General features: G+C 72.1%; 105 protein-coding genes and 2 pseudogenes (2 of these 107 running past the window's edge). 40 read left to right on the top strand and 67 right to left on the bottom strand.

Annotated elements, in window-relative coordinates; all coding sequences use genetic code 11:
• Positions 1–586: the 3' portion of an SRPBCC family protein gene (locus FXF51_RS32175; protein WP_187414680.1), read on the top strand. The gene continues 128 nt to the left of window position 1, outside the view; only the last 586 of its 714 coding nucleotides appear in the window; its start codon lies off the left edge, out of view; the stop codon is at positions 584–586.
• Between the two features lie 19 nt (positions 587–605).
• Positions 606–1,103, top strand: a complete 498-nt coding sequence (locus FXF51_RS32170; RefSeq protein ID WP_262379985.1) for a metallophosphoesterase family protein — start codon at positions 606–608, stop codon at positions 1,101–1,103.
• Here FXF51_RS32170 and FXF51_RS32165 read toward each other — a convergent pair.
• Positions 1,093–2,127 (bottom strand): ABC transporter substrate-binding protein, encoded by a 1,035-nt coding sequence (locus FXF51_RS32165; protein ID WP_148438442.1) that lies wholly within the window; start codon positions 2,125–2,127, stop codon positions 1,093–1,095. The two genes, FXF51_RS32170 and FXF51_RS32165, sit on opposite strands and share 11 nt — an antisense overlap.
• Positions 2,128–2,385: 258 nt before the next feature.
• Between FXF51_RS32165 and FXF51_RS32160 the strand changes: the two genes are divergently transcribed.
• Positions 2,386–3,684 carry an FAD-binding oxidoreductase gene (locus FXF51_RS32160; protein ID WP_148438441.1) on the top strand — a complete coding sequence of 433 codons (1,299 nt, stop codon included), beginning with the start codon at positions 2,386–2,388 and terminating at the stop codon, positions 3,682–3,684.
• On the opposite strand, the gene FXF51_RS32155 is transcribed toward FXF51_RS32160, so the two are convergent.
• The 5 genes from FXF51_RS32155 to FXF51_RS32135 all read right to left on the bottom strand — a co-directional run bounded on the left by FXF51_RS32155 (position 3,636) and on the right by FXF51_RS32135 (position 10,162).
• Complete coding sequence (locus FXF51_RS32155) at positions 3,636–4,193, bottom strand: hypothetical protein (protein WP_148438440.1); 558 nt, start codon at positions 4,191–4,193, stop codon at positions 3,636–3,638. The two genes, FXF51_RS32160 and FXF51_RS32155, sit on opposite strands and share 49 nt — an antisense overlap.
• Positions 4,194–4,206: 13 nt before the next feature.
• Positions 4,207–5,295, bottom strand: a complete 1,089-nt coding sequence (locus FXF51_RS32150) for a nitric oxide synthase oxygenase (RefSeq protein WP_148438439.1) — start codon at positions 5,293–5,295, stop codon at positions 4,207–4,209.
• Entirely contained in the window at positions 5,292–6,566 is a 1,275-nt protein-coding gene (locus FXF51_RS32145) for an MFS transporter (protein WP_148438438.1), read from the bottom strand. Before FXF51_RS32145 ends, FXF51_RS32150 begins: the two co-directional genes overlap by 4 nt.
• 178 nt (positions 6,567–6,744) lie before the next feature.
• Positions 6,745–7,902 carry a HesA/MoeB/ThiF family protein gene (locus FXF51_RS32140; RefSeq protein WP_148438437.1) on the bottom strand — a complete coding sequence of 386 codons (1,158 nt, stop codon included), beginning with the start codon at positions 7,900–7,902 and terminating at the stop codon, positions 6,745–6,747.
• Between the two features lie 121 nt (positions 7,903–8,023).
• Positions 8,024–10,162 carry a prolyl oligopeptidase family serine peptidase gene (locus FXF51_RS32135; RefSeq protein WP_148438436.1) on the bottom strand — a complete coding sequence of 713 codons (2,139 nt, stop codon included), beginning with the start codon at positions 10,160–10,162 and terminating at the stop codon, positions 8,024–8,026.
• Between the two features lie 333 nt (positions 10,163–10,495).
• On the opposite strand from FXF51_RS32135, the gene FXF51_RS32130 reads away from it, so the two are divergent.
• On the top strand, positions 10,496–12,697 hold the full coding sequence (locus FXF51_RS32130; protein WP_187414679.1) for an AfsR/SARP family transcriptional regulator: 2,202 nt from the start codon (positions 10,496–10,498) through the stop codon (positions 12,695–12,697).
• 8 nt (positions 12,698–12,705) lie between these two features.
• On the opposite strand, the gene aztD is transcribed toward FXF51_RS32130, so the two are convergent.
• The 11 genes from aztD to FXF51_RS32080 form a co-directional block, all read right to left on the bottom strand.
• Positions 12,706–13,884: a zinc metallochaperone AztD gene (aztD, locus tag FXF51_RS32125; protein ID WP_148438434.1), complete on the bottom strand. Its 1,179-nt coding sequence runs from the start codon at positions 13,882–13,884 to the stop codon at positions 12,706–12,708.
• A gap of 31 nt (positions 13,885–13,915) precedes the next feature.
• Entirely contained in the window at positions 13,916–14,830 is a 915-nt protein-coding gene (aztC, locus tag FXF51_RS32120) for a zinc ABC transporter substrate-binding protein AztC (RefSeq protein WP_148438497.1), read from the bottom strand.
• A 76-nt stretch (positions 14,831–14,906) separates the two neighbouring features.
• Positions 14,907–16,064 (bottom strand): hypothetical protein, encoded by a 1,158-nt coding sequence (locus FXF51_RS32115; RefSeq protein WP_148438433.1) that lies wholly within the window; start codon positions 16,062–16,064, stop codon positions 14,907–14,909.
• Positions 16,061–16,903 (bottom strand): zinc ABC transporter permease AztB, encoded by an 843-nt coding sequence (gene aztB, locus FXF51_RS32110; RefSeq protein WP_148438432.1) that lies wholly within the window; start codon positions 16,901–16,903, stop codon positions 16,061–16,063. The genes FXF51_RS32115 and aztB overlap by 4 nt, the downstream gene beginning before the upstream one ends.
• A gap of 104 nt (positions 16,904–17,007) precedes the next feature.
• Positions 17,008–17,577 carry a hypothetical protein gene (locus tag FXF51_RS32105; protein WP_148438431.1) on the bottom strand — a complete coding sequence of 190 codons (570 nt, stop codon included), beginning with the start codon at positions 17,575–17,577 and terminating at the stop codon, positions 17,008–17,010.
• Positions 17,578–17,699: 122 nt separating this feature from the next.
• Positions 17,700–18,245 (bottom strand): hypothetical protein, encoded by a 546-nt coding sequence (locus tag FXF51_RS32100; RefSeq protein WP_148438430.1) that lies wholly within the window; start codon positions 18,243–18,245, stop codon positions 17,700–17,702.
• Between the two features lie 64 nt (positions 18,246–18,309).
• A complete protein-coding gene (locus FXF51_RS32095) occupies positions 18,310–18,861 on the bottom strand; it encodes a hypothetical protein (RefSeq protein WP_148438429.1) in 552 nt (183 codons plus the stop codon).
• Positions 18,862–19,196: 335 nt separating this feature from the next.
• Positions 19,197–19,778: a cation-translocating P-type ATPase C-terminal domain-containing protein gene (locus FXF51_RS62890; protein ID WP_262379991.1), complete on the bottom strand. Its 582-nt coding sequence runs from the start codon at positions 19,776–19,778 to the stop codon at positions 19,197–19,199.
• Positions 19,779–19,813: 35 nt separating this feature from the next.
• Positions 19,814–21,847: a cation-translocating P-type ATPase gene (locus tag FXF51_RS32090; protein WP_222871557.1), complete on the bottom strand. Its 2,034-nt coding sequence runs from the start codon at positions 21,845–21,847 to the stop codon at positions 19,814–19,816.
• A gap of 244 nt (positions 21,848–22,091) precedes the next feature.
• Entirely contained in the window at positions 22,092–22,610 is a 519-nt protein-coding gene (locus FXF51_RS32085) for a DoxX family membrane protein (protein ID WP_148438428.1), read from the bottom strand.
• Between the two features lie 153 nt (positions 22,611–22,763).
• The gene (locus FXF51_RS32080) at positions 22,764–23,120 is read right to left on the bottom strand and encodes a universal stress protein (RefSeq protein WP_411268392.1); all 357 of its coding nucleotides are present in this window, start codon (positions 23,118–23,120) and stop codon (positions 22,764–22,766) included.
• A gap of 119 nt (positions 23,121–23,239) precedes the next feature.
• Here FXF51_RS32080 and FXF51_RS32075 point away from each other — a divergent pair, with 119 nt between their 5' ends.
• Positions 23,240–23,905, top strand: a complete 666-nt coding sequence (locus FXF51_RS32075) for a CBS domain-containing protein (protein WP_148438426.1) — start codon at positions 23,240–23,242, stop codon at positions 23,903–23,905.
• Between the two features lie 4 nt (positions 23,906–23,909).
• Here FXF51_RS32075 and FXF51_RS32070 read toward each other — a convergent pair whose 3' ends face one another.
• Genes FXF51_RS32070 through FXF51_RS32050 form a run of 5 tightly spaced genes read right to left on the bottom strand, consistent with a single transcriptional unit; the run spans position 23,910 to position 40,139 of the window.
• Positions 23,910–24,707: a CPBP family intramembrane glutamic endopeptidase gene (locus FXF51_RS32070; RefSeq protein ID WP_187414678.1), complete on the bottom strand. Its 798-nt coding sequence runs from the start codon at positions 24,705–24,707 to the stop codon at positions 23,910–23,912.
• Between the two features lie 11 nt (positions 24,708–24,718).
• The gene (locus FXF51_RS32065; RefSeq protein WP_148438424.1) at positions 24,719–25,435 is read right to left on the bottom strand and encodes a 4'-phosphopantetheinyl transferase family protein; all 717 of its coding nucleotides are present in this window, start codon (positions 25,433–25,435) and stop codon (positions 24,719–24,721) included.
• A 10-nt stretch (positions 25,436–25,445) separates the two neighbouring features.
• Positions 25,446–30,866, bottom strand: coding sequence for a carboxyl transferase domain-containing protein (locus FXF51_RS32060; RefSeq protein ID WP_148438423.1), 5,421 nt, complete (start codon positions 30,864–30,866; stop codon positions 25,446–25,448).
• 1 nt (position 30,867) lies between these two features.
• Positions 30,868–38,499 carry a type I polyketide synthase gene (locus tag FXF51_RS32055; RefSeq protein WP_148438422.1) on the bottom strand — a complete coding sequence of 2,544 codons (7,632 nt, stop codon included), beginning with the start codon at positions 38,497–38,499 and terminating at the stop codon, positions 30,868–30,870.
• Entirely contained in the window at positions 38,496–40,139 is a 1,644-nt protein-coding gene (locus tag FXF51_RS32050; RefSeq protein WP_148438421.1) for an acyl-CoA dehydrogenase family protein, read from the bottom strand. Before FXF51_RS32050 ends, FXF51_RS32055 begins: the two co-directional genes overlap by 4 nt.
• A gap of 186 nt (positions 40,140–40,325) precedes the next feature.
• On the opposite strand from FXF51_RS32050, the gene FXF51_RS63885 reads away from it, so the two are divergent.
• Positions 40,326–40,763 (top strand): CBS domain-containing protein, encoded by a 438-nt coding sequence (locus tag FXF51_RS63885; RefSeq protein WP_262379990.1) that lies wholly within the window; start codon positions 40,326–40,328, stop codon positions 40,761–40,763.
• 22 nt (positions 40,764–40,785) lie between these two features.
• Here the strand turns inward: FXF51_RS63885 and FXF51_RS32035 are convergent, their stop codons facing one another.
• A complete protein-coding gene (locus FXF51_RS32035) occupies positions 40,786–41,637 on the bottom strand; it encodes a universal stress protein (RefSeq protein WP_148438420.1) in 852 nt (283 codons plus the stop codon).
• Positions 41,638–41,831: 194 nt separating this feature from the next.
• Here FXF51_RS32035 and FXF51_RS32030 point away from each other — a divergent pair, with 194 nt between their 5' ends.
• A complete protein-coding gene (locus FXF51_RS32030) occupies positions 41,832–42,827 on the top strand; it encodes an NAD(P)H-dependent glycerol-3-phosphate dehydrogenase (RefSeq protein WP_148438419.1) in 996 nt (331 codons plus the stop codon).
• A gap of 53 nt (positions 42,828–42,880) precedes the next feature.
• Here FXF51_RS32030 and FXF51_RS32025 read toward each other — a convergent pair whose 3' ends face one another.
• On the bottom strand, positions 42,881–43,786 hold the full coding sequence (locus tag FXF51_RS32025; protein WP_187414677.1) for an RNA polymerase sigma factor RpoD/SigA: 906 nt from the start codon (positions 43,784–43,786) through the stop codon (positions 42,881–42,883).
• A gap of 147 nt (positions 43,787–43,933) precedes the next feature.
• On the opposite strand from FXF51_RS32025, the gene FXF51_RS32020 reads away from it, so the two are divergent.
• Together FXF51_RS32020 and FXF51_RS32015 are read left to right on the top strand one after the other, a co-directional pair.
• The gene (locus tag FXF51_RS32020) at positions 43,934–44,575 is read left to right on the top strand and encodes a response regulator transcription factor (protein ID WP_148438417.1); all 642 of its coding nucleotides are present in this window, start codon (positions 43,934–43,936) and stop codon (positions 44,573–44,575) included.
• 101 nt (positions 44,576–44,676) lie between these two features.
• Entirely contained in the window at positions 44,677–45,630 is a 954-nt protein-coding gene (locus tag FXF51_RS32015) for an Acg family FMN-binding oxidoreductase (RefSeq protein ID WP_148438416.1), read from the top strand.
• A gap of 39 nt (positions 45,631–45,669) precedes the next feature.
• Here the strand turns inward: FXF51_RS32015 and FXF51_RS32010 are convergent, their stop codons facing one another.
• The 9 genes and pseudogenes from FXF51_RS32010 to FXF51_RS31980 form a co-directional block, all read right to left on the bottom strand.
• Positions 45,670–46,650, bottom strand: coding sequence for an Acg family FMN-binding oxidoreductase (locus FXF51_RS32010; protein WP_148438415.1), 981 nt, complete (start codon positions 46,648–46,650; stop codon positions 45,670–45,672).
• Positions 46,651–46,746: 96 nt separating this feature from the next.
• Positions 46,747–47,742 carry a type I glyceraldehyde-3-phosphate dehydrogenase gene (gap, locus tag FXF51_RS32005; RefSeq protein ID WP_148438414.1) on the bottom strand — a complete coding sequence of 332 codons (996 nt, stop codon included), beginning with the start codon at positions 47,740–47,742 and terminating at the stop codon, positions 46,747–46,749.
• Complete coding sequence (locus tag FXF51_RS61085; RefSeq protein ID WP_187414676.1) at positions 47,739–48,056, bottom strand: hypothetical protein; 318 nt, start codon at positions 48,054–48,056, stop codon at positions 47,739–47,741. Before FXF51_RS61085 ends, gap begins: the two co-directional genes overlap by 4 nt.
• 133 nt (positions 48,057–48,189) lie before the next feature.
• A complete protein-coding gene (locus FXF51_RS62880) occupies positions 48,190–48,564 on the bottom strand; it encodes a hypothetical protein (protein WP_262379992.1) in 375 nt (124 codons plus the stop codon).
• A 144-nt stretch (positions 48,565–48,708) separates the two neighbouring features.
• Positions 48,709–48,879: pseudogene (locus FXF51_RS62875) on the bottom strand (universal stress protein); the annotation flags it as partial.
• Between the two features lie 107 nt (positions 48,880–48,986).
• Positions 48,987–50,471 (bottom strand): WS/DGAT/MGAT family O-acyltransferase, encoded by a 1,485-nt coding sequence (locus FXF51_RS31995; protein WP_148438413.1) that lies wholly within the window; start codon positions 50,469–50,471, stop codon positions 48,987–48,989.
• A 224-nt stretch (positions 50,472–50,695) separates the two neighbouring features.
• Complete coding sequence (locus FXF51_RS31990) at positions 50,696–52,081, bottom strand: NAD(P)(+) transhydrogenase (Re/Si-specific) subunit beta (RefSeq protein WP_148438412.1); 1,386 nt, start codon at positions 52,079–52,081, stop codon at positions 50,696–50,698.
• On the bottom strand, positions 52,078–52,371 hold the full coding sequence (locus FXF51_RS31985; RefSeq protein ID WP_148438411.1) for an NAD(P) transhydrogenase subunit alpha: 294 nt from the start codon (positions 52,369–52,371) through the stop codon (positions 52,078–52,080). The genes FXF51_RS31990 and FXF51_RS31985 overlap by 4 nt, the downstream gene beginning before the upstream one ends.
• The gene (locus FXF51_RS31980) at positions 52,368–53,450 is read right to left on the bottom strand and encodes an NAD(P) transhydrogenase subunit alpha (protein ID WP_148438410.1); all 1,083 of its coding nucleotides are present in this window, start codon (positions 53,448–53,450) and stop codon (positions 52,368–52,370) included. Before FXF51_RS31980 ends, FXF51_RS31985 begins: the two co-directional genes overlap by 4 nt.
• 134 nt (positions 53,451–53,584) lie before the next feature.
• On the opposite strand from FXF51_RS31980, the gene FXF51_RS31975 reads away from it, so the two are divergent.
• The 5 genes from FXF51_RS31975 (at position 53,585) to FXF51_RS31955 (ending at position 60,642) form a co-directional block, all read left to right on the top strand.
• Positions 53,585–54,127: a 2-oxoacid:acceptor oxidoreductase family protein gene (locus tag FXF51_RS31975; RefSeq protein ID WP_148438409.1), complete on the top strand. Its 543-nt coding sequence runs from the start codon at positions 53,585–53,587 to the stop codon at positions 54,125–54,127.
• Positions 54,120–55,346, top strand: coding sequence for a pyruvate ferredoxin oxidoreductase (gene porA, locus FXF51_RS31970; RefSeq protein ID WP_148438408.1), 1,227 nt, complete (start codon positions 54,120–54,122; stop codon positions 55,344–55,346). Before FXF51_RS31975 ends, porA begins: the two co-directional genes overlap by 8 nt.
• 2 nt (positions 55,347–55,348) lie before the next feature.
• Positions 55,349–56,326: a thiamine pyrophosphate-dependent enzyme gene (locus tag FXF51_RS31965; RefSeq protein WP_148438407.1), complete on the top strand. Its 978-nt coding sequence runs from the start codon at positions 55,349–55,351 to the stop codon at positions 56,324–56,326.
• Position 56,327: 1 nt separating this feature from the next.
• Positions 56,328–57,950 carry an NAD(P)-binding protein gene (locus FXF51_RS31960; protein WP_148438406.1) on the top strand — a complete coding sequence of 541 codons (1,623 nt, stop codon included), beginning with the start codon at positions 56,328–56,330 and terminating at the stop codon, positions 57,948–57,950.
• A gap of 103 nt (positions 57,951–58,053) precedes the next feature.
• Positions 58,054–60,642, top strand: coding sequence for a GNAT family N-acetyltransferase (locus tag FXF51_RS31955; protein WP_148438405.1), 2,589 nt, complete (start codon positions 58,054–58,056; stop codon positions 60,640–60,642).
• A gap of 30 nt (positions 60,643–60,672) precedes the next feature.
• Here the strand turns inward: FXF51_RS31955 and FXF51_RS31950 are convergent, their stop codons facing one another.
• On the bottom strand, positions 60,673–62,952 hold the full coding sequence (locus FXF51_RS31950) for a heavy metal translocating P-type ATPase (protein WP_148438404.1): 2,280 nt from the start codon (positions 62,950–62,952) through the stop codon (positions 60,673–60,675).
• Positions 62,953–63,258: 306 nt separating this feature from the next.
• On the opposite strand from FXF51_RS31950, the gene FXF51_RS31945 reads away from it, so the two are divergent.
• Complete coding sequence (locus FXF51_RS31945; protein ID WP_148438403.1) at positions 63,259–64,089, top strand: CBS domain-containing protein; 831 nt, start codon at positions 63,259–63,261, stop codon at positions 64,087–64,089.
• Complete coding sequence (locus FXF51_RS31940) at positions 64,086–64,778, top strand: CBS domain-containing protein (protein ID WP_262379983.1); 693 nt, start codon at positions 64,086–64,088, stop codon at positions 64,776–64,778. Before FXF51_RS31945 ends, FXF51_RS31940 begins: the two co-directional genes overlap by 4 nt.
• 309 nt (positions 64,779–65,087) lie before the next feature.
• On the opposite strand, the gene FXF51_RS31935 is transcribed toward FXF51_RS31940, so the two are convergent.
• Both FXF51_RS31935 and FXF51_RS31930 read right to left on the bottom strand, forming a co-directional pair.
• Entirely contained in the window at positions 65,088–65,411 is a 324-nt protein-coding gene (locus FXF51_RS31935) for an Hsp20/alpha crystallin family protein (protein WP_262379982.1), read from the bottom strand.
• A 69-nt stretch (positions 65,412–65,480) separates the two neighbouring features.
• Positions 65,481–65,738: a PLDc N-terminal domain-containing protein gene (locus FXF51_RS31930; protein ID WP_148438401.1), complete on the bottom strand. Its 258-nt coding sequence runs from the start codon at positions 65,736–65,738 to the stop codon at positions 65,481–65,483.
• A gap of 50 nt (positions 65,739–65,788) precedes the next feature.
• Here FXF51_RS31930 and FXF51_RS63520 point away from each other — a divergent pair, with 50 nt between their 5' ends.
• Together FXF51_RS63520 and FXF51_RS31920 are read left to right on the top strand one after the other, a co-directional pair.
• Positions 65,789–67,174, top strand: a complete 1,386-nt coding sequence (locus FXF51_RS63520; RefSeq protein WP_148438400.1) for a DUF4389 domain-containing protein — start codon at positions 65,789–65,791, stop codon at positions 67,172–67,174.
• An 8-nt stretch (positions 67,175–67,182) separates the two neighbouring features.
• Positions 67,183–67,545: a hypothetical protein gene (locus FXF51_RS31920; RefSeq protein WP_148438399.1), complete on the top strand. Its 363-nt coding sequence runs from the start codon at positions 67,183–67,185 to the stop codon at positions 67,543–67,545.
• A 155-nt stretch (positions 67,546–67,700) separates the two neighbouring features.
• On the opposite strand, the gene FXF51_RS31915 is transcribed toward FXF51_RS31920, so the two are convergent.
• Both FXF51_RS31915 and FXF51_RS31910 read right to left on the bottom strand, forming a co-directional pair.
• Positions 67,701–68,147 carry a hypothetical protein gene (locus FXF51_RS31915; RefSeq protein WP_148438398.1) on the bottom strand — a complete coding sequence of 149 codons (447 nt, stop codon included), beginning with the start codon at positions 68,145–68,147 and terminating at the stop codon, positions 67,701–67,703.
• Positions 68,148–68,451: 304 nt separating this feature from the next.
• Complete coding sequence (locus tag FXF51_RS31910) at positions 68,452–68,931, bottom strand: hypothetical protein (RefSeq protein WP_148438397.1); 480 nt, start codon at positions 68,929–68,931, stop codon at positions 68,452–68,454.
• Positions 68,932–69,163: 232 nt separating this feature from the next.
• Between FXF51_RS31910 and FXF51_RS31905 the strand changes: the two genes are divergently transcribed.
• From FXF51_RS31905 to FXF51_RS31880, 6 genes are read left to right on the top strand one after another with little or no spacing between them, the layout of a single operon-like run.
• The gene (locus FXF51_RS31905; RefSeq protein WP_187414675.1) at positions 69,164–69,850 is read left to right on the top strand and encodes a CBS domain-containing protein; all 687 of its coding nucleotides are present in this window, start codon (positions 69,164–69,166) and stop codon (positions 69,848–69,850) included.
• Position 69,851: 1 nt separating this feature from the next.
• The gene (locus tag FXF51_RS31900; protein WP_148438396.1) at positions 69,852–70,922 is read left to right on the top strand and encodes a 4Fe-4S dicluster domain-containing protein; all 1,071 of its coding nucleotides are present in this window, start codon (positions 69,852–69,854) and stop codon (positions 70,920–70,922) included.
• On the top strand, positions 70,919–71,722 hold the full coding sequence (locus FXF51_RS31895) for an FAD/NAD(P)-binding protein (RefSeq protein ID WP_148438395.1): 804 nt from the start codon (positions 70,919–70,921) through the stop codon (positions 71,720–71,722). Before FXF51_RS31900 ends, FXF51_RS31895 begins: the two co-directional genes overlap by 4 nt.
• A complete protein-coding gene (locus tag FXF51_RS31890) occupies positions 71,719–72,468 on the top strand; it encodes an oxidoreductase (RefSeq protein ID WP_148438394.1) in 750 nt (249 codons plus the stop codon). The genes FXF51_RS31895 and FXF51_RS31890 overlap by 4 nt, the downstream gene beginning before the upstream one ends.
• Positions 72,458–73,741: a Ni/Fe hydrogenase subunit alpha gene (locus FXF51_RS31885; RefSeq protein WP_148438393.1), complete on the top strand. Its 1,284-nt coding sequence runs from the start codon at positions 72,458–72,460 to the stop codon at positions 73,739–73,741. The genes FXF51_RS31890 and FXF51_RS31885 overlap by 11 nt, the downstream gene beginning before the upstream one ends.
• On the top strand, positions 73,734–74,198 hold the full coding sequence (locus FXF51_RS31880) for a hydrogenase maturation protease (RefSeq protein ID WP_148438392.1): 465 nt from the start codon (positions 73,734–73,736) through the stop codon (positions 74,196–74,198). The genes FXF51_RS31885 and FXF51_RS31880 overlap by 8 nt, the downstream gene beginning before the upstream one ends.
• Here FXF51_RS31880 and hypE read toward each other — a convergent pair.
• The 4 genes from hypE to FXF51_RS31860 are packed head-to-tail and all read right to left on the bottom strand — an operon-like array spanning position 74,158 to position 76,954.
• The gene (gene hypE, locus FXF51_RS31875) at positions 74,158–75,207 is read right to left on the bottom strand and encodes a hydrogenase expression/formation protein HypE (protein ID WP_148438391.1); all 1,050 of its coding nucleotides are present in this window, start codon (positions 75,205–75,207) and stop codon (positions 74,158–74,160) included. The two genes, FXF51_RS31880 and hypE, sit on opposite strands and share 41 nt — an antisense overlap.
• Positions 75,204–76,292, bottom strand: a complete 1,089-nt coding sequence (hypD, locus tag FXF51_RS31870) for a hydrogenase formation protein HypD (RefSeq protein WP_148438390.1) — start codon at positions 76,290–76,292, stop codon at positions 75,204–75,206. Before hypD ends, hypE begins: the two co-directional genes overlap by 4 nt.
• Positions 76,276–76,509, bottom strand: coding sequence for a HypC/HybG/HupF family hydrogenase formation chaperone (locus tag FXF51_RS31865; RefSeq protein WP_148438389.1), 234 nt, complete (start codon positions 76,507–76,509; stop codon positions 76,276–76,278). Before FXF51_RS31865 ends, hypD begins: the two co-directional genes overlap by 17 nt.
• Positions 76,510–76,537: 28 nt before the next feature.
• Positions 76,538–76,954, bottom strand: coding sequence for a hypothetical protein (locus tag FXF51_RS31860; RefSeq protein ID WP_148438388.1), 417 nt, complete (start codon positions 76,952–76,954; stop codon positions 76,538–76,540).
• Between the two features lie 154 nt (positions 76,955–77,108).
• Here FXF51_RS31860 and FXF51_RS63880 point away from each other — a divergent pair, with 154 nt between their 5' ends.
• Positions 77,109–77,441, top strand: a complete 333-nt coding sequence (locus FXF51_RS63880; protein WP_411268391.1) for a universal stress protein — start codon at positions 77,109–77,111, stop codon at positions 77,439–77,441.
• Positions 77,442–77,446: 5 nt separating this feature from the next.
• On the opposite strand, the gene FXF51_RS31850 is transcribed toward FXF51_RS63880, so the two are convergent.
• The 3 genes from FXF51_RS31850 to FXF51_RS31840 form a co-directional block, all read right to left on the bottom strand.
• Positions 77,447–78,304, bottom strand: a complete 858-nt coding sequence (locus tag FXF51_RS31850) for a universal stress protein (RefSeq protein WP_262379980.1) — start codon at positions 78,302–78,304, stop codon at positions 77,447–77,449.
• A complete protein-coding gene (locus FXF51_RS31845; RefSeq protein ID WP_148438387.1) occupies positions 78,301–78,513 on the bottom strand; it encodes a hypothetical protein in 213 nt (70 codons plus the stop codon). The genes FXF51_RS31850 and FXF51_RS31845 overlap by 4 nt, the downstream gene beginning before the upstream one ends.
• Before the next feature lie 321 nt (positions 78,514–78,834).
• A complete protein-coding gene (locus tag FXF51_RS31840; protein WP_148438386.1) occupies positions 78,835–79,269 on the bottom strand; it encodes a cyclic nucleotide-binding/CBS domain-containing protein in 435 nt (144 codons plus the stop codon).
• Between the two features lie 383 nt (positions 79,270–79,652).
• Here FXF51_RS31840 and FXF51_RS31835 point away from each other — a divergent pair, with 383 nt between their 5' ends.
• On the top strand, positions 79,653–80,348 hold the full coding sequence (locus FXF51_RS31835; protein WP_148438385.1) for a CBS domain-containing protein: 696 nt from the start codon (positions 79,653–79,655) through the stop codon (positions 80,346–80,348).
• 811 nt (positions 80,349–81,159) lie between these two features.
• Positions 81,160–81,492 (top strand): DUF4342 domain-containing protein, encoded by a 333-nt coding sequence (locus tag FXF51_RS31830; protein WP_187414674.1) that lies wholly within the window; start codon positions 81,160–81,162, stop codon positions 81,490–81,492.
• 215 nt (positions 81,493–81,707) lie between these two features.
• Here the strand turns inward: FXF51_RS31830 and FXF51_RS31825 are convergent, their stop codons facing one another.
• The 4 genes from FXF51_RS31825 to FXF51_RS31810 form a co-directional block, all read right to left on the bottom strand.
• A complete protein-coding gene (locus FXF51_RS31825; RefSeq protein WP_222871556.1) occupies positions 81,708–82,820 on the bottom strand; it encodes a Glu/Leu/Phe/Val family dehydrogenase in 1,113 nt (370 codons plus the stop codon).
• Positions 82,821–82,854: 34 nt separating this feature from the next.
• Positions 82,855–84,060 carry an NAD(P)/FAD-dependent oxidoreductase gene (locus tag FXF51_RS31820; RefSeq protein ID WP_148438382.1) on the bottom strand — a complete coding sequence of 402 codons (1,206 nt, stop codon included), beginning with the start codon at positions 84,058–84,060 and terminating at the stop codon, positions 82,855–82,857.
• Positions 84,061–84,518: 458 nt separating this feature from the next.
• On the bottom strand, positions 84,519–85,271 hold the full coding sequence (locus FXF51_RS31815; RefSeq protein WP_148438381.1) for an SDR family oxidoreductase: 753 nt from the start codon (positions 85,269–85,271) through the stop codon (positions 84,519–84,521).
• 103 nt (positions 85,272–85,374) lie between these two features.
• Positions 85,375–86,133, bottom strand: coding sequence for an SDR family NAD(P)-dependent oxidoreductase (locus tag FXF51_RS31810; protein WP_222871555.1), 759 nt, complete (start codon positions 86,131–86,133; stop codon positions 85,375–85,377).
• Positions 86,134–86,238: 105 nt separating this feature from the next.
• Here FXF51_RS31810 and FXF51_RS31805 point away from each other — a divergent pair, with 105 nt between their 5' ends.
• The 3 genes from FXF51_RS31805 (at position 86,239) to FXF51_RS31790 (ending at position 89,856) form a co-directional block, all read left to right on the top strand.
• Positions 86,239–86,838 (top strand): TetR/AcrR family transcriptional regulator, encoded by a 600-nt coding sequence (locus FXF51_RS31805; RefSeq protein WP_148438380.1) that lies wholly within the window; start codon positions 86,239–86,241, stop codon positions 86,836–86,838.
• An 806-nt stretch (positions 86,839–87,644) separates the two neighbouring features.
• Positions 87,645–87,911 (top strand): helix-turn-helix domain-containing protein, encoded by a 267-nt coding sequence (locus tag FXF51_RS31800; RefSeq protein WP_262379989.1) that lies wholly within the window; start codon positions 87,645–87,647, stop codon positions 87,909–87,911.
• Positions 87,912–88,983: 1,072 nt separating this feature from the next.
• The gene (locus FXF51_RS31790; RefSeq protein WP_148438378.1) at positions 88,984–89,856 is read left to right on the top strand and encodes a GerMN domain-containing protein; all 873 of its coding nucleotides are present in this window, start codon (positions 88,984–88,986) and stop codon (positions 89,854–89,856) included.
• 84 nt (positions 89,857–89,940) lie between these two features.
• On the opposite strand, the gene FXF51_RS61080 is transcribed toward FXF51_RS31790, so the two are convergent.
• The 8 genes from FXF51_RS61080 to FXF51_RS31755 form a co-directional block, all read right to left on the bottom strand.
• Positions 89,941–90,081 (bottom strand): hypothetical protein, encoded by a 141-nt coding sequence (locus FXF51_RS61080; protein WP_187414673.1) that lies wholly within the window; start codon positions 90,079–90,081, stop codon positions 89,941–89,943.
• Positions 90,078–91,289, bottom strand: coding sequence for a YbdK family carboxylate-amine ligase (locus FXF51_RS31785; protein WP_148438377.1), 1,212 nt, complete (start codon positions 91,287–91,289; stop codon positions 90,078–90,080). The genes FXF51_RS61080 and FXF51_RS31785 overlap by 4 nt, the downstream gene beginning before the upstream one ends.
• Positions 91,290–91,355: 66 nt before the next feature.
• Positions 91,356–92,318, bottom strand: coding sequence for a hypothetical protein (locus FXF51_RS62075; RefSeq protein WP_148438376.1), 963 nt, complete (start codon positions 92,316–92,318; stop codon positions 91,356–91,358).
• 127 nt (positions 92,319–92,445) lie between these two features.
• Complete coding sequence (locus FXF51_RS31775; protein ID WP_148438375.1) at positions 92,446–92,676, bottom strand: PLDc N-terminal domain-containing protein; 231 nt, start codon at positions 92,674–92,676, stop codon at positions 92,446–92,448.
• Positions 92,677–93,340: 664 nt separating this feature from the next.
• Entirely contained in the window at positions 93,341–94,123 is a 783-nt protein-coding gene (locus FXF51_RS31770; RefSeq protein ID WP_262379979.1) for an ABC transporter permease, read from the bottom strand.
• 13 nt (positions 94,124–94,136) lie between these two features.
• Positions 94,137–95,126, bottom strand: coding sequence for an ABC transporter ATP-binding protein (locus FXF51_RS31765; RefSeq protein ID WP_148438374.1), 990 nt, complete (start codon positions 95,124–95,126; stop codon positions 94,137–94,139).
• A gap of 199 nt (positions 95,127–95,325) precedes the next feature.
• A complete protein-coding gene (locus FXF51_RS31760) occupies positions 95,326–96,024 on the bottom strand; it encodes a universal stress protein (RefSeq protein WP_148438373.1) in 699 nt (232 codons plus the stop codon).
• A 120-nt stretch (positions 96,025–96,144) separates the two neighbouring features.
• The gene (locus tag FXF51_RS31755; protein ID WP_148438372.1) at positions 96,145–97,194 is read right to left on the bottom strand and encodes a class I fructose-bisphosphate aldolase; all 1,050 of its coding nucleotides are present in this window, start codon (positions 97,192–97,194) and stop codon (positions 96,145–96,147) included.
• Positions 97,195–97,466: 272 nt separating this feature from the next.
• Between FXF51_RS31755 and FXF51_RS31750 the strand changes: the two genes are divergently transcribed.
• Genes FXF51_RS31750 through FXF51_RS31745 form a run of 3 tightly spaced genes read left to right on the top strand, consistent with a single transcriptional unit; the run spans position 97,467 to position 98,563 of the window.
• Positions 97,467–97,847 (top strand): integrator complex subunit 9, encoded by a 381-nt coding sequence (locus tag FXF51_RS31750; RefSeq protein ID WP_222871554.1) that lies wholly within the window; start codon positions 97,467–97,469, stop codon positions 97,845–97,847.
• Positions 97,798–97,929: an MBL fold metallo-hydrolase RNA specificity domain-containing protein gene (locus tag FXF51_RS63875; RefSeq protein ID WP_411268395.1), complete on the top strand. Its 132-nt coding sequence runs from the start codon at positions 97,798–97,800 to the stop codon at positions 97,927–97,929. The genes FXF51_RS31750 and FXF51_RS63875 overlap by 50 nt, the downstream gene beginning before the upstream one ends.
• A gap of 10 nt (positions 97,930–97,939) precedes the next feature.
• Positions 97,940–98,563 carry a chemotaxis protein CheB gene (locus FXF51_RS31745; RefSeq protein WP_222871553.1) on the top strand — a complete coding sequence of 208 codons (624 nt, stop codon included), beginning with the start codon at positions 97,940–97,942 and terminating at the stop codon, positions 98,561–98,563.
• 13 nt (positions 98,564–98,576) lie between these two features.
• Here FXF51_RS31745 and FXF51_RS31740 read toward each other — a convergent pair whose 3' ends face one another.
• Both FXF51_RS31740 and FXF51_RS31735 read right to left on the bottom strand, forming a co-directional pair.
• Positions 98,577–99,323, bottom strand: coding sequence for a universal stress protein (locus FXF51_RS31740; protein WP_187414672.1), 747 nt, complete (start codon positions 99,321–99,323; stop codon positions 98,577–98,579).
• An 86-nt stretch (positions 99,324–99,409) separates the two neighbouring features.
• Complete coding sequence (locus FXF51_RS31735) at positions 99,410–99,562, bottom strand: universal stress protein (RefSeq protein ID WP_148438370.1); 153 nt, start codon at positions 99,560–99,562, stop codon at positions 99,410–99,412.
• A 207-nt stretch (positions 99,563–99,769) separates the two neighbouring features.
• On the opposite strand from FXF51_RS31735, the gene FXF51_RS31730 reads away from it, so the two are divergent.
• Positions 99,770–100,522: an HAD family hydrolase gene (locus FXF51_RS31730; RefSeq protein WP_148438369.1), complete on the top strand. Its 753-nt coding sequence runs from the start codon at positions 99,770–99,772 to the stop codon at positions 100,520–100,522.
• A gap of 69 nt (positions 100,523–100,591) precedes the next feature.
• Here FXF51_RS31730 and FXF51_RS31725 read toward each other — a convergent pair whose 3' ends face one another.
• From FXF51_RS31725 to FXF51_RS31710, 4 genes are all read right to left on the bottom strand, one after another.
• On the bottom strand, positions 100,592–101,092 hold the full coding sequence (locus FXF51_RS31725) for an HPP family protein (protein WP_262379976.1): 501 nt from the start codon (positions 101,090–101,092) through the stop codon (positions 100,592–100,594).
• Complete coding sequence (locus FXF51_RS31720) at positions 101,089–101,994, bottom strand: universal stress protein (RefSeq protein ID WP_148438368.1); 906 nt, start codon at positions 101,992–101,994, stop codon at positions 101,089–101,091. Before FXF51_RS31720 ends, FXF51_RS31725 begins: the two co-directional genes overlap by 4 nt.
• A 363-nt stretch (positions 101,995–102,357) precedes the next feature.
• The gene (locus tag FXF51_RS31715) at positions 102,358–103,290 is read right to left on the bottom strand and encodes an alpha/beta fold hydrolase (protein ID WP_148438367.1); all 933 of its coding nucleotides are present in this window, start codon (positions 103,288–103,290) and stop codon (positions 102,358–102,360) included.
• Positions 103,291–103,517: 227 nt separating this feature from the next.
• Positions 103,518–104,375: a hypothetical protein gene (locus tag FXF51_RS31710; RefSeq protein WP_148438366.1), complete on the bottom strand. Its 858-nt coding sequence runs from the start codon at positions 104,373–104,375 to the stop codon at positions 103,518–103,520.
• Between the two features lie 337 nt (positions 104,376–104,712).
• On the opposite strand from FXF51_RS31710, the gene FXF51_RS31705 reads away from it, so the two are divergent.
• Positions 104,713–105,303 (top strand): cyanamide hydratase, encoded by a 591-nt coding sequence (locus FXF51_RS31705; RefSeq protein ID WP_148438365.1) that lies wholly within the window; start codon positions 104,713–104,715, stop codon positions 105,301–105,303.
• Between the two features lie 999 nt (positions 105,304–106,302).
• Positions 106,303–106,843 (top strand): annotated as a pseudogene (locus FXF51_RS31690) (Tn3 family transposase).
• Positions 106,844–106,859: 16 nt separating this feature from the next.
• Here the strand turns inward: FXF51_RS31690 and FXF51_RS31685 are convergent.
• Positions 106,860–107,219: an ArsR/SmtB family transcription factor gene (locus tag FXF51_RS31685; RefSeq protein ID WP_148438363.1), complete on the bottom strand. Its 360-nt coding sequence runs from the start codon at positions 107,217–107,219 to the stop codon at positions 106,860–106,862.
• 83 nt (positions 107,220–107,302) lie between these two features.
• On the opposite strand from FXF51_RS31685, the gene FXF51_RS31680 reads away from it, so the two are divergent.
• The 4 genes from FXF51_RS31680 to FXF51_RS31665 all read left to right on the top strand — a co-directional run bounded on the left by FXF51_RS31680 (position 107,303) and on the right by FXF51_RS31665 (position 111,080).
• Positions 107,303–108,388, top strand: coding sequence for a flavin-containing monooxygenase (locus FXF51_RS31680; protein ID WP_148438362.1), 1,086 nt, complete (start codon positions 107,303–107,305; stop codon positions 108,386–108,388).
• Positions 108,389–108,538: 150 nt separating this feature from the next.
• The gene (locus FXF51_RS31675) at positions 108,539–109,972 is read left to right on the top strand and encodes an FAD-dependent oxidoreductase (RefSeq protein WP_148438361.1); all 1,434 of its coding nucleotides are present in this window, start codon (positions 108,539–108,541) and stop codon (positions 109,970–109,972) included.
• 53 nt (positions 109,973–110,025) lie between these two features.
• Complete coding sequence (locus tag FXF51_RS31670; RefSeq protein ID WP_148438360.1) at positions 110,026–110,676, top strand: MFS transporter; 651 nt, start codon at positions 110,026–110,028, stop codon at positions 110,674–110,676.
• A gap of 20 nt (positions 110,677–110,696) precedes the next feature.
• A complete protein-coding gene (locus FXF51_RS31665; protein ID WP_148438359.1) occupies positions 110,697–111,080 on the top strand; it encodes an ArsR/SmtB family transcription factor in 384 nt (127 codons plus the stop codon).
• A gap of 229 nt (positions 111,081–111,309) precedes the next feature.
• Here the strand turns inward: FXF51_RS31665 and FXF51_RS31660 are convergent, their stop codons facing one another.
• From FXF51_RS31660 to FXF51_RS31650, 3 genes are all read right to left on the bottom strand, one after another.
• On the bottom strand, positions 111,310–111,663 hold the full coding sequence (locus tag FXF51_RS31660; protein ID WP_148438358.1) for a hypothetical protein: 354 nt from the start codon (positions 111,661–111,663) through the stop codon (positions 111,310–111,312).
• 95 nt (positions 111,664–111,758) lie between these two features.
• Complete coding sequence (locus FXF51_RS31655) at positions 111,759–112,025, bottom strand: hypothetical protein (RefSeq protein ID WP_148438357.1); 267 nt, start codon at positions 112,023–112,025, stop codon at positions 111,759–111,761.
• A gap of 78 nt (positions 112,026–112,103) precedes the next feature.
• Positions 112,104–112,197, bottom strand: partial view of an arsenate reductase ArsC gene (locus FXF51_RS31650; RefSeq protein WP_262379973.1) — the 3' end only. Its footprint extends 335 nt past the window's final position; the window shows 94 of its 429 coding nt (coding positions 336–429); its start codon lies beyond the right edge, outside the window; it ends in the stop codon at positions 112,104–112,106.

Here is a 112,197-nt window from a genome sequence, read left to right as displayed (position 1 = left end):
GGTCGTGCGCACCGCGTTCGGCGCGTTCGACCTGCCGCCGTCCACCGTCACCGCCGCCGAGCCGCTCCGCCACCTCGCCCACTCCAGCGACAAGGCGGACGACGGGCGGTTCGTCGCCTACGAGTTCCTGATCGAGGGCCGGGAGCGGGGCAGCACCCTGATCCGCATGGTGACCAGCGGGTTCCTGCCGGGGGACGACTGGCAGGACGAGTTCGAGGCGATGTCCAGGGGCCTGGGGCTGTACTTCGCGACGCTGGTGGAGTACCTCGGCCACTTCGCGGGACGGGCGGCGACGCCGGTCACCGAGTTCGGGCCGCCGGTCTCCGACTGGGCGGACGCCTGGGAGCGGCTGTACGCCGCCGCCGGCGGGGTGCCCGCCGTGGGCGAACGGGTGGAGATCGGCGGTGTCGAGGGCGTCGTGTACCACCGCGACTCCCAGACGCTCGGGGTCCGCTCCGGGGCGGCCATGTACCGGTTCATGCAGGGGTTCGGCGGGACCATGATCGCCTCGCATCTGCTGTTCGAGGGCGGGGAGGGGCAGGGGCCGCGGTGGCGGGCGTGGCTCGAGGAGCTCTACGCCGGGTGAGAGTGCCCGTGGAGCGGGCATGGGTGACGGGGTGAAGGTCGTCGCCATCTCCGACACGCACGCGCCGAGGCGCTGGCACGGGTGCCCGCCCCGGGTGGCCGAGCATCTGCGCGGCGCGGACGTGATCCTGCACGCGGGCGACGTCTGCGTGCCGTCGGTGCTGGCCGAGCTGGCCGCGTACGCGCCCGTCCACGTCGTGAAGGGCAACAACGACGGCCAGGACGTGGAGGCGCCGGAGACACTGGAGCTGACCCTGGACGGGCTGCGCGTCGGCATGATCCACGACAGCGGCCCGGCCAAGGGCCGCCTGGCCCGCATGCGGCGCCGCTTCCCGCACGCGGACCTGGTCGTCTTCGGTCACTCGCACATCCCGCTGGACGAGTCGGGCGACGGCCTGCGCATCTTCAACCCGGGCTCCCCCACCGACCGCCGCCGCCAGCCGCACGGCACGCTGGGCCTGCTCACGATCGAGCGCGGCGCCCTGACCGGCGCCGAGATCGTGCCCGTCACTCCTTGACGACGTCGTCGCGCGCCTTGCCCAGCTCGGCCGCCAGCTCCTCCATGACCTTGGCGTAGCCGAGGTAGCTGTAGCGCTCGGCGGCGTGCCACGGGTAGAGCTGGCCGGCCTTGACGGCGGGCAGCTTGGCCCAGGTGGGCTTCTTGGCCATCTCCTCGATCTTCATCGACTGGGAGCGGGCGTCCACGAGGATCACGTCGGCCTGGTACTTGTCAGCGTTCTCCCAGCTCAGCACCTCCCAGAAGCCGCCCTCGCTCTCCGTCGGCCGCTCCGGATGGACGATCTTCAGCCCCAGGTCGTCACCCCAGTACTTGATGTCGGGATGGTCAGGCAGGTAGGCCACGTAGAGGGACTCGGGCGTGCCGGTGATGACCATGACGCTGAGGTCGGGCTTGTCGGTGGCGAGCTTCTTCAGCGCGGCACTGGCGTCCTCGAAGCGCTTCTTGGCCTCGGCCACGGGCGCCGCGTTCAGGTCCGCGCCGAGTGCGGCGGCGAGCTGGCCGTACCTCTCGATGATCTGCACCAGGGGCTTGCCGCTGAGCTGCACGCCGACGCTCGGGGCGATCTGGTCGACCGCCGCGACGGACTGCTCGGGGACGTACCAGAGCGCGTCCTTGACGTACATGCCCGCCACCAGCAGGTCAGGCTGGAGCGCGGCGTACTTCTCGACGTTGAACTCGCCCCACACGTTCCCGATCGACTCCACCTTGGTGATGTCGACCTCGCCCACCTCGGGGTCGCGCCCGCCGTCCTTGAGCTTGTGCGGCCCGAACACCCCGACGGGCCGCACGCCGAAGTCCCACAGCGCGGCGGCGGCGGCCGACTGGGCCACGACGCGCTGGGGGCGCTGCGGCAGGGAGACGTTCTTGCCGCGGTCGTCGGTCCAGGTCCAGGGACCCTGTGACGTGGCAGCCTGCGCGGTGGGAGAGGAGGCGGGCGGCGGGGCCGGCGCACCGCAGGCGCTGACCCCGATCAAGGCGGCGGCGCCGAGGGCGACGAGGGAGCGTCGCGGGAGTTTGGCCATGGGTTCTCCTCATGAGACAGCCTTGTGGTCGGCATATTAGATTAGCCTTACCTAACCCGAAAGTCCCCCCGGTGCGGTACGCGCCCCTGCCACGTACGACGGGCGGCGTAGCCGGGGCGGATACGTCCGGACGATGTGCGACCAGCCCTTCCGCAAGATCCTGGAGACCTTAAGGGCGGCGGTAAGCCGACGGGAACGCGACCGTAAGCGCCCTCCAGCACTCTGATCTCAGACGCAGAGAACAGAAGGGTCAGACAGATGAGCCAGCCGTACATCCTCCAGGACGACATCCGCCTCCCCGGCTTCACCTGCACCGTGCACCTGCCCGGCGACGCCGGCTACGACGAGGCCCGCCGCTCGCTGAACCCCGCCGTGGACTCCCGCCCGGCCCTGATCGCCGAGGCGCAGAGCGCCGCCGACATCCGGATCGCGCTGCTGGCCGCCCGCGCCCACGGCGTCCCGTTCGCGGTCCAGTCCACCGGGCACGGCACGCACGCCCCCTGCGACGGCGGCATCCTCGTCAAGACCTCCCCCATGGCGTCGGTCCTGGTGGACCCGGCCCGCCGGATCGCCCGCGTCGGGCCTGGCGCGCGCTGGAGCGAGGTCATCGCCGCCGCCGCCCCGTTCGGCCTGGCCCCGCTGTCCGGCTCCGCGCCGTCGGTCGGCGTCACCGGCTACACGCTCGGCGGCGGGCTCGGCTGGCTGGCCCGCAAGCACGGGTTCGCCGCCGACAGCGTGCTGCGCGCCGAGGTGCTGCTGGCGGACGGCCGGCAGGTGACCGCGAGCCCCGACAGCCACCCCGAGCTGTTCTGGGCGCTGCGCGGCGGCGGTGGCGGGTTCGGCGTCGTCACCTCGCTGGAGTTCCGGCTCTACCCGGTCTCCGAGGTGTTCGCCGGGTTCGTGTACTTCCCGATCGAGGTGGCGGAGCGGACGCTGAAGGCGTACCGGACCTGGATCGACCAGGCCCCCGACGAGATCAGCACCGCGATCGTGCTCAAGCGCATGCCCGCCGACGAGCAGACCCCGGCCGCGGTGCGCGGCAGGCACGTGGTCATGCTCAAGGTCCTGTACGCCGGAGCGGCCGAGGAGGCCCGGCGGCTGCTCGCGCCACTGTTCCAGGCGGCCGGACCGGCGGTGCTCGACGAGACCCGCACCACCGCCTACGGGGGCGCCGCCATGGGCGGGACGCCGAACCGGCACATGGACATGTTCGACGCCGTGCCCGACGAGGTCGTCTCCGCGCTGGTGCGGGCCGCCGAGCACGCGCAGACGGTCGAGATCAGGCACTGGGGCGGCGCCATGGCACGCCCTGCTTCGGACGCCGGTCCGGTGAGCCACCGCTCCACCAAGCTGTCGGTCATCGTGGACACCGTGGTGCCGGGGCTGGCCGAGGAGCTGCGGCCGCACGCCAACGGCGGGACGTTCCTGAACTTCCTGGCCGACCCGTCGCGGACGGCCGCCGCGTACACCGGGGTGGACTACGGGCGGCTGCGCGAGGTCAAGCGGGCTTACGACCCGGACGGGTTCTTCCGCGTCGGCCACGTCGTCTCCGTCTGAGGTGCCCGGCCGCGTACCCCCGCGCCGTAGGCGTCGGTCGCCTTGTGGATGAGATCGGGCGCGGGGTCGGCCGGCCAGGAGATAATTGAATAGCGTTCTTCGAGATTGAGCCCCGTGCCGTCCACATACGAATCGCGGCCTTTGGCGTGCACGCGCAGACGATAGAAACCCGGGCCTTTCCACGCCAGGTTCGGCAACTTCCGGGGGAGGTCTCCCAGCAGGCCGACCACGTACAGCGAGCCCAGCGTCGATTCGATCGAAAGGTCGACGATCTCCTCCCAGGAGTCGAGATCCAGGGGCGGCTCCTCGTCCGCGAGCTGCACCGTCACCTCCACCTGGCCCATTCCGAGGCCGGTGACGATCATCGCGCCGTCCGGCTCCTCGTCGCCCACCGCGATCAGGCCGTTGGGAAACGCCTCCGGACAGGACGGTCCCGCTTCGTCGTGCGGGCGGATCTCGATCTGGTGGTAGGACAGGTGAATGAATTCCGAAAATAACTCGCCGGTCACCCGAGAGATGCTACTAACGGAAGAAGTTCGGTGAGACCACCGCGGGGTCGTAGGAGTCATGAAAGACCGGTGTGGCCGACGCCGCCGTGGGCGGGATGATCCAGCCCCACTCGGCGTGCACCTCCTCCCCCGCCCGCCGCCGCGCCTGCACGTACCGGTGGAACTGGTCGGCCATCGTGTGGTGATCGAGCATCCGCACCCCCGCCCGCTCGTACGAGGTGAGCACCGCGACGTTCAATTCCGTCAGCGCGCGGTCCTTCCAGAGGCCGCGGTCGTCGCCCGTGGAGAGCCCCAGCCGCCGCGCGATCACCGGCAGCAGGTCGTAGCGGTCGCGGTCGCCGAAGTTCCTGGTGCCGATCTCGGTGCCGACGTACCAGCCGGTGAAGGGCGCGGCGGGATAGGTGACGCCGCCGATCTCCAGCCGCATGTCCGAGACCGTGGGGCAGGAGTACCAGCGCAGCCCCAGCTCGGCGAACCAGGGATGGTCCGGGTGGGTGATCGGCACGTCGGGGCAGGCGTCGGGGGGCAGGTCGTGGCGGGTCAGGTCGCCGCGGGAGTCGCGGATCAGCACCGGCAGGCGGTCGAAGTCGCCGCCGTCGCCGCGCCAGCCCAGCTCGCGGGCCAGCCGGGTGAGCGCCGTGTTGGCGGGGTCGCCGCGGCGGGTGCCGTCCGGCTGTTCGTAGCCCGCGTACCGGATGAGCTGGGGGCTGACGATGTGGGGCCCCGGGGTGGTGGGGGTGTCGGGCGGGAAGACGGTGATGATCGGGCGGATGGCGCCGCCGTTGTGGGCGCGTGCCAGGTGGGTGGTGAGGGCGGCGGCGATGGCGCCGGGGTGGTGGAGCCTGCGGCAGTCGCGCACCATGAGCGTCTTCCAGTACAGCTTGCCGACGCAGCGGGTGTGGTTGCGCCAGGCGAGCTTGGCGCCCAGGACCAGCTCGGCGGGGGTGTGGCGGTAGGTGCCCGTGCGGGCCAGTTCGTCCAGGACGGCCGCGCGGCGGCGGGCGTGGCGCTCGTGGTCCCAGCCGAGCCACTCCGCGCACTGGCGCAGGAACGACTCGGCCTCCTGGGCGACGACGACGGCCGGCGGGCTGATGACGCTCATGGATCCCCCGAGGTGGTGGGTGCCGGTGCGGCCTGGTCGATGGCGCGCAGCGGCGACAGGGCCGTGGCGACGGCGACCGCCGTCTGCACGAGGGCCGCGCACAGGAACAACATCCGCCCCGGCCCGCCCCACCCCGCCAGCGCGCCGCCGACCACCGCACCGCCGGCCAGGGCGCCGATCGGGATGGTCGCGTAGGCCGCGGCCCTGCTCACCGAGGTGACGCGGCCGATGGCGTCGGCGGGCACGACGGTCTGGCGGGCGGTGAACCAGGACACCACGATCACCGACGTGGCCACGCCCTCCACGGCCCAGGCCGCCGCGATCACCCACACGGCGGGCAGCGCCACGGGCAGGGCCATGGCCAGCGCCGACAGCGCCATCCCGGCCACGAGCAGCCGCCCGGTGGGGTGGCGGTCGATGAGCCGGGGCGCGGCCAGCGCGCCGAGCACCGCGCCCAGCCCCTGCGCGCCGAACACGACGCCCAGCGCCACGCCGGGCAGGTCCTCCACCTCAAGGACGAGGTAGACGAGGTTGCCTTCGACGACGAAGCCGGCGAAGTTCGCGGCGGCCATGAGCAGGGTGCCCCACCAGATCGGCCTGATGGAGCGGAGGATGCGCAGCCCGTCCACGAAGTCCCTGGCCACGCCGGACAGCTCGGCGCGCACGCCGCCCGCGGGCGTCACCCGCGTGTGCACGTGCGCGATCTGGTAGATGAGCAGCGCCGAGATCGCGAACGTCAGCGCGTTGACCAGCGTCGCCACCGGCACCCCCAGGGCGGCGATGAACGCGGTGCCGACGACCGGCCCGACGAAGCCGAGCGAGCTGTCGACGGTCTGCGTCCAGGCGTTGATCCTGGACAGCCGCTCCTGCGGCACCGTGTCGACGATGAAGCCCTGGAAGGCGGGGAAGTAGAAGGGCCGCACGCTGGCCAGCAGGAAGGCGCACAGGTAGAGCAGCGCCACCGACGGCCGGTCCGCGGCGGCCAGGATCGCGATGACGAGCGCGATGGCGAAGGAGAGGCAGTCGCAGGCGATGAGGATCCTGCGGCGGTCCCACCGGTCCGCGATGACGCCCGCGACCAGCCCGACGACGACGTACGGGATGAACTCCAGCACGTACGCCAGCGCCGCCGACAGCGCGGACCCGGTGATCTGCAGGATCAGCGTGGGAGCGGCGAACCGGTAGATCCAGTCGCCGACCGACGAGACGAGGAACGCGCTGCGCAGCCGGACGCCTTTCTGCCCGGCGGCCACGCGCGATGGCATCCGCATCGGCCGGGCTCAGGAGGGCGGCCGGGCCGCGGCGGAGGAGCTCGAACGTGCCATGGCAGTTGTCCTCCCAGGGGACTGACAGGCGCGGCGGGGAAGGCTCACCCGGGAGGGTAACCGCATGCGGGCCTCCCGGCGAGGGGGTGGGGCGCCCCCGGAGGCGCCCCACCGGGCGGGCGGTTCAGAACGGCAGGGGGCCGAGGTCGCCGGCCAGCCATTCCAGGCTGGGCTTCGGCCGCGCGTCGCCGCACGCCGCGCAGCGCGGGTCGCGTTTCCACGACTCGGCCTCGCGCAGGCGGGGGTCGTGGAAGGTCATCTCCAGCATCCGGCCCACCGACAGCGGCGGGGAGACTCGGCTGGCGATGCGCACCATCTCGGCGACCAGGAAGCCCGCGCCGAACAGCACGAGGCCGTTGAAGGCGGCGGTGTCCTCGCCGAACGTGCCGCCCTCCCTGTCGATCTCGTCGAGCACGTTCATCACGGTCAGGGAGGTGGGGTCGCTGCCGCGGACCTGGTCGTACCAGCATTCGACGCAGCCGGACACGCCGGGCACGACCGTGTAGTGCAGGGCCCGCTGGGTGTCCACGCCGCCCACGATGAGCGCCGTGCCCGCCCGTACGCAGCCCTCGTTCAGCCAGTGCGCGATGTGCACCTTGGGGCGGTCCACCACGGCGATGACGATGTCGCGGTCGCGGACGACCTCGTACACGTCGTCGCCGGACATCAGCCTGCGCTGCACCGGGTCGATCCGCACGGCGCTGTTGAGCGCGCGCGCCCGCTCGGCGGCCACCTCCACCTTGACCCGGCCCACGTACGGCTCGCCGTAGAGGATCTGACGGTTGAAGTTCGACAGCTCGATCCGGTCGAAGTCGACGATCCTGATGTCCTCGAACCCGATGGCGACCAGGTCGATCAGCGCGTGGCTGCCGATCCCGCCGACGCCGAGCACGGCGACGCGGGCGTCGCGGATGCGGCGCTGGAAGTCGTACTTGGAGGCGTGCAGCGAGGCGTAGGTCTCGAAGAAGCCCAGGTTGTTGGACCAGCGCTCGCGGGAGAGCTGGTCGAAGTCGTCGCCGGGGTCGTCCGCGCTCTGGATCAGGCGGAGCCCGTCGAGCTCGCCGATGGCCTCGCGCACGTCGTCCACCGTCACGTCGGGGTGCACGGCCCGCAGGTCGCGGTGGACCTCCTCGGGGGTGCGCGTGCCGTCCAGCAGGGACAGCAGCCTGCTGACCCGGCCGTCGGCGTCCTCCAGCGAGGTCAGCTCGCCGCCCAGCCTGAAGTGCACCGACCCCTCGGCGATGAAGTAGGGGATGCTCGTCTTGAGCACGGGATGAGTCATGACAGTCCTTCACAGATTCGGCCCGAGGGGGGTGGGGCGCCCCTGAGGACGCCCCACCTGCAACGGAATCAGCCCTTCTGGGCACCACCGGCGACGCTGTACCGCTTGGTCGACTTCTTGATCATGGAAGTTCACCTCCTCTCGGTTCGGTCGGGGTGATGCTCGCGAGCCCCAGCTCGTGGGCGAAGAACGCGAGCACGTCTGCGAAGTAGGACAACCGGCCGGTGCGGCCCCGCTCGCCGTGCCCCGCGCCCGCCTCGTGACGCAGCAGCACGGGCCGCCGCGAGGTGGTGGCGAACTGCAGCGCGGCGGTCATCTTCCGCGCGTGCAGCGGGTCGACGCGGGTGTCCTCGGCGAAGGCCGACAGCAGGACGGCCGGGTACGGGGTGCCGGGCACGACCCGGTGGTAGGGCGAGTAGCCGAGCAGCCAGCCGAGCTCCTCCGGGCTCTCGCGGCTGCCGAACTCCTCGCGCCAGTGCTCGCCGAGGCCGGTCAGCTCGTACCTGGCCATGTCGAGCAGCGGCGCCGAGCAGGCGACGGCGGCGAACTGGTCAGGGCGCTGTGTCGCCGCGGCGCCCGCGAGCAGGCCTCCCGCGCTGGTCCCGAAGGCGCCCAGGCGGTCGGGGGTGGTGTGCCCGGCCGCCACCAGGTGGCCGGCCGCGGCGAGGAAGTCGTCGATGCCGCGCTGCTTGTGCTCGCGGCGGCCGGCGTGGTGCCAGGCCTCGCCGTTCTCGCCGCCGCCGCGCACGCACGCGACGGCGAACAGGCCGCCCCGCCCGGCCCAGGCCAGGGCCGCGGCGTAGTAGTCGGCGATGCGCGGCTCCCCGAAGGCGCCGTACCCCTCGATGATCGCAGGCAGCGGCCCGGCCCGGTGCCAGGACGGGGCGAGCAGGAGGATCCGCACGGGCGTGCCGTCGGGGGCGGCGCACACCGTCTGGGACGCCCTGACCGGCGGGGTGACCGGGGCCGGGCTGCGGCGCCACGGCGTGCTGGCCCCGGTGCGGGCCTGGTAGCGGTAGACGGTCTCGGGGGTGACGCGGTCGGAGTACTCGTAGCAGGCCTCGTCGCCCTGCCCACCGGGGGCCAGCTCCGTGACGATGCCGGGGCCGGGCAGCTCGATCTGGCCCAGGAGCCCGCCGGTGGCCGGGTCGTGCCGGGTCACCGCGCCGCGGCCGGCGATCGTCCAGTGGACCAGCAGCAGGCCGTCGAGCACCGCGAACCCGTCCAGCACCGCCTCGGGATCCTCCGGGATCAGCGGGCGCGGCCTCATCTCGCCGCGCTCGGGCGGGCCGGCCACGAGGAGCCGGCCGCGGGGCGCGCCGGCATCGGTCAGCAGGTACAGGCGGCCGCCGGGCGCGGGCCAGGCGGAGGTCCACCCGTCCTCCGGCAGCGGCAGCCTGCGCAGAACGGGCCTGTCGGCGGGGCTCTCGCGCAGGTCGGCCACCCACACCTCGTTGGCCGCCGACAGCCCGGAGGCCACCTGGACGACCAGCAGCCGCCCGTCCTGCCCGACCAGCGCGTCCAGTTCGGCCGTACGGTCGGAGCCCGCGCCGAGGATCACCGTGTCCGCCCTGGCGCTCTCCCCCACCCGGTGCAGGCGGAGCTGCGGGCCCGAGCGTTCGTCGTACCTGGTGTAGTAGAAGGCGTCCTGGCCGGGCAGCCACGCGACCGCCGAGTAGCGGCAGCCGTCGATCGGCGCGCCCACGTGCGTCCCGCTCCCCACGTCGAGCACCCGCAGCGTGAACCGCTCCGATCCGCCCACCGCCGTCTGGTAGGCCATCAGCCGGCCGTCGGCGGAGGCGGACCAGTAGCCCAGCACCGTGCGCCGCTCCGGGTCCGCGGTGTCCGGCTCGAACAGAACGCGGTCGCCCTTGCCATCGCCCTTGCCGTCGCTTCTGCTGTCGCTTCCGCCATCGCTTCTGCCGTCGCGCACCATGAGCGCGGGGTGCTCCGCGCCGGGCCGCAGGCAGGTGTAGAACGCGCGCCCACCGCGCCACTGCGGCACCGACAGCCGTTCGAACGAGGTGAGCTGCCGCAGTTCCTTGAACCAGCCGCCGGCCCGCCAGCCGTCCCTGGCGCGGGCGAACAGGTCCGCCTGCGCGGCCAGCCAGTCGCGGGTCTCGGGCGAGTCCGGGTCCTCCAGCCAGCGGTACGGGTCGACCACCTCGTGTCCGGCGATCAGTTCCCGTACGTCGTCCCGCCGGGCGGCTGGGGCGGCGCCCGCGTCCATGATTCCCGACGACCTCGCGACCTCGGACACTGTCCGGCTCCCTCCGTTGCCGTGGTGGCTGGGTGCGTTCCGCTCTGCCACCGAAGCTTCGTCGCGGGGGCTGGACCTGCCGCTGGACCGGGAGCTGGACCCGCCGCTGGATCTGGGGCTGGATCTGTGGCTGGACGTCCCGGTGGTGGCCGCTCTGGCGAGGCGTGCGCCTGTCACACCGAAATTTCCGGATATGTCATGAACTCGGACCCGCGCCCGTCATCCCCACCCGGCCGGACGACGAATGAGGGGGCGTCCCCGGCGGATCAAGACCGGGGCGGTCCGGCCGCACCTCGCGGACAGCGAGACCCGTGTTACTTCTGTGGAGGCGGGATGCCCGAAGGTCAGGAAGTGCGATTCGAGGTGCTGGGGCCGCTGCGCGCCTGGCGTGCGCGTACCAGCCTGGCCCTGGGCTCCGGACGGCGGCGGACCCTGCTGGCGGTCCTGCTCCTGCACGCCAACCGCCCGGTCAGCCGCGACCGGCTCATCGACGAGCTGTGGGGCGGGAACGTTCCCGCGTACGCCGTGAACCTGCTGCAGAAGCACATGTCCAGCCTGCGGGCCTGGCTGGAGCCAGGACGGGCCGGGCGCGGCCCGTCCGGCACGCTGGCCTGGACGGAGGCCGGGTACGTGCTGCGCGTGCCGCCGGGAGGGCTGGACCTGGAGGTGTTCGAGCAGGAGGTGCGCCGCGCCAGGGAGGCGCACGTCGCCGGTGACCTGAGGGGCGCCTCGGACGCGTTCCACGCGGCGCTGCGGCTGTGGCGGGGGCCGGTCTGCGACGGCCTGGGCAGCCCGTTGCTCGACATGGTGCGGGATCAGCTCGCCGAGCGGCGGATCGGGGCGATCGAGGAGTGCATGGAGGTGGACATGGTTCTCGGCGACCAGGCCGACCTGGTCGCCGAGCTGCGCTGGCTGGTGGCGCACCATCCGCTGCGGGAGCGGCTGCACGCGCTGCTCATGCTGGCCCTGTACCGGTCCGGACGGCAGGCGGAGGCGCTGGCCGCCTTCCGCGACGCCCGGCGGCGGCTGCTGGAGGAGCTGGGCGTCGAGCCCACGGCCCCGCTGCAGACCCTGCACCAGCGCATCCTCGCCGCCGACCCGGACCTCATGCCTCTCCCCGACGCTCCTGCCCCGCGGTCCCGTCCCCCCACCGTCACCCCGGCGCAGCTCCCGCACGGAGTACCGCAGTTCGTCGGCCGTCAGGCGGAGCTGGACCGGCTCGACGCCCTGCTGGCCGACGACCGCGCGGGGGCCGTGGTCCTCACCGGCATGGCGGGCGTGGGCAAGACCACCCTGGCGATCCACTGGGCGCGCCGGATCCAGTCCCGCTTCCCCGACGGCCAGCTCTACGTGGACCTGCGCGGATTCGACCCGTCGGGATCCCCGATGGAGCCGGCGGAGGCGATCCAGGGCTTCCTGGACGCGTTCGCCGTCAAGGCGGACCAGCTCCCCGCGGGCGTGCACGCGCGAACCGCCCTGTTCCGCAGCCTGCTGGCGGGCCGCCGGATGCTGATCGTGCTCGACAACGCCAGGGACGCCGGTCAGGTCCGCCCGCTCCTGCCCGGCGCGCCCGGCTGTCTGGCCGTGGTGACCAGCCGGGACCGGCTCACCGGCCTGGTGGCGGTCGAGGGGGCGCACGCGTTCGCCGTGGATCTGCTCCCCAAGCAGGACGCGCGCCTGCTGCTCACCCGCCGCTCGGGCACGGCGCAGGACGGCGCCGCCGACGGAAGCGCGCACCGGCCGGCGGGCGAGGGCACTGGCGAGGGCACTGGCGAGGGCGCGGCGGTGGACGAGATCGTCGCGTTCTGCGGCCGCCTCCCCCTGGCCCTGTCCATCGCGGTCGCCCGCGCCGTCACCAGCCCTCGCCTGCCCATCACCGCCCTGGCCGCGGAGCTGCGCGGCGCCCGCGCCCGCCTGGACCCGTTCGACGGCGGCGAGCAGGCCACGAACGTGCGGGCGGTCTTCTCCTGGTCCTACCGCCTGCTCAGCCCGCCGGCCGCCCGCGTGTTCCGGCTGCTGGGGCTGCATCCAGGCCCGGACTTCACGCCGGCCGCCGCCGCCAGCCTGGCGGGCCTGCCGCCGCGGGACGCCCATCCGCTGGTGGCCGAGCTGGCCAGGACGAACATGCTGTGCGAGCGCGTCCCCGGCCGGTTCGCCCTCCACGGGCTGCTCCGCGCGTACGCGTGCGAGCTGAGCGACGCGAAGGACACCCGCGAGGAGCGGCGGACGACCCTGCACCGCCTGCTCGACCACTACCTGCACAGCGCCCACCTGGCGGGCCGGATCCTGCGGCCCGGCCGGGACGCAGGATCCGGCCTGCGCCCGGCCCTGCCGCTGGTGACGCCGGAGACGCCGATCGGCAGGGACGAGGCGCGCACCTGGTTCACCGCCGAGCACCTGGTGCTGCTCGCGGCGGCCCGGCGGGCGGCGGAGTCCGGTTTCCCGCTGCACGCCAGGCAGCTGACCTGGTCACTGGCGTCGTTCCTGAACCACCGCGGAGGGTGGCGCGTGCAGGTCGCGCCCACCTCCAGGTGAGCCAGGTCTCAGCTCGCGACGCCGCTGAGCTCGTTCGGGGCCTGCGGCAGTGAGGTGCTCTTGGTGACCTTCCCCGAGGCGAAGTCCACGGCGTGCAGCCGCTTGCCCTCCGGGTCGCTCACGTACACGACCTGGCCGCGGACGAAGATGTTCGGCCTGGGCCGCTGCCACTCCAGCGGTTCCGTCCACTCGTCGAGCACCTTGATGGTCCTGACGACCTTCCCCGCGCCCGGGTCGATGACGTGGACGGCCCCGTCGGTCCCGAGGACGAGGGGTTCGCCCTGCGGGCCGCGCGCCAGCGACCGGAACGTGTAGCTGGCGCCCAGGTCCACCAGTTTCAGCTTGCCGGTCGCGGTGTCGATGAGGGAGATCTGGGTGGGGCGTTCCAGCTCGGCGTCCGGGTCCTTCTTGTAGTCGCCGAGGACGACCGGTGACAGGTGGGAGCCGGACTGGTTGCCGATCCTGCCGTACTCGTCCGGGCTGTCGATCTTGGTGATCTTCCCGTCCTTGTAGAGCAGGACGCCGTCCTCGCAGCCGATCACGACCGCCTCGCCCTGGGCGGTGGCCTCGCCGTGGACGCCGGGGCAGTCCTCGTTGCGGGTGATCTCCTTGCGGTCCTTGTCCAGGACGAGGATGCCGGTGCGCTTCTCCTCGGTGCCGATCGTGACGACCAGCTCGCCGTTCTCCAGCTTGATCGCGACGCCGTGGTGGGCGCTGGCGGCCCTGTACACCTCGCCCTGGGGCAGGCCGGCGGCCAGCTCGTCCGGGTCGAAGAGGGTGACCTCGCCGGTGCCGTCCGCGAACAGGACGGTGGTGCCGGCGTGCCGGACCACGTGCCCCGGCTTGGCGCCCTTGAACTCGTCGCTCTTCAGCGTGGCGGAGGCGGCGTCGAGGACGCGGAAGCCGGTCGAGGTGGAGACGAGCACGTGCCGGGCGTCGCCCGCGGGGTTGACGCGGTTGTACCCGGCGAGCGGGATGTCCTGGGCCAGCTCCAGGCTCTGCCCGTCGACGACGTACAGGCCGCCGTCGTAGGTCATCACGACGGGGTCCGTAACCGTCTTCTGCGGGGCCGTCGTCGGAGGCTGCGCGGTCGGGAGCTGCGCGGACGCGGGCTCCTGCGCGGCACCGCAGGCGGTGAGCAGGAGGGCTCCGGCGAGCAGCGTCGCCGGGGCGGCGATCCGGGTCATGGGTGGTGCACCTTTCTGTTGTGAGGGGGTGTCAACGGCCGCTGAGGCCGTCGACGATGGCTTTCGTGTTGCTGCGCACCATGTCGAGGTACGTGGCCGCGCCCGGCGTCCTGCGGCTCAGCGACTCCGAGAACAGGGGGACGACCTCGACGTCCACGCCCGCCTCCAAGGCGAGCACCTGGGTGAGCCGGTCCGGCTGCGAGGAGTCGGCGAAGATCGCCTTGACGCCGGTGCGCCGGATCGCGTCGCTGAGCGACTTCAGGTCCGAGGCGCTCGGCGAGGCCAGCGTGGTGCCACTGGGGATCACCGCGCCGACGACCTCGAAGCCGTACCGCTGGGCGAAGTAGCCGAACACGTGATGGTTGGTCACCAGCCGCCGCGCTCCGGCGGGCACGGTGGCGACCTGCTGCCCGACCCAGGCGTCGAGCTGCTCGACCTGCTCGCGGTACGCCGCGGCGGCTGCCCGCACCGCGCCGGCGTCCACGCCGTCCACTTGGGCGACGACCTGCTCGGCGATGAGGTCCACGGCCTTGGCCACGCGACCGGGATCGGTCCAGAAGTGCGGGTCGGGCTGCCCGGCGCTCTCGTCGGCGGTGAACGTGATCGGGTCGGCCGCCTCCGCCACGGCCAGCGCGGGCACCCCGGCCCGTTTCGCCGCCTCGACGTTGCGCAGCACGCCCTCCTCCAGGCCGAGCCCGTTGTAGACGATCAGGTCGGCGGCCTCGATCCGCGCGGCCTCCTGCGCGGAGACGCCGAACGAGTGCGGGTCGGAGTCCGGCTTCATCAGCACGGTCACCTCCGCCTCGCCGCCGACGACGGCGCGGGTGACGTCGCCGAGGATGTTCGTGGTGACCACGACGCTCGGCGCCGGCCCGCCGCCGGCCGCGCAGCCGGCCGCCGCCGTCGCGACGGCGAGCGCCGCCAGGATTCTGAGCAGGGCGTTCATCATCCGGTCTCCGTCATGTAGGCCTGAGCAGGGCGTTCATCGTCCGGTCTCCGTCATGTAGGCCTCAGCAGGGCGTTCATCGTCCGGTCTCCGTCATGTGGGCGGGGGTGAGGCCGGGCTTGAGCGTCCTGGCGCGCCGGAGCCCGTCGTTGTAGTCGATCTCGTGGACGACCTCGCGTGCCGGGTCGTTGACGTAGGCGCGGGCGGTGTCCACCCGGATGCCTTCCGAGCCCGCCGCCGGGCCGGTGAGCAGCTTCGTCCGCGCCGTCCGCTTGCCGGTGCGGGGATCGTGCGCGTGCAGGACGCCGTCCTGGGTGAGGGACAGGACCGGCGTGTCGTCGCCGGTGGCGTTCACCGCGACGACGGGGCCGGTCTTCAGCAGCCGCCACGTCCTGCCGGTCACGTCCAGCACCCAGACGCCCGCGTCTCCGGCCTTCGCGGCCAGCGTCGCACTACCGGGGCGGTGCCGGAACTCCCGCGCCCGCCCGGCCTCGGGCGTCTCGCCCGGATAGCGGATCTTCACGCCGTCGAACGCTCCGTCCTTCTCGGTGACCAGCAGGGCCCCGTCGGCGCAGCCGAACAGCGCGCCGCGCCGGGTGACCGCCGTCCCCGCCGGGTCCTCGCACCTGCCGACGGTGCTGCCGGGCTCCCCCGTCCTGGCTCTGACCTGCACGGTGTCGTCCTGCGCGGCCAGCAGCCGCTCCCCGTACGGCACCACGGCGTCGGCCTCGAACCGGACGCCCGTCCCGGCCAGCTCGCCCTTGTCCATGCGGGCCCGGTCGAACAGCGTCACCGTGCCGTCGCCCGACCGGACGGCGGTGATCGCCACGTCGCCCGTCACCTCGTACGGCGGCCGTCCCGCGACCGTCCCCAGATCGCGCGCGGCGGCGCGGTAGTAGTGCACGTGGTCGCCGTGATCGACCGTCCACCCGCCGCTGTCGATCACGCGCAGCGCACCCTCGGCAGTGGTGACGAAGGCGTACCGCCCGTCCCCCTCGACCTCTCGCACGCCACCCGCCGCGACCTCGGTCGCCTCGCCGGTGACCAGGTCGTACACCGACGCGCGGGCGTCGCCGTCCGACATGACGAGGCGGAGCTGCGGCTCGGCCGTCTCCTCCGCGCCCTCGACGTACCCGTGCGGAACCGCCGCGTCCTCCACCGCCCTGCCTTCACCCTGCGTGGCACAACCCGTGAGCAGGACCCCCGCCAGGAGAAGGCCGACCGTCCTCCTCAACTCACCGCTCCCGCCACGCGCACAGGCCGCCGCCGCAGGGCATCAGCCAGCGCGGACAGGAAGAACAGCCCGACGGCCACGGCCGCGATGGTGGCGCCGGCCGCCGTGGCCGCGTACCAGGACACGACCAGCCCGGCCACGGTCGAGACGGACCCGATCAGTGCCGCCCCGAGCATGATCGTCGGAATGCGCCGCGCCCACAGCGCGGCGGCGGCCGGCGGCCCGATCAGCAGGCCGAAGACGAGCAGCGTCCCGACGATGTGGAACGACGCCACGATCGCCAGCGTCACCAGCCCGAGCAGCAGGACGTGCGCCAGCCGCGGCCACATGCCGAGGGTGTGGGCCTTGCGCGGGTCGAAGGCGAGCGCGACGAACAGCCGATGCCCGAGCACCGCCACCGCCGCCGTGACCGCCAGCGCCACGCCGAGCCCGGCCAGGTCCTGCCCGGTGACGGCGAGCACGTCGCCGAACAGGAACGCGGTCAGGTCCACCGCGAAGGACTGGGAGTGCGAGACGACGATCACGCCCAGCGACAACATCCCGGCGAACAGCAGGCCGATGCTGGTGTCCTGCGACAGCCGGGTGGAGCGGCTGAGGACGCTCACCCCGTACGCCATGCCGCCCGCACTGAGCAGCGCGCCGACCAGGACGTTCACCCCTGCCAGGGAGGCGAGCGCCACGCCGAGGAGCATCCCGTGCGACATCGCGTCGCCCAGGAAGGCCATGCCGCGCAGCACCACCCAGGTTCCGGCCAGGGCGCAGAGGAGGGAGACGAGGAGGCCCGCCCAGAGCGCTTGCCGGACAAACGACACCTGAAAGGGATCAAACAACCAATCCATGAGAGAGGACTCTATAATGAAAACCGTTGTCGTTTCCAACTGGAGTCCCCAGCGCGCCACCCAGAATCGCGCTCGCACAGGTCACGGCCGTGAGGCCACCCTGATCAGGCCATGTGACCGGCACCCGCCCGCACCTCACACGCCGTCCTCGGCGCGAGCGCGTCTGAGCCGGGGGTGTCCGCGGCGTACGGTCTCCCCACGGTCTCCCCGATGCCGCCGACGAACGGGTGAGAGGCGGCCTCAAGGCCTCTAGACGGCGCGGCGCCGACCTGCTGCTGGACCACGGTGTCGCCGGCGAACAGGCCGGAGGTGACGGTGCCGGTGAGCACGCCGGCCGCGAGGTTGGCGACCAGATTGCCGGAGATCGTTGAGGTCTGGCCGGTGTTCCAGGTGATGGTGAAGGCGAAGGGCCTGGCGGCCAGCAGTTCCAGGCAGGACAGGCCGGAGGAGGTGACGACGGTGTAACGGCTGCCGGAGGTGAGGCCGGGGACGCCGGCCGACACGCACGGCCCGTACTGCTGGTTCGTGGTCGAGGTGACGGTCTGCGGGGATGCCGTCAGGGGCGGGCTGTAGGTGACCGCGACGCTGCTGGGCGGGGTACAGGTGACGTCCAGGGCATCCGCCGAGGCGGGGGTGGGCGGCAGCAGGCCGGCCGTGAGGGGGATCGAGGCCAAGATGGCGAGGATACGGCGGACGCGCATTGGCGATTCCTTGGAGGTGGCGGGCTCCATGGAGGTCGCTCGAATTCCTGTGTCGCGGACGGGGCTTCGTGGTTGCGGACCAGCAGGTGCGCTGCTCACAGGGAGGTGGTGAACTCCAGCATCATGCTGCCGGTATGGCTGGCGACCGGCGCCAGGCCCAGAGTGCACAACGTGATGTTGAGATCCGGGACCGTCACCACCCTCAGCACGGTGTCGCCCGCGAACAGGCCCGAAGTGACTGTGCCGGTGGAGGTGACCACCAGGGCGGCACCGACAAATTCGGCGGTTGTGTTGCCGGAGAAGGTAGAGGTCTGGCCAGTGTTCCACGTGATGGTGCTGGTGAAGCTGCTGGGCTGCAGCAATTCCAGGCAGGAGAGCCCGGCGACCGGGAACTGGCTGCCGGCGCTGCCGGAGGATAGGGCGGGCACGCTGACTGAGACGCAGGGTCCGTACTGATCGGACAGGGTGACGGTGGTGGGCTGTGGGGTCAAGGTCAGCGGGGGGTTGTAGACGGCCGAGGTAGTGCTGGGCGGGGTGCAGGTGACATCCAGCACCCCTGCGGAGGCAGGGGCGGAAGCCAGCAGGACGGCGCCCAGGACGACGGCCAGCGGAAGGGCGAGCGCGCGCAAGAGTCGGGACATGAACGGTCTCCGTTCGGTAGTGTCCGTCGCGTCTTCGCCGGCCATGAGATTTCGCTGCCGGGGGTCAGAGTGGCAGGACGGTGAGGTTGGCCGGGCCTGCGACGGTCTGGAGTCCGTTCGTGGTGGCGCAGGCGGCGAGGTCGGTGTTGAGCAGGGCGATCTCGTAGACGAGTTTGCGGCCGGCGAAGGGGCCCGAGGTGATGTCGGCCACGACGATGACCACGTTCTGACCGGTGGGACGCTCGGTCAGGGAGATGCCGCCGCTGAAGTGCGAGGTGCCGGTGTTGTTGCCGCTGGTGCTCTTCCAGGCGACGGTGCCGGACACGCCGGACACGGGCAGGCTGACCAGGCAGCTCAGGGTGCCGCTGCCGCCGGCTTGGTAGCTGGCGAAGGCGTGGTCGGGATCGAGCGCGGCGGTCAGGCAGGGGCCGAAGTCGCCTTCGGCGTGGAAGGTGATGTTCTGGGGCAGCAGTTTCATGCCGGGGTTGAAGTCCTGCTGGGCGTAGCCGGGACAGTCGGCCAGGGGCGAGTCGGCGTGCGCTGATCCGCCGCTCAGGGCGGTGAGGCCGGCCAGGGCCAGCAGACCGGCCATCAGCAGCCGGGCGAGAACATGCATGGAACCTCCTTCTTGGCGCGATATCACTCAGTGCGCCGTTGAAGTTACTTACAGTCCCTTTAATATGCGTGCGTCCAGCTGATTCCGGCACAGCGGCCCGGTGAGGCGTTTGTAACTCTGCGAAGCCGCTTCGTCGCGGACAGTGCGAACGATGCGGACAGTGGAGGTGCCTACCGTCCAGACCGCACGGCCCGCGGCCCCTCCAAGGGCTCTTCCGGCCGACGCGGTACGGCGCCTTTGATCAGAAGTCGCCTCGCTGAAACCTGTACCGTGCCGGCAGTTCGGCCGGATCGCGCGGGATGAATCACCGGCACCGGGCTCGCGTGCAGCCCGAGCTAACAAGGCGTCCGTGACCGGCGGGCCCAGCGCCGCAGCTCGTCGGTGCCCCAGACGATGACCGGGAAGGTGGCGATGATGGCCAGGACGTCGGGCGGGAGCGCGGCGGTGCCGAACAGGTGCTGGAGCGGCGGCAGGTAGACGAGAGCCGCGGCGAAGGCCAGCTCGAAGGCGATGCCGCCGAGCAACAACGGGTTGGAGGTCAGCCCGACCTGGCGGAGCGAGGCGTGGTCGGTGCGGGCGGCCATCGCGGTGCCGATCTGGCAGGTGACCAGCCCGGCGAACGTCGCCGTTGTGGCCGTCAGGTACGCCTGGTGCAACGGGGTGCCCGCGCCGGTGGGGTCGCCCGGCTGCCAGCCGGCACGCCAGAGCACGTAGAAGAAGACGCCCATGACCAGGGCGGCGGAGACGAGCCCGAGGTAACCCCAGGCGCGGATCAGCATGTCGCGCGAGATGACGCCTTGGGAGGCGGGCCGGGGCGGGCGGGTCATGAGGCCGGGCTCGGCGGGCTCGCGGCCCAGCGCCAGCGCGGGCAGCGTCTCGGTGCCGAGGTCGATGGCCAGGATCTGCAGGACGGTCAGGGGTAGTGGAATGGCGCCGCCGCTCAGCGCGAAGATCAGGAAGGGAACGATCTCGGGGATGGCGTGGGCGAAGATGTAGAGGATGAACTTGCGGACGTTGTCGTAGACGCGGCGGCCGGATTCGATGGCGGCGACGATGGTGGCGAAGTTGTCGTCGGTGAGCACCAGGGTGGCGGCTTCGCGGGCCACGTCGGTGCCGGAGGCGCCCATCGCCACCCCGATGTGGGCGGCGTGCAGGGCGGGGCGTCGTTTGCGCCGTCGCCGGTCATGGCCACGATCTGGCAGTGCGCGCGCAGCGCGTCGGCGACCTTCAGCTTGGTCTCCGGGGAGGAGCGGGCGAAGACGATCTCGGCGTCGCCGGTCAGTAGCTCGTCCAGGTCGTGGTCGTGGAGCTGCTCGGCCTCGGCGACCACGGTCAGGCGGGGCACGCCGATGCCGACCTCGGCGGCCACCGCGGCGGCGGTCGCCCCGTTGTCGCCGGTGACGACGTGCACGCGCAGCCCGGCCTCGTGGCAGCGGGCCACCGCCTCTGCCGCTTCCGGCCGGGGTGGGTCGTACAGGCCGACCAGGCCCAGGAGGTGAAGGCCGGTCTCCGCGTCCTCCCGGCGGGCGGGGACGGCAGCGCCGGCGGGCAGGTCGCGGGCGGCGATCGCCAGGACGCGTAATCCGAGGTGGGCCAGGTCGTCGACGGCGGCGAGCACGTCGGCGGGATCTGTAAGGCCGGTGCGGGCCAGTACGGCTTCGGGCGCACCTTTGACGTTGACCGTCAGCCGGTCGTCGTGCCGGCTGACGGTGGACATCAGGCGCAGGCGGGCGTCGAAGCGGAACACCGCACGCCGGCGCTCGTCCCTGCCGGTCAGGTCCGGCGGCCCGGCGCCTTCGACCAGCGCGATCTCGGTGGGGTCGCCCCGCAGCCGGCCGTCGTCACCGCGTGAGACGGTGGTGCAGTCGCTCATGGGCCGCCCGAGCTCGGCGGGCGGCGGGGAGCCTGACACGATGCCGGAGCCGGGGGTCCAGTACGCCTGCAGGCGCATCCGGTTCGCGGTCAGCGTCCCGGTCTTGTCGGTGCAGATGACGTTGGTGGAGCCAAGGGTCTCCACGGCGCTGAGCCGTTTGACCACCGCGCCCCGGCGGGCGAGCACCCGCACCCCGACCGCCAGCGCGAGGGTGATGGTCGGCAGCAACCCTTCGGGAACATTGGCCACCAGCAGCCCGATCGCGAACATCAGCGCGTCGGTGAGCGGCAGCCCCACCAGAGCCCCCACCAGGAGGAAGAGCACGCCCACAGCCACGGCGACCGCGGCGATCAGCCAGGCCACCCGCTTGACCTGGATTTCCAGCGGGCTGTCCCGGCGCCGGCCCCGCTGGCTGAGCGACGCGATCCGCCCGAGCTCGGTGTGCCCGCCGGTGGCGAACACGATGGCCCGCGCCTGGCCGCCGACGCAGGTGGTGCCGCTGAAGACGAGGTTCGGCTCGCGCAGCAGGGCGACGCCGTCCTCGGCGGGACCGGCCACTCGTTCCACCGGAGCGGACTCGCCGGTCAGCATCGACATGTCGATCTCCAGGGCGCCCTCGGTCAGGCGGGCGTCCGCCGCCACCTTGTCGCCTTCTTCCAGCTCCACCAGGTCGCCCGGCACCAGCCCGGCGGCCTCCACGGCCTGGGTTCGGCCGTTGCGGACAACCTGGGCGCGTTCGGGCAGGTAGGCCGCCAGTGCCTGCACCGCCCGCTCGGCCTGGCGCTCCTGCAGCAGGGCGAACGCGGCGTTCACCACGATCACTGCGAGGATCGCCCAGCCGAGCACCGGCATGTCAGCCACGAACGCCAGGCCGCCCGCGGCCCACAGCAGCAGCGCCAGCGGATGGGCGAGCTGCCTGCCGAGCTGGGCGAGGAGCGAGGAACGCCGCGTCTGGCGCACGGTGTTGGGGCCGTAGACGGCCAGCCGCCGGACGGCTTCCCGGTCCGAAAGGCCGCGGGGGCCTGTGTGGAGTTCCTTGCGCAGCAGCGGCAGGGGCTCCCGGGGATCCGCGATCAGACGGGTGGAGGTCGCCGGACCAGGAGTGTGTCTCATGACCGTGCCCCGCACACGACGAGCCGTTCACGCACTACGGCCTTCATGGTGATCACCCGGTTCTTCGGTTGAGGTGATCCGTCTTCTTCACCCTCCCGGAAACAGCTGCCTGCGCTGGAGGGGCGAAGGTCTGCGTGGCAGGGGTCTTCGGGCCCGCACAGCACCCCGCACAGCATGACGCCCACCTCCGCTGCGGAGGTGGGCGCCTGTTCGTACGCACTACTGGAGCCAGGCTTCGTACGCACTACTGGAGCCAGGCGTTGCGCCGGACGATCGGCAGGTTGCCCAGGCCCCAGGTCCGGCCGGCTCCGGCAAGCGCCAGGCCGATGAGGACGATCGAGTAGATGATGTGGTCGTCGATGATCGGGTTGTTGGCCAGGGGCAGCTCCGCGGCCCACATGAGCACGAGCATGACCGTGCCCGCACCCGCGGCGATCTTCGTCCCGACGCCCAGGATCAGCGCCAGGCCGATGCCCAGCAGACCGGCCATGAACAGCCAGTCCACCCACGGCTGCCCAGCCAGGCCGGAGAAGAAGCCGCCCAGAGCGTTCTCGCCGGTCCCCTTCAGGAAGCCGGTCGTCGGGCTGCCGCCCACGATCCACGCCTTGGCGGCGGGAGTCGCGAAGCTCCAGCCGAACAGCTTGTCGAGGAACGCCCACAGGAAGATCCAGCCGAGCGAGATCCGGGCGATCGCCCAGACGTAGTCGACCGGACGGTGTGCGGTGGTGACCTGCGTGACAGGTGAAGTGGCGGTGGTGGCCATGACGGCCCCCTTTCGAGGTGAAAGCGTCTTCCTTGGCACACCTCAAGCACATCCCAGGCGATCATCTTCTTGCAGAGCCGTACGGCCCCGGCCCGGTGGGACCTTCGTCCCGGATCCGGCGCTGTCCGGTCGCGCCAAAACTGGTGCCGGTGCTCAGTAGCTGCCGTTTCGTGACCTGTGGACCACCGCGACCGGGCAGGGCGCCTGGTGCGCCATCGCCTGGCTGACCGATCCGAGCAACAGCCCGCGCAACTCGCCGAGACCACGTGCGCCGACGACCACCAGGCGCGCCTTGCGGGCGGCCTCCAGCAGCGCCGGACGGGGCGGTTCGTCGCTGAACTCGACGCTGATCCGCAGCTCGGAGTATCGGCGCTGCCAGAGGGTCAGTTCGTCCCAGGCCACGCTCTCGGCCTGGACGCGCGATTCCATCCTGTCCGATGCTGAATGGGCGATGAGTGCCTTGAGCGGGGCGGGAAGTGGAGAGCCCGTACCGCCTTTCGTCCGTCTCACTGATCAGGCGGGTCGTGGGGGCTGACCTATGCCGGGGGCGTCCGGGACTTCCGGCCCTACGGCCGCCGACCACCGCGGGGTGCGATGGGGTGAGGACCCCGGCAGCCGAGGGGAACACCATGATGAAGATCACCGTTCGGGACGTGATGACCACCGATGTGGCGACCGTCCGCCGCCAGACGCCCTTCCACGCCGTGGCCGAGCTGCTCATCAGCAGAGGCGTCAGCGGTGTGCCCGTCGTGGACGACGATGACCGGGTCCTGGGCATCGTCTCCGAGGCCGACCTTCTGGCCAAGGAGGAGTTCAAGGAGCGGTTCCATGGCGACGGCTACCGGCCTGCGCTGCGCACCCGGCTGCGCCACAGCGCGAGCAGCGGCGATCATGAGCCCACGGGCGAGTCGGCCGGCGAGCTCATGACCTCGCCCGCCCAGGTCATCACCCCCGACGCGTCCGTCGTGACGGCCGCCCGGCAGATGGACCGCCACGGCGTCAAGCGCCTGCCCGTCATCGGCACCGATGGCCGCCTCGTCGGCATCGTCAGCCGCCGCGACCTCATCACGGTCTTCCTGCGCACCGATCACGACCTGCTGACCCAGGTCAAGGACGCCATCCGCGCCGACGAGCTCGGCCTGACCGTCACCGTCACCGACGGCGTCGTCACCATCTCCGGTGCCTTTCCCGAGCACAGCCAGCCCGGCACCGCCACCCTCCTCGCCGAGGGCGTGGACGGTGTCGTGGCCGTCCACCTCCTCCTCACCCGGCAGGATTCCCAGGACGGCGCGTGACGCCCTACCGGCCGTGGCCTCGGCGGGGCTTCGCCAGGGTCCCCGGCTCCCGGATCACCACGATGACGACGGCGACCAGGGCCAGGAGGACCGCGACCGAAGGCTGATCGAAGTACGAGCCATGGACGGGAAACACCTGCCAGCCCAGGTTGGACACCATGTGGAAGAGGGTCACGGCGAAGACGCTCCTGCCGGTGTTCTCGTACAGCCAGACCATGATCACTCGCATCGCCACCGTGGCCAGCGACCACCAGGCGATCCACGACACCGTACGGTGCGCCTGCAGCAGGGCGGGCCAGTGCCAGACGGCCCACACCGATCCCACGATCAGGGCCGTTGCCGGCGCGCTCCACCGCTCCCGCAACGCGTCGACCGCGTACGCGGTCCAGCCGAGCTCCTCGCACAGGGCGGCCGCGAAGAACGCGGTGCCCATCGCCAGCACCGGCACCAGGGAGATCCGCGGACCAGGCACCTCGACCCCGGAGAGCCGGAGATAGGCGTACGACGCGACGAGGACTGCCGGATGCAGCAGCAGGATGGGCACGTACCAGCCCTTGGCCGGGATCCGGGCGAAGTCGAAGGACCGGCGCAGCAGCGCTCCCACGCTCGCCCGTCCGCCGCGCCGATGCTCCAGGATCATCGCGGCGGTGACCGGGCAGACGACCGCGAGCGCCGCCGGCGGGAGGCCGGGCAGGAGTTGCGCGTCGCTCAGCGCGTGCAGGGCCAGGAACGGGACGGTGAGCAGGAAGACCAGAGCGAAGAACGCCAGGGGTGATCTCGCTGGCGGGGCTTGCGCACGCATGGGCCACCTCCTCAGGTCAGGGGGCGGGCCAGCCAGTGGTGTGACGGGCTCGCGGAGATCAGCGCGGGCGGGTCCTCCAGGCAGCCCGGCGGCGGCACCGGCCGGTCGGCCGCCACCGTGAGGAGGAAGTCGCCGTAGCGTCGCCACCACCCGTGCAACGTCCTGCCCTCCTGGGCCCGCACCGTCAGCCCGGCCCATCCGTCCGGCGGCTGGGCCGGGGTGCCGCAGCCGAGCGTCACCTCCACCGAGCGGGTGTCCCGGCGCAGCCCGGTGCGCAGCACCTTCAGCGCGCTCTCCTTGGCCGACCACAGCAGGTTGGCCCGCAGCGGATCCGCGCCGATGACCTCCCGCTCGGCGGGGGTGAAGTAGTCGGCGACGAAGCCGGCGCTGCGCGGCTCCACCAGCTCCAGGTCGCAGCCGACGGCGCCGGGCTCCAGGCCGAGCAGGCACACCGCCCAGCCGGCCCGGTCGGTGAGGGAGATGCCGATCGGCAGCCGCCGGCCCGCCAGGTACGCCTCCGGCGCGCCGCTCGGATGATGGCGCACCTCCAGCTCGTACGGCGGCGCGGGGTAGAGCAGCCGCATGGCCTGTTTGGCCGTCCAGCGCGCGACGAGGAACTCGGTGCGCCGCTTGGCGAACCGCATCCCGGCCGCCCGCTCCGCCTCCCCCGCCGACAACCATGCGTTCCCGGCGGGCAGGTGTTCCTCACCGCGCGCGAGCCACCTCATGACGCCCACCTCATGATGCCGCCATCCCGCGTTCCAGCGCGTCGATCACGTAGGGCCGCAGCCCGGCCGCCGGGATGACGTGATCGACGGAGCCGACCGTCAGTGCCCGCTGGATGCTGTGCACCTGGTCGAACTCGGCGGCCACCTCGCGGAGCTTGTCCGCCCGCACCACCTCGGTGATCTCGACGAGCCGCGAGCGCGGCCCCGATTCCCTGGCCGCCGCCACGCGCGGATCCTGCTCGGTACGCGAGCGCACCTCACGGACGAACACCACGGCCGCAGCCGGCGCGCCGCCGATGACGGACGCGTAGGAGCCCTCGACGGCCGCGATCTCCAGGTGCGGGTTGAGCCGCTTGGAGAACACGACGAACGCGCCACCGTGATACCGGGAGACCACCACGAACACGATCGGGCCGGCGAAGTTGGTCACCGCGCGCCCGATCTCGGCGCCGTACTCGAGCTGCCAGCGCCGCATCGACTCCGGCGACCCGTCGAACCCGGACAGGTTGGCCAGCACCACGACGGGCCGGTTGCCGCCGGCCGCGTTGATCGCGCGGGCCACCTTGCGCGACGACTGCGGGAACAGGGTGCCGGCCGTCCAGGCGGGCGGCCCGTCGGCGGGGACGAAGCCGTGCCGGGGCCGCGGCGCGGATTCCAGCCCGATCACGCAGGCGGGGATGCCACCGACGTGCCCGTCCCAGACGACGGCGGTCTCGGCGTCGCGCCAGCGGGCCCAGCGTTCCAGCGGCTCGGCGCCGGTGTCGCACAGAGCGCGCATGACGGAGCGGATGTCGAACGGCTTCTTGCGCTCGGCGTTGTGCGTGCTGGAGAAGATCTCCCCGACCGTGTCGAAGCCGGGGCCCGCGTGCGGCGACGCGCGGACGTCGCGGCCGGGCGGGTCGGCGGTCGGGCGCCTGCGCGGGTAGCGTTCGCCGGGCACGACGTAGGTGTGCTCGTAGTGGCGCAGCAGGATGCGGCCCGCTTCGGCGAGGGTGGCGGCTCCGTACTGGGCCTGCCCGTTGGGGCCCATGATGCGTTCGAAGCCGCCGATGCCGGTGTTGTCGTCGGCCGACACGCCGCCGGAGAAGTCGAGCGCCTGCTTGCCCGTCAGCACCATGGCGCTGCCCGCGACCATGACGAGAATGCCGCGGGTGTGCATGAGCATGGTGGCTTCGGCGTTCCAGTACGGTTGCGCGCCCACGTTCACGCCGGTGACCACGACGTTGACCTCGCCGCCGCCTTGTGTGAACTCGATGAGGCGGCGCAGCACGGCGGCGATCCAGTCCATGTTCTCGGTGCCACTGTCCATCGCGATCCGCGCCCCCGACGACAGCGCGAACCACTCGACCGGCACCCGCAGCCGCTCGGCCAGGTCGAGCGCGGCGATGACGCGCCGGCACTCGGGCTCGGCCAGTGAGCCGAGGCTGCGGGTAGGGTCGCCGAGGATGGCGACCCTGGTCATGCCCTCGGGCACCTTGGCGGTGCGGCTGGTGATGAGGCCGACGACGAGATTGGCGCTGTTGCCTCCCTCCGGCCGGGTGACGGGGACGAGCGTGCCGTCCGCGGCGAGGTCGTGCTCGGTGAACGTGCCCGGCGGGAAGTCACCGGGGGTGGCCTCGGGCGGTGCGAGCATTCTGATGATCTCGTACGGGTAGGGGGCGCCGAAACGCCGGGCCCGCAGCACCTTGCGCCGGTACTCGGTGAGCGGCCGGATCGGCTCGTGGCCGTAGGGCTCCTCGCGGACGGTGACGCGGTCCTCGTCGAGGCCCTCCACGTGCAGGGCGGCGGGTTCGGGCAGGCGGACCTGAAGCAGCAGCTTGTCCAGGCCCACGCCGACGGCCAGCGGCACGAACGGCTGGGCCAGCCGCGGCCAGTCCGCTCTCGGCACGTCGAACGGCGGGCGCACGCACAGGATGATGCGGTTGGGCTGGGGACGCCGGCCGGGCGGCGTGGCGGCGAGGTGCTCGCGCATGGCCGCCAGCGCCTGCAACCCCATGCGTTCCAGCCTGGGCAGGGACACGACGCGGCCGTCGGCGTCGCGCACGGGTGTCAGGTCGCGGACCTCGCCGATGGCGAACAGCCGCACGTCGGCGGGGTTGTCCTTGGCGACGCCGCGGAAGAGGTAGACGTCCTCGGCCGAGCGCAGGCGTTCGAGGGTGAAGCCGGACAGCCGCCACAGCTCGGCCCGTTCGGCGATCATGGGGTGCAGGTTGCGGTAGAGGGGTTCCTCCGCAAGACCTTCGGGGGTCTGGGTGTAGGCGAAGTGCTGGGTGCGGTGGTGCTCGGGGCCGTCGCCGCGTTCGCTGGTGACGGTCACGCACAGCCGCTCGACGTGGCGGCCGAAGTCCCGGCCCGCGAGCAGCCGCGCCACCTCGGCCTGGGTGTCGTCGGCGGCGGGCCGCTCCCCCGGCCGCCAGGTCATCAGCTCGGCGATCACCCGCCGCGCGGGATCCACGCCCGCCAGGTGCGCGGCGATGGCGGCGCACGCCTCGCCCGCGCGGGCCAGCGGGGTGTAGGCCACGACCACGTGGTACGGGACGCCGTCGTGGGTGTACTCGGCGGTGCCGAGCGAGCCGTCGAAGCCGAGGCGTTCCAGCTCGCGGGTGCGGTAGAAGCGCCGGATGTAAATCTCCGGGACGATGGCAGGCTTGGAGCTCTGCCAGCGGGCCAGCAGCGGGCCGCGCATCGGCTGCGGGCACCACACGAGCCGCTCGATGAGGTCGTCGCGGTCCGGCCTGCCCGGGTCCGCCGCCAGCTCGTCCAGGTGCGCCTCCATCTCGGCGTACACGGCGGCCAGGGCGCGCTCGTGCTGGGGCTCGTCGAAGTAGTGGAAGAGCACGTCCCTGGCCAGGTCGGCGACGACGGGGTGGCGTACCTGGGCGGCGACAGCCAGCCGGGCCATCAGCTCCCGGTCCGGCGGCGGCAGGTCGCGGTGGCGCAGCCGCCGCTCCAGCACGGCCGCCACGGCGGGAACCAGCTCGTGGGCGCGGCGGAAGGAGCGGTACAGCCACACCACGGCCTCTTCGAGCTGTGGCGTCCGGTCCAGGCTGAGGACGCCGTACCTGGCCAGGACACGCTGGAGCCGGGTGCGGAAGGATGGCGGGAGCCCGGCCCGGTCGGGGTCGAGCCACTGCAGGTAGGACAGGACGTACTCCTGGGCGGCGGCGGCCTCGGGCTCCTCGGGCTCGGGCAGCGGCCGGTACAGGGCGCAGACGTCGGCGAACAGGCTCAGGAACTCCTCCTCGCAGGCCAGCAGCTCCGGGTCCGCGGGCGCCTCGGTCAGCTCGGCCTGCCGGGTCTCGCGCGGGTCGAGGTCGAAGCCGAGCAGGCAGCCGGACAGGGCAGCGTAGACCGTCCGGCAGCCGGACACGGCCCCGCCCGGCCGGCACAGGGCCGCGAAGGAGACGGGCACGCCCGGCGAGGTGGCGGGCCGGGCGGACTCGCGGATGCGCAGCAGCGGCTGCCCGGTCACGACCTGGGTGTTGGCCGCCGCCTCGATCGAGGCGACCTCGCCCGCGAAGGGCGCGGCCAGCGTGGACTCCAGCTTCATGCTCTCCAGCACGACCAGCGGATCGCCCTCGGCCACCCGGTCGCCGGGTGCCACCAGGACGCAGACCACGAACGCCGGATGCGCGGCCCGGACGACGCCGCCGTCGTCGCGGTGCACGCGGTGGGCGGCCCACTCGCCGTCCCGCTCGACTTCCACGAGATAGGCCGGGCCCAGGGCGGAGATCTGGGTGCGGTACGCCGCGCCGCCGCACGACAGGCGCCGTCCGCCCGCGCCGAGCCGCCGCACGCCCACGTCCACGGGCCCGTCGGCGGTCTCGACCCGGTACTCCTCAGGGCCGGTGCGCAGCACGCGCGGCTCGTAGCGGCGGCCGCGGTAACGCAGGCGTGCCCGCCGGCCCAGGCCCTCGGGCGCCTCGGGGCGGCCCCGGCCGGCGGCTTCGTGGAAGGCCGCGCGCTCGGCCTCGTGGTCGGCGTCGTACGCCTCGACGGCGGCCTGCAGCACCGCGATCGGGTCCGGCTCCGGCAGGTGTCCCCCGGCGGTGGTCAGCCGGTCCAGCCATCGGTTGTCGGCGGTGCCGAGCCGTACCTCCTCGCGGGCCAGCAGCGACAGCAGGAAGGCGCGGTTGCTCGTGCCGCCCTCGATGACCAGCCGGGTCGCGGCCAGCGCGCGCCGCAGCCGGACCATGGCCTCGTCGCGGTCGCCGCCCCACGCCACCACCTTGGCGATCATGGAGTCGAACTCCGGCGCGACGGCGTCGCCCTCGGCCACCCCCGCGTCCACCCGGATGCCGGGACCCGCGGGCGGCCGCCACACCGCGACCCTTCCGGGGGCGGGTGCGAATCCCTGCTCGGGGTCCTCCGCGCACAGCCGGGCCTCCACCGCCCAGCCGCGGCCGGACGGCGGCTCGCCCGTCAGGCGCCCGCCGCCGGCCACGTGGAGCTGCAGCTTGACCAGGTCCGCCCCCGTGGTCTCCTCGGTGACCGGGTGCTCGACCTGCAGCCGGGTGTTGACCTCCATGAACAGGTGGGCTCCGGTCGCCGGGTCGACGAGGAACTCGACCGTCCCGGCGTTGCGGTAGCCGGCCTCGCGGGCCAGGCGCACCGCCGCCTCACGGACGGCGTGCTCGGCCTGCGGGGTCAAGGCGGTCGAGCCGGACTCCTCGATGACCTTCTGGTTGCGCCGCTGGATGCTGCAGTCGCGCACGCCCACGGCCCAGGTCGTCCCGTACGCGTCGGCGATGATCTGCACCTCGACGTGGCGGGCGCGCTCCACGAGCCGTTCGAGGAAGACGGCCGGGTCGCCGAAGGCGGCCTGCGCCTCGGCACGGGCGGCGGACAGGGCGCCATCCAGCTCCCCCGGCTCGCGGACGACCCTGATGCCGCGCCCGCCGCCCCCGGCCGCCGCCTTGACGACCAGGGGATAACCGAGCTGCCCGGCCTGGTGGGCGGGGTCGGTGACCGGGCCGCCGCTCCACGGGACGACCGGCACGCCCGCCTTCTCCGCCAGGAGCTTGGCCGCGATCTTGTCGCCGAGCAGGCGGATCGTGGAGCTGCTCGGGCCGACGAAGGTGATGCCCGCCTCCTCGCATCTTCCGGCGAACGAGGCGTGCTCGGCCAGGAAGCCCCAGCCGACCCAGACCGCGTCGGCCCGCGCCTCGCGCAGGGCGCGCATGACGCGTTCCTCGTCGAGGTAGGCGGATCTGCGACGGCCGTCACGCGGGTCGAGGTAGGTGGCGGGGCCGAGGGAGAGGGCTTCGTCGGCCATGCTGGTGTACCAGGCGTCGGTGTCCAGGTCTGTGTGCAGGACGATCGTGGTCATGCGAGGGCCGGTGCCGTCGCGGTTGAGCTCCGCGACGGCGTCCAGCACCCGTCTGGCGGGTTCGCCGCGGTTGACGATCGCCAGTCTGCCGATCCCGGGCATGTCAGCCCTCCTCCGCCAGGGGCGTCAGCGTCTTCCTGACCGGTTCGGGGAGGTCGCCGGGGATCGGGACGCCACGGTAGCCCTCAGCGGTGACGAGCACCGTGCCGTCGCCGGCGATGACCGCGCAGTCGTAGTGACCGTCACCCTGGCCCGCGATGGCCTGGATGTCCTTTCCGTCGCGCTCCGGGTAGAGGGCGACGCGATCGACGTGCGCGGGCAGCGCCAGGATGCCGTCACGGGCGGCCTGGGCCAGGCCGGCGGTCTGGAAGCAGAGCTCCACCAGGCGTGGTGGGGTGACGGTCGCCGCGCCGGGCGGGTCCACCGCCTCGGGCAGCCCCTCGGCCATCCTGGCCGCCGCGCCGGAGCCGTGCGCCCAGGCCGCGGCGACGACCCGGTAGGCGGGGCCGTGGAAGAACAGCTCGTACACCTCGGACGGCGGCATCGTGACCGCCGCCTCCGGCGCCCGGTCGCGCCGCTCGGGCTGCCGGGCCGTCCGCGACAGCCGCACCTCGCCGGTGAAGTGCACGGTGCGCTGCGGCTGGTCCTCGCCGGGCAGGAGCCGCTCGGCGGTCAGCTTGCACCGGGCGAGCAGGTCGTCGCCGTGCGGGCTGAGGGTGGCGGTCACGGTCAGCGTACGGGGCTCGTCGCGGTAGAACTTGACCGGTGCCAGGAAGTCGACGTCCTCGACGGCCACGACCTGCCAGGCGGGCGCGGCCAGGCGGGCCGTTTCGGCGAAGGCCTCGATGCCCATGACGCCGGGCAGCACGGCGACGCCGTCGATGCGGTGGTGGTCCAGGAACGGCTGCCGTCCCGGGTCGAGCGTCGTGCGGACGACCAGGCCGGTGTGCACGCCGTAGGAGTCGAGCGAGCCCGCCATGGGCTGCTCGGCGGTCGCCGCTGTCAGTCCACCGGTCTCGTCGCTCTCCTCGCCCAGCACGCCGAGCGCGCCGGCGACGAGCACCTCGCCGCGCTCGCCGGAGGCGGTCAGCTCCCGCCGGATCCAAGGCACGCCCACCTGCGGCGGCAGCATCTCGATCCCGGCCATCTCCATGATCTTGGGGATGGAGCCGCGGGTCGCCATGCCGATGCCGCCCCACGCGGTCCAGTCCAGCGCGATCGCGCGGGTGCCCGGGCGGGTGCGGCGCATGCCGCTGGTGAGCTTGCACAGCAGGTCGTTGGCCGCGCTGTAGTCGGCCTGGCCGGCGTTGCCGAAGCGGCCGGCGACCGAGCTGAACACCACGGTCGCGCCTATCGGCAGGTCGCCCGCGGCGTGCAGCAGGTTGAACCAGCCGTCGCTCTTGACGTCGAAGACCAGGTCGAACTCCGCCGGGGGCTTGTCGGCCAGGGACCGGCTGATCTCCAGGCCGGCCGCGTGGAGCAGCACGTCCACGTGGTCGCTGACGCCGCGCACGTCGTCCATCGCGCGCCGTACCGCCTCGGGGTCGGTGAGGTCGACCTGGTGGTAGTACGGTGTGCCGCCGGCCTTCCTGACGGCCTCGATGGCGTCGAGCGCGGCGTGCAGGCGTTCGAAGCGGGCCAGCTCGCGTTCGATGAGGACCGGGGTGGGGCGCTCGCCGCGCTGCTTGAGGCGCTCGGCCAGGTCGGTCTTGAGGCCGTCGCGGTCGCTCGCGTAGCGGCTCAGGTCCGCGTCCGCCGGGTCCGGCTGCGGGGTGAGGTCGAGCAGGTGGAACACGCCGCCCGTAGCCGCCAGGTCGGCGGTGATGGCCGAGACGATGCCGCCGGCCGCGCCGGTGATGAGGTAGACGCTGCCGGGGCCGAGCGTCAGGCCGCCTGTGCCCGGGAAGGGACGCTCGGCCAGGCCGACGCTCCAGCGTTCGCCGCCGGCGTGGCCGACCTCGACGCAGCCGGGGTCGGTGATCGTCTCCTCGATGAGGGTGTCGGCGAGTGCGGACGGCTTGCCGCCCGTGCCGAAGTCGACGGCCTTGACCAGGGTGTCCGGCTGTTCGCGGTGGTAGGCCTTGGCGAAGCCGGTGACCGCGCCGCCGAGCGGGGCGATCGCGCCCTCCTCGTCGTAACCGTGGTGTCCGCCGAGCCTGGTGGCGGTGATGAGGAAGGGGGCCTGTTCGTAGAGGTGACGCGTGAGGGCGTGAAGGTTCTTCACGCGGCGGCGCAGGGCCTCGCGCCAGGCGGGCGGGCCCATGCGCTCCAGGGGCTCCTCGATGTCCAGCGCGGGCAGCCAGTAGACGCCGTCCACCTGGCCCTCGACCTGCGCGGTCAGCTCGTCGGCCGGTGCGGCGGGATCGACGGTCAGGACCTCGCAGCCCAGCTTGCCGAGCCTGCCGGCCAGCGCCTTGCCGACGCCGCCCGAGTCGAGGCCGACGACGATCCTGTTGCCCTCGCCGAGCCGGACGCCGGTGGGCTTGCACCGGGCGAGCGCGGGCCGCAGCACGGGCACAGGAACGCGGCGCGGGATCGTGCCGCCGTCCTGGTCCTCCTTCTGCCGCTGCTGCGGCTCGGGCCGAGGTCCGGTCGTCTCGGGCAGGCGGTCGCGGATCCAGCCGACCACGTGGTTGAGGGTCGGGAAGTCACGCAACCGCAGGTTCGGGTCGCGCTCCAGCCCGTACCGCTCCCGCACCGCCGCGAAGATCTCCGCCTGCTTCACCGTGTCCACCCCCAGATCCGCCTCCAGATCCAGATCCGGCTCCAGCAACTCCGGCGGATAACCGGTCATCTCCGACACGATCGCGACGACGGTGTCCGCGAGCGGATCCGTCTGCGGGGTCGCGGTCGGCTCGGGGGTTTCCGGCACGATCAGGGAAACCTCGGCAGGTGTGGTCTCAGGTGCGGCCGTGTCGGGAGTGGTGGAGGCGGGCGTGTCCTTGATCCGCAGGCGCCGCTGGACCACTTCGAGCCCGGCGCCGGGGCGGCCGGCCACGGCCGACAGCCACGCCTGCCAGGCGGCGGGGTCCACGACGCGGTAGGCGTGACCCAGCTCGCTCGGGGAGCGGTGCCGCCCATCAGGCATGGGAGTCCAGCGCATCAGGGTCATGGCGATCTGCGAGCCGAAGCCCGCGGCCAGGCGCAGCGCGTACCGCACCGGGTAGGCGCCGCCGGTGGAGAGATTGAGCGGGCCCAGCTCCGGGTCAGGCTCCTTGAAGTTGGGGACGGGCGGGACGATGCCGGTCTCCATCGCCTTGATCGCGACGACGTCCTCGATGCCCGCGCCCATGGCGTGGCCGGTGAAGCCCTTGGTATTGGCGATCACCACGGAGTCGGCGGAGCGGCCGAACGCCTGCCGGAGCGCCTGGATCTCGGCCGCGGCGCTGCCGCCGCGGGCCGGGGTGTAGGTCTCGTGGGAGACGAACACCGTCTCGGGGGCGAGCGTGTGCCGATCGGCGCCGCGGGCCTCGGCCTGGCGGACGACCTGCTCCATGACGCCGGAGATGTGCTCGATGTCGAGGCGGGTGCCGTGGTAGGCGCTGGTGGCGGTGACGGCGCCCAGCACCTCGCAGATCGGCTGCAGGCCGCGCTCGCGGGCGGACTCGGCGGACTCCACCACGATGGCGGCGGCGCCCATGCCGACGATCATGCCGTGGCGGCGGCGGTCGAACGGCGTGGCCGCGTCCTCGACGACGTCGTCGGTGGCGGCGGCGCCGGAGGCCAGGAAGCCGGAGCCGATCCAGGGCAGCATGGTGTCGCTCGTGGCGTCGTCGGCCGAGATGATGATCACGCGGCGGCAGCGGCCGGTGCGGATCCAGTCCTCGGCCAGGCACATCGCCTGGGTGGTGCTCGCGCAGGCGGCGTTCACCTGCGTGTTCGGGCCGCGGGCGCCGATGATCTCGGCGAACTGCGAGTGCCCCATGGACAGGCAGCGGAACAGGAAGCGCCGGTCGAAGACGTACGGTTCGCTGTCCAGGAGGTGACGCAGCTCGGCGACGCGGCGGTCCACCTCGGCGGCGGCCGGCTCGTCGCCGCGCATCCTGCTTCGTACCGCCTCCAGGGCGGCGAGGTGCTCCCTGCGTCCGCGGTCGGTGAAGTAGCGCTCCAGCTCGCCGGCGAAGGCGTCGTAGGCCGGGAAGGCTGAGGCGAACACCACGCCGGTGTCGTCACGCAGCGCCTCGGGCAGCCCCCACCGGTCGGGCAGGCGGGTGCCGAGCGTGGTCGTCCTGTAGTGCATGACCAGCGGAATCCCGGCGTCGCGCAGCGCGTCGAACCCGGCGCCGATGGCCAGCCTGGTGGCGATGTCGAGGGCGGCGTCCCGGTCGGCGTCCACGCCGAACTCGGCGACGACGTCGAACGGCGCGTGCCGTCCTGCGAGCTTGAGCACGTCGGCCTCACTGCCGATGGTCTCGAACGTCGGGTCACCGGTCTCGCGCTTGACCAGGCGGGTGATGCGGCGATCGACCATGGCGCGGCGGAAGCGGTGCGGGATGGTGTCGATGAACTGCTGGCCGGCGAGGATGCGGGCCAGGTTGTCGTCGTCGAAGACGCGTTCCACGCCGGGCAGCCCGAGCGCCGCCCCGGTCACCACGACCGGTTCGCTCGCCGGAGCGCTCGGCGCGGTCCCGCCGCCATAGAGCGCCAGGCCCTGTTCGAGGGTCTGGGCGAACAGGCGGCCGAGCCGGGTGTAGGTGTCGGTGGACATGGCGGGCCTCGCTGGGCTGGGGGTCGTGGCGGAGGTGATGCCGGCGGCGTGCTCCGGACGGGCGTGTGCCGGGATCGCCGGGCGCGGGGTGTCCTGCTCGGGGACGGCCGGCGCCTCGACGGTGACCGGAACTGCGGTTACCGGGCCGACGGAGACCGGGCCGACGGAGACCGGGCCGGCGGAGACCGGGCCGGCGGAGACCGGGCCGGCGGAGACCGGGCCGGCGAAGGCCGCGGGAAGGGCCGGGCCGGCCGCGTACAGGCCGCACAGCGCCTGGTTGAGTGCCGGGACGCCGCCGATCTTGGGGTGGTCGGTGAACAGGGCGAGCACGTCGTCGTGCGCGGAGCCGAGCACGTCCTCGGCGAAGCCGTGCAGCGCCTTCTTCGGGCCGACCTCGACGAACACCCGCGCCCCCGCCTCGTACAGGGTGCGCAGGCCGGTCACGAACCGCACCGGGGAGGCGACCTGGCGGCCGAGGATGTCCAGCATGGTCTCGACGTCGGCGCCGGCCGGGTAGAACTCGCCGGTCACGTTCGCGATGATCGGCTTGGCGGGCGGCCGGAGGTCCAGGCGGCGCAGGACCGCCTTCAGCGGATCGCTCGCCGGAGCGACGATCGAGGTGTGGAAGGCGTGGCTGACGGGGATCCGGGTCGCGGTCATGCCGGCCGCGCGGAAGCGTTCCACCGCTGCTTCGACCGCCTGGGTCGCGCCGCCCACCACGGCCTGGGAGGTGCTGTTGATGTTGGCGACGACCACGTACCCGTCGGATCCGGCGACGATGCGCTCGATCTCCGGCAGCGGGCCGAAGACGGCGGCCATCGCGCCGTTGTCAGGCACCTGAAGCGCGGCCATCTCATGCCCTCTGGCGCTGACCGCTTCGAGCGCGGCCGCGAAGGACAGGGAGCCGGCGGCGACGAGCGCGCCGTACTCGCCGAGGCTGTGGCCCATGACCATGTCGGGGCGCACGCCGTACGCCTCCAGCATGCGGGTGAGCGCGGCGTCCACGGTGAGGACGGCGGGCTGGGTGATCTCGGTCTGCAGCAGCGCCCGCCGCGCGGCCTCGGTGTCCTCGGTGAAGATGTACGACGTCAGCGACCGGCCGAGCAACGGCGTCATGACCCGGTCGGCCTCGTCGAATGTGGCAGCCACGATCGGCTCGCGCTCGCGCAGGTCGCGCAGCATGTTGACGTACTGGGAGCCCTGCCCGGTGTAGAGGAAGGCGACCTTGGGGGCGGGGCCGCGGCCGAGGAACACGCCCTGGGCGCGCAGCATGCGCCACATGGCCTCGTTTCCGGTCCGCAGGGCGGTGATCGCCTTCGCGGCCTTGGCGGTCAGGTCGCCGGCGTCGGCGTAGTCGATGGCGACGCGGATGGCGGCCCCGGTCAGCGCCGGGCCGGGGGGCTGCGGGGTGGGGGTGGCGCGTACCTGTTCGAGCCGGGCGATGACCTCGGCCTCGTCCGCACCGCCGACGACGGCGGCGCCGCGCAGCGGCGCTCGCGCAGCGGACGGCGTGGCGGCCGTGCCCGTCCCGCCGGTCGCGGTGACCGCGGCGGACGGCGTGGCGGAGGTGGCGAAGGTTCTGGGGGCGTCGGCGGGACGGTGACGGCCCGCGATGTGCTCCTCCAGGACCACGTGGAAGTTCGTGCCGCCGAAGCCGAAGGCGCTCACGCCGGCGCAGCGCACGCCACCGGCGGGCCGCTCCCACTCGCGCAGCTCGGTGTTGACGCGGAAGGGCACCGATCCCCAGTCCACGTTGGGGTTCGGCTGTTCGAAGTGCAGGCTCGGCGCCAGCACCCTTTCGTGCAGGCTCATCACGGTCTTGAACAGCCCGGCCGCGCCGGCGGCGGCCTTGAGATGACCGATGTTCGACTTGACCGAGCCGAGCGCGATCGCGCCCGGCGCCGCGCCCGCCTTCTCGAACACCTCGCTCAGCGCGGCCAGCTCGGTGGCGTCACCCACCCGTGTGGAGGTGCCGTGGGCCTCGATGAGGGTGGCGGAGGCGGGGTCCAGCCCGGAGCCCGCCCAGGCGCGCTCGACGGCCAGGCGCTGGCCGATCGGGTTGGGCGCGGTGATGCCCTTGCCCTTGCCGTCGCTGGACCCGGCGATGCCGCGGATGACGGCGTAGACGCGATCGCCGTCACGCTCGGCGTCCAGGAGCCGCTTGAGCACGAACAGCGCCGCTCCCTCACCCATCACGAACCCGTCGGCGCCCGCGTCGAAGGGCCGGGTGCCGGTGGCCGACAACGCGCCGATCTTGCAGAACTTGACGAACGCGGCCACCCCCATGTTCCGGTCCACCCCGCCGGTGATCACCGCGTCGAAGTCGTGAGACTGCAGCCCCCGTACGGCCGCGGACATGGCCGCCAGGCCCGAGGCGCAGGCGGCGTCGGTGGTGAAGTTGGGGCCGCGGAAGTCGAAGAGGTTGGCCACCCGGCCGGCGATGATGTTGGCCAGCTCACCCGGCATGCTGTCCTCGGTGATGGGCGCGTACTCCTCCAGGAAGGAACCGGAGGTCTCGCGCAGCACGGCCGCGCGCACCTCGGCGGGCAGCGCGGCGAACGCGGGAGCCGCCTCCAGCCGCCGGGCGAACTCCGGCAGCTCGATCCTGGTGTTGCTGCGGTAGTGCTTCTCACCGCCGAGGGCGTTGCCGATGATCACAGCGACGCGTTCGTGGTCGAGGTTCCAGCCCGGCCAGCCGGCGTCGATGAGCGCCGACCTGGCGGCGCTCACCGCCCACTTCTGGCCGTCGTCGAGCTGCGCGGCCACGGTCGGCGGGACGGGCAGCCGCCACCCCGTCGGATTCCAGGGGAAATCCCTGACCCAGCCGCCGATGCGCGAGTAGGTCCTGTCGGGCGCCTTGGGGTCGGCGTCGTAGTAGAGGGCGGGGTCCCAGCGTCCGGGCGGGACGTCGGAGATGGAGTACCTGCCGCCTTTGACGTTGGCCCAGAAGGCGGCGGCGTCGGGCGCGTCGGGCATGATCGCGGCCAGGCCCACGACGGCGATCGGTTCGAGCACGATGGCGTTCATGGTGAATCCTTGAGGTCCGCGCGGCCGTACAGGACGTCCGCGAGCAGGTCCATGTCGGCGAGCAGGCCGCGCTGGGCGAGATGCGCCTCGTGCGCGCGCAGGCCGTCGAAGGCGGGGGCGTCGTCCGTGGACGTCGCGCCGAGCACCCAGCGCGCGCCCTCTTCGGCGATCTTCATCGCGGCCTCGCGGGCGAAGATCCGGCTGACGGCGGCGAGGGCGGCGGGGCCGAAGCGGCGGTCGGCCTTGTCCGGGAGCGTGCCGTCGAGCGCGGCGGCGGCGCGCCGGGCCAGGCTGCCCGCGGCCTCGCCGTAGGCGATCAGCTCGCCGAGCCGCAACAGGACGTGCTGGTTGCGGGTGAGCCGTCCGGCGCGGCACGCCTCCATGACGGCGGCCAGGCTGTCCAGGGCGAGGGCGGCGATGGCCGCACCCGTCTCGGACGGCAGCGCGGCGACCTGGCGGGCGAGGTCGGCGTGGTAGGTGCCGCGGGTCTTGAGGTGCTGCTGCCAGCGGTCCCTGGCGATGGTCATCTCCAGGATCTCGGAGGTGCCCTCGTAGATCGTGGTGATGCGCACGTCCCGCTTGATCTTCTCGACCAGGTACGGCTTGGTGAAGCCGTACCCGCCGTGGGCCTGAATGGCGGCCTCGGCGGCGGCGTTGCCCGCCTCGCTGGCCAGGTACTTGGCGATCGCGCCCTCGGTGTTGAGCGAGCCCTCGCCCGCGTCGAGGCGGACCGCGGTCTCCTCGATGAACGCCCGCGCGGCCTCCAGCCGTACGACGTGCGGCACGATCAGCTTGTGCGTGTAGCCCTGTTTCGTGGCCAGAGGCGCGCCCGCCTGCACGCGGTCGAGTGAGTAGCGGATCGCCCGGTCGGCCGCCTCCCAGCCGCCGCCGAGCCCGAAGGCCGCCACCATCAGCCGGGTGTAGCCGAAGACGTTCTGGGCCTGGGTCAGGCCCTTGCCCTCGGTCAGTCCGACCAGATTCTCCGCCGGGACGAACACGTCGTCGAGGTAGAGCGCCGCCGTGTTGGACAGGCGGATGCCGTGCTTGTCCTCCGGAACGGCCGCGGTGAAACCCTCCGTGCCGCGTTCCAGGACGAACCAGGACGGCCCGCCGGGCGCGAGCGCCAGCACGCAGCAGGCGTCGGCGATGGAGCCGTTGCTGATCCACTGCTTTCGGCCGTTGAGCCGGTAACCGCCTTCGACCGGCGTCGCCGTGGTGCGCAACGCGCCCAGGTCGCTGCCCGCCTCCGGCTCGGTGGCGCCGTACGCGAACAGGATGCCCTCCTTGGCGATCCGCCCGAGCCAGCGCTCCTTCTGCTCCTCGGTACCGCCGAACAGGATCGGGTCGCTGCCGAGGAACGTCGCGAACACCGACGTGGCCAGGCCCAGATCGAGCCTGGCCAGCCGCTCGCAGATGCGGTAGGAGTCGAACGCGCCACCGCCCATGCCGCCGTACTGCTCGGGTACGAAGGCGAGCTGAACGCCCAGCTCGTCGCCGCACATCTGCCTGACCGTGTCCTCCGGGCAGAGGTCGTCGCGATCCAGCTCCAGCATGCGTTCGACGGGCAGCGCCGCGGCCACGAAGTCGCCGAGCGCCTCCAGCATCAGGTCAAGTGTTCCGAGGTCGAGTCCGCTCGTCATGGCCCGCCTCCTCTGGGAGTCCGCCTGGGTTTCTCGACAACGTAGGTCTGGGGGCGTGGCCGGGGCAGGCGCGGAGGACCCTTCCTCGAAGGACTTTCGTCCCGCGTTCGGAGCCAAGGGGTGAGCAGATCGCTGCTGAGGGTGACCGCGAAGGAGGCAAGCACGCGTAGGACCGTCGAGGACGTGATGACGAGCAAGGTCGTCTCCGTCCTCGCCGCCACCCCGTTCAAGGACATCGCCGGCGGCATCAGCGCCGTCCCGGGGCTGGACGACGACCACGTGATCGGCATGGTGTCGGAGGCCGAGGGCGACACCGCCGCCGAGCTGATGACCAGCCCCGCCATCACCATCACTCCCGCGGCCGCCGCGGTTCAGGCCGTACGCCTGATGGACGAGCGAGACGTCAAGCGGCTCGCGGTCGTCGACCACGACGGCCGCCTGCAGTGCTGTGAGGCTGCGGGTGTGAGGGGTCGTCCGCCCCGGCGGAAGCCCTTGTCGATGCGGACTCGTGCACGCTCCCGGCGCTGGGCGGCCAGCATACCGGGGTGGCGGGCCGTACTCCCCCGGCACGCCGCCGTGCCCACGGCGACGTTCCTGTGCCGGCCGCCCCAACCGTCCTCATGAAGGCGCCCGGCTGAGCAGTCGCTCATCGGGAAGCCGGTCGGACCACGGCCACGGTGCAGCCGGCGTGATGGAGCACCCCCCGGCTGACGGAGCCGAGCAGGGCCGAGCCGAGCGCACCGCGCCCACGGGATCCGACGACCAGCAGATCGGCCTTGTCCGCGGCCCTGCTGAGCGCCTTGACCGGCGCCGCGTACGGAACCTCTTCAACGACCTTGACCTGCGGATACTCCTTCTTGAACGTCTCCAGCAGCGAGCTCAGCAGTGCCAGCCCGCAGGCGCGGAGATCGTCCATCTCGTGCGGCGTTTCGATGCCGAACCGCTGGGGCGGCAGTGTCCAGGCGTGGACCGCGTGCAGGACGCTTCCGCGCAGAGCCGCCTGCCTGAAGGCGTAGGTGAGGGCGGGTTCGCATCCGGGCGAGCCGTCCAGACCCACGACGACGTGTCCGTGCACGGGCCTTGGCACGCCGCGGACCACCACGACGGGCCCCTCGGCGTGGCCGGCGACGTGGTCGCTCACCGATCCCAGCAGGGCACCTGCCAGGCCGCCGAGCCCTCGGCTTCCCACCACCAGCTCCGCGGCCGTCCTCGCCTCCTCGCGCAGGACCGAGGCCGGCGACCCCTCGACCAGGCGCGTGCCGACCTCGACGGCCGGCTGACGCTCGTGAACCAAGGCCAGCGCCTCGTTGAGAACTTTCTGGCCGGCACGCCGCAAAGAGTCCGGCTGGTCAGGGTTCGGAAATCTCGCCACCTGGTGCGGCATGCGATCCACCGCGTGCACGATCCGCAGGGGCACGTGCAGACGAACGGCGTCGCTGGCCGCCCAGTCGACGGCGGCCCGTCCAGGCACGGATCCGTCGACACCGACAACGATCATGATGGCCTCCTCTGTCAGGACACCCATCAGACCGGGCAGGAGGAGGTGCCGGGCAGGGCCGTAGGTCCTTCAGGCCCGAGCCGAACGTCTGCCCGCCCTGGCCCTTGGCAGGCGCGGCAGAGAGGACGAAGTCCCGCCCCGGCAGGGACCATCGGCACTGTGCGCCTCCGGATGAGCGGCTGGAATGGGGAGGTATGAGAATTTCCATCCTCGGTGCCGGTTCTTGGGGCACCACGCTGGCCGCTCTCCTGTGCAAGCGGCACGAAGTGCTGCTCTGGACCCGCGATCCCAGCATCGCGGAGGAGATCAACGACAGGCACCGCAACCAGGTGTACCTGCCCGGCTTCACGCTGCCGGTGGCCCTCACCGCCACCCGGAACCTCGCGGAGGCGGCGGCCGGCGCGCAGATCCTCATCATGGGTGTTCCCTCACACGCCTTTCGCGGCGTGCTCGGCGAGGCGCGCGAACACGTACCGCCGTGGATCCCCGTCGTCAGCCTGGCCAAGGGGCTGGAGCACGAGAGCGGCCTGCGCATGACACAGCTCGTGGAGCAGCTGCTGCCCGGTCACCCCGCGGCCGCGCTCACCGGCCCCAACCTGGCCAGGGAGATCCTCGCGGGCAAGGCCGCCGCCACGGTGATCGCCACCGGCAATGAGACCGTCGCGGGCCTGTTGCAGGAGACCTTCCAGCGCGGCCTGTTGCGCGTCTACCTCAACGATGACGTGGCGGGCTGCGAGCTCGGCGGCGCGCTGAAGAACGTCATCGCCATCGCCGCGGGCATGGCCGAGGGTCTAGGGGTGGGAGACAACACCAGGGCCGCGATCATCACGCGGGGACTGGCCGAGCTCACCCAGCTCGGTGTGGCGATGGGAGGCAGGGCGGCCACGTTCGCCGGGCTGACCGGTCTGGGCGATCTGCTGGCCACCTGCCTGAGCCCGCACAGCCGCAACCGCCACGTCGGGGAGCAGCTCGGCAGGGGCCGCAAGCTCGACGACGTGCTCGCGGGGATGGTCATGACGGCCGAAGGGGTCCGCACCACCCCGGTGGCAGTGGAGCTGGGCGACCGGCACGGGCTGGAGCTGCCGATCTGCCGCACCATCCACCGGGTGCTCAGCGGTGAGATCACCGCTCGCGACGCCTACGCCGGGCTTCGTCGTTTCCGCGCGGGCACGGAGTCGGATCCCTGGTGAGGCCTCCGGTCGTCGTGCACTTCATGGCCTCACCCGTCTCAGGTCGGCGCGGCTCAGCTCGCCTCCGCCCGTAGCCCGTACGAGCTCCCCGCCCCACGCATCCCGGCCAGCGCTTCCCTCTCGAGTAAGCGGACCCACTGCGGCGTCAGCCCCAGCTTCGTGGCGATCTGACGGGTGGTGTGCCGGTCGTGCCCGTCCAGCCCGAACCGCAGCCGCGTGATCAACGCCTGCCGCGGCGCCAGCCCGTCCACGAGAGACCCCAGCATCGTCTTGAGCGCCTTGCGCTCGATGAGCAGCTCGGTGGACGGGCCGGGGTCCTCCACCAGGTCCCCCAGCGTGTGCTGCTGCTGTTCCTGCCCCACGGCGAGGTCGAGGCTGAGGCAGTTCCAGGGCAGGCGCCGCAGCGCCACCAGTCTCGCCGGCTCCAGCTGTGCCTCTTCCGCCACCTCCCGCTCGCTGGGGGCGCGCCCCAGCCGGCGGGTGGCCTGCGCCTCAGCTCGATTGATCTTGACGAGCTGGTCCAGTACGGCGATCGGCACTCGCACCGGGTGCGCGTGTTCCAGCCCTCGCTGGATGGCCTTGCGGATCCACCAGGTGGCGACCGTGGAGAACCGGTTGCCCCGGGTGTGGTCGAAGCGGTCGACGGCCTCGATGAGCCCGAGATTGCCGTCCTGGATGACGTCCGCCAGTGACATGCCACGGTGCGCGTACCGCTTGGCGATGGACACCACCAGCCGCAGGTTCGCCTCGATCAGGTGCCCCCGGGCGGCCTGGCCGCAGGCGACCACGGACTCCAGCTCGATATCCGCGATTCCCTGCTCGATCAGGCGAGCCGCGCGGGCGCCGGCTTCCATCCGCTTGGCGAGCGCTGTCTCCTCTTCGGCGCTCAGCAGGGCGGTGGTACCGATGCGGGCGAGGTAGTCGCCCACCTGATCCTTCGAGTGCCCGGGGCCGCTCATGGTCGCTCCTTCGTGTCTCTCACAAGGACACGCTGGAAACCGCCGCCTGCACAGCGCCGGAAGGCCCGGACTCCGGCCTTGGGACGGGCCCGGTCCTGGGACGTTCGTCCCTATCCGCCATCCCCGACGTCCTATAGCGTCGCGGGCATGATTCGCGTGTTCCTCCTCGACGATCATGAAGTCGTCCGCCGCGGCGTCGCGGCGCTGCTGGACTCCGAGGACGACATCGAGGTGATCGGCGAGGCGGGCACGGCGGAGTCCGCGATCGCGCGCATCCCGGCGCTCAAGCCCGACGTGGCGGTGCTGGACGTGCGGCTGCCCGACGGCAGCGGCGTGGACGTCTGCCGCGAGGCGCGCTCGCGGCTGCCGGGGCTGGCGTGCCTGATGCTGACCTCCTTCGCCGACGACGACGCCCTGTTCGACGCGGTGATGGCCGGGGCCGCCGGCTACGTGCTCAAGCAGATCCACGGCTCCGACCTGGTCGGCGCGGTCCGCACGGTCGCCTCCGGCCAGTCGCTGCTCGACCCGCAGACCACCGCCGCCATGCTGCAACGGCTGCGCGACCAGGCCGCCAGGAAGGACCCCCTCGCGGCCCTGACCGACCAGGAACGCCACATCCTCGGCCTCATCGGCGAGGGGCTGACCAACCGGCAGATCGGCGAGCGCATGTTCCTGGCCGAGAAGACGGTCAAGAACTACGTCTCCAACCTGCTGTCCAAGCTCGACATGCAACGCCGCACCCAGGCCGCCGCCCTCGCCGCCCGGCTGCGCGCGGATCGGCGCGAATGACGTGAAACCCACTTCCTGGGGACCTTCGGCGGTGGGGCAGGGCCGTCCGACACTGCCGTAAGACCGGCGGGTGCGGAAGCGTACCTGGCAGGAGGTGCGTCATGTCCGCTTCGCTCACTACCGAACTCGGCGTCCGGCGACTGCTGGTGGCGGCCGGTCAGGCGCCGTCGGTGCTCAACACGCAGCCCTGGCGCTTCCGAGTGGTCCGCCGGGAGTACGTGGAGGTGCTCGCCGATCCGGACCGGCGGTTGCGGGTCAGCGATCCGCGTGGCCGCAACCAGTACGTGAGCTGCGGCGCGGCGCTGCTCAACCTGCGGCTGGCGGTGCGTACGGCCGGACAGCGGCCCATGGTGTGGCTGCTGCCGTCCGCGGAGGACGAGCCCGAGTTGCTGGCCGCCGTACGCCTGGGAGAGACCCTGCCCGTGCCGGACGAGCATCGTGAGCTGTACGACCTCATCCCCGGGCGCCGCACCAGCCGCAGCCCTTTCACCGATCGCGGGCTGCCACGTGCGGTGATGGCCGCGCTCCGGCGGGCGGCCGCCAGGGAGGGCACGAATCTCGTCCCGCTCGGCCGGCAGGCGACGCTCGACATGCTCGACTACGTCACCATCGCCGAGGACGAACTCGCCCATGACCACGACTACCGCGCCGAGGTGGCCGCGTGGACGATGCCGGGTGCGCGGTTCGACGGCATGCCCGGCTACGTGCACGGCCCGCACGCCCTGAAGGACCCCTCTCCGATCCGCGACTTCGGGCGGCGGGAGGGGGAAGCGCGGTTCGAGGAACGGCCACAACTCGCGGTGCTCACCACGATGGGCGACCGGCCCATCGACTGGGTGCGGGCCGGCCAGGCCCTGCAACGGCTGCTCCTGGTCGCCGCCAGGCACGGCGTGTCGGCGTCGTTCCTGAACCAGCCACTCGACCTGCGGGACATGCGCCGCCGCCGCGACCCGCACCACCGGCGCGGGCACCCACAGATGATCATCAGGTTCGGCTACGGGCCGCACGTGGCCCGTAGCCCGCGCCGCCCCGCGGCGGAGCTGGAAACCGGCTGACCCGCGTCAAGGCAGGCGGACGTGGTGCGTCTCGGCGTCTCATTCCTCGAGGACATCGGGCAAGGGACGGCGGATGGAGTCCTGGTCCTCGTCCAGCGTGACGCCGAGCCGCATGATCATCTGTGGGTACGCGCCGGCCCCGCACAACTGCTGACGCAGGAACTCGCGCAACTGATCCATCTCCAGCGCCTGGGTGTGGAAGGCGGCACTGACGCCATGCGCGGCGGCGTGCAGCAGAACGTGCTGCAGCGCCTGACCCGCGGCGATCCAGTCCTCCCGCCCGTCGCTCGCGGTGCTGAGCAACGTCACGGTCCCCACCGCGGCGCCTTGCGCGCTCTGGCCGGTCCATTCACTGCGCCAGGCGTACTCGCGCTGAGCGAAACGTGGCTCGGTACGTCCGCCTCCCCCTCCATGGGCGTCGGCCGGAACGCCGTCCCTGCGCGTGCTCTCCGGCGCCCGCGACCAGCGCAGCAGCTCCAATGTGAAACGCCGGTCCCGGCCCTGCACACCCTGGGCGGCCTGTGTGAGCGCGGCGATCACCTCGATGGCCTGCGGGTTCAGAATCGGCGTCAGTTCGGCGCCCTCGTTCATGGCGGCTCGTTCAAGTGACCTGAGCAGCTGCTCCGGCATCGGCACGTCGGCGAAGCCCGCGCGATGGGTGCGCCGCCGCTCGATCTCCCCGCCGAGTGCCCAGGTCGCCTCGTCGGCCCGCGCCGGGGTGCCGGCCTTGACCGTCGCCAGCAGGTTGGGCCGGTCCGGGTCGGGCAGGACACGGACGATCGGCTCATATCCCTCACACCGGATGACCGTCCTCATGGTGAACAAGGCGGCACCGCAGCTGATGAGAAGCTCTCGCCCGCTCGCGTCACTTACGTGGAGCTGCCGTTCGACGTCAGCCTTCAGGCCGATCTCCTCGCCGGTCAGCCGGAAGGTCCAAGGCTGGGTGTTGTGCACCGAGGGCGCCCACCGAGCGGCCTCCACCGCGGCGTCGAGCGCGTGCTTGACGGACTGGGCTGCCATGACTCCACCTCCAGCAGACGATGCGCCCAGCGCATCACGTCAGCGCCCTCGTGTGAAGCCCGCGTACGAAGCACGGGCCCGGTGGGATCTCCGTGGTCACGCCATCTTCTGGGCCGTCTCGACGAGGCGGTTGGCGTAGCCCCACTCGTTGTCGTACCAGCCGAAGACCTTGACCAGATCTTCGCTCGCCTGGGTCAGGGCGGAGTCGAACACACATGAGGCGGCGTCGCCGATGATGTCGCGCGAGACGAGCGGATCGGTGCTGTAGCGCAGGATGCCGTGCAGTTCGTCCCGGCTGGCCACGGCGAAGGCGTCGTTGACCTCCTGAGCGGTCACGGGGCGGCTGAGCTGGGCGGACAGGTCCGTGATCGAGCCGTCCTCCACGGGCACGCGGATGGCGACACCGTCCAGGCGGCCGTCGAGCTCGGGCAGGACCAGGCCGACCATGCGGGCGGCGCCGGTGGTGGTGGGCACGATGTTGACGGCCGCGGAGCGGGCCCGGCGCGGGTCCTTGTGCGGGGCGTCGAGGAGCATCTGGTCGCCGGTGTAGGCGTGGATGGTGGTCATGAAGCCGCGTACGAGGCCGAAGCTTTCGTGCAGCACCTTGACCATCGGGGCGACGCAGTTGGTGGTGCACGAGGCCAGCGAGACGATCTCGTGCCGGGCCGGGTCGTAGGCGGCGTCGTTGACGCCCGGGACGATGGTGGCGTCGAGGCCCTTACCGGGGGCCGAGAGCAGCACCTTGCGGGCACCGCCCTTCAGGTGCGCCGCCAGGGCGTCTCTGGTGCGGAAGCGGCCGGTGGCGTCGATGACCACTTCGACGTCGTGGGCACGCCAGTCGATCTGGGCGGGGTCGGCGCAGGAGATCACGGCGATCTTGCGGCCGTTGACCTCCAGCAGACCGGGGGTGACGGTGACGGGCAGGTCGAATGGGCCGTAGGTGGAGTCGTGCTTGAGCAGGTGGGCCAGCGTCGCCGCGTCGGTGATGTCGTTGACGGCGACCACATCGAGTCCGCTGTCCGGGTCGGTGTGCAGCGCGCGGCGCAGGACGGCCCTGCCGATCCTGCCGAATCCATTGATTCCGATTCTCATGCCGTCATCGTCCGCCGCCGCGGCATCCCCGCTAAGAGGCGACGGTCGGAGCGTGGTGGGACCTTCGCCCCTAATCTCGGCTGATCCTCATGTGGCGGGCCAGGGTCGCACGGGGGCGGGGTGAGCGCGGCGGCGCCCAGCGCCTGGCCCAGCCCGGCCCCGATGCGGGCCAGCACCTTGCCGGACAGCAGCCCGTCCCTGCCTGGACGTGCGGCGAGCGGGTCCCCGGGGGAGCGGTCGACGCCCAGGGCGATGGCCGGGATGCCGTCGAGCTCGGTAGTCGCCGGGGCGGAGGCGCCGCGGCCCAGCAACACCTCGGGAGCGCCCTTCAGGGTCAGGATGGGGCCTTCGGCGACGACGGCCGTAGAGCGGGTGCCGGCGTCGAAGGGCCTGGCGGCATGCGAAGGAGCCGAAGGCCCTCGCCCGAGAGGACCTTCGGCCCGATCTTCACTTGAGCGCCTCCGCCTTGGCCGAGGCGGACGCGTGGCGCAGCGTGGCGATGAACCACAGCGCGATGGTGGAGAAGAACAGCACCGCGAGGGCGAGCTCGCTCGCCATGATGAGCGCGAGCACGCCCGCGAGCAGGGCGATGCCACCGAGCGTGCTCATGACGCCCACGTACAGGCCCCTGTTCCGTTCGTGCTCCTCGGGCGCTGAGCCCAGCGCGCAGCCGCCCACCACGCCCAGCAGCAGGATGGCTCCGGCGGCACCGCGCACGCTGCCGATGATCGGCAGGTCCGCGCCTTGGGTGAAGGCGACGTAGATGGCGATGTTCACGCCCGCGACCACTGTCGCGAGGGCGTCCTTCCAGGTCAGTCTCATCGTGCCACCTCCTTTCACCTTCGAGCGTCCGCGCGCGGCGTGGCTGCGAGCAGGGCCGTTGGTCCCTGGATGCGAGGCCGTTCGCCGGTGTTCCAAGGACGAGGAGCGCATCACCACGGGTGCTCGAACCGATCGCGACCGGTGGACGACGCCCTGGCTGACCGAGCCGTACAGCACCGATGCCACGGCACCGCGTCCGTGCGAACCGAGGACCACCAGGGCTGCCTGTTCGGCGGCCGTGGTGAGCGCGACCACCGGATGGGCGAACCGCATGTCCTCGACGACCGTCGCCTCCGGGTGGTCATGGCCGAGCACCTTGAGCCAGTCGCGAGCGTCACCCTGCCACGCGGGCCCGGCGCCACCGTCCCTCCGCCGGCGGGTGAGGCCCGCCCGCCCACCAGGTGGCGAGGTCTCTCCTGCGATCAGGCCGGCTGCCGCTGCGCCGTCCGCGCGTGCGCGGAACGCGATACCGCCTTTCGCGGCTTGACGGCCCTGGGACGCGATGGAGTCGCCGGCGCCGGCCGATAGGCGAGGAGCAGCTTCTGGAGCTCCTGCTCGATGTCCTGAGCGAGCCGGCCGGTATCGGGGGCGGTGTCGTAATCGCCGGTCACGCCGAAGGTGACCCGGTCGCAGTAGGTGAAGATGGACACTCCGGTGCGCAGCCTGGTGGCGATGGGGACGTACGGGAGGATCTCCAGTGCCTTCCTGCCGAGCAGGTACAGCGGCTTGCGCGGCCCAGGGACGTTCGTGGTGACCGTGACGATCTGGCGCTGCGGCAGGTGCGCGGCCAGCCGCATGCCCCAGGAGACGGGCGGGTACGGCTCATGCCCCGCCAGCTCGATGATCGCCTCACCGGCTTGGGCCTCCCCGCTCGCCTTCAGCTCGGTGAGGTGCCGGTGCACGGCGCGCAGCCGCTCGGCGGGGTCGGTCACGTGGACGGGCAGGTCGGCGAGCATGAGCGAGATCCGGTTCTCGCAGATGCCCTCCTCGCCGGGGGCTCGTACCGAGACCGGGACGAGGGAGCGCACCGCGTGCGGGTGCGGCTCCTCGCCGCGGCGGCGTAGCAGGGAGCGGTAGCCGCCGCTGATCGCGGCGAGCACGACGTCGTTGAACGTCACGCCCGCGCGGTGGGCGATCTGCTTGACGTCGGTGAGACGGGCGTGCGCGGTGGCGTACCGGCGGTGCCGGCCGATCGGGCCGGTGAGTGTGGTGACGGTGGCCGGGCGCAGGGCGCCGGTCAGGGTCGCCAGGCCGCGGGCGGCGACCGTGAGGTGGTGGGCGGTGGCGGACGGGGTGGCGAGGGCCTGTCCGATCACGCGCGCCTGCTCGACGGGCTTGAGAAGCAGGTCGTGTAGCGCGGCGGTGGTCAGGGCCACGGTGGACGGCTCGCCGCCCGGTGCCCAGGTGTCCGGCGGCAGATCGCGTGCGCCCTCGGGGGACTCGTCGAAGACGGCGTAGTACAGCTGGGTGCCGGACACGCCGTCGACCATGCAGTGGTGGACCTTCGACACCAGCGCCCACCGGCCGTCGGCGAGCCCTTCGATCACCCAGTACTCCCAGAGGGGGTGATCGCGGTCGAGCCGCTGCGCCATGATGTCGGCGATCGCCTCACGCAGCGCGGCATCGCCGCCCGGAGGGGCCAGGGCGACGCGCCGGAGGTGGTAGTCCAGGTCGAAGCCGGGGTCGTCGACCCAGACGGGCGGCCCCAGGTCGAGTGGTACGGTCCGCGCCTTCTGCCGGTAGCGCGGCACCAGCGGGAGCCGGGCGAGGATGGCCGCCCGGAACTCCGCCGGGGAAGGCGCGGGGCCTTCGAGAACGGCAGTGGACGAGATCGCCAGCGAGGCCTCGGCCTGCTCGTCTTCGAGGGTGAGGAACGCCGCGTCGAGCGGGCTCATGTGATCGGACATGTCAGCCTCCAGCGTCCGTGCCGGTTCGCTCCAGCGTCGCCCGGGCCGGGGAGGGCGGGCAGGGCAGAAGGTCCCGGCCCGCGCGCCATTGCGCCTCTTCCATGAGCGGGCGCCGGCGGCCCTTCCGGTCCGGTGCGGGTCGACGTCCATGTCGGTGCCTCGCCCCTGCCAGCCGGCCCCTGCCAGCCGGCCTCTGTCAGCCGGCCTCTGTCAGCCGGCCTCTGTCAGCCGACGAGGACCTTGACCGCGGCGGTGATCTCGGCCAGCGCCTTCTTGGCGTCGGCGAAGTACATCCCGGTGGTGGCGGCCGTGTAGAGCTCGTTGTCGATGCCCGCGTAGCCGTGCCCCATCGAGCGTTTGACGACGATCACGCTCTTGGCGCGGTCGGCGTCGATGATGGGCATGCCCGACACCGCCGTCCCGGGGCGGCGGGCGGCGGGGTTGACGACGTCGTTGGCGCCCACGACGAGGGCGACGTCGGTCTGCGGCATCGCGGCGTTGGCCGCGTCCAGCTCGACCAGCTGGTCGTACGGCACTCCGGCCTCGGCGAGCAGCACGTTCATGTGGCCGGGCATGCGTCCGGCGACGGGGTGGACGGCGTAGGCGACGTTCACCCCTCGTCCTTCCAGCAGCTCGGCCAGCTCCCGGAGCTGGTACTGGGCCTGGGCCGCGGCCAGCCCGTAGCCGGGGACCACGACGACCCTGGAGGCGTAGGCAAGCTGGATGGCCGCGTCGTCCGCCGACAGCGCCCGGACCACGCCCGTGCCGGGGGCTTGGTCGCCGGTGCTGTCGCCCGTGCCGAAGCCGCCGGCCATGATGGCGGTGATGGAGCGGTTCATGGCGTCGGCCATCAGCTTGGTCAGGATGGCGCCGGAGGCGCCGACGAGTGCTCCCGCCGTGATGAGGACGCCGTTGCCGAGGGCGAACCCGGCCATCGCGACGGCCGTGCCGGTGAACGCGTTGAGCAGCGAGATCACCACCGGCATGTCGGCGCCGCCGATCGGCGTCACCATGGTCACCCCGAACCCCAGCGCCGCGACGGCGAGCGCGACCAGGGCCACCGCTCCGCCGGGACCGGCGAGCGACAGCCCGGCGGCCACCAGCATGACCAGGACGAGCACCACGGTCAGCACACGGGCTCCGGGAAAGACGATCGGGCGGCTCGGCACCAGCCCCTGCAGCTTCCCGGAGGCGACCAGGGAGCCGGAGAAGGTCACCCCGCCGATCAGCACGTCCAGGACGACCGGCAGGGACGAGCCGCGCAGCACGAAGTCGTGCACGCCGATCAGCGCGGCGGCGCCGCCGCCGACGGCGTTGAACAGGCTGACGAGCTGCGGCATGGCCGTCATCGGCACCCGCCTGGCCAGCAGCAGCCCCAGGCCCGCGCCGAGGGCCGCACCGGCGGCCAGCGCGATCCACGCCCAGCCCTGTACGCCGCCCGCCTGCACGAGCACGGCCACGGTGGCCGCGACGGCCACCGCCATGGCGCCGGCCGACAGCAGGTTGCCGCGCCGTGCGGTGACCGGGGAGTTCATCAGGTGCAGCCCGAGGACGAAGCAGGTGGCGACGGCCAGGTACACGAGCCGGATCACGACGTCGAAGGCGTTCATCGCTTCGCCTCCCGTGGCCGGAACATCTCCAGCATCCGGTCGGTGACCACGTAGCCGCCGACGACGTTCATCGCGGCGAACGCGGCCGTCACGAACACCACGACATAGCCGAGGACGTCGTCGGCGGTGAGCGCGATGAGCACGGCTCCGGCGAGCACGATGCCGTGCACCGAGTTGGCGGCCGACATCAGCGGCGTGTGCAGGGTCGTCGGCACCCGGCCGATGACCTCGAAGCCGAGCAGCAGGCTCAGCACGAACACGGTCAGGTCGGTGAGGAGTTGCGGGTTCACGCCGCACCCCCGGTGAAGACCACGGCGGCATGGATCGCGTCGTCCGGGTCGGAGGCGAGCGCGCCGTCGCGCAGCACGTGGGTGAGGAAGGCGCAGACGTTGTGGGCGTAGGCGGTCGAGGCGGCGGCGGGCATCGTCGCGGGCAGGTTCTCCGCTCCGATGACGATGACGCCGTTCTCGGTGACCAGCCGCTCCCCCGGCCTGGAGACCTCCACGTTGCCGCCGAGCTCGCCGGCGGCCAGGTCCACGATCACGGCGCCTGGCCGCATCTCCTTGACCGCGGCCTCGGTGACCAGCAGCGGCGGGCGGCGTCCCGGCACCTTGGCGGTCGTGATCACGACGTCGTGGCGGGCCACGTGGGCGGCCAGGACGCCGCGCTCGTCCCGCTGTTCCGTCTCGGTCAGGGCGCGGGCGTAGCCGCCCTGGCCGCTGCCCTCGCCGTCCAGGTCCAGCACGGCCGCGCCGAGCGAGGCGATCTCCGCCCTGGCCTCGGGCCGGATGTCGTAGCCGGTGACGATCGCGCCGAGGCGGCGGGCCGTGCCGATCGCCGAGAGCCCGGCGACACCCGCGCCCAGTACCAGGACACGGGCGGGCGGCACGGTCCCGGAGGCGGTGACGAGCAACGGGAAGAACCGCTCGAAAGCGCCGGCCGCCAGCACGACGGCCCGGTAACCGGCGACGGTGTCCTGAGAGGTGAGGGCGTCCATCGGCTGGGCGGCGCTGAGGGTGCGCGGCACCAGGTCGAGGCTCGCGGCCGTCACGCCCCGCGCGGCCAGGTCCCCGGTGTAGGCGGGGTCGGGGTGCAGCAGGCCGATGACGAACTGCCCCCGGCGCAGGCGGGAGGTGGGCGGGCGGTGCACGCAGGCGATGATGTCCGCGCCGGCGTACAGCTCGTCGGCGCTGACGATCAGCGCACCGGCATCCCCGTAGGCGCCGTCGGGGAATCGGGCGGCGGCTCCGGCCCCGGTCTCGAGCAGCACGGTGAGCCCCGCGGCGAGCAGGCGCGGCACCAGGTCCGGAGTGATCGCGACCCTGCGTTCGCCCGAGGCGCTCTCTTTGACGATCCCGATCCTGAGCATGAGCCGCCCCTCTCTCGTGGTTGCCTCTCTTCGAGCGTCCAGGCCGCCGCAGGGCACGGTGAGGGCCGAAAGTCCCCGCAACCGGGACGTTCGGCCCTCCAGGCCGCCGCCGTTGCCGGGGTTCCATGCGAGGCATGGAGTATCAGACGCGCATTCACGGCCGGGGCGGCCAGGGCGTCGTCACCGCTGCCGAACTGCTGTCGGTGGCCGCCTTCATGGAGGACCGGTGGGCGCAGGCGTTCCCCACCTTCGGGTCGGAGCGCACGGGCGCGCCCGTGGTGGCGTTCTGCCGGATCTCCGACAAACCGATCCGCGTCCGCGAGCCGATCGCCGCGCCGGACGCCGTCATCGTCCAGGACGCCACCCTGCTCCGGCAGGTCGACGTCCTGGCCGGGCTGCGCCCGAACGGCCTCGTGCTGATCAACTCGCATCGATCGGCCGAAGCCCTGGGCGTCACCGGTAAGACCGTCCCGGCCTCGCAGATCGCGCTGCGGCACCTCGGCAAACCGGTGCCCAACGCGGTGCTGCTCGGCGCGTTCTGCGCGCTGACCGGGGTGGTGTCGCTGGAGTCGCTGCAGGAGGCGATCCGCCACCTGTTCCACGGCCCGGTGGCCGAGGCCAACGCGGCCGCGGCGGCTGAGGCTCACTCCTATGTGAGGGAGGCCGTCCGTGCTTAGGCAGCTGGAAGGCTCGCAGGCCGTCGCCGAGACGGTCGCGCTGTGCCGGCCGGAGGTGATCTGCGCGTATCCGATCTCGCCGCAGACGCACATCGTCGAGGCGCTCAGCCGGATCACCCGGGCGGGGCGGCTGGGGACGTGCGAGTACGTCAACGTCGAGTCGGAGTTCGCCGCTCTGTCGGCGTGCATCGGCGCGTCCGCGGCCGGGGCGCGCACCTACACCGCGACCGCCAGCCAGGGCCTGCTCTACATGGCCGAGGCGCTGTACAACGCCTCGGGGCTGGGGCTGCCGATCGTGATGACGGTGGCCAACCGGGCGATCGGCGCGCCGATCAACATCTGGAACGACCACAGCGACTCGATGTCGCAGCGCGACTCCGGCTGGATCCAGCTCTACGCGGAGACCAACCAGGAGGCCGTTGACCTGCACGTGCAGGCGTACGCGCTGGCCGAGGAGCTGTCGTTGCCGGTGATGGTGTGCATGGACGGGTTCGTGCTCACGCACGCCGTCGAGCGGGTGGACCTGCCCTCCCAGGCGCAGGTGGACGCCTTTCTGCCGGCGTACGAGCCGCGCCAGGTGCTCGACCCGGACGACCCGTCCTCGATCGGGGCGATGGTGGGCCCTGAGGCGTTCACCGAGGTGCGCCATCTCACCCACGCCCGGCATCTGGAGGCGCTGGAGCGCATCCCCGCGATCGCCGCCGGCTTCGAGCGCGCCTTCGGCCGCGGCTCGGGCGGGCTGGTGCGCGGCTACCGCATCGAAGACGCGGACACGGTCGTGCTGGCCCTCGGATCCGTGCTCGGCACCATCAAGGACGTGATCGACGAGCTGCGCGAAGCCGGGCACGCAGTCGGCGCCGCGACGCTGACCACCTTCCGCCCGTTCCCGTTCGAGGCGCTGCACGCCCTGCTCGCCGGGAAGCGGAACGTCGTGGTGATCGAGCGGGCCTTCTCCACCGGCGTGGGCGGCATCGTCTCGGCCGACGTGCGCACCGCCCTGCCGGACGCCGGCATCCGGACGGTCGTCGCCGGTCTGGGCGGGCGGCCGATCACCAAGGCGGCTCTGCATGCCGAGCTCACCGCGGACAAGCCCGAGCCGCTGACCTTCCTGAACCTCGATCACGACCTCGTCGCCAGAGAGCTGGCCCGCACCCGGGCGCGGCGCAGGTCGGGCCCGAGCGCCGAGAACATGCTGCGCGACCTCGCCGGAGGTGACTGATCATGCCCGCCCAGCGGACCAAGTTCTACCAGGTCGGCAGCTTCGCCGTGGGCAACCGGCTGCTGCCGCCCGAGCAACGTGCCCTGCAGTCCGCGCCCGACCGCGGCAACTCCCTCACCTCCGGCCACCGCGCCTGCCGGGGCTGCGGGGAGGCGCTCGGCGCGCGCTACGCCATCGACGCGGCCATCAGCGCGACCGCCGGCCGCATGATCGTCGTGAACGCGACCGGCTGCCTGGAGGTGTTCTCCACGCCGTACCCGGAGACGTCCTGGCAGGTGTCGTGGATCCACTCGCTGTTCGGCAACGCCCCGGCGGTGGCGACGGGGGTGGCGGCGGCGCTGAAGGCGAAGGGCCGCACCGACGTGCGGGTGGTCGGGCAGGGCGGCGACGGCGGCACGGTCGACATCGGCTTCGCGTGCCTGTCGGGCATGTTCGAGCGCAACGACGACGTGCTCTACATCTGCTACGACAACCAGGCGTACATGAACACCGGCGTGCAACGCTCCGGCGCCACCCCGCCCGCCGCGCGCACCGCCACCACTCCCCTGCCCGGCCAGGCCTTCGGCCAGGGCAAGAACGTGCCGCTCATCGCGATGGCGCACGAGATCCCGTACGTGGCCACCGCGACCGTGGCCGACCTGCGTGACCTGGAGTACAAGGTGCGGCGGGCCATGGATCTGCGCGGCGCCCGCTACCTGCATGTTCTGGTGCCCTGCCCGCTGGGCTGGGTCACCGCGGCCTGTGACACGATCCGCGTGGCCAGGCTCGCCACCGAATCGGGCCTGTTCCCCGTCTTCGAGGCGGAACGCGGGGAGGTCACCGGGGTGACCAAGATCCGGCGCAGGGTGCCGGTCGACGACTACCTGAGACTGCAGGGGCGTTACCAGCACCTGTTCGGCGACCCGCCGCGGACCGACGTGATCGCCCGCATCCAGGCGTCGGCGGAGCGCAACATCCGCCGTTTCGGATTGGTGGACTGACATGGACGACAAGCCCTTCGCGATCACGCTCGGCGTCGGGTCGAGCCTGGCGAACAAGACCGGCGCGTGGCGGACGGAACGCCCCGTCTATGTGGACCGCTTGCCGCCGTGCAACCACGCCTGCCCCGCCGGGGAGAACATCCAGCGCTGGCTCAGCCTGGCCGAGGAACCCTCCTACGAGGCGGCCTGGCGGCAGATCATGCAGGACAACCCGTTCCCCGCGATCATGGGCCGCGTCTGCTACCGGCCCTGCGAAACCGCCTGCAACCGGGGCAAGCTGGACGAGGCGGTCGGCATCAACTCCGTCGAACGTTTCCTCGGCGACGAGGCGATCAAGCACGGCTGGACGATGCCGATCCAGACCGAGCCGTCCGGCAAGCGGGTGCTGGTGGTGGGCGCCGGCCCGGCCGGGCTGTCGGCCGCCTACCACCTGGCCAGGCTCGGCCACCAGGTCACCGTCATGGACTCCGGCGCGAAGCCGGGCGGCATGATGCGCTTCGGCATCCCCCGTTACCGGCTGCCGCGTCACATTCTGGACGCCGAGATCCAGCGCATCCTGGACATGGGGGTGACCCTGGAGCTCGGGCGGACCGTCACGGACCTGGCCGAGGCGATGCGCGGGTTCGACGCCGCGTTCCTGGCCGTCGGCGCGCACATCGGCAAGCGCGCCTACATCCCGGCCGGCGACTCCGCCCGCATCCTCGACGCGGTCTCGGTGCTGCGCGGCATGGAGGAGTCCTCCGCGCCGCTGCTGGGCCGCCGCGTCGTCGTCTACGGCGGCGGGAACACCGCCATGGACGCCGCCAGGACCGCCCGGCGGCTGGGCGCGAGCGACGCGCTCGTCGTCTACCGGCGCACCCGCGACCGCATGCCCGCCCACGACAGCGAGGTCACCGAGGCGGCCGAGGAGGGCGTACGGATGAAGTGGCTGTCCACGATCACGCACGCCGGCGGCGGGAGCATCACCATCGAGAAGATGCGCCTGGACGAGACCGGCTTCCCGCGGCCGACCGGCGAGTTCGAGGAGCTCGCGGCCGACTCGGTGGTGCTGGCGCTGGGCCAGGAGGCCGACCTGTCGCTGCTGGCCGGGCTGCCGGGAGCCGAGATCGAGGACGGCGTGGTCAAGGTCGGACCGGACCTGATGACCGGCTGCCCCGGCGTGTTCGCCGGCGGCGACATGGTGCCCGCCGAGCGCACGGTCACGGTCGCCGTCGGGCACGGCAAGAAGGCGGCCAGGCACATCGACGCCTGGCTGCGCGACGGCGCCTGCACGCCCGCTCCCCGGCACCCCATGGCGGACTTCGACCTGCTCAACACCTGGTACTACAGCGACGCACCCGCCACCGTCCGCCTCAAGCTCGACCTGGCCCGCCGGACGAGCACCTTCGACGAGGTGGAGCGCGGCCTGGAGGAGTCGACGGCGCTGTTCGAGGCGCGCCGCTGCCTGTCGTGCGGCAACTGCTTCGAGTGCGACAACTGCTACGGCGTCTGCCCCGACAACGCCGTGCTCAAGCTCGGGCCAGGGCTGCGGTACGAGATCGACCTCGACTTCTGCAAGGGCTGCGGCCTGTGCGTGGCCGAATGCCCGGCGGGCGCCATCGAGATGGTCCCGGAGATCAGCTAGGGACTTTGGGCCCGCACGCCCGGGCCGTCCGGCTCTGCCTGGCGAAGCGCCGCCCGGACAGCCTCAGAGGTGGAGGAACACCTTCGAGGGACGGGAGATCACCATGGCCGAGGGATACGACGTCCTCCTGCGCGACGGCGGCATCGCCCACGTGCGCCCGCTGCGCCCCGGCGACCGCGCGGCCCTGCACCAACTGGTGGACCGCTCTTCGGAACGCTCGGCCTACCTGCGCTTCTTCACCGGCGGCCGGAACACCGCACACGCGTACATGGATCGCGTCACGAGCGGCAAATATCACGGCCACGCCCTGGTCGCCGCCATGCACGAGCGGCTGGTGGCGGTGGCCGAGTACATCCCCATGGACGGCGACCGCGCCGACCTGGCGATCCTCATCGACGACGCGGTGCACGGCCACGGGCTCGGCACGCTGCTGCTGGAGCACGTCGCGCTGGACGCGGCCGGGCACGGCGTGCGGGAGCTGGTGGCCGACGTGCTGGCCGAGAACCGGCCGATGATCCGGGTGCTGCACGACCTCGGTCTGGACGTGCGGCAGCGCTTCGAAGGCGGCACGCTGCACGTCACCATCACCGCCGAGCCGACGGCGGGCCTGCGGGCGGGCATCGAGGCCCGCGACCACGAGGCGGAGCGGGCGTCGCTGGCGCGGGTGCTCGCCCCGCGTTCGGTGGCGGTGATCGGCGCCTCGCGCGACGAGCACGCGGTCGGGCACAAGGTGCTGCGCAACCTGCTCGACGGCGGTTTCCCCGGGCCGATCCACCCCGTCAACCCGAACGCCGCCGAGATCGCCGGGCTGACCTGCTGTCCCAGAGTGCCGGTCGGCGTGGACCTGGCCGTGGTGGCGGTGCCCGCCGCACGCGTGCTGGAGGTCGCCCGGGACTGCGCGCAGGCCGGCGTGGCCGGACTGGTGGTGCTCACCTCCGGCTTCGCCGAGGCCGGGCAGCGTGGTGCGGAGTCGGAGCTGCTGAAGATCTGCCGCTCGGCCGGCATGCGCCTCGTCGGCCCCAACTGCCTGGGCGTGGTCAACACCGCCGCCCGGCTGAATGCCAGCTTCCTGCCGCACGCTCCCGTTCGAGGTCGCATCGCGCTGATGTCGCAGTCGGGCGCGGTCGGCGCGGCGCTGCTGGACCGCCTGGACGTCTCCACGTTCGTCTCCGTCGGCAACAAGGCCGACGTCAGCGGCAACGACCTGCTCGAATACTGGGAGGACGACGACGGCACCGACGTGATCGCGCTGTATCTGGAGTCGTTCGGCAATCCACGCAAGTTCGCCCGCATCGCCCGCCGGGTGACCGCGCGCAAGCCGGTGCTGCTGGTCAAGAGCGGCCGCGGCGGCGCCGGCGACCGGGCGGTGCGCTCGCACACCGCCGCCGCGGCCACCCCGGACGTCGCGGTGGACGCGCTGGTCCGCGCCGCCGGGGTGATCCGGCTCGACAGCGTCCACGACCTGATCGACACCGCCAAGCTGCTCGCGGCCCAGCCTCTTCCCCGAGGGCGGCGGGTCGCCATCGTGGGCAACTCGGGCGGGCCTCAGGCGATGGCGGCCGACGCCTGCGAGCACCATGGCCTGATCGTTCCGGAGCTGCCGCCCGGCCTGCCGGCCGCGCGGCCCGCCGCCGCGCTGGCCAACCCGGTCGATCTGACCGCCGACGCGAGCGCGGCGGAGATCGGCGCCGCGCTGAAGGCGCTCACCGCCTCGCCCGAGGTGGACGTGATCCTGGCCGTGTACACCCCGCCGTTCGGATCCGGCCTGGAGGAGACCCGTCAGGCCATCGCCGAGGCCGCGAGGGGAACAGACAAGACCGTGCTGGCCTGTGTCGTGGGCCACGACGGGCTGATCAATGGACGGATCCCCAGTTATGCCTTCCCCGAGCAGGCCGTCGAGGCACTCGCTCACGTCGTGGGCCATGCCGAATGGCTTCGGCGCCCCGCCCCGCCCCTTGTACGGCCGCCCGCGGACGACAGGACGGCAGGCGAGATCGTTCAGGCCGAGCTGGCGGCGCATCCCGGCGGGCAATGGCTCTCCCCCGCCACCACCGCTCGGCTCCTGAGCTGCTACGGCGTGCCGCTCGTTGAGTCCATCCAGGTGAACGATCCCGAGGCCGCGGCGCAGGCGGCCCGCAAGGTGCGTCTGCCCGTGGTGCTCAAAGCCGTCGGCCCGATCCACAAGAGCGACGTCGGCGGTGTCCGCCTCGGCCTGCGTACCGAGGAAGAAGTACGGCGGGCCTACCAGGACATGTCGGCGCGCATCGGCGCGGACATGACCGGCGCCATCGTCCAGCCTCTGCTGCCGGGCGGCGTCGAGATCATCGTCGGCGGGGTCAACTATCCGGCGTTCGGGCCACTGGTCATGGTCGGCATGGGCGGGGTGACGGCCGACCTATTGGCCGACCGGGCCTTCCGGGTGCCACCCGTCATCGACGCCGCCGCGATGATCGACGAGTTGCGCAGCGCCCCGCTCCTGCACGGCTACCGCGGCTCGCCGCTCGTCGACCTCGACGCGCTGGCCGGTCAGCTGGAACGCATCGGCAGGCTACTCGAAGACCTTCCCCAGGTGGCCGAGCTCGACCTCAACCCGGTCATCGTCACGCCCGGCGGCGCCACCACGGTGGACGCCCGCATCCGGGTCGCACCCTGCGTGCCGCCACCCTCACCGCTGCTGCGCCGCCTGCGCTGACGAAACGCCGCTCACCGTTCGGCCCGTTCCTCATTCGGTACGCGCGGCCAGCGAGAAGTAGGCCTCTTCCTCCTGCGCGAAGTGCAACGTCAGCACGGCGTGCAGGCCGTACAGGCAGGCGCGCAGATCGTCGAGCTGGTCGAGGGCGGGGCCGGCCGAGCCCGCCAGGTCGAGGTGGCGGCCCAGGCGGGTCGTGAGCCTGGTGATCTCCGCGTGTGCCCTGCTCATGGTCATCGTCGCCTCGGGGTCGCCGAGCACCCGGCTCAGCGCGGGGTAGAGGTGGCGCTCCTCGGCTTGTTCGTGCGGGAGGATCTCCTTGATGAGCACGTCGTGAACGTTGCGCAGCAGGGGCAGCGCCCGGGGCGGCGGTCCGTCGAGCGCGTCGGCGGCCTCGCGGAGCAGGTTCAGCGCGGGACGCAGCGTCACGTGTTCGCGTTCGAAGCGGTGCAGCAGCGCGTCGGTGGGTGCGTCCACCCGCGTCCGGGTACCTCTGGCCGGGCTCAGCGCCCGCAGCGCGTTGAGGATCACGGCCACGTCGATGGCCTCCTGCAGCAGTGCCCCGGCGGCGGGCGGCAGCAGGCCGAGCGCGGCCACGACCATGGCGGCAAGCGAAAGCCCGATGCCGGCACCCGCGCTCTGCACCGCGATGCGCCTGGTCCGGCGGGCCACGTCCATGGCGTCGGCCAGGCGGTCGAGCCGGTCGGTGGTCAGCACCACGTCCGCGGCCTGGGTGGAGGCGGCCGAGCCGCGCGCGCCCATGGCCACGCCGACCTGGGCCGCGGCCAGCGCGGGCGCGTCGTTGATGCCGTCGCCCACCATCACGGTGGTCTCTCGCTCCGCCTCCTCACGGACGCCCGCCACCTTCTGGGCGGGGGTGCGTTCGGCCAGCACATGATCCACGCCGAGCACCGCGGCCACGCTCTCGGCGACTTCGGCGCGGTCCCCGGTGAGCATGACGACGCGCCGGATGCCGGCGGTGCGAAGCCTGCGCAGGGTACGCGCGGCATCCGGCCGCACCTCGTCCCGCAGGAGGATGACGCCGGCGAGCGCGCCGTCCACGCTCACCCAGACCGTCATGGCGCTGTCGAGCGCGGCCCTGGCCCGCTGAGCGGCGGCCCATGCCGAGCCCGATCCGGCCGCGACCCGTCCGACCGCGATCGTGCGGCCACCGACGTCGCCCGTCGTGCCGGCACCCGGCTCCTCACGCACCCGGCCGGCGGGCAGCTGCTCGACGTCACGGTCCTGCGCTGCCCGGACGATGGCGGCGGCCAGCACATGAGACGACATCCGGTCCACGGCCGCCGCCAGGGCCAGCACCTCGTGCGGCGTGTGCCCGGCCGTGGCGACCACGTCCACCACGTCGGGGTGGCCTCTGGTGAGGGTTCCGGTCTTGTCCAGAACGAGGGTGCGAGCCCGGCCCAGCATCTCCAGGGCTCCGCCGCCCTTCACCACGACGCCGTGACGGGCCGTACGTGACAGCCCCGAGGCGATGGCGGCGGGTGCGGCCAGCAGCAGCGGGCAGGGCGTGGCCACCACCAGCACTGCCACGGCCCGCACGGGCTCGCCTGACAGGGCCCACGCGAGCCCGGCCAGAGCCAGGGTCGCGGGCAGGAACCAGCTCGCGAACCGATCGGCCAGCCGCACCACCGGCGCGCTGCCGGCCTCGGTCTCACGAGCCAGCCGCACCACCCCGGCGTACGTGCTCTCCTCAGCCGTCGCGGTGGCCCTCAGGTCGAAGACCGGCCCGGCGTTGACGACGCCGCTGCGTACGCCCTCCCCGACCGGGTACTCGACCGGCAGCGCCTCGCCTGTCAACGCCGACTCGTCCAGCACCGCCGCGCACCGGGCGACGGTGCCGTCCACCGGCACCATCTCGCCCGCGGGCACCAGCAGCAGGTCACCTGGCCGCACGTCGGAGACCTCCACCTCGCGTGGAGCGCCTCCGGCGTGGCGGTACGCCCAGCGCGGGGCACGTTCGTACAGGGCGGTCAGATCGCGGCGAGCCCGGCGCAGCGCGTACTCCTCCAGCATCCGCCCGCTCGCCAGCATCACCGCGATCAGCGCGCCCGCCAGGTACTCCCCGATGGCCAGTGTCCCGGCCAGGGCGAGCACCGCGATCGCGTCCACCCCGAGCCGGCCCGCGCGCAGCGCGGAGATCACCCACCAGGCGGCCGGCAGGATGGCCGCGGCTGTCCCCGCCGCCAGTACGGCATCGCTCATGGCGGCCTGACCGGCCCACCGCAGGATGCCGCCGCAGGCCAGGGTCGCGACTGTGAAGGCGAGAAAGACCGTCAGCCACGATCGCTTCATCCACCCAGCCTCCTCTTGCCGCCTCACCGCGGCCAGGGGCCTTCGCCCTTGCGAACACGGCGATCGGCCCCTGCTCAAGAGCCCGGGGGGCGGCGCGCCGCACGGTGCCTCGAGTCCGATGCAGTACAAAGGTCCCGCCGCACCATGAGGAGCTGAGCGAGATGCGCACCACTCGCACAGCCCTGCGCCCGCGACCGGCTCGGCCGCGCCAGGGCCGCCTGGACCTGCGGACGCCATCCGGTCGTGCTCTTCCCCATTGAGTTGAGGGACTTCCGGCCCTATGAGGCGCGGCGTTCGCGGAGTGCGATGAAGGTGACCGACAAGGAGGAACAAGCGATGCGCAGGACCGTCGAGGCGCTCATCGCCGGCGGCATCAGCGCCGTCCCGGTGCTGGACGACGACGACCATGTGATCGGCATGGTGTCGGAGGCCGAGGGCGACACCGCCGCCGAGCTCCGCGACGACATTCGCGACCGCGCCCTGTGGGTGAACACCGACGGCGTGCGGGTGAGCGTGGGAGGCGCGCTAGCCATGCTCGTGCGCGAGGTCATGAGCAGCCCGGCCATCACCGTCCGCCGCACCGATCCGGTGCGGCGGGCCATCCGGGTCCTGTACGGCCACGACATCACCGCCGCCCCCGTCGTCGACGACAACGACCGTCTCGTCGGCGTCGTCAGCGAGCTGGACCTGCTGCGCGGCGAGTTCGAGCCCGACCCCCGCGCCACCGTCCGCCCCGTGTCATCGGCGCATGAGCCGCCACCCCGGCGGGTGATGGAGGTCATGACCCGCGAGGCGATCACGGTGACGGCCTGCACCGATGTCACCACCGCCATCACCCTCATGGTCGGCAAACGCGTCAAGAGCCTGCCCGTGGTCAGCGGCGAGCGGATCGTCGGCATGGTCAGCCGCCGCGACCTGATGGCCATGCTGGCCCGTCCCGACGAGGAACTGCGCCGAGCCGTCATCAAGGTGCTGCGTGAGCAGTACCCCTTCGGCCCGAGCTGGGACGTCGCCGTCCGCGACGGCGTGGCCGAGCTGAGCGGGCCGCCGCACGAGCACGCCGACAAGATCGCCGACGTGCTCGCCCGCACCGTTCCCGGCATCGTCCGGGTCAAGCACCTCAGGAGGACACCGTGAGATCCACAGTCTCCAACGTCATGACCACCGAGGTGGCCGCCGTCAACCAGAAGGCGTCCTTCCACACGGTTGCCGAGTTGCTCATCGACAAAGGCGTCAGCGGCGTGCCGGTCCTGGACGACGACAACCGCGTCCTGGGCGTCGTCTCCGAGGCCGACCTGCTGGCCAAGGAGGAGTTCAAGGAACGCTACTACGGCGACGACTACCGGCCCCCGCTGTGCGCCCGCGTCCGCCACACCGCCGGCAGCGAAGGCAGCGGCTACCGCAAATCCCTCGGCGAGACCGCCGGCGAGCTGATGACCAGCCCCGCCCACGTCATCGACCCCGACGCCCCCGTCGTGACGGCCGCCCGGCTCATGGACCGGTACGGCGTCAAGCGCCTTCCCGTCGTCGACGCCGACGGCCGCCTGCTCGGCATCGTCAGCCGCCGCGACCTGATCAAGGTCTTCCTGCTGCCGGACAAGGACATCGAGCAGCGAGCCCGCGACGCCGTCCGCGCCGACACCTACGGACTGAACGTCACCGTCACCGACGGCGTGGTCACCCTGTCCGGGACCCTGCCCGAGCACAGCCAGGCCGTCACCGCTGTCCGCCTGGCCGAGAACATCGACGGCGTCGTCGCCGTGCACGACGAGCTCGGCTGGAAGCACGACGACATCGCCGACCTGCCCATGTGGGGCGGAGCATGACAGGGAGCCCGCCGTCCTCGACTCGCTGGACCCGCTGATCGCGGCGTTGCGCGAGCGCGGGCAAGTTCCCCACCTGGGTGGACCGGTTCGGCACCTACGGCTGCGTCGGCGGCGATCTCGTCCGCGCGCTCCACGCCGAACAGACGCTCGCGATGGGGGCCTGCAGCAGGCCTCAGTCGTCCCGTGCCTCCTCGGTCGAGTACGGCGGAGCCACGACAACGGTCATGATCGCCTCCAGGACTCGCAGATCACGGCAACCCTCCTGCCGGAGGCGCGGGCAGGCAGAGCCGCCCGCGCCCCGGCCAGGCGTCAGTGCTCGACGGTGATCCGCCGGCCCTCGGCCTTCTCCTCCTCGGCCAGCCCTACGCTGACCTCCAGGACGCCGCCCTTGTAGACGGCCTTGACGTCATCGGTCCTGGCCGTCGCGGGCAGTGTCACGGTGCGGGTGAGCGACCCGTAGGCGAACTCGGAACGGTGCGCTTCGGTCATCTTCCGGGTCTTCTCCGCACGGATGTGCAGCATGCCGCCGTGCACCACGATCTCGACGTCCTTGTCGGGGTCGATGCCGGGCAACTCGGCGCGCAGCACGTACCGGCCGTCGGCGGTGGGCTCGCATTCCCACACCTCCAGCACACACCTGACGGCGGCCCTATGGCAGAGGACAAAGCCCCTCCCGAACAGGGACCATCGCCCGGTCCGGCCTCACGGACGCCGACCCCACACGAGGTAGGCGATGGGCCCGACCGGCTGCACGAAGATCCCCAGCCACCACAGCCCCTTGCGCCCGCGCACCCCGGCTGCCGGGCGGAAGCAGAGATCCATCGCCGCGGCCGTGGTGAGCGCGACCTCCGCGGCGCCCAGAGCCACCAGCCAACGCCACCCGGTCCTCCCGACCACGAAGTCACGCACCGGAAAGCCGTTCGTCCTGCTGTCGAAGCGAGGCCCATCTCCGTACGACATGAGGACCTTCGCCCGCAGTCGGCGGCTCGGCGCGGTGATGCGCTGGGTCAATGAGTACCTATCCCGTACGGGTGGAGGCCCGGCTCGAGGAGCCGCTCAGCCGGGGCCTGTGGATCGTCAAGTGGTTCCTGGCGATCCCCCACTACATCGTGCTCGGCTTCCTGTGGATCGCCTTCGGCGTTCTCACCGTCATCGCGTTCTTCGCGATCCTGTTCACCGGCCGGTATCCGCGCGCCTTGTTCGACTTCAACCTCGGCGTGCTGCGCTGGACCTGGCGGGTGGCCTACTACACCTACGGCGCCCTGGGCACCGACCGCTACCCGCCGTTCACGCTCGGACCGGCCCCGGACTACCCGGCCACGCTGGACATCGACTATCCCGAACGCCTCTCCCGAGGGCTGGTGCTGATCAAGTGGTGGCTGCTGGCCATCCCGCACTACCTCATCGTGGGCCTGTTCACCAGCGGCAGCGTCATCTCCTGGCGCGGCGACCTGCCCGACGACAGCGGCGGCGTGCTCTACACGCTCGACTGGGGCGGCCTGATCGGGCTGCTGGTGCTCATCGCGGCCCTGTTCCTGCTGTTCACCGGCCGCTACCCGCAGGGGCTGTACGACCTGGTGATCGGCATGAACCGATGGTCGCTCAGAGTGGCCGCGTACGCCGCCCTGATGACCGACGCCTACCCGCCGTTCCGGCTGGAACAGGGCGGTCACGAGCTGCCGCGCATGGACGCGCGCCCGGCCCGCTCCCCGGTACGGCACGGCGCCGCCTCGGTCGTGGCCATCACCCTGGGCGCGCTGCTCGCCTTCGCCGGGATCGCCACCGCGGCCACCACCACGGGAACGGCCCTGCTGGACGGGACACGTGACAGCGCCGGGTTCATCAGCACCCCGGCCGGACGCGTGTCCACCCCTGCCTACGCCCTGACCACCGAGCAGATCTCCGTGGCCGGGCAGGGCGTGCGGTTCCTGCGCGAGAGCGTCGGCCGCGTCCGCATCGAGACCACCGGCACGCCGCTGTTCATCGGCATCGCCCGCCAGGCCGACGTCACCGCCTACCTCGGCGGCGTCGCCCACGAGCGCATCACCCACCTGGCCTACCCTCCCGGCGAGACCCGCTACGACCACCACCCCGGCACGGCCCCGGCCTCGGCTCCCGCCGCCGAGACCTTCTGGGCGACCAGCGGATCGGGATCGCTGACGTGGGACATCCAGCCGGGTGACTGGGCCGCCGTCATCATGAACGCCGACGGCTCACCCGGTGTGACGACCGACATCACCGTGGCCGCCACGCTGCCCTGGCTGTACCGGCTGACCTGGGGGCTGTTGATCGCCACGGTGATCCTGCTGTCCGCCGGGACCGGGCTCGTCCTGGCCGGGATCCGCCTGGCCGCCGCTCCCGCCCCCGGACCGGCGCGACGTGCGCCCACACCTTGAACTCTGGCGTGAACCTGGACGTGATCACCATGTCACCGCAACGTCTTCACCAGATCGGGTCCGCGGTCGCCTGGGTCGGCATGTGGGCCGGCGTCGGGCTCCTCCTGCGCAGCCAACCGGATGTGTTCGGCTCGATGATCCCGTTGCTCGCGGCGGGCAGCGTCATCGGGCTCGCGCTGCCGGGCCACGATGATGTGCGGCTGTACCTGACCGGGTCGCTGGTCGTCTGGGCCGGGCTGCTCTCCGGCGCGGCACTGGTCCTGGGCGGAACGTCGTTTCTCGGGCCGATACTGACCCTGCTGGCGGTGGGCGCCGGTTACTTCCTGATCGTCGTACCCACCTACCTGACCATGTGGCCGCCGGGCCGGTGACGGCGTGGGCGCGGGGCAGGTGGTGACGGGCAGGTGCGGCCGCGCTCGGCCCCCTCGTCACCGGGCGGTCCCGCGCAGGGCCCGCCAGATGGGATAGCCGAGCACGGTCAGGACGGTGAGGAGGGGCGCGGGGTGGCCGAACACGAACGTGGCCGTCAGGTAGTCGATGACGGTTTGGCGACCGACAGCCAGGCCTGGAACGCCAGTGCGGACGCCATCAGGCCGGTGGCGACGGTGACGCCGGTGGCGGACCTCTGGCTTCCCGCGGCGAGCCCGTCCAGTTGTGTGCCGAGGATGAAAATCCCGGCGTACAGCTGGCACAGCGTCATGACGAACTTCAGCAGAACCCACCAGTGACGCGTGTACCCCCAGCGGGTCATGCCCGCGAGCATGAGGCCGGAGAAGGCCGCAGCGTTGGCGAAGTGCAGGAGGATGTCGTCGTCGAGCAGGTCGGCCATGCGGTACGCGTGGGCGTCTCCTGTACGTGTGGCGTGCGACAGCAGCACTACCAGCGCGAGCGCGAACGCCATCCATCCCACGGAGGAGATGACGTGCAGGCCGACGAGGAGATGACGCCATGGGGCGGTAGCGGAGCGGGCCATCGCCACCTCCTATGCGTAGGCTGTCTATATATACAGCCTACAGCGTCCAGCCGGACCGGCGGGGGCTCCGATCACGCAGCGAAGCTCCGCGAGGTCACGGGGCCCGGAAGAGGTCAGTCCGCCCAGGCTCTGGTTCTGGCCAAGGATCTTTCTCCTGAGGTGAGGGATTACCTGTCACCCCATGGGCGTGACGAAGGGCCGACAGGCGATGGCCGCGCTGACACCAGAAGGTCCTGTCTCATCTCCAAATACTCGGTGCTTCGCCCACGGTTGATCGACGCCGTCACGAACCGAGTTCTCAGGTTCAGGTCTCGGAGAACGCGTGCACCCCGCGGAGCATCCGCACCGCCGTCTCCACATCGCGATGCGCCTCCAGCGCCCGGGCGGCCGCCGTGGCGAACCTGACCAGCAGTTCCTCGTCGTGCTCGTCGAAGGCCCTGCCCGCCACCCAGATGACGGCCTGGCTCCGCGTCGTCACGGGCATCGGCGCGCTGAGCACGCACCACTCACCGATCCACCTGCGTACGGGCTCCTGGGCCGCGGAGGCGGGAAGGATATCGCCGGCCGCCAGCCGGGCGAGCACCTGCGGCTGATCGCCCTCCGCGGCCCGCACATGCACCGGGCGCGCCACGCCCTGCACCGCGTCGATCTCCATCACCCCGGCGTGCTCGACAGCGCAGATGTCGGCCGCCACCTGCACGATCTCTTCCAGCAACTTGTCGGCGTCGTTCCGGGACAACTCCGTGATCAGCTTGCGCAACCGTCTGATCGTTCGATCCGCCATCGCCCTCACCGCCTCGCCCCCAGCATGGGATCCCTCAGGCACCGGGTTTAGAGTCGTTCGTCCTCATCGCGGCGACAGAGGGCGCGACAGGAATGGCGCCATGGCGAACACGGAGAACCCGGCGGCCGCCGCCCCGCCGGTGCTGACCAACGACGGACCTGTTCGGGACCTTCGCCTCTGAGTGGCGCCGCTCGAACGAGGTGTGGTGAAGGTAACCGATGAGGAGGCTGTCATGCGCATGACCGTCGCGGACGTGATGACGGAGAAGGTCGTCACCGTATCCGCCGCCACCCCGTTCAAGGAGATCGCCGAGACGCTCATCGCCGGCGGCATCAGCGCCGTGCCGGTCACCGACGACGACAATCACGTCCTCGGCATGGTGTCCGAGGCCGACCTGCTGCGCAAGGAGGAGTTCCGCGAGCAGTTCTACCGCGAGGGCTACCGGCCGCCGCTGCGCGCCCGCATGCGCCACCCCGACAGCAGACGGAAGGCCGGTGGCGACATCGCCGCCGAGCTGATGACCCGCCCCGCCGTCAGCATCTCCGCCAAGGCCTCCGCGATCGAGGCCGCCCGCCTCATGGACGAGCGCGACGTCAAACGGCTCGCGGTCGTCGACTACAACGGCCGCCTGGTGGGCATCGTCAGCCGCCGCGACCTGGTCAAGCTGTTCCTGCGCTCCGACGAGGAGATCGCCGCCGACGTGCGCGACGACATCCTCGACCGCACCCTGTGGATGAGCACCGGCGACGTCCAGGTGAACGTCCGGCAAGGCGTCGTGACGCTGTCCGGGTGGATCGAGCGCCGCTCCGAGGCGGCCATCGCCGTGCGCATGACGCATCGCGTCAACGGCGTGGTGGACGTCGTGGACCAGCTCAACTGGAGGCAGGACGACCACGTGCCCACGCCGCGCGGAGCGTGACATGAAGCCCGCCGTTCTCGACTCGCTGGACCCGCTGATCGCGGCGTTGCGCGAGCGTGGGTACGCCGTCGTGGGCCCGACCGTCCACGACGGCGTGATCCGTTTCGCCGAACTGGGGACCGCCGCCGACCTGCCCGAGGGATGGAGCGACGAGCAGGCGCCGGGCGTGTACCGCCTGCATGAGCGCGGCAAGCTCGTGTTCGGGTTCGCTGCGAGCCCCGATGCGGTCAAGCGCTACACGCATCCGCCCCGCTCGGTTCTGTTCCGGATGCGGGACGGCGTGCCCGAGCAGGCTCCAGCGGAGGCCCCGAAGGTGGCGCTGCTGGGCGTGCGGGCCTGCGATCTGGCCGCGCTGGCCGTGCAGGACCGGGTGTTCCTGGGCGGCCGGTATCCGGACGAGGCCTACCGCGAACGCCGGAAGGCGCTGTTCCTGATCGCCGTCAACTGCGCGGTGCCGGGCGGGACCTGCTTCTGTGCCTCCATGGGCACCGGCCCGCGCGCCACCTCCGGCTTCGATCTCGCCCTCACCGAGCTGACCGGCCCGCACCGGTTCCTGGCGGAGCCGGGCAGCGAACGCGGCGAGGAACTGATGGCCGCGCTGCCGTCGCACCCCGCCGACGACGCCGACCGGGCAGCCGCCCGCGAGGTCAGTATGAACGCCGCCGACCGGATGGGCCGCCGCGTCGATCTCGACGGCGTCAAGGAGCGGCTGGTCGAACGGCGCGAGTCACCCGTCTGGGAAGAGATCGCCTCCCGCTGCCTGACCTGCGCCAACTGCACCATGGTGTGCCCCACCTGCTTCTGCGTCACCGTCGAGGACGGCACCGACCTGGCCGACGGCACCGCCGAACGCTCCGAACGCTGGGACTCCTGCTTCACCCTGGACTTCTCCGAGCTGGGCGGTGCCCCCGTGCGCTCGTCCGGGGCCGCCCGCTACCGGCAGTGGCTCACCCACAAGTTCTCCACCTGGGTGGACCAGTTCGGCACCTACGGCTGCGTCGGCTGCGGCCGGTGCGTCACCTGGTGCCCGGCCGGCATCGACATCACCGAAGAGCTGGAGCGCCTGCGATGATCCCGTCCCCGTACCGCGTGCGCTCGCGCCGCCCGGATCGGGCGGACACGGTCACCCTCACGTTGGAGCCGGTGCAGGGCGCGTGCCCGCCGTTCCTTCCCGGCCAGTTCACCATGCTGTACGCCCCCGGCGTCGGCGAGATCCCCATCTCCATCAGCGGCCATGCCCGCTCCGGCGGCTACGTGCAGACCGTCCGGGCGGTCGGTGCGGTGAGCCGGGCGTTGTGCCGGGCCAGGCGCGGTGACGTCATCGGGGTACGCGGCCCGTTCGGCACCCACTGGGATCTTGCCCGGGCACACGGCATGGACGTGGTCGTGGCCGCCGGCGGGCTGGGCCTGGCGCCGTTGCGGCCGGTGATCCGCGAGCTGGCCGCGCACGGCTCCCGGTACGGCCGGATCAGCCTGATCGCCGGCACCCGGACGCCCGCCACGTTGATCTACCCGCGTGAGCTGGCCCGCTGGGGACGCGACTTCGACGTCCAGGTGACCGTGGACCATCCCGACCGGGCGTGGAAGGGCCCGACCGGGCTGATCACCAAGCTCGTCGGCCGGATCGTGTTCGAGCCGGCCCGCACCTACGCGTTCGTCTGCGGCCCCGAGGTCATGATGCGCGCCACCGCGCAGGAGCTGCTGCGGCGCGGCGTGCCCGCCGGGCGCATCGTGCTGTCGCTGGAGCGCAACATGAAGTGCGGCATCGGCCGGTGCGGCCACTGCCAGCTCGGCCCCTTGTTCACCTGTCTCGACGGGCCCGTGCTCACCTACGACCGGGTGGCCGATCTGCTGGAGGTGAAACAGCTGTGAACAGACTCGCCGTGTGGAAGTTCGCCTCCTGTGACGGCTGCCAGCTCACCCTGCTCGACTGCGAGGACGAGCTGCTGTCCGTCGCCGCGAACGTCGACATCGCCTACTTCCTCGAAGCCTCCAGCGCCCGGGGCGGAGGCTCGTACGATCTGTCACTCGTGGAGGGGTCGATCACGACTCCCGGCGATCTGGAGCGGATCAAGCATGTCCGCCGGGTGTCGAAGCACCTGGTGACCATCGGGGCGTGCGCCACCTCCGGCGGCGTCCAAGCTCTGCGCAATCTGGCCGACGTGCGCGAGTTCGCCTCCGTCGTCTACGCCCGTCCCGGCTACATCCAGACTCTGGAGCACTCGACCCCGATCTCCGCGCACGTGCCCGTCGATTTCGAGCTGCGCGGCTGCCCCATCGACAAACGCCAGCTCCTGGAGGTCATCGGCGCGTTCCTGGCCGGGCGGCGGCCCGTGGTGCCCGCGCACAGCGTCTGCGTCGAGTGCAAGGCCCGCGGCAACCCGTGCGTGCTGGTCGCGCACGGCACCCCGTGCCTCGGCCCGGTCACCCAGGCCGGCTGCGGCGCGCTCTGCCCGGCCTTCAACCGCGGCTGCTTCGGCTGCTTCGGCCCCATGGAGAGCCCGAACGCGGCCGCGCTCAACGCACGCCTGCGCGCCGCCGGCATGAACGACGACGAGCTGCGCCGCGTCTACCGCACCTTCAACGTCACCTCCTTCGGAGGCAGCAGTGACGCATAAGACCATCCGCGTGGGCGGCCTGACCCGAGTGGAGGGCGAGGGCGCGCTGCTCGTCCATGCCCGCGACGGCCGCATCACCGACCTGCAACTCAAGATCTACGAGCCGCCCCGGTTCTTCGAGGCGCTGCTGCGCGGCCGCGACCACACCGAGCCGCCCGACATCACCGCCCGCATCTGCGGCATCTGCCCGGTCGCCTACCAGATGAGCGCCTGCCAAGCCCTGGAGTCCGCCTGCGGCGTCACCGTCGAAGGCCCGCTGCGCGACCTGCGCCTGCTGCTCTACTACGGCGAGTGGATCGAGTCGCACGCCCTGCACATCTACCTGCTGCACGCCCCCGACTTCCTCGGCTACCCCAGCGGCGTGGCCATGGCCGCCGACCACCGCCCGGCGGTCGAGCGCGGACTGGCGTTGAAGAAGGCGGGCAACGAGCTGGTCGCGGCCGTCGGCGGGCGCGCCATCCACCCGATCAACGTGCGGCTGGGCGGCTTCTACCGGGCGCCCGCCGACCTCACGCCGCTCGCCGGGCGCCTCCAGCAGGCCCTGCGCGCGGCGCTCGACACCGTCGAGTGGGTCAGCGGCTTCGACTTCCCCGACGTGGAGCACGACTACCGGTTCCTGGCGCTGCGCCATCCCGCGGAGTACGCGATCCTGTCCGGCGACGTCGCTGTCAGCGACGGCACCGCCTTCCCGGTCCGCGACTGGCCGCGTCACGTGGTGGAGGAGCAGGTGCGGCACTCCACCGCGTTGCACGCCCGCCTCGACGGCAGCCCCGGCTACCTCACCGGCCCGCTGGCCCGTTACGCCCTCAACGCCTCGCTGCTGTCACCCCTGGCCCTGCGCGCCGCCGCCGACGCCGGACTCGGACGAGCGTGCCGCAACCCGTTCCGCAGCATCATCGTGCGCGCCGTGGAGATCGTGCACGCGTGCGAGGAAGCACTGCGCCTGATCGACCGGTACGTCCCCCCGGACCAGCCCGCGCTGCCCGTCACCCCGCGGCCGGGCACCGGGCACGGCGCCTCCGAGGCCCCCCGCGGCACCCTCTACCACCGCTACCGCATCGACGAACAGGGCCTGATCGCCGCGGCCGACATCGTCCCCCCGACCGCACAGAACCAGGCCCGCATCGAGAACGACCTGCGCGCCCTCCTCGAACCCCGCCTCGACCTGCCCGTCCCTGAGCTCACCGAGCTGTGCGAGCGGGCCATCCGCAACCACGACCCGTGCATCTCCTGCTCGGCCCACTTCCTCGACCTGTCGCTCAGCCATGACTAGGACGGTCGTCATCGGGCTCGGCAACGACCATCGTGGCGACGACGGCGCCGGGCTCGTGGCCGCCCGCCTGCTGCGCGAGCTGGGCATACCTGCGGTCGAGAACGGCGGCGATCCGGCGGAGCTCATCGAAGCGTGGACGGACGCGGACGTGGCCGTCGTGATCGACGCCGCGTGCTCAGGCGAGCCGCCGGGTGTCGTGCGCCGCTTCCACGGCGTTCCATCGCTGCCGCACGGTGGGGCGAGCAGCCATGTCCTGTCCCTGGGCGATGCCGTGGAACTGGCGCGCGTTCTTGGCCGGATGCCTGGTGAGCTGGTCGTCTACACCGTGGAGGGCGCCGCGTTCGGTTACGGCGCCGGGCTGTCGGCGCCGGTGTCGGCGGCGGTGGCGGCCCTGGCACGCACCATCGCGCGCGGCCTCAGCAGATCCGCGGGAGCTGCTCCCCCACCAGCATGTTGATGACTCGGTGCGAGCCCACCAGCGTGCGCATGGTGACCCGCCCGAGATGGCCGGCGGTCACGGTGCCGATGCGGGTGGCCACCGCCCCCTCCGGCCGGGCGCGCATGGCGGCGAGCACCGCCTCGGCCCTGACCGGGTCCACGAACGCGACCAGGCAGCCCTCGTTGGCCACGTGCATCGGGTCCAGGCCCAGCAGGTCGCAGGCTGCGGCGACCTGCGCGGGGACGGGGATGGCCGGTTCGTCCAGCTCCACGCTCACGCCGGAGGCGGCGGCCAGCTCGTTCAGCGCGCTGGCCAGCCCGCCTCTGGTCGGATCGCGCAACGTGTGCACCCCGCAGGCGCCCGCCGTGAGCATCGCGGCGGTCAGGCGGTGCAGCGGCCTGCTGTCAGAGGCGAGTGTGCTCTCGAATCCGAGCCCTTCCCTGGTGCTCAGGATGGTGATCCCGTGCAGCCCGATCGGTCCGGACAGCAGCACGGCGTCGCCGGGGCGGCCGTTCGCGGCGGCGACGTGCGCGCCGGGCAGCCGCACGCCGATCCCGGTGGTGGTGACGAACAGGCCGTCCGCCGCGCCCTTGCCGACGACCTTGGTGTCGCCGGTCACGACGCGGACGTCGCAGGCGCGGGCGGCCTCGGCGACGGAGGTGGTGACGCGGCGCAGCTCGTCCAGCGGCAGCCCTTCCTCCACGATGTAGGCCAGGCTCAGCGCGACCGGTACGGCGCCCATCATGGCCAGGTCGTTGACCGTGCCGTGCACGGCCAGCGACCCGATGTCGCCGCCGGGGAAGAAGCGGGGCGTGACCACGAACCCGTCGGTGGACACCACGATCTCCGGCGCGCCGGTGGCGACGATCGCGGCGTCCTCCAGCGTGCCGGCGCCGAGGCGGGGGGTGAGGTCGGCGAGCAGTTCGGCCATGAGCTGCCCGCCGGAGCCGTGCCCGAGCAGCACCCGGTCCGTCTCGGCCAGCGGGGCGGGGCAGGTGGCGGCGATGGGGTCGAAGCGGGTGGTCATGGCGTCTCCTGTCGGATGCGGCCGGCGTTGTGGAAGGCGGCGCAGGTGCCCTCGGCGGACACCATCGGCGCGCCCAGCGGTCTGCGCGGCGTGCAGAGCGTGCCGTAGGCGGCGCAGTCGAGCGGGGTGCGCGTGCCGCGCAGGATCTCCCCCGCGATGCACTCGGGGTGCTCGCTCGCGCTGAGGTCGCCGACGCCGAACCGCAGCGTCGCGTCATGACGGGCGAACTCCGGCGCCAGCACCAGCCCGCTGGCCGGGATCTCGCCGATCCCCCGCCACGTCTGGTCGCTGACCCGGAAGACCCGCCGCACCGCGTCCTGGGCGTAGGTGTTTCCGGTACGGCGGACGGCCCGCGCGTACTGGTTCTCCACCTCGAAACGCCCCTCCTCCAGCTGGCGGACCGCCATGAGGATGCCTTCGAGCAGGTCGAGCGGCTCGAACCCGGTGACCACGATCGGCACCCGATACTTGGCGGCCAGCGGCTCGTACTCGGTCCAGCCCATCACCGCGCACACGTGCCCGGCCGCAAGGAACGCGTCCACCGAGGCGGACTCCATGATCGCGGCCATCGCGGGAGGCACCAGGACGTGGCTGACCAGGACGCTGAAGTTGCCGAGGTGTTCCGCGTCCGCGCGGAGCACGGCCATCGCGTTGGCCGGCGCCGTGGTCTCGAAGCCGACCGCGAAGAACACCACCTGCCGGTCCGGGTTCGCCGCCGCAAGCTTCACGGCGTCGAGGGGCGAGTACACCACGCGCACGTCCGCACCGCGCGCCTTGGCCGACAGCAGGTCCGCGCCGGAGCCGGGCACGCGCAACATGTCGCCGAACGAGGTGAAGACGACCTCGGGGCGAGCGGCGATGGCCAGCGCCCGGTCGATGGTGGCCAGCGGCGTCACGCACACCGGGCAGCCGGGCCCGTGCACCATGCGCACCGGGAGCAGCTCGTCGATGCCCTGCCGGACGATGGTGTGCGTCTGCCCGCCGCACACCTCCATGATCGACCAGGGCCGGGTGGCGGCGGCCTGGATCTCCCGTACGAGGCGGCGGGCGAGGACGGGGTCGCGGTACTCATCGAGGTATCTCATCCAGCCCTCCCGGGATGGCGCGCAGCACGGCGAGCGTGCGCAGCGCCTCGTCCTCGTCCAGCACGGAGATGGCGAAGCCGACGTGCACGATCACGTAGTCACCCGCGCCGGCCTCCGGCGTGTACGACAGGCACACCTCGCGGCGCAGCCCGTCGAAGTCCACAGTCCCCGACTCGCCGTCGCGAGCCACGATCCTTCCCGGTATGCCCAGGCACATCACGACCTCGCCTCCTCCACCTCTCCGCTCAGCGTGCGCCGCGCTCATCGGTGCGGGCAGCGGCGAACGTCCCGCATGCCGGGGGCCGAAGGTCCCTGGCCTCAAGCCCGCCCGGATCACGGCGACCGTGCAGCGCGCGTGGTGCAGAACGCCCCTGCTGACCGAGCCCAGCAGCGCCGGGCTCAGGGGCTCCGCGCCCGTGGGAGCCGACGACCAGCAGGTCTGTTTCCTCCGACGCCTGCCTGAGTGTCCCCACAGCGCCGGCGTACCGGATGTCCTTGATCACAGTGACGTCCAGGTACTGCCGCTTGAACGGCTGCAGGCACGCCGTCACCATGTCCTCGCGGGCGACACGATCCTCGCCCGCCTCCTGCGGCAACTCGATCCCGAACGCCTGGACGGGCCGCCGCCACGCAGGGAGGCGTAGGCCAGCGCCGCCTGGCACTCGGGCGAATCATCCACGCCCACCACGATCTCCCCGTAGGCGGCCCGCTGCTCGCCGTGGACCACCACGACGGCCGCCTCGGCCTGACCGGCGACGTGGTCACTGACCGATCCCAGGAGAGTACTGGTGATCGAGCCGAGCCCTCTGCTGGAACGTGGTGGACAGGCTGGCCGGCCAATCGGCTTCCGGCCAGTGCCTGGTGCTGGGCAGCCGGGGCCTGGGCGGGTTCGCAGGGCTGGTGCTCGGCTCGGTGGGACTCGCGGTCGCCGGACACGCCGAGGGCCCGGTCGTCGTCGTCCGCTCGGCGACCACGGACCGGTGCAGTCACTGGTCGTGGTGGGCGACGACGGATCCGGCGCCGCCCGGGAGGCCGTGCTCCACGCGCCCACGGAGGGGACTACGCCGGCCTCTTCGCCGACTCCTTCGAGGAGGAGTGCCGTGCCGCGCGGGAACGGCGGTGGTCCGGCCACGGCGCGTACAGAGCTGAGGCCGCTATGCCGGTGGCGGCTGCGCGTTCACCACGGCGACCGGGCAGTGCGCCCGGTGCAGGACGCTGTGGCCTACGGAGCCCAGCCTCGCGCACGACACTCCGCTGAGCCCCACCGCGCCCACGACGACGAGGTCGGCGGTGCGGGAGGCCGCGGCCAGGGCCGCGATGGGGTGCTCGAAGCTCATCGACACGGTCAGATCGACGCCGGGATGCCTCCCGCGCCAATCGGACAGGCGCTGCTCGATGCCGTCGCTGTCATCCACGGGCACCGGCCCGAAGCCGACGGGATGCGGGGCGGCGGGCGGATGGCGCAGACCGTGCAGGACACGCAGACGGCCCCGGCCGACGGCGGCCTGCCTCGCGGCGTACTCCAAAGCCTGGTCCGCCGCGGGAGAACCGTCGTAGCCCACCACGATCTCACCGCTGGGCGCGCGTGGCAGGCGCCTGACCACGACCACCGGGCATGCGGCGCACGCGGCCAGGCCGAGCCCGACCGAGCCCAGCACCAGGCCGGCGAAACCACCCAGCCCTCTGCTGCCGACCACCACGGTGTCGGCCGTCTCGGCTTCGCTGCGCAGCCGCTCGGTCACCGCTCCTGTCACCAGGGCAGTCGAGATCGACGTCTCGGGGGCCGAGTCGCGGGCACGCCGGGCCGCGCCGGCGAGCAGCCGCTCGCATCGCGTGGTCAAGGTGTCGTGCTCGCCGGTGGCGTCCGGCGGGTGCTCAGCACACCAGGGCTCGCGGACGTGCACGATCCGCAGCGGCAGCCCTCTGCGGCCGGCGTCCTGGGCCGCCCAGTCGAGCGCGGACCACGCCGTCCGGGAGCCGTCGAACCCGACGACGGTCGAGGTGGGCATCATGGACTCTCTTCCAGGCGGAGGCGGACGGCGGTGACCGTGTGCTCAGGGCGTGAGGTGACGGTTCCGCAGGCCGCGGCCGAGGCTGCCAGCACCTCGTCGGCGCCGGGATCGGTGGTGGCCACGTCCTCCCCGATGATCCACAACACTCGCAGGTCACCCGAGCGGGCCGCCGCGAACATCGCGTCGCTCAGCGAGGGCGCGGAACGCATCGAAAGGGCTGCTTCACGGATTTCGTCATGCCCAATTCCTTGGTATCGGACACGCATTTCGCGCTCCGAGGGGCATGCGGTCTCCACGTCGCCGCGCTCGGTTCCCGGGGAGCAGCACGCGGGCGGCGAGCACAGCCAGGCGACCGCCTTCCTCATGCCGGCCGATGGCGCCTGCGGGCCGGGCGTCGTCGTCCCCACAGCAGATAGACGATCGGGCCGACGGGCACGTACGGCGGCCCACCGCCCTCGTGTGACCTGACGAGACCCGTCCTGGCGTTGCCCGCGCGAGACGGACCGGTGCCTGCGGCCGCCTGACCGCCGCTACCCGCGCCCGGGGTGCTGGGGCTCGGAGATCTCGCTGACGACGGGCTTGAGCAGGTCACCGCTCACCTGGTGAACGTGCAGGAGCAGATCGTCCAGGGTGACCATGCCCACGACCGTCCCGTCCTCGACCACGGGCAGGCGCCGGAACGGGCCGCGCCGGAACACCTCGAACGCCAGGTCCAGGTCGTCGCCAGGCCGCACGGTCATCGGCGCCGGGGTCATCACCTCCGCGATGGAGATCTCGCCGCCCATGCCGGGAGCGAGCACCCGCAGCACCAGATCCCGGTCGGTGACGATCCCGACCGCGGCCTGGCCGTCGGTCACCACCACGCAGCCGACGCCCGAGTAGTCCATGTGGCGGGCGACGTCCTGGACGGTCACGCCAGGCGGCACCGCCACCACGGGAGCGGACATCACGTCTTTGACCTTCATGGTTCCCCCTCGGGCCGACCAGGCTTCCACTATGGGCCCGCGGCGCCGCAGCCGTCAGGGGCCGAGGTCCCCGCGGGCCGGGACCTTCGGCCCTGCCTGACCCTTCCGTCAGCCGCGATCCTGCACTCGCCGTGAGCAAAAGGCGGGGATCGGCGACGAGCTCGCCGTCTCCCGCACGCTGGACGACCTCGAGTACAACCACCTCACCGAGCGGCCGGCGAGCCGGTGAGCACCGATCTGGTCACGCCGGCGGCCTGAGCAGGCCGACAGCGGTGTCCGGGCTCCTGACCCGACCAACGGCACTTCGAGCACGTGACCTCCGCCTCTATCGCCGCCGCTGAGTCCGCGCTGCGATGAGGGCAGGACTCCGAAGGAGGAGCACGATGCACGTCACCGTCAACGAGGTCATGACCCGCGAGGTCATCTCGGTCCACGAAGCCACCCCGTTCAAGGACATCGCCGAAGCGCTCATCGAACACGGCGTCAGCGCCGTGCCGGTGATCGACGACGCCGGCCACGTTCTCGGCGTCGTCTCCGAGGCCGACCTGCTGTGCAAAGAGGAGTTCCAGGAGCTCTACTACCAGGAGGGCTACAAACCGCCGCTGCGGGCCCGGCTGCGCCACCGCCTGTCCCCGGAGAACGCCGACATGCGCCGCAAGGCCACCGGCGACACCGCAGCCGAGCTGATGACCACCCCCGCCGTCACCATCCCCGCCACCGCCCCGGTCGTGAAGGCCGCCCGCGCGATGGACCAGCACGGCGTCAAACGCCTCGTCGTCACCGCCGACGACGGCACCCTGCGCGGCATCGTCAGCCGCCGCGACCTGCTGAAGGTCTTCGTCCGCTCCGACGCCGACATCGCCCGCACCATCCGCGAGGACGTGCTGGAACGATCGCTCTGGGTCGAGACCCTCGGCATCAAGGTGCAGGCCGACCACGGCGTGGTGACGCTCACCGGCTGGATGGACCGCCGCAGCGACGCCAGGGTCGCCGCCCGGATGGCCGGCCGTGTGGACGGCGTGGTCGACGTCATCGACAAGCTCAGCTGGAAGCACGACGACACGAACTGGGGCAGGTGACGGAAACGGAGACCGGCACGCGATCCGCGTGACCGACCTTCCCCGGCGGGGCCGGCACCGCGAGTTCCTGCCCGGCGGCGGCCGGATGTGTCCCTGCTGCACGACCTGCGCCACCACGAAGCTCCCGTCGGGGCCGTCTCGCCGAGCCGCAACGGCGCCGAGCTCCTGTACCGGGCCGGCCTGTCCGGCATGATCCACGTCAGGGTGGACGGCGTGATCGCCACCGATGCCGGCCCGACGCCCCTGCCGGACCCCGGCCATGCTGCTGGAGGCCGGACGACGGCTGGGGACGAAGCCCGGCGAGACCACCTGCTCGCGGATCTCGGTGGTGATCGCGGTTTCCTGATGCGGTGGTCGTGCATCAGTCTGGCCGCCTCACGCAGGGGTGTGTCCATGTGCACCACATGTCTTCCGGCATCCAGCACCGGCACGGCACCGACACCGAAGTAGCGCGGCGTCCAGATGACCCGGGAGACCGGCGTGTCCTCCCGGACCGCCACCGCCTCCCTGCTCATCACATCTCTGATCTGGAGTGCCATGGTCCTCACCTCCGTCACCCGCAGGCTCCCACCCACGACCCCGCCCGCCGACCTTGGCCCCGTACGCGTCCGGCAAGCTTTTTCCAGGTACGCGGGGGCCAGAACACCGCCGGCGGCCTCCCCCAGGCAACGTCGTACGACCCGCCTTCCCTCCTGGCTCGCCGACCTTGGAGACCGTGGCTTTCGGCCCGCGCCTGATGACCTTCTGCCCTCCCCGCGGTCACCGCCCCGGCATGAGGCTGGAGGCAGGACAGCAAGAGAGGGGCGTCATCATGACCGTCGCCAAGGAACACGTCAGGAGCCGTGGCACAGAACTCGCCGGCAAGATCAAGAATGTCCTGCACGAGGGCAACGTGCGCCGGATCATCGTCAAGGACTCGCACGGGCGGGCCGTGATGGAGGTTCCGGTGACGGTGGGGGCTGTGGCGTTCGTCGCCGCTCCGTTCCTCACCGTGGCCGCCACGCTGGCCGCCGTCGCCTCGGAGTGGACCGTCCGCGTCGAGCGGCAGGTCCAGGACGCGCCGGTCGTTGAGGACTCCGTGGATGTCACCGCAGTGCGGAACGACGAAAAGCAGAACGACGAGAGCAAGACGCCCGCGGCCTGAACACGCACGCGCGCCTCACCAGCCAGTGGTGTCAGGTCCGCGGTGCCAGGTCCGTGTGCGGAGCCGACCGTACGAGCGGGGCCGGAGGTCCGCCCCTCGCGGGAACCTCCGGCCCTGGCCTGCGACTTGGTTTCAGCGCCCGGCACCGCCCCTCGGCGAAGCCACCGCCGTCAGAAGCGGCACCGTCAGAAGCGGCACCGTCAGAAGCGCCGCCGTCAGAAGTGGCGCCGGTAGCCGGCGGCGGCGCGCAGGCGGCCCATGGCCATCGCGGTGGCGGCCTCGCGGGGCAGGGACGTGCCCGCGTCGAGCCGATCCACCAGCTCGGCCGTGTTGGCGCAGATCTTCTCCTCGATCGCCGCGAAGGCCTGGGCATGGTTGCCGCCCTGCTGCTCCACCGCCGCGCAGATGACTCCGCCGGCGTTGGCGATGACGTCGGGGACGGACAGGACACCCTGCCGGTGGAAGATCCGCTCCGCCTCAGCGGTCGCCGGGATGTTGGCCCCTTGCAGGATCACCTTGGCCCGGACGCGGGCGGCGTTGCCGGCGGTGAAGACGTCCGGACCGGCGGCGGGCACGAGCAGCTCGCACTCCTTCCAGAGGATCTCGTCACGGTCGCAAGGGGTTCCGCCCGGGAACGCGGCAACCGATCGGTGCTCCCGCTTGGCGGCGAGCAACGCCTCCACGTCGAGGCCGTCCTCCCGGCAGGTGGCGCCCGCGACGTCGGAGACCGCGATGATCCTGGCCCCGCGCTCAGCGAGGAACCTCGCCGCGTGCGTGCCCACGGCGCCGAACCCCTGCACGACCACGCGGGCGCCGTCCAGCTCGATGACCTTGTCGGCCGCCAGGGCGTCGGCGCAGCAGGCCAGGCCGTACCCGGTGGCGCCCAGCTCGTCCAGCGGGATGCCGCCGAGCACCGACGGCAGCCCCACCGCGCGGCCGATCTCGTCGTGCACGACCGCCATGCAGCCTTCGTCGGTGCCCATGTCGGGCCCGGGGATGTAGTCGGTGAGCTGCTCGATCGCGCGGGCGAAGGCCCGCATCGCGGGATGGCGCGACTCCCCGTCCGGGCACGGCGGCAGGTAGATGCCCGATTTGCCGCCCCCGTACGGCAGCCCGGCGGCGGCGTTCTTCACTGTCATCGCCCTGGCGAGCCTCGCCACCTCCGCCACCGACACCGACGGCGACCACCGCACCCCGCCGATGGCGGGGCCGAGCGTGAGGTTGTCCAGCACGACCACGGCGGCCATCCGCGGCATCGGCCGCAGGAACACCACCTTGACCGGCCCCAGCTCGTCCGCCTGCCACGTGGCTGTGACTTCACGTGCCACGACTCTCATCTCCTCCAGGTGCGGCACGGCCCCGTCAGGGCAGCCTGACGTAGCCGTAACGCGCCTTCCACAGGAAGTACTTCTCGAACATGATCTTGGCGGCGTGCGCCTGCGGCCCGGGGACCATCACCCCGAACCGGCGCGGCGGCAGCATCCGGTCGGCCAGGATCATCACGCCGTTGTTGCCCGCGTCCATCACGCAGACGGCCGGGATGGCGCCGAACTCCTTGTGCGCCGGAGGCTCGTCACCGCGGATCTGCGCCGCGATGTTGGCCGCCGCCACCCGCGCCTGCACCTCGGTCGGGAAGCCCGTCTTGGGCACCCCAACCGGAATCGCGGACGTCCACGGCGCCTTGACCGCGGCGGCGACGCCCACGGCGTAGATGTCAGGGAAGCCGCGCGACTGGTAGGTGTCGCGCACCGGGACGAACCCAGCCTCGTCGGCCAGCCCGGGCACGGTCCGCACCACATCCTGCCCGGTGAACGGCGGCACGATCATCGCGTACGCGAAGGGCAGGCTGCTGCCGTCGGCCAGCCGCAGCTTGCCGGGCGCGATCTCGTCCATGGCCACCCCGGTGATCGCCTCGATGCCCTCCTTCTTCAGGAAGAGCTTGAGCAGCTTCTCGCCGCCGGGCAGCCCGCCGATGCCGAAGTGGCCCAGGAAGGGCTCGGCGGTCACGTACGTCAGCGGCACCCGCCCGCGCAGCCCCGCCTTCTTCAGCTGGTAGGAGGTGTTGAACAGGAACTCATACGCCGCGCCGAAGCAGCCAGCGCCCTGCGTGGCGCCGATCACCACGGGACCGGGATCGTCCAGGAAGCCCCGCCACCCCTCCCCCGCCCGCACGGCGTCGGCCAGGGTGGTGATCGTGTGGGCTCCGTCGGCCTCGCCGAACCCGGGCAGCACGTCGAAGGAGTTGCGGTAGCCGGTGGCGATGACCAGATAGTCGTAGGGGTGAACGCCCTTGGTGGTGTGCACGACGCGCGCCCCCGCGTCGATCACCAGGGCCGTGGCGTGCACGAACCCGATGCCGTGCATGGCGAACGTCGGCGCGAGGGCGAAGGTGATGTCGGCCGGGCGCCTCTTCCCGAACGGCAGCCAGATCAGCGACGGGGTGAACAGGAAGCGGTCCGACTCCGACACGACCGTGACGTCGACGTCGCCCTCCAGCTCGTGGCGAACGCCTAGCGCGACGTGCAGCCCGCCGAAGTTGCCTCCCAGGACCAGCACTTTCTTCCGCATCAGGATCACCTTCCTCGACTCCACCCTGGCAAGCGGGCCGCCGGCGGTGAACACCCGAAGGTCCCCGATCCGGCGGCGTTGGTCCTGCCCCGCGACCAGGCCGGTTCGATGCGATCGGGCGGCTGCTGCGGGGAGTGCTGCACCGTCCGGGTCCGGGTCCGGACCGGTCAGGGCGGGGCGACGACCAGCGGCCCGACCGGCGTTGCGCTGCCCCTCTGCGGGCGGGCACGCATGAGCGGATCCCTGCTACGCGCGGGCTTTCGATCTCACCGAGCTGGGCGACGACACCAAGCCCTTTCGGCGAGACCCGCCGCCGCGTCAAGGTCATCGGCCGCTTCCCCAGCGAAACGACCTCCGCCGAGCCCTGCGCGATATCTCGTGGCCGGTTGCCTCTGAGACATCTCAGCAAGCCCACACCGCCGAGAGCCTGGTGCGGGACGGCTGGCGAATCGAGGTCATCAGTAGGCGAGCTCTCCGATGCCGCCATCGACGCGCAGGACGGTGCCGGCGGTGTAGGCGGACTCGTCAGAGGCCAGGTAGACCGCCGCCTTCGCCAGCTCGGTGGCGGTGCCGATGCGATGCAGCGGCACGGTCCGCCGCAACTCGTCGTACAGGGCGGCCTGCCGCTCGGGGCCGAGCGCGGCGAACGCGTCCGTGACGGTCGGGCCCGGGCTCAGCCCGTTGACCCGCACGCCCCGCTCCTTCAGCTCGTAGGTCAGCCCGCGCGACAGGGACAGCAGGCCGGCCTTGGCGGCGCCGTAGACCGCCGCGTTCTCGTGCCCGACGAAGGCGGAGACGGAGCCCACGAGGATGACCGACGCCTGCCGGGACAACAGCGGCAGCAGCGCCTTGACCAGGAAGAACGGCCCCTTGAGGTTGGTGGCGAGAAGCCGGTCGAACGCCTCCTCCGTCCATTGCCCGATCGGCAGGTGGGTGACGTCGGCGGCGTTGCTCATCACGACGTCGAGCCGCGGCCACTCCTGCCGCAACCGCGCCGCGAGCGCCGCCTGGCCGGGCACGTCACCGGCGTCGGACCGGACGGGCAGCACCCGGTCACCGCCCAGCCGGCGGGCGGCCCCCTCCAGGCGTTCGGGCGAGCGGCCGGTGATCGCGACGGCCGCTCCCTCGGCGAGGAACTCGCGGGCGGTCTCGAACCCGATGCCGCTCGTCGCTCCCGTGATCAGGGCGTACTTGCCCTCAAGACGACCCATTGACCTGAATCTCCTCACTCGCGCCCAAGCGCGTGGTTCTGGTGACGGTGGTGGTGTGGCGCGCTCCGGTTCAGATGGCGGTGATGGTGTGGCGCGCGCCGGGTCAGATGGCGGTGCGGCCTCCGTCGGCGGCCACGACGGCGCCGGTCACGTAGCCGGCCTGGTCGCCGGCGAGGAAGGCGATCACCTGGGCGACCTCGGCCGGGTCGGCGGTGCGCTTCAGCGCGGTCGTCAAGCCCATGCCGCCGAGGTCCGGGCCCATGGCCGCCACCACCTTGGAGGTGGCCATCGGGCCGGGCGCCACGGCGTTGACCCGCACGCTGGAGGCGGCGAACTCGGCCGCCCAGGTACGGGTCAGCGACTCCAGCGCTGCCTTGGTGGCGCCGTAGACGGCCATCTGCGGCATGCCCAGAGTTGCCGCGGTGGAGCTGACGTTGACGATGCTGCCGCCCCCGCCGGCGGCCATCTTCGGCGCGAGCCGGGCGACCAGGACGAACGGCGCGCGCACGTTGACCGCGAAGGCGGCGTCGTAGGCGTCGAGGTCCTGCTCGGCGGTCGCGCTGAACGGGACGACGCCCGCGTTGTTGACGAGGATGTCCACCGCCCCGGCGTCCTCGGCCAGTCGCTGCACGGCCCGCGGGTCGGCCAGGTCGGCGGGGATGAAACGCACGGTCCCGGTGGCGCCGGCCCGGACGTCGTCCACGACCCGGGCGCCGCGGTCAGGGTCGGTGCCGGTGATGATCACGTTCGCCCCGCCGGCGGCGAGGATTCTCGCTGTCGCGTGCCCGAGCCCGCCGATGGCGCCCGATCCGGTGATCAACGCCGTCTTCCCGTTGAAGTTCATGGGGGTCCTGTCTGTCATGCCGCCGGCGTACGCCAACGACTTCTATGCGAGCGTTCAAGATTTCGCCCGGCCATCAACGTACAAACTTTTGTGTGAGCGGTCAAAAAGTCGTAACCTGGGGACATGGCACGCACAGGACGCCCCCGCGCCTTCGACAAGGACCAGGCCCTGGAGCGCGCGCTCCTGCTGTTCTGGTCCCGGGGCTACGCAGAGACCTCCGTCCAGGACCTCGTCGACGCGCTCGCCCTGGAGCGAGGCAGCCTGTACGGCGCCTTCGGCGACAAACGGCAGTTCTACCTCACGGCGGTCCAGCTCTACTGGGACACCTACGAGCGCCGGCTGCTCACGGCACTGGAGGACGGACCGGTGCTGCCGGCGCTACGCGAGGTGCTCACCCATCCGGCCCGGGCGCAGGAGTACGCCTCCGACGCCGGCGTCCCGCAAGGATGCATGATCGGCAACACCACCGCCGAGCTCGTCCCGCACGATGACCAGGCCCGCGACCTCGTGGCCCGCTCACACGCCCGCTTCACCCGGATCGTCGCCGACGCCCTGCGGCGCGCGCAGGCCACCGGCGAGGTCACCCGGGCCGCCACCCCGGAGGCCCAAGCCCAGCTCCTGCTGTTCACCGTCCAGGGACTCTCCCTGGTCTCCCGCACAGGACTCGACACCTCCGCCGCACTCACCGCCATAGACGCCCTGATCGACGCCCTCCGCGCTTGATACGCGAGCTCGGGGCCCACCGCGCCGCCCTGATCGCCGATTCGTCATGACGCCGGCGTCAGGCCAGCCTCCAGGGCTGATGCGGGCACAGACGGTACCAGCATCCATCGCCGCACCGCGTGCACACTGGGCGTTCCTCCGCAGCCGCCGGCCGCCCAGCCGCCCGGCCGGAAGGCTGCCACGCCTGGAGCTGAAAATCTGTATTGGTGATGGTAGACATTCGCGAGTGCAGGTATTATGGTTTCTGACATCGCACGAAACGGATCCACCGGGCAGCGAAGTAGTTCCTTGGCATCACGACGAACTGCCCGCAGCAAGATGAAGTCAGAGGTTGACGGCAGAAGGTCGGACGTGACGGGCCAGCGCAGTGGACAGGGCCCTGATCGTGGGCGCGCTGCCGAAGGTGAAGTTGGCAAGTGGTCCGGAAGAGAAACAGGAAGGGAGTGTTGACGCCATCGGGATCGCCCGTTGCCGGCTGAAGTCACGCCGCTCGGGTACCGCAGTTCCACGGGATTGGAAGGTGGTCTACGGTCACGCATCCGCGATCCGCGCATCACCGCCGCGCTCCGCGGCGGATGCGCACAACGGTAAGCCGGCCGGATGGCCGGTAGATGGTGTTGAACTCTTTCGGGGCCCCGGCGCATACAGGCGTCGGGGCCCCTGTGTGCGCGGCGAGAAGGGAATGTATGGATCAAGGTCAATCGGCTGTCGAGGGTGACACACCGGCTCACGGCAGGATCACGGAAACGACGGCCGAACGCACGGCCGAAGACCGGTTCGATGATGAGGACTACCCCGCGTACAGCATGGGCGCAGCCGCCGAGCTGCTCGGCGTGACCCCGGCGTTCCTGCGGGCTCTGGGCGCCGCCCATCTGATCGAACCGAAACGCTCCAGCGGCGGCCACCGCCGCTACTCCCGTTACCAGCTGCGCCTGGCCACGCGGGCCCGAGAGCTCGTCGATCAGGGCACTCCCGTGGAAGCCGCCTGCCGGATCATCATCCTGGAAGACCAGCTCGCCGAGGCGCTGCGGATCAACGCCGCATACGAACGCGAGCGCACCGCCGGAACCTAGCGGCCGGCGAGGGCACCTGCCCGGCCGCCACACCCAGCGCGATGGTCCCGATCCCCACGCTGACGTCCCCTTCGCGCGATCAGCCAGGCGATAGGCCGTTGGTCACGTCGGTCCGCTTGTGCTGGTTGTCCGCCGAAGGGATCCGGCCCGCAGCGGTGCTCGGCATCTGCCGGTTGTGCGCCGCCGCAGCGTTTGTCGTCGTGGCGATGACGGATCCGTCATCGCCACGACGACGTCGGAGCACGACGGAGGGGGACGTGACCCGTGCGGCCCGCCTGCACGCCCTGCCCCGCCCCTACGACGCCCACCCCTCCCTCAGCGAGGAGAGCCCGAACGCGCGCCTCGTGCGGTCCGGGAACGCCATGCACGACGCCGGGAAGGTCACCAACGTCCACCGGCTCACCAACCCCGTACCGCTTCGCCGGCAGGTCCCCGGCCATCCGGCGATGAGGCCCTGGCCGCTGCCACGGGCGCGGGCACGCCGGTCCCCGGCGCCGTCCGCGCCGCGCGGCGTCGTCGGCCGCCCAGCCGAGCGCCAGGTCCGCCGCTTGCGACCCATCGATTCCGACCACGACCGGCTCGCCCATCGCCGGCCTCCCTTCCGAAGGGAAGCGAGGCAGGCGTCTCTTTCCGGCACCCGCCCGCTCTCCGGTGCACACACCGCTTGACAGGCGGCGTCCCAGAGGAGAAGGACCTCTCGGCGCGGACGATCGTCCCCTCCGACACGCCGATCCTGCACGTCTCTTCATGGCCTCGAGACCGAGCGCGCACAGGCATGCCACGCGCTACTTCAGCCGGGTTGTATCGCATGCCCGGCGAGACGATTCACCACGTTGTTGCCCCTTGCAGGGTTCGCAGCACCAGCGCTTCGAACGCCCCTGAGCCGGTCAGGTCGCCGACGATTAGCGCGGTCGCCATCCACGGGGGCACAAGGCAGGCGCGCCCCCGTCGGCGTCACCGGCCGTCTACCGGCAGGACGGCGCCGGTGTCGGGACGTTCGTCCCTACCGCGCCCTCGCGCCCCACGCGATGATCAGATCAAGGAGCACTCACGGGGAAGAAGATGATCCATCATGCTCCCGATCCGTCCCCTCATCATCGGCGCGACCATGACCGCGGCGGTGGCCGTCCCGCTGGCCCTGCCGGCCCAGGCCGCCCGGCTCGCCCCGATGCCGCCCACGCTGACCGGCGTCCGCGTCGCCCACCACCCGGGCTTCGACCGGCTGGTGTTCGAGTTCCGCGGCCGCCTGCCGCACACCGTGCAGACCCGCTACGTCAACCGGATCGTCGACCAGGCCACCGGCCGCACCGTCAGCGTGGTGGGCGACGCGCTGCTGCGGGTCCGCTTCGAAGAGGCGAGCACCGCCACCGGCCCGTCCCGCACCACCTACCCGCTGCCCGGCGTCATCCAGATCGCCGCCGCCACCCCGTACAACTCCGAGCTCACCTACGGAGTAGGGCTGGCCAGGCAGGCCCCGTACCGGGTGTACAAGCTGACCCGGCCCAGCCGCGTCGTGGTGGACATCACCACTCCCTACCGGACCGTCCCGGTGCGCGACTACTTCCTCAACACCGCCAGCTACAACACCGGACGCACGCCGTACACCACGGCCGTGCAGCGGCCGGTCATCCCGCCCGCCACCGCCTGCGGCGCGCTGCAGCGGCTGTTCGCCGGCCCGACCCAGGCCGAGAAGGCGCAAGGACTGCGCTTCGTCTCCTCCAGGGCCACCGGCTTCAGCAAGCTGACCGTCAAGAGGGGCGTCGCCAGGGTCTACCTGACCGGCCGCCTCAGCGGCGCGGGATCCACCTTCACCATCGCCGACGAGATCAAGCCGACCCTCAAGCAGTTCCCGTCGATCAAGTGGGTCAAGATTTACGACGCCCGCGGGCACACCCAGCAGCCCTACGGCCCATCCGACTCCGTCCCAAGGAGCCTGGAACCGTAACCGGCGGCACCTGCCGGGGCCCGGACGCCGCTTCGGCGTCCGGGCCCCGCCACATCCGCGCGCGGCTCCCGCCCATGAGCCTGATCACGTGAAGGTCAGCAGCGGCGCCCTGTTCCGCAGCCCCGCGAGCGCGTTCACGAACGGCAGCCGGCGCATCCTGAAGATCCAGGCGAGCAGGAGACCGCGGCCCACACCGATCAGGAAGAGCCCGCCTCCGCGAATCACCGGGCAGGGGTGATCCGCCGTGGCGGAGAGGAACGCGGGAACGGGGAGCCTGAACGTGTCCGTCCCGAGTCGCCTGCGACAGTAGGCGTGATCGTCCGGTCGAGCGTGGCGTCGGCGAGCAGCCGGGCGAAAACGCCGGGCGTGGCGGCCCGGGACCACAGGGCGCGTTGCCGGTCCGCCCCCGTTCCGCGCGTCATCAGAACGCCGAGGGGCCGTGCGACCGGGTCGGCGTCCGGCAGGCGGTTCAGGAGGGCTTCCAGCAGCGTACGGTGCGGCGACGAGCGCCCCGAGTACGGATCGACGGCAGACGCGTCCAGGCCGTCGCGGGCGGCATGGGCCAGCTCGGCGTTGATCCGCCGGCCGCTCCTCCGCCTGGTGGGCACGCCGTCCCAGAGCTCCCCCATGGCCAGGCCGGCGAGTGCGCGGACGAAAGCCGCCACGGCGACGGTGTCGTCAGCCGACAGGCAGGTGTCCATGATCCGCACCTCCACCGTCGGATAGCGCGGCGACAGGCGCGCGTGGAAGTAGACGGACCGCTCGTCCATGGCCCGGCCGCTGCTGATGGTGCGGCGCACCGCGGCGTCGTAGTCGGCCGCCGACCGCCACGCGCCAGGGGGCCGCGCCGACGGCCAGCGGCTCCACTCCAGGTAGCGGCGGCTGGCCCAGCCCGTGTCCCGGCCCGCGGCGATGGGCGAGTTGGCACTCAGCGCCAGGAGCGTGGGCAGGTAGGGCCGCAGTCCGGCCAGGACGTGCACGCCCAGCTCCCGCGCGGGGACGCCGACGTGCACATGCAGGCCGCAGGTGCCGGAGCGGGCGACCAAGGAGCCGTGCCGGGCGGCCAGCTCCTGATAACGGGCGTCGGCGGTGACAGCGGACAGTCCCGGCCCGCTCTGCGGCGCGATCCCGGACGCGACGAGGTGACAGCCCAGCTCGGCGGCGGCCGCGGCGACGAGCCGCCGATGCCGGACCAGTTCCTCCCGCACCTGCTCCAGGTCCGTGCACACGCCGGTGACGGTCTCCAGCTGATAGCGCATGAGCTCGGGCTGGACCTGCGGATGATCGCCGAGCAGCGCCAGAATCTCCGGAGCACGCAGAGCCGGGCGGCCGTCGGCGTGATCCAGCAGAAGGAACTCCTCCTCTACACCCACCGTCAGCCCTCGCGACGCGGAGCCCCGCAGAGCGCCGACGGAGCTGCCACGCGTACCCATCGCAAGTCCTCCACCATCAGGATCCTGCGACATCTCCCGGCAGGGCCAGCGACGGAAATACGCCGGTCATGGCCGTTTTCTTCGCAGGCTGGTCATCATCGGCCTTTCTGTCTGGAACGACGGAGGGAGCAGATGCACGAACGCGGCCCCGGTGAGCGCCGCCACCGTCGCCGCCATGACCGCCCCGCCGAGCACGCCGATGGCCACGATCAGCCAGCCGGGCTGCCCCTCCTGCCACAGCGGCGTGGTCACCAGCGCGAAGGCGCCCAGCGCGATCAGCCAGGAGCCGGCGGATGCCACCACCCACCGCCACGGCGCGCTCACCCTGCCGCTCCCCCTGCCGCCCACCCTGCCGCCCGCCCTGCCGCCCGCCCTGCCGCGCAGCACGCGCGCTTGCAGCAGGCCCATCGACCCGAGCAAGATCAGCCCGAGGAGGACCAGGACGGCCGGCGGCCAGCGCAGGATTCGCTCGCCCAGCACGATCGGCAACACGCCGACGCCCCAGGCGATCACCGCTCCGGCCGCCGTGGCACGCACCCAGGCTCGTGTGGGGATGGCGGGAAGGGCTGCCCTGAGCACGTACGCCTGCGCGAGGCCGAGGATTGTGCCCTCCACGGCGCCCGCCATGACGATGGCCACGCCCCGGAGCAGCGGCCCGATGCCCAGCAGCGTCCACTCGGGTCCCCCCAGTTGAGCCGCCACGACGACTGGCGCGGCGAACCCGGCGATCTCTCCGAGCGTGACCGCCTTCGTCCAGCGCCACCACAGCCGCCCGCGATCCGGCGGGAGACCGGGCTGCTCCGCGTCGAGGCGGATGGTGACGACGACGACCTGGCCGGCCCGGGTGACGGTGGCGTGGCCGTACCGGGCCCGTCCCCGCAGCGTGAGCCGTACCGGCGTGTTCTCATGGAGGTTGCGCCACCACTGCCGTGACGGCCTGCTGACCACGATGAGCGTGCCGGCGTGCTGCTCGTACCGGACGGGAAGGCTGATGGCGGCCCCGCTCCGGCGGCCGATGAGGGACAGCAGGGCGGATGCGCTCCGACAACAGGTCGTGCAACGGCGTACGCAGCAGCCACCCTGCGACCGGGTTCACCAGAAGCGTCTGGAGCCGGTCCACAGCTCTCAGCAAGGTCACACCCATGACGAAGCTGCTTCAGGTGACCCGTGTCCTGCTACGGAGGCGTCGCCGCCCCCACAGCAGGTAGGCGATCGGGCCGACCGGCTGGACGAAGATGCCCAGCCACCACAGTCCTTTGCGCCCCCGCACCGCGCCCTTGGGGCTGAACGCCAGGTCCACGGCCGCCGCCGTCGTCAGCGCCATCTCGACCGACACCAGTGCCATCAGCAGGCCCTGCTGTTTCTTGGACATCTGTTCCCATCGCATGCGCCCGCTCCTTCCTCAGCGTGCCTCTATCACGAGTCTGGCAACGTCGCGGTGCTGCTTCTGGGGCCGAAAGTCCCGGGTCTCGTGGCGTTGGACAGCACTGATGACGTGGCTCGCGCTGTGGGGCCAATGGTGCGGACGGCAGGCCGAAGGGCTCGTGGTCCCGGTTGAGCCGGGCCACCACCCCGCAGGCACTCCGCGCGGCACTGGCCTCCTCGGCCTGGGGCGATCCCGGCGGGGACGGTCCGCGGGAGATCCAGCTCGGCATGCGCCTTTCCTGGGCGGCGCGCGGGTGGCGGAGACGTTCACCCCTGGGGCGCGGCGGGCGGCGGCGTTGCTCGTGGCCAGAGAACGCTTCCTGGAGCGGCGTGAGCTGAACCCGCAGGCGTCGGCCCGTGCCGCGTCGCGGTGCTCGGCGAGCGCGCCCGGGTGGCCGGCCTCGGGGCGGCCGGCGCGGTCACGCTGCCCGCGGGCACCGCCGAGGAGGTGCGCCGGGCGTGGGCCACGCCGCCGCCGGACGTTCTCGTGGTCGTGGTGACGCCCATGGGCCCGATCGAACGGACCGGGGCCACCCGTCGCGGCGAGTCGCCCTCCGCCACAGCGGGTGTTCGCGCACGAGGACGCGGACGGCGGTCCGGCAACGATGGCCTCGCGAGGCTGCCGTTCATTCCCAGCGGAACAGCCGGACGGCGAGTGCTCCCGCCAGCAGCAGCCACCCGGCCAGGACGGCCAGATGCAGCGGCTGGGGCGCGGTTCCGTACCAGGTGGCGCGCAGCGTCTGGCTGAAGGCCCCGGTGACGGTGAAGTCGCTGATCCTCTGCAGCCCGGCCGGCATGGTCTCGTACGGAATCCACATGCCGCCGAAGAACAGCAGCGGGAACATCACCAGCGTGCCGATCCCCGGAGCCGCCTTGGCGCTGGGCACCAGCACCGCGAGCAGCAGGCCGAGAGCGAGAAGCGCGGCCGTGCCCAGCAGCAAGACCAGGACGAACCAGGCGAAGCTCCTGGGGACGGCGATGCCCACGACCATCCGCCCCAAGACGATCATGACTGCGGTGGCGACGATGACCATCACGAGGTAGTTGACCAGCTGGACGGCGAGCAGCCGCGCGGGCGGCGCGGGAGTGGCGGACATGCGGCGAAGCACCCCGCTCTCGCGGTAGGTGGCCAGCACCACCGGCAGGATGGTCAGCGCGATGAGCGCGGCCGACAGCAGGGTCATCGTGGCCGGCAACTGGGTGTCCAGCCAGCGCTGCCCACCCAGCTCGGGCATCGGCTGCCGCAGCCCGGGGATGCCCAGGCCGAGGATGAGCAGCAGCGCCACCGGCAACAGCAGCGGAAAGATCACCGCGGCGGGGTCGCGCAGCAACAGCTTGACCTCCGTCATCGCCATGACCGCCAGCGGCGACCCGCGACGCAGTGGCGCGACAGAGGAGACGGTCGTCATGATGTCCTCCACCTCAGGTTTCGTCGGATGGGTGACCGGTCAGCACAAGAAAGGCGTCGTCCAAGGTGGGGCGATCGACCCTGAGCTCCATCGCCTGGACGTGACGCGCCGTCAGGGCGGCGATCACCTGGGAGGCCACGTCGCCGGTGCCGGTCACGACCATCCGCCTGCCGTCGCGGGCGACACCGGTCACGCCGGGCAGGACGGTGAGCAGGGCCTCCTCCACGTCCGCCGAGGGCCGGAAGGCGATGCGTTCTGTATCTCCGGCACGCTTGACCAGGCCCGCTGGGCTGTCGAGAGCGATCAGGCTGCCGGAGGCGATGACCGCCACCCGGTCGCACAGCCGCTCGGCCTCCTCCATGTAGTGGGTGACCAGGACGATCGTGGCGCCGCGGTCGCGGATGCGTTCGATCAGGGCCCAGGTGTCGCGGCGGGCCTGCGGGTCCAGGCCGGTGGTCAGCTCGTCCAGGATCGCGATCCGGGGGTTGCCGATCAGGGCGAGCGCGAGCGAGAGGCGCTGCTTCTCGCCGCCGGACAGCTTGCCGAACCGGCGGCTGCGCCTGTCGTCCAGGCCGACGTCCTTCAGGAGGGCCTCCTCGTCCACGGGACGGGGATAGAAGGAGGCGTACAGTCGTACCGCTTCCCAGACCTTGAGCCGGTCCGGCAGCGTCGCGCTCTGCAACTGCATCCCGACCAGGTGCCTGATCCGGTCACGGTCGGCCACCGGGTCGAGACCGCACACGCGCACGATGCCCGCGTCCGGCACGCGCAGCCCGGCCACGCACTCGACGGTGGTGGTCTTGCCGGCTCCGTTCGGCCCCACGAAGCCGAAGACCTCCCCCTCACCGACCTCGAAGGACAGCCGGTCGACCGCCACCAGCTCACCGAAGTGCTTGACCAGCCCGGTCACCTCGATGACCGGCCCGCCAGAACCCGCCTGATCCCGCACCACCACCGCCCCCTCACGAGCGAGACCGGCGCACCGCACCGGCCCGATGTGCATGCCTTGGTGCTTCCAGCGTCCGGCGCCGTTCACGCGGCCGGTAGGGGCCGAAGGTCCCCCCGCCGACGCAATGGACCCGGTCGGGCCACCTGCGTGTGCGGGCTCAGCCGGCCCCGCATGCCGCCCGTTCGCTCCCCGGAGCCGCACCGGCCACGCCCGCCAAGCCGGCCCCCGGCGGAGAGGCGCCCGCGAGCGGTGTTCACCCCACTACCGCCACCGGCCAAGGAGCGTGCCGGAGCAGAAGGCTGTCGGCGCCCGTACGTGCGGCGCGCTCGCGGCCGGCGACCACGAGCGTCGCGGGCTCGTGCTCGGTGACCGGCCGGACCCGCACGCCCGGATGCCGCGCGACCCACTCGGCGAGGTCAGCCGGGTGAGCGATGGGCAGCCGTCGCAGGGCCGCCTCGTCGAACGCGAAGTCCAGCACGGAAGCGTCGGGTTCCCGGTCGATCACGACGATCGGGCCGGGATTCGTCGCGGCGGGAAGCGGCCCCGGCCCTCGTACGACGATCACAGGACAGCGCGCGTGTGCCGCGACATATCCGGCCACCGAACCCATGACCGCTCTGGGCAGCGCGCTGAGCCCTCTCGATCCCACCACGACGAGCACGGCGTCAAGGGAGAGCTCGACGAGGCGTTCGGCGGCGGAGCCCTCGTAGAGGTCGGCCGAGACGTCGACGCCGGAGCTGGTCTGGCGGGCGCACTCGGCGCCGTGCCACAACACGTGCTCGGCGGCCTTGCGCAGGTGGGCTTTGACCTCCTCCTCCGCCTTACCGTAGGGCCACTGCCAGGCGTGGGCGACGGTCAGAGGCAGGTTCCTGAGCTCGGCCTCGTCCAGCGCCCAGTCCAGTGCCTGCATGGAGAAGTCAGAGCCGTCATAGCCGAGCACGATCTCGTTCATGATGGTGGCCTCCTGTCCCGGTGCGGACGATCCCTTCCCACACGTCGGCGTCCGTGGTCACCGGACCGCCGCTCATCGCCGTCCGGGGTGTCGCGGATCGGCGCCGTCCACCAGCGGTGATCAGGCCACCGTGACATCCGGGTCGAGGTAGACGTCCTGGACGGCGTGCAGCAGCGCGACCCCGTCGGCCATCGGCCGCTGGAACGACTTGCGGCCCACGATCAGGCCCATGCCTCCGGCCCGCTTGTTGATGACGGCGGTCCGCACGGCCTGCGCGAGGTCGCCCTGCCCGCCTGAGGCCCCGCCGGAGTTGATCAGCCCGACGCGCCCCATGTAGCAGTTGGCCACCTGCCAGCGGGTCAGCTCGATCGGATGGCCGGCCGCCAGCGTGTCGTAGACCCTGTCGTGCGTCTTGCCGAACTTCAGCGCCCGGAAGCCACCGTTCGACTCGGGCTGCTTCTGCTTGACGATGTCGGCCTCCACCGTGGCCGCCAGGTGGTTGGCCTGCCCGGTGAGGTCGGCGCTGACCTGGTAGTCCACGCCGTCCTTGTAGAACGCCCCGTTGCGCAGGTAGGCCCACAGCACGGTGAACAGGCCCAGGTCGTGCGCCTGCCGGAAGGCCGCGCGCACCTCCTGGAGCTGGCGCATGCTCTCCTCGGCGCCGAAGTAGACCGTGGCGCCGACGGCGACCGCGCCCAGGTCGAACGCCTGCCTGGCCGAGGCGAACATCGTCTGGTCGTAGCGGTTGGGGTAGGTGAGCAGCTCGTTGTGGTTGAGCTTGACGATGAACGGGATCCGGTGCGCGTACCGGCGCGACACCGACCCCAGCACGCCCAGCGTGGACGCGACCGCGTTGCAGCCGCCGGCCAGCGCCAGCTCGCACAGCGAGGCCGGGTCGAAGTAGGCGGGGTTCGGGGCGAAGGAGGCGGCGGCCGAGTGCTCGACACCCTGGTCCACCGGCAGGATCGACAGGTAGCCCGTCCCGGCCAGGCGGCCGGTGTCGAAGACGTGCTGCAGATTGCGCAGCACCGCGGGCGGGCGGTCGGTGCCCGCCACCACCCGGTCCACGAAGTCCGGCCCCGGCAGGTGCAGCGACTCGCGGGTCACGCCCGCGGCGTGGTGATCGAGCAGATGACCGCTCTCGTCGCCGAGGATCTCCTTCAGATGCATGTCCGGCTCCCTTCGTGAGTCCTCTTACGAGGCTGGGGCGGCGATGCCGCGGGTGCCAGGGCCGAACGTCCTCGCCTGCCCACCGTCCGGCCGTGACGGACGGCTCGGCCGTCCGGGTGCGGGCCGACGTCTCGCGGGACTTCCGCCTCTACCTGCGCCGACGATGACGAGCTGCGATAAGGAGGAACGCAGCGGAGTCCCCGCCCCGCCTGGCAGATCGCCACGACCCCGGCCACCGGCACCTGATCTCGACAACGGGGAGGAGCCCCGGCATGAAAGCACCGAAGTTGACTTTCCTCGGCGGCGTGGGCACCGTCATTGGGAGCAAGTTCCTGCTCGACCTGCCCGCGGGCGAGCGCCTGCTGCTGGACTGCGGGCTGTTCCAGGGGCTGCACGAGCTGCGGACCGTCCAGGAGCCGATGAGCGTCAACCGGCCGGGCGAGCCGTCGATCATCATCTCCGCCTCGGGCATGGCCGGCGGCGGGCGGGTGCTGCACCACCTCCGCCACCTGCCGCCCGATCCGCGGAACACGGTGGTCATCGCCGGCTTCGCCGCGCTCGGCACCCGCTCGCGGGCTCTTCGCGGACGAGACCCTCGCCTGGCTGCGTGCCGCCAAGCGGGCGCCGTACGTCACCTATGTCGTCCACGGTGAGCCGGTGGCCTCCGCCGCGCTGCGCGACCGCATCCGGGGCGACCTGAGCTGGCACGCCGTCGTTCCTCAACCGGAGGTGTGAGGTGAGAAGGATGACCACGGTGCCCTCGGCGGCCGCGATGGCCCGGGGGGAGAACGCGGCAGCCCCGGGTTCCTTCCCGGTCGTCGCCATCGTCTCGTCGGCCGGGGGTCTGACGGCCACGAGCCGCGTCCTCGCCGGACTGCCGTCCGGTCTGCACGCGGCGATCATCGTGCTGCAGCACATCTCCCCCGGGCACAGGAGCCTGCTCACGGAGATCCTGGCCAGGTGTACGCCCCTGCCCGTCGTCACGGCGCGCGAAGGGGCTCTCCTCGCGCCGGGCTCGGTGGTCGTCGCGCCGCCGGGTCACCATCTGCTGGTCACGAAGGAACGCCGGATCGCCTTGATTCCATCCGGTCCTGTACCACCTCCCCGGCCGTCGGCGGACCTCCTGCTGACCAGCCTGGCTCTGGTGTTCGGCCCGGCGGTCGTCGCCGTGGTGCTGTCAGGGAACGGGAACGACGGCGCGACCGGCGCGACGGCCGTCCACCACTTCGGCGGCCTCGTCATCGCCACCGACGCCGCCACCAGCAACCACTTCTCGATGCCCGCGGCCTGCATCTCCAGGGACGACATCGTCGATCACGTCCTGTCTCTCGACCAGGTCGCCCCGATGCTCCTCGCCCTGGTCGCGTAGGCACGTGCCCGCCTCAGATCTCCCCGCGTCCGCCGAGGACGACCGCTCCGGCCAGTGCCGCCGCGGCGAGCACCGCCGTGAGGGCCGCGCTGAGCGCCAGGCCGGTGCCGGGCTCACCTTCGAGATCGGCGGCCTGCGGCCCAGGCTGATCACTCGGGCGTCGCAGGCCGCCAGGGAACCGGGCAGCAGCCACTCGGCCGCCGCCAGCGAGCGCACGGACACGCGCAGCCGCTGGTCGTCCAGGACGTCCACGCCCGCCACCCAGTCCTTGGCGCGCAGCACCCCGGCGACCCGCCCGACCGGCGGCCCTGCTCAGGACGCTCACCGGATGACCCGCCACCTCCTCACCGGTGATCCGGACATCGGGGTTCTTGTCCCGCCACACCGCCACGCGGTCCTCCGCCGCGCGGATCTCCTCCTCGTGAACGTCCCGCGCCAGACTCTGGTAGGTGGCCGCGTACGGCGAGGCGATCGGCGTCTGCCAGGCATGGACCACGTGCAGCGGGACGTCCCGGGCTCGCGCCTGGTCGACGGCGTACTGCATGGCGGCATCGGAATGCGCTGACCCGTCGTACCCGGCCACCACCCGATCGTGCTGGATCGAGGGCGACCCGCGGACGATCACCGCGGGACCGGCGGCGTGCCCGGCGGCGCCCAGGCCGACCGAGCCGACGACCAGCCCGGCGAACCCGCCCAGCCCACGGCTGCCCAGCACCACGCTGTCGGCGGTCCGAGACTTCCCGATCAGGGCGTCGATCACGTTTCCGGGCGGCGGCTCCGTACCACCTCGACGTCGCGGGTCAGCGCGCGTGCCCGGGTACCGGCCGCCGCCAGGGTTGCGGCGCATTACGCGGCCATGTCCCCGCCGTACGACCACTGCTCGCACACGTGCACGATGCGCAGGCTCAGCCCTCTGCGCTGGGCATCGGCGGCGGCCCACTCGACGGCTGCCGTCGCCGGTGCGGATTCGTCCACGCCGACCACGATGTGTCCGGTCATCACGCACCTCCTCCGCTCTCGGCTCCAGCGTCACGCGCCGGCCGCCCAGCCGCCCGGGAACGAGGTCCCGACCTCCCAGCCGTTGGGCACGAACCCGCTCACCGGCCCACGGTCGTGACGGACGCGGCGCGCGCCCAGGCCGTTCGGCCCTGACGCAGCCGCCGCCGGGCAGCGAGCATCGAGGCACGTTCTGCAGAGGGGGACGACATGGCCGTGATCGACCTGCACCGCATCGCAGCGGTGATCTTCGAAACCGATGGTGTGCTCACCGACACCGCCCGCGTCCATGCCGCGGTCTGGAAGCGGGTCCTGGACGCCTACCTGCGCCGGCACGCCGAACGATCCGGCACCTCGTGGCGGCCGTTCGAGATTCGTGAAGACTACCTCCGCCACGTGGACGGCAAGCCCAGGGTAGACGGGGCGCGGGGCTTCCTGGCCTCGCGCGGCATCGTCCTGGATGTGGAGGAGGACCGCGACGTCCTGGCCGGCATGGCGTGTCTCAAGGACGGCCTCTTCCTGGCCGAGATCCGTCATTACGGCGTGGCTCCCTTCCCTCCTGCCGTGGCGCTGCTGCATGACCTGCGCCACCATGGCGCGCTGACGGGAGCGGTCTCGCCGAGCCGCAACTGCGCCGAGATCCTCCACCGGGCCGGCCTGTCGGGCATGATCGACGTCCGTGTGGACGGGGTGAGCGCCGCTGAGTCCGGCCTGGCGCCCATGCCGGACCCGGCGATGCTGCTGGAGATCGCGCGCCGCCTGGACGTGCAGCCGTATGAGACGGCCGTGATCGCCTCCACCACGCCCGCGCTGCGGGCCGCCGTGAAGGGCCACTTCGGCCTCGTGATCGCCCTGGGCGGGCCCTCGCCGGCGGACGTGGAGTGCACGGAAACGGTCAACGACCTCTCCGCCGTCCTCGTGACGGGGCGGGTGCCACTCTTCGCGCACACCGTGCACCCGTGAGCCAGTGGCACCGGATGCTCAGGGCTGAGAGTTCCGTTCTACCGAGGGCGTACGCGACCAGCGCGTCCATCATCGGTTTTCGTGGGGCAGGACGGGCACCAGGTGGAACATCCCGGTGACCACCTCGCCGGGCTCCTCGGCGGGCCCGACTCGTCCGGCGACGGCCGACAGCACGTCCCGTGCCGTCACCAGCCCGACCAGCGCGCCGCCGGACACCACGGGCACAGCGTCGCAGCCGGCGTCGAGCATGAGAGCGGCGACCCTGGGCAGCGGTGTCTCCTGCCGCACGCGAGGCATCCGCTCGCGGCCGAGCAACGCGCGCACGGGCCGGCTGGACTGTTCCTGCGGGCCGCCCCACCAAGAGGCAGCGAGCCGCTCGCGGGTCAGGATGCCCAGCACGCGTCGGCCTTCTACCACCGGCAGGTGGTGCACCTCGGCCCTGCGCATCAGCTCCCAGGCCATCAGCGGCGACTCGTCCGGCTCGATGGCCACCAGGATGCGGCTCATCACCTGCCCGGCGGTCAGCGGCTCCAGCTCTGTCATCTCCGCGGCCGGCCTTTCCATGGTCATCGCCCCTCCTCGACGTACGGCTCGCCGGCGCGTGACCCCACGATGTGCGGCCGCTCGGCCGGCGGGCGCACCATGGCGACCGGGCAGGTCACGTGGTGCAGCACGCCGTGGCCGACCGAGCCAGGCAGTGCGGAGCCTGGACCGCCCGGCCCGCGCGAGCCCACGACCACCAGATCGGCTGCCCGCCCGGCCTTGACCAGGGCGGCCACCGGGTGGTCGCACACCTGCTCGTCGGTGATGACGAGCTCCGGAGCGCGCTCCCGCCAGGACACGGCCCTCTCGGCCGCCTGGCGGAACTCCGCGCGCATGGCGTCCTCGATGTGGCTGCCGTAGGCGACGGCGTACGGGGAGAACAGCGGCACCTGCCACGCGTACACGAGGTGCAGCCGCGCCCCGCGTGCCCGGGCCTGCTCCACCGCATAGGCCACGGCGGCCTGCGCGTGCCCGGACCTGTCGTCGCCGGCCACGACCAGGCCGTGGCGCTGCGGGGACGCGGCACGGACGATCACAACGGGCCTCTCGGCGTGCCTGGAGACGGCCAGCCCGACGGAGCCGAGCACCATCCCGGCGAACCCGCCGAGCCCTCTGCTGCCCAGCACCAGGCTGTCGGCCGAGCTGGACTCGGCGAGCAGCTCCTCGACGACGTTACCCGCACGCGATCTGCTGATCACTGTCACGTGTGGGGCAAGTTGCCGGGCTCGGTGCGCAGCCGCGCTCAACATCTCGTCCGAGGCAGCATCCGGGGCCCCGTAGGCGGAGCCCTCGTCGCCGCCCGGCCGGTGCCGGGTCACGTGCACGATCCGCAACGCCAGCTCGCGCCGCCGCGCGTCGGCCGCCGCCCATTCCACTGCTGCGGTCGCGGACGGCGACGCGTCCACGCCGACGACGATGTGACCGGTCATCGTGCTGCTCCTTCACACAGCCGGCCTCCAGGGCCGGATCGATCCCTCATCTCCACCTTGGCCGTACCGGCATCGCCACACCCGGGGAGTAAGTCCCGCGAGGCCATGCCGTTGGTCCCGAACCTGCCCAGGGCGTCAACCGTGCCCATCAGGACGTGTGCAGATCAAGCGTGAAGGCGGGCGGCGGCCAGCGCGGGAGCGCACGGCCAGGAGGCGCCACAGGACGCGCAGGCGTGCGCGCTGTCGACCCGGTGCAGATGCAGTGCGTCGGCGCCCACTGCGTGCCGGTGTCGCCGGTGCGCATCCCGGATCTCGACGTGGCGGCGGTACTCGCAGGCGGCCAAGGCCTGCGCGCGGGCGCTGTCATCCGCGCTTCGCCAGCGGATGCCGGGCGGCCTCGACCACTGCTCCTACGGTGCCCAGCCAGCGGGACACGGCGTCCGCCGTCTCCCTCGGCGCCTCCATCTGAGGGGTGTGGCCCACGCCGCCCAGGATGACGAGTTGCCACGACGGATGGCTCCTGACCAGGGCGCGGGAGCCGGCGACCGGCACCAGCAGGTCGCGGTCACCGTGCACCAGCAGGGCGGGCGCGCGTACCGACCGGATCGCCGCCCGGTACGACAGCCCGGCCGCCGTCCGCACGACCGATCTGGCCGCCTGGAGGAAGTCCTGCTCGGCGTACGCCAGCTCGGCCCGGTGCCGTGTCAGGCGGACGTGCTCGGCGACGATGTCCGGCGGCACGCGTGACGGATCCGCACAGCACACCCTGAGCATGAAGCCGACGGCGGTCTCGGCCGTCAAAGCCCACCTGCGGGCCCTGACGACCGCGCCCAGCCACGGCGCGGTGTACAACGCGAACACGGCGGCGACCATCGGAGCCGGCAGCGCCGGGCCGAACGAGGTGGCCGCGTCGAGCAGGATGAGGCCCGCCACCGTCTCGGGCCGCTCGGCCGCCTCAAGCAGCGACACCATGCCACCCATCGAGTTGCCCATGAGGATCACCGGCCCGCCAGCGACGTGCTCGACGAAGCGGTCCAGCAGCAGGCGGCTGGCCGCGACGGTAGAGCACCGGTTTCGCGTGCGGGTCAACCCGTGCCCGGCCAGGTCGGGCGCGAGCAGCCGGCACTCGCCGGTGAGCAGCGGCGCGATCGCCAGCCAGTTCAGCACCGAGCCGCCGAGCCCGTGCACGGCGATCACGACGGGGCCGCCGGGCGGTCCGCCGAAGTCCAGGTAGTGGACGTGGTCGCCATCGAGGGCGGCCCACCGGGAGTCTCCGAAAGACGGCCTGCGTTCCATGCCACCTCACCTGCCTGGCCGACCGGGCGCGCACTGCCGGAACCGCTTCTGGCACGGCACCGGCGCGGAACCGGTCGGCGGGCTCCGAGCGGTCCCACGACACCACACCACCCCGGCTGTGGACGCGTCCGTAGAGGAGAAGGTCTCGTACCGGGGGGACCATCGTCCCCTCCTGCCCCACAGCGCTTCGGCCAGGTGGCCGTCGTGAAGGGCGAAGGTGATCCCCGTCAGCCTTCGCGCCTGCGGTGGACGACGAGGGCGAGCATCCCGGCCAGCAGCAGGGCGGGGATCAGCAGGTCGAGCGGTTCGGCATACGCCACTCCTGGGACACCCGCCTGCGCGACGAAGTACCGCGCCGCCAGGTAGTTGAGCTGGTAGGCCCCGACGTAGACGCACGTCGCGACGCCCAGCGCGTACCCCCAGGCGGTACGCAGCCACAGCAGCACGCCCGCCAGCACCAGGGTGGGGACGACCATGGTGAGGTCGAGGGCCATGCCCAGGTGAACCTGCGCCTGCGGTAGCGGGAGCACGTCCGCCGGCAGTTCACCGGTGACGGCGTGGCGGACGAGCGACACGCCGTACATGCCGGCCAGCGTCGCGGCCAGCAGGAGCAGCATGCCGCCGACCCAGCGCATCGCCGTCTCCGCCCGGGCTGTGACCTCCAGGTCCGTGAGGGCCAGGCCGAGCGACGCCGCCGACAGGACGACGATGGCGACATGCAGGAGGAACAGGTCGTTGAAGGCGGGATCGTAAACGTAGTAGGCGTAGTTGTAGATCAGGTACGCGAGCATGCCCGACCAGACCAGGCGGCCGCGGGTGGAACCCCGTACCGATGCGGTGAGCGCCACCGCCAGAAGGGGTACACCTGCGACGAGAGTCGCCAGGTCATTGCCGCGGAATCTGGCGATGAGCGCTGTGGGACCGGGATACAGCCCGTCGTTGAGCAGACCGGCGGAAGCGGCCACGACGGTGAGGACCACGACGAGGCCGCTCAGCCACCAGGCTGCCCGCGATCGCGGGCCGGTACGGGTGCGCAGCGGCTGTGACGCCGACAGCCGGGTGGAGGAAATGCGCTTTTCGCCCATTGGGGACACCCCCTGACGAGAAGGTTCAGGGCTCCACCACAACGCTGCCGCTCACTTCGAAGCCTGCCCAGAGGCGTAAGCCCCGGCCGGCGCGGCCGAAAGCCGGGACCGCGCGTGGAGCGTTCGTCCGGTCTGCGCACCACCCTCCAGGGCCCGCTCATGACGCGGACCAGGCGCTACCGGTGGGCCGAGCTGCTCACATCGAGCTGAGCCTCCTCCGGCCATGGCGGGGTGCCGAGCGGTGGCGGAAGGCGATCGGCGGTCGCTGCGCCTCGGCGCGCACGACACGCGCCCAAGGTTCGCAGGCCGCGGCCGTCGGGTGCGCGAGACTGGGCTCATGGTCCCGGAGACGCCCGCTGCCGCCGCGGCGCTGTCGGTGGCCAGGCGGTTCTGCTCGCCCGCGCTGCTCAACCACTGCGTCCGGTCCTACTTCTGGGGAGCGATGTACGCCGCCGCGCACCGCATCGCGCACGACGACGAGCTGTACTACGTCTCGGCGCTGCTGCACGACATCGCGCTTACGCAGACGTTCGACAGCCACGCCGTGCCGTTCGAGGAGGCGGGAGGCCGGCTGGCCTGGGTCTTCGGCACGGCGGCCGGCTGGCCGGTGGAGCGCGCCGCCAGGGCCGAGGAGATCATCACACTGCACATGCGCGCGGACGTGTCCGCGGCCGACGACCCCGAGGGGCACCTGCTGCAGGTCGCGACGAGCTGGGAGATCGTCGGGCGGCACGCCGAGCAGTTCCCGGTGGACGCACGGGCGGAGATTCTCGCCCGCCATCCCCGGCTGGGGTTCGGCCGGGAGTTCCTGGCCTGCTTCGAGGCGCAGGCCAGGCGCAAGCCGGAGAGCGCCGCCGCCGCCTCGGTCCGCAACGACCTGGCCGCGCGGATCACCGCCAACCCCCTCGAAGTTCCTCCACCGTCCTGACCGGGCCATGGCCGACCAGTCGACGGGGGCGCATGACGACAAGACCGACCTCTTCCCGGCGTGTCGCCGGCCTCGCGGAGATCAGTTGTCGCGGGTCCAAGCGGGCGTGACCCGCTGCTCACGGAATCGCCAGCCCGCCGGCGTCCGCGCCAGGGTGCCCCGTCGCGGTAGTAGAACACGAGCGAGTACGCCGAGGCGGCCGCCCGATCGCCGCCGACGTCCACCAGCAGGTCAGTGGTCAGGTGCCGGGCTTGATGCCCCTCGACCTCGCCCCTTTCGCATGAAGCCGACGACCTCGTCGATGCCGCAGAGCTGGCCTCCGCGCGGCGAGCGCACCGTCACATCAACGGCGAAGACGGTGCCCGCTTCGTCGGCTCCCCGCTCGGGTTCGCGCTACCAGGGCGTGACCCCCCACCCAACGCGCGCAAACTCTTCCTGAAGAGCCCGGGGCCTGAGACGGGCTCCACCAAGGGGGATGATCCATAGCGGCTGATCCGATTCCAAGCCAAGATCGGCCACATGGTCGTCAACCCAGCAGTCACACCGGCCGGGCAACTGGAGCCACATCCGTTCTCAGCGGTATTCAGCAGACTGATGGACCTGCGCGGGATTCCGGTGAGGGACATGGCCATGCAAACCGCCAGGTCGATGTCCACCATCCACATGCTTCGCAACGGCAGGCTGAATCCGCTTCCTGTTCTCGCCAAGGAGATCACCGAGTCCTGGGCATGTCGGAGGCAGATATCCACGCGATCGCCAGCCTCGACGGCGATCACGAGGACAGCCAGATCCCAGGCTCTCAGTAGGTGTTAGTCACGCACAGCAGTGCATTTTCATCCGTACCTCGTGGCGCATCTTCTTGCATGCCGACACATGGACCCTCGCTTGACTTCGTCCACATAACCTCGATCGTCGGGTTCGCCTTCTCCGAGCTGCTGGACTTCAAGCTGCACCGACCCGGGACAGGCGAGGACGAGGCGTGGCCCGCGCCTGGAGACGGTGCTGTCGAACAAGACCATCGACTGGGATCTCATCGCCCGCGATGACGATCAGATGATCAAGTACGCGACCGCGCTGCGGCTGCGCACCGCCGAGTCGCACCAGATGCTGCGCCGCTTCACCCATGGCGGCCCCAAGCACCCCACCTACCAGGCAATCGAGGACGATCTTCATTTGCGAGTACCTCGCCGACGAGGAACTCAGGCGCGAGATCGGCGAGGGGCTGAACGTGGTGGAGAACTTCAATCCCGCCAGCAAGGACCTGTTCTACGGCAAGGCCGGCGATCTGACCGGCGACAACCGCGAGCACGCCGAGGTCTCGGCGCTGGCGCTGCACCTGCTCGCCGCCGCCATCGCCTACCTCAACACGCATCTGATCCAGATGGTGTTGCGCGATCCGGCCTGGACCAAGCGGCTGAGCCCGGCCGACCGGCGCGGGCTGACCGCTCTGTTCCGGTCGCACCTGAACCTGTACAACCGCTTCGAGCTCGACATGAACCGCCATCTGGAGCTGGGATTCGCCGCCTGCCCACCGCCGTGACCGGCGCGACGGGCAGTCAGCAGCAGAATTTCAGATAACCCTGCAGATCACCGAGGATACGGCCAACGCTGTCGCGGTCGCCCCGATACAGCACCTCCTTGCCGTCGCGGCGGGAAGTGACGATGCCGCCGCGGCGCAGCAGGGCGAGTTGCTGAGAGGCGGCGGACTGGCTGATGCCGGAGCGCTCGGCGACCTGGTTGACCGACAGCTCGGCGCCCTGGGCGAACAGCAGCATGATCTGCTGGCGTCCGGGGTTGGCCAGGGCCTTGAGGAAGTCCTGGGCAGCCTGCGGCAGCTGCGGCGCGCACGCCGCACCCGCCGTCCTGCCCGTCGACGCGTCCGTCGGCGTTGCTGGTGTTGCCGTGATCTCGGCCATGCCTGCGCTCCCTCCTGTTCCGCCGCACTCTACCGTCATACCGACTTATTGACATATTAGAAAATGACGGTACGTTCTGCGGCATGCCCATCGACAACGACCGCATCCTGATCGCCGGAGCCGGACAGTCCGGCCTGGCCGCCGCGCACGCCGCTCTGGAACAGGGGCTACGACCCATACTGTTGGAAGCCTCCGACCGGGCCGCTGGGTCCTGGCCGCGCTACTACGACAGCCTCGCCCTGTTCTCGCCCGCCCGCTACAGCAACCTGCCCGGCATGGCCTTCGGCGGCGACCCCGAGCGCTACCCGCGCCGCGATGAGGTGGTCGCCTACCTGGAACGCTATGCCACCGCCCTGGTCGAGCGCGGCGCCGAGCTGCGCACCGGCGCTCGCGTCGAAGTCGTCGAGATCGGCGGGAACGGGTTCGCCGTGCGCCTGGGGGACGGCGAGACCTTCACCGCCCCTGCCTTGATCGCGGCCAGCGGCTCCTTCGGCCGCCCGCACCGGCCCGCCCTGCCCGGCCTGGACGCCTTCGCCGGCCCGGTGCTACATGTCGCCGACTACCGCTCGCCGGTCGCCCTGCCTGGCGAGCACGTCGTCGTGGTCGGGGCGGGCAACTCGGCGGTCCAGGTCGCCCACGAGCTGGCGGCCGAACGGCGGGTGACGCTGGCCAGCCGGGCGCCGCTCCGGTTCGTCGAACAGCGTCCGCTCGGGCGGGACCTGCATTTCTGGTTCCGCGTGACCGGGTTCGACCGGCTGCCGCTGGCCCGCGCGCAGAATCCGCCTCCCTCGCCGGTGCTCGATGACGGCCGCTACCGCCGGGCGCTGCGCGAGGGCCGCTACAGACGCCGGGCGATGTTCACCCGGCTCGACGGCGATCACGTGATCTGGCCCGACGACGGGCGCGAGCGCGCCGATGTGGTGCTGCTGGCCACCGGCTACCGGCCGGACCTGCCCTACCTCACCGGCCTGGACGCGCTGGACGCCGACGGGCTCCCGCGCCAGCGCCACGGCCTGTCCCTGACCCATCCCGGCCTCGGCTACCTGGGCCTGGAGTGGCAGCGCACCCCCTCCTCCAACACGCTGCGCGGGGTCGGCGCCGACGCCCGCCACGTCGTCGCCGCGCTCGCCCGTCATCTGCGCGGAGCCCGTCAGCGCGCCCGCGCGTAGGCGACACCATTTCCGCATGCTCGCTGATTAGATACCTATCTAATTTGACATGCCTCTAACCTGTCGGGCATCCTGCCATCGAAGCTACTTAGACAGCCTTCGAAACAGCGCGGACCGGCATGGTCGCGCGTAACGATGAGGAGAAGCACCATGAGCGGATGCTGCGGTCCCACCGCTGTCGAACTGGAGCCCAGCCGCCAGGCTTCACAGCCTGGCGATCTGCCCATCGTGGTCATCGGCGCCGGCCCGATCGGCCTGGCCGCCGCGGCCCACCTCGCCGAACGGGGCCTCGACTTCGTGGTGCTGGAATCGGGTGAGCAGGCGGGCGCGTCGGTGGCCCAGTGGGGCCATGTGCGGGTGTTCAGCCCGTGGACGTACAACATCGACGCCGCCGCACGCCGCCTGCTCCAGGCCGACGGCTGGAGCGCTCCCGACCCCGAATGGCTGCCCACCGGCGCCGAGCTGATCGAGGAGTACCTCGCCCCGCTGGCCAAGCTGCTGGGGTCCCGGATCCGTACGGGAGCGAAGGTGAGCGCGATCAGCAGGCTCGGCTACGACCGGGTCCGCACCGCCGGCCGTGAGCAGGCGCCGTTCCTGATCCGCCTGGCCGACGGGAGCGAGCTGCACGCCCGCGCGGTCATCGACGCCTCCGGCACCTACGCCACCCCGAACGTGCTCGGCGCGTCCGGCCTGCCCGCCCGCGGCGAGGCCGACGCGGCGGACCTGGTCGACCACGCGCTGCCCGACGTGCTGGGCGCCGACCGCGACCGCTACGCCGGCAAGCACGTCCTGGTCGTCGGCGCCGGTCACTCGGCCGCCACCACGCTGCTCGCCCTCGCCCAGCTCGAGGACACTCCGATCACCTGGGCGATCCGCGCGGGCAACGCCACCCGTACGTACGGCGGCGGCGAGGCGGACGCGCTGCCCGCCCGCGGCGCGCTCGGCACCCGCCTGCACGCCCACGTCGAAAGCGGCCGTATCCGCCTGCTCACCGGCTTCTTCACGCACGCCGTCGAGCGCAACGGCGAGCAGGTACGGGTGATCAGCCGCGACCCGTCCGGCCACGAGCAGAGCGTGACGGCGGACCAGATCGTCAGCGCGACCGGATACCGTCCCGACCACGCCATCGCCAGCGAGCTGCGCCTGGACCTCGACCCGATCCTCGGCTCCACCCGCGCGCTCGCGCCGCTGATCGACCCGAACGCGCACTCCTGCGGCACCGTCCCGGCGCACGGCGCCGACGAGCTCGCCCACCCCGAGGGCGGCTACTACGCGATCGGCGTCAAGAGCTACGGCCGCGCCCCTACCTTCCTGCTGGCCACCGGGTACGAGCAGGCCCGCTCGGTCGTCGCGGCGCTGGCCGGCGACTGGGAGGCCGCCCGGCAGGTGCAGCTGGACCTGCCCGAGACCGGCGTGTGCTCCTCCAGCCTGGCCGAGGCCCAGGAGCAGCGGGTCGGCCTGGCCACCGGGATCAGCGGCGGCCTGCTCGGCACCCCGCTGCCGCTGGCCACCACCGGAGCCACCACCGGAGCCACCACCGGAGCCACCACGGGGGCCGCCCAGGGCGGCGGATGCTGCGGCTGACCCGCCCGAGCACCCCTTTGCCCGCTCTGCCGCATTTGCGTGAGGAGAGCCTCATGCCCGCCGCCGATCCTCGCGCCGCTGCTCCGAGCAGCGGCGCGAACGGCCCACAAGCCCCGCCCGGCAGCCCTTCGGGCAGTGATCGGCGGCTGGTGGCGGCGCTGGCCGTCACCCAGACCATCGGGATCGGCGTGGCCACCATCTCGGTCCTGCTCATCACCTACCTGATCCACCTCGGCCACGCCCCGCTGCCGGCCGCGAGCGTGGCCGGACTGCTCGGGGTGCTGTCGGTCACCGGCAGGCTGATCACCACCGGGCTGCAGCGCCGCCTGCCCGCCGCGCTGATCGCCGCCGTAATCTTCGCCCTGCAGGCCGTGGCCGCCCTGCTGCTGCCGCTGATCGGAGCGTCCGCCGCCGGCGCGGTCGGGGCGGTGCTGCTGTTCGGGCTCGGCTTCGGGGTGGGCACCATCATCAAGCCGCATCTGCTGACCGAGCGTTACGGCACCACCGCCTACGCCAGCCTGTCCGGCCGCCTGGCCCTGCCCGTCACCCTGGCCAAGGCCGCCGCACCGGCCGCCGCCCTGGCGCTTGCGCATACGGCCGGATACGGATGGGTCATGATCGGCGTCACCCTCGCCTGCCTGATCGCCGCCGTGTCACTGACCCTCTACCACCGCCTATCATTTAGACAGGCATCGAACCAGTAGTGCGACCGGGAGGCTTCCGCATGACCGCCACCACCCTGCCTCTCGCCCAGGCCGGCCCGCAGGCCGGCGGCGGGGCGTGCTGCGCGCCGATCGCCCGCGAGCCGCTCGGCGAAGGCGACGCCGCCGAGCTGGCCGTGCTGCTCAAGGCTGTGGCCGACCCCGTGCGGCTGCGGCTGCTGTCCCTGATCGGCTCGCACGCCGGCGGTGAGGCGTGCGTGTGCGATCTGACCGACGCCTTCGAGTTGACCGCGCCCACCATCAGCCACCACCTGAAGGTGCTGCGCACCGCCGGGCTGATCGGCAGCGAGCGGCGCGGCACCTGGGTCTACTACTGGATCATCCCTGGCCAGGTCGCCCGGCTCGGGGAATTGTTCACCCCGATGGCCGCACCCGCCCACGCCTGACCTGGCCGCCGCCGCTTCGGCGGGGTCGGCCATCCGCGCGGCGAGGTAGGTCACGCATCGGTACATGGTCAAGGGGATCTGGCGGCCGCCCACCTGCGCATGCAGCTCGTGCATGACGGCGACCGGGAACTCGCCGCCGGCGGACATCGGGAAGTTCGCATACGTCCAGGTCGCCTCGGTGCGAGGGCCCCGCGGCAGCCGGGCCAGATGCGCGAGCTGCCGGAGTTCTTCACTTGAGGTGCGGCCCGGTTCTGGGATGACGATGCGCTGACAGCTGTGGGCCTGGATCACCTGTAGCGCCTCCAGGATGCGGATCTGCCGGCGCGGGCGTGCGGCGCCGGCTCGGTCTCCTCGGGCTGCCAGCGAGGAGCGTGGACCGGGCCGTCAGCACGGGTGTGTTCTCCGGGACGAAGTCCGCCAGCAGACGCATCGCCGGCAGCACATCGGCGGGTGTCTCGCCGGTCAGGTCGTCCAGGTCCACATTCAGGCGGAAGGTGTCATGGTCGCCGGCGTTGACCAGGAAGTGCCGCTGCAGCAGACCGCTCCGGTCGTGGCCGGCCAGCCAGGTTCCGGGGCCGTCCACGCCGCGTGAGGCGCGTACGCCGGCCAGCCTCAGCGTGTGCAGGACGCCGACACCCCTCCAGCGCTGCGGCGGTCCCGGACGACACGCAGGAATGGTCAGCGGTAGGAGATGCTGCGTGCCTGCAACAGCTCGAACCCCTGCTGCACCATCGGCACCGCTGCGACGGTGCACCAGCACAGGCCGCTGATCGACCCGGTGACGCGCACCAGCGCCACCTCCTGGTTGCGGGCCACGATCTGCCTGTCCAGCATCGCCAGCGTGCCGTGGGCCGGCGCGCTGCAGCCGCTCCACACCAGCTGCGCCAGCTCGGCGCCCAGCGTGGTCAACCCGCCCGCGCTGATCCCGCTGTTCGTAGTGTCCACCTCGCGACGCTACGCGGCTGCCCGGCCGCAGGGCCAGGTGTTTCCTCCGGTCCCGCGGCCGGTGGGCGAGACGTGCCGTCAGGCGGGCAGCAGTTCGGCGATCAGCTTGCCGACGCGTCCCTTGATCTCGTCCCGGATCGCCCGCACGGCCTCGATTCCCTGCCCGGCCGGG

The organism is Nonomuraea sp. PA05 (assembly GCF_008086045.1).
GTDB lineage: Bacteria > Actinomycetota > Actinomycetes > Streptosporangiales > Streptosporangiaceae > Nonomuraea > Nonomuraea monospora.
This window is presented reverse-complemented; position numbering and strand designations above follow the sequence as displayed.

Bases quoted from the DNA above. Each gene is read 5' to 3' on its own strand.
- FXF51_RS32065 (WP_148438424.1), bottom strand. From the start codon at position 25,435: ATGAGGTGGCTCGCGCGCGGTGAGGAACACCTGCCCGCCGGGAACGCA.
- FXF51_RS32130 (WP_187414679.1), top strand. From the start codon at position 10,496: ATGCCCGAAGGTCAGGAAGTGCGATTCGAGGTGCTGGGGCCGCTGCGC.
- aztB (WP_148438432.1), bottom strand. From the start codon at position 16,903: ATGGATTGGTTGTTTGATCCCTTTCAGGTGTCGTTTGTCCGGCAAGCG.
- FXF51_RS32140 (WP_148438437.1), bottom strand. From the start codon at position 7,902: ATGACTCATCCCGTGCTCAAGACGAGCATCCCCTACTTCATCGCCGAG.
- FXF51_RS31725 (WP_262379976.1), bottom strand. From the start codon at position 101,092: ATGACCATGGAAAGGCCGGCCGCGGAGATGACAGAGCTGGAGCCGCTG.
- FXF51_RS31815 (WP_148438381.1), bottom strand. From the start codon at position 85,271: ATGGGTCGTCTTGAGGGCAAGTACGCCCTGATCACGGGAGCGACGAGC.
- FXF51_RS63885 (WP_262379990.1), top strand. From the start codon at position 40,326: ATGACGAGCAAGGTCGTCTCCGTCCTCGCCGCCACCCCGTTCAAGGAC.
- FXF51_RS32170 (WP_262379985.1), top strand. From the start codon at position 606: ATGGGTGACGGGGTGAAGGTCGTCGCCATCTCCGACACGCACGCGCCG.
- FXF51_RS32015 (WP_148438416.1), top strand. From the start codon at position 44,677: ATGTCCGCTTCGCTCACTACCGAACTCGGCGTCCGGCGACTGCTGGTG.
- FXF51_RS31685 (WP_148438363.1), bottom strand. From the start codon at position 107,219: ATGGCCGAGATCACGGCAACACCAGCAACGCCGACGGACGCGTCGACG.
- FXF51_RS31785 (WP_148438377.1), bottom strand. From the start codon at position 91,289: ATGGGTACGCGTGGCAGCTCCGTCGGCGCTCTGCGGGGCTCCGCGTCG.
- FXF51_RS31840 (WP_148438386.1), bottom strand. From the start codon at position 79,269: ATGAAGGTCAAAGACGTGATGTCCGCTCCCGTGGTGGCGGTGCCGCCT.
- FXF51_RS31845 (WP_148438387.1), bottom strand. From the start codon at position 78,513: ATGCGTTCCGCGCCCTCGCTGAGCGACGCGATGTTCGCGGCGGCCCGC.
- FXF51_RS31945 (WP_148438403.1), top strand. From the start codon at position 63,259: ATGAAGGTGACCGACAAGGAGGAACAAGCGATGCGCAGGACCGTCGAG.
- FXF51_RS32075 (WP_148438426.1), top strand. From the start codon at position 23,240: ATGATGAAGATCACCGTTCGGGACGTGATGACCACCGATGTGGCGACC.
- FXF51_RS31905 (WP_187414675.1), top strand. From the start codon at position 69,164: ATGCGCATGACCGTCGCGGACGTGATGACGGAGAAGGTCGTCACCGTA.
- aztC (WP_148438497.1), bottom strand. From the start codon at position 14,830: ATGAACGCCCTGCTCAGAATCCTGGCGGCGCTCGCCGTCGCGACGGCG.
- FXF51_RS31950 (WP_148438404.1), bottom strand. From the start codon at position 62,952: ATGAAGCGATCGTGGCTGACGGTCTTTCTCGCCTTCACAGTCGCGACC.
- FXF51_RS31980 (WP_148438410.1), bottom strand. From the start codon at position 53,450: ATGCTCAGGATCGGGATCGTCAAAGAGAGCGCCTCGGGCGAACGCAGG.
- FXF51_RS32100 (WP_148438430.1), bottom strand. From the start codon at position 18,245: ATGTCCCGACTCTTGCGCGCGCTCGCCCTTCCGCTGGCCGTCGTCCTG.
- FXF51_RS31915 (WP_148438398.1), bottom strand. From the start codon at position 68,147: ATGGCCCGCTCCGCTACCGCCCCATGGCGTCATCTCCTCGTCGGCCTG.
- FXF51_RS31730 (WP_148438369.1), top strand. From the start codon at position 99,770: ATGGCCGTGATCGACCTGCACCGCATCGCAGCGGTGATCTTCGAAACC.
- FXF51_RS31710 (WP_148438366.1), bottom strand. From the start codon at position 104,375: ATGGGCGAAAAGCGCATTTCCTCCACCCGGCTGTCGGCGTCACAGCCG.
- FXF51_RS31750 (WP_222871554.1), top strand. From the start codon at position 97,467: ATGAAAGCACCGAAGTTGACTTTCCTCGGCGGCGTGGGCACCGTCATT.
- FXF51_RS32050 (WP_148438421.1), bottom strand. From the start codon at position 40,139: ATGACGAGCGGACTCGACCTCGGAACACTTGACCTGATGCTGGAGGCG.
- FXF51_RS31965 (WP_148438407.1), top strand. From the start codon at position 55,349: ATGCCCGCCCAGCGGACCAAGTTCTACCAGGTCGGCAGCTTCGCCGTG.
- FXF51_RS31865 (WP_148438389.1), bottom strand. From the start codon at position 76,509: ATGTGCCTGGGCATACCGGGAAGGATCGTGGCTCGCGACGGCGAGTCG.
- FXF51_RS63520 (WP_148438400.1), top strand. From the start codon at position 65,789: ATGAGTACCTATCCCGTACGGGTGGAGGCCCGGCTCGAGGAGCCGCTC.
- FXF51_RS32165 (WP_148438442.1), bottom strand. From the start codon at position 2,127: ATGGCCAAACTCCCGCGACGCTCCCTCGTCGCCCTCGGCGCCGCCGCC.
- FXF51_RS31930 (WP_148438401.1), bottom strand. From the start codon at position 65,738: ATGTCGTACGGAGATGGGCCTCGCTTCGACAGCAGGACGAACGGCTTT.
- hypE (WP_148438391.1), bottom strand. From the start codon at position 75,207: ATGACCACCCGCTTCGACCCCATCGCCGCCACCTGCCCCGCCCCGCTG.
- FXF51_RS32085 (WP_148438428.1), bottom strand. From the start codon at position 22,610: ATGGCCACCACCGCCACTTCACCTGTCACGCAGGTCACCACCGCACAC.
- FXF51_RS32020 (WP_148438417.1), top strand. From the start codon at position 43,934: ATGATTCGCGTGTTCCTCCTCGACGATCATGAAGTCGTCCGCCGCGGC.
- FXF51_RS31960 (WP_148438406.1), top strand. From the start codon at position 56,328: ATGGACGACAAGCCCTTCGCGATCACGCTCGGCGTCGGGTCGAGCCTG.
- FXF51_RS31880 (WP_148438392.1), top strand. From the start codon at position 73,734: ATGACTAGGACGGTCGTCATCGGGCTCGGCAACGACCATCGTGGCGAC.
- FXF51_RS32095 (WP_148438429.1), bottom strand. From the start codon at position 18,861: ATGCATGTTCTCGCCCGGCTGCTGATGGCCGGTCTGCTGGCCCTGGCC.
- FXF51_RS31790 (WP_148438378.1), top strand. From the start codon at position 88,984: ATGCTCCCGATCCGTCCCCTCATCATCGGCGCGACCATGACCGCGGCG.
- FXF51_RS31670 (WP_148438360.1), top strand. From the start codon at position 110,026: ATGCCCGCCGCCGATCCTCGCGCCGCTGCTCCGAGCAGCGGCGCGAAC.
- FXF51_RS32090 (WP_222871557.1), bottom strand. From the start codon at position 21,847: ATGAGACACACTCCTGGTCCGGCGACCTCCACCCGTCTGATCGCGGAT.
- FXF51_RS32150 (WP_148438439.1), bottom strand. From the start codon at position 5,295: ATGAGCGTCATCAGCCCGCCGGCCGTCGTCGTCGCCCAGGAGGCCGAG.
- FXF51_RS31805 (WP_148438380.1), top strand. From the start codon at position 86,239: ATGGCACGCACAGGACGCCCCCGCGCCTTCGACAAGGACCAGGCCCTG.
- FXF51_RS32060 (WP_148438423.1), bottom strand. From the start codon at position 30,866: ATGCCCGGGATCGGCAGACTGGCGATCGTCAACCGCGGCGAACCCGCC.
- FXF51_RS31720 (WP_148438368.1), bottom strand. From the start codon at position 101,994: ATGACCGGTCACATCGTCGTCGGCGTGGACGCGTCGCCGTCCGCGACC.
- FXF51_RS31765 (WP_148438374.1), bottom strand. From the start codon at position 95,126: ATGCACATCGGGCCGGTGCGGTGCGCCGGTCTCGCTCGTGAGGGGGCG.
- FXF51_RS31955 (WP_148438405.1), top strand. From the start codon at position 58,054: ATGGCCGAGGGATACGACGTCCTCCTGCGCGACGGCGGCATCGCCCAC.
- FXF51_RS31705 (WP_148438365.1), top strand. From the start codon at position 104,713: ATGGTCCCGGAGACGCCCGCTGCCGCCGCGGCGCTGTCGGTGGCCAGG.
- FXF51_RS31715 (WP_148438367.1), bottom strand. From the start codon at position 103,290: ATGGAACGCAGGCCGTCTTTCGGAGACTCCCGGTGGGCCGCCCTCGAT.
- FXF51_RS31975 (WP_148438409.1), top strand. From the start codon at position 53,585: ATGGAGTATCAGACGCGCATTCACGGCCGGGGCGGCCAGGGCGTCGTC.
- FXF51_RS31990 (WP_148438412.1), bottom strand. From the start codon at position 52,081: ATGAACGCCTTCGACGTCGTGATCCGGCTCGTGTACCTGGCCGTCGCC.
- gap (WP_148438414.1), bottom strand. From the start codon at position 47,742: ATGAGAATCGGAATCAATGGATTCGGCAGGATCGGCAGGGCCGTCCTG.
- FXF51_RS31895 (WP_148438395.1), top strand. From the start codon at position 70,919: ATGATCCCGTCCCCGTACCGCGTGCGCTCGCGCCGCCCGGATCGGGCG.
- FXF51_RS32010 (WP_148438415.1), bottom strand. From the start codon at position 46,650: ATGGCAGCCCAGTCCGTCAAGCACGCGCTCGACGCCGCGGTGGAGGCC.
- FXF51_RS31745 (WP_222871553.1), top strand. From the start codon at position 97,940: ATGACCACGGTGCCCTCGGCGGCCGCGATGGCCCGGGGGGAGAACGCG.
- FXF51_RS32030 (WP_148438419.1), top strand. From the start codon at position 41,832: ATGAGAATTTCCATCCTCGGTGCCGGTTCTTGGGGCACCACGCTGGCC.
- FXF51_RS31830 (WP_187414674.1), top strand. From the start codon at position 81,160: ATGACCGTCGCCAAGGAACACGTCAGGAGCCGTGGCACAGAACTCGCC.
- FXF51_RS62880 (WP_262379992.1), bottom strand. From the start codon at position 48,564: ATGAGACTGACCTGGAAGGACGCCCTCGCGACAGTGGTCGCGGGCGTG.
- FXF51_RS32070 (WP_187414678.1), bottom strand. From the start codon at position 24,707: ATGCGTGCGCAAGCCCCGCCAGCGAGATCACCCCTGGCGTTCTTCGCT.
- FXF51_RS32160 (WP_148438441.1), top strand. From the start codon at position 2,386: ATGAGCCAGCCGTACATCCTCCAGGACGACATCCGCCTCCCCGGCTTC.
- FXF51_RS31810 (WP_222871555.1), bottom strand. From the start codon at position 86,133: ATGACAGACAGGACCCCCATGAACTTCAACGGGAAGACGGCGTTGATC.
- aztD (WP_148438434.1), bottom strand. From the start codon at position 13,884: ATGACCCGGATCGCCGCCCCGGCGACGCTGCTCGCCGGAGCCCTCCTG.
- FXF51_RS31770 (WP_262379979.1), bottom strand. From the start codon at position 94,123: ATGACGACCGTCTCCTCTGTCGCGCCACTGCGTCGCGGGTCGCCGCTG.
- FXF51_RS31820 (WP_148438382.1), bottom strand. From the start codon at position 84,060: ATGCGGAAGAAAGTGCTGGTCCTGGGAGGCAACTTCGGCGGGCTGCAC.
- FXF51_RS31900 (WP_148438396.1), top strand. From the start codon at position 69,852: ATGAAGCCCGCCGTTCTCGACTCGCTGGACCCGCTGATCGCGGCGTTG.
- FXF51_RS31850 (WP_262379980.1), bottom strand. From the start codon at position 78,304: ATGATGCCCACCTCGACCGTCGTCGGGTTCGACGGCTCCCGGACGGCG.
- FXF51_RS32145 (WP_148438438.1), bottom strand. From the start codon at position 6,566: ATGCGGATGCCATCGCGCGTGGCCGCCGGGCAGAAAGGCGTCCGGCTG.
- FXF51_RS31665 (WP_148438359.1), top strand. From the start codon at position 110,697: ATGACCGCCACCACCCTGCCTCTCGCCCAGGCCGGCCCGCAGGCCGGC.
- FXF51_RS31675 (WP_148438361.1), top strand. From the start codon at position 108,539: ATGAGCGGATGCTGCGGTCCCACCGCTGTCGAACTGGAGCCCAGCCGC.
- FXF51_RS31835 (WP_148438385.1), top strand. From the start codon at position 79,653: ATGCACGTCACCGTCAACGAGGTCATGACCCGCGAGGTCATCTCGGTC.
- FXF51_RS32055 (WP_148438422.1), bottom strand. From the start codon at position 38,499: ATGAACGCCATCGTGCTCGAACCGATCGCCGTCGTGGGCCTGGCCGCG.
- FXF51_RS32025 (WP_187414677.1), bottom strand. From the start codon at position 43,786: ATGAGCGGCCCCGGGCACTCGAAGGATCAGGTGGGCGACTACCTCGCC.
- FXF51_RS31755 (WP_148438372.1), bottom strand. From the start codon at position 97,194: ATGCATCTGAAGGAGATCCTCGGCGACGAGAGCGGTCATCTGCTCGAT.
- FXF51_RS31995 (WP_148438413.1), bottom strand. From the start codon at position 50,471: ATGTCCGATCACATGAGCCCGCTCGACGCGGCGTTCCTCACCCTCGAA.
- FXF51_RS31680 (WP_148438362.1), top strand. From the start codon at position 107,303: ATGCCCATCGACAACGACCGCATCCTGATCGCCGGAGCCGGACAGTCC.
- hypD (WP_148438390.1), bottom strand. From the start codon at position 76,292: ATGAGATACCTCGATGAGTACCGCGACCCCGTCCTCGCCCGCCGCCTC.
- FXF51_RS31910 (WP_148438397.1), bottom strand. From the start codon at position 68,931: ATGGCGGATCGAACGATCAGACGGTTGCGCAAGCTGATCACGGAGTTG.
- FXF51_RS31775 (WP_148438375.1), bottom strand. From the start codon at position 92,676: ATGCGATGGGAACAGATGTCCAAGAAACAGCAGGGCCTGCTGATGGCA.
- FXF51_RS31735 (WP_148438370.1), bottom strand. From the start codon at position 99,562: ATGACCGGACACATCGTGGTCGGCGTGGACGAATCCGCACCGGCGACG.
- FXF51_RS31760 (WP_148438373.1), bottom strand. From the start codon at position 96,024: ATGAACGAGATCGTGCTCGGCTATGACGGCTCTGACTTCTCCATGCAG.
- FXF51_RS32035 (WP_148438420.1), bottom strand. From the start codon at position 41,637: ATGATCGTTGTCGGTGTCGACGGATCCGTGCCTGGACGGGCCGCCGTC.
- FXF51_RS31800 (WP_262379989.1), top strand. From the start codon at position 87,645: ATGGGCGCAGCCGCCGAGCTGCTCGGCGTGACCCCGGCGTTCCTGCGG.